The sequence below is a fragment of the Paenibacillus zeisoli genome, assembly GCF_003994465.1.
GTDB classification, from domain to species: domain Bacteria; phylum Bacillota; class Bacilli; order Paenibacillales; family Paenibacillaceae; genus Fontibacillus; species Fontibacillus zeisoli.
Map to the genome: position 1 here is coordinate 57672 of NZ_RZNX01000005.1, position 115343 is coordinate 173014.

Sequence of the window (115343 nt, forward strand, 5' to 3'; positions counted from 1 at the left end):
GGTTGTGGTGAGAAATACATCGGAGCTGGCTGAATCCTTCGAGGAATTAGAGCTTTTCCCGGATAAGCTGTTTACGCCTATTATTGACGGGGCGGACGAGGAAATCCGGCAGACCTGTTACGATACGGCGAAATCTTTTTATGGAGAAGAACTGCCGGAAGTGGTGGTCGCAAGGCTTGAGAAAGAGCTTGAGCCTATCATTAAATACGGGTTCTCCGCCAACTATCTGATCTCTGAGCGCCTTGTTAAGAAATCCAATCAGGATGGATATTTGGTTGGTTCCCGGGGTTCGGTTGGTTCGTCTGTGGTAGCTACATTCCTTGGAATTTCTGAGGTTAATCCGCTGCCTGCCCATTATCTTTGTCTGAACAAAGAGTGCAAATACAGCGAATGGTTCCTGGACGGAAGTATTCCGAGCGGTTTTGACCTTCCAGACAAGCCCTGCCCTAAATGCGGCGGGAAGCTGAAGGGAGAAGGACAGGATATCCCGTTCGAGACGTTCCTTGGATTTAAAGGGGATAAAGTCCCCGATATCGATCTTAACTTCTCGGGAGAATACCAGCCACATGCCCACAACTATACCAAAGAGTTGTTTGGGGAGAAGAGCGTATTCCGTGCAGGTACAATTGGTACAGTTGCCGAGAAGACTGCATTCGGATTTGCGAAGAAATACGAAGAGGATCATGGCAAAAAGTGGCGTGCAGCCGAGCTGAACCGTCTGGCTTCAGGTTGTACAGGCGTTAAGCGAAGCACCGGTCAGCACCCGGGTGGTATCGTAGTCGTTCCCGATTACATGGAGGTAGATGATATAACGCCGGTCCAGTATCCGGCTGACGATACATCCTCAGAATGGAAGACTACTCACTTTGACTATCACGCCTTCGATGCGAATCTGCTTAAGCTTGATATTCTGGGTCATGATGATCCGACCATGATGAGAATGCTCCAGGATTTAACGGGAGTAGATCCGACGACCATCCCCATGAATGATCCGAAGGTCATGAGTATGTTCAACTCTACAGAGGCGCTTGGTGTAACAGCGCAGCAAATTCGGACCCCTGTAGCTACTTACGGGGTACCTGAGATGGGAACCAAGTTCGTACGGCAAATGTTGGTGGAATCACAGCCGTCCTCTTTTGCAGACTTATTGCAGATTTCGGGACTGTCCCATGGAACAGGCGTGTGGCTTGGCAATGCACAAGAGCTGATCAAGAATAATACATGTAACATTAAGACCGTAATCGGGTGCCGGGATGACATTATGCTCTTCCTGATCTATAAAGCGGGTATGGACGCAGGTCTTGCCTTCAAAATCACGGAAAGTGTACGTAAGGGTAAAGGTCTGCCGCCCGAGTGGATTGATGAGATGAAGAAATGCAAAGTGCCTCAGTGGTACATTGACTCCTGCCTCAAAATCCAGTACATGTTCCCGAAAGCCCACGCGGCGGCCTATGTTATCTCGGCTGTTCGTACGGCTTACTTTAAGCTTTATCACCCGATCGAATTCTATGCAACCTATTTCACAGTTCGTGTTGAAGATTTTGATCTCGAGCTGATGTGTCAAGGGTACGAAGCGATCTATCGTAGAATTGAAGAAATCGAGCAAAAGGGATTCCAGGCGCTGCCTAAGGAGAAAAATATGCTCCCGATGCTGGAGATGGCACTGGAAATGACGGCCAGAGGACTGAGGTTCCAGAATATCGACTTGTATCGTTCGGATGCGCTGAAGTTCACTGTGGATGGGGATTCCTTGATCCCACCATTCTCCGCCCTTGCAGGGATTGGTGATAATGCCGCCCGCAATATTGCAGCTGCGAAGGATCAAGGAGAGTTCCTCTCGATCGAGGACTTCCAGCAGAAGTCCAAAGCCAGTAAGACCGTTGTTGAGCTTTTGAGCCAAATGGGGGTATTCAGAGGGTTGCCTGAGAGCAACCAGCTTTCCTTGTTTTAGGTAAAAGATTGCCTTATTAGACAGCCTTCGGGTCTTCTCTTAAGCTGCCCAATTCCTCATGGCACAAGGCCTCCGGGCTGGTGCAGTCAGGGTCTCTTACTTGTCAGTGTTACTGGACTATGTTATAATTTTTTTGGTAATCATGGAGATAGAACCGTTGTTTAAAGAGTGGGGAAACCCACTCTTTACTCTTTGGTATATAGGAATGAAGTTTCTTTTGGAGGTATGAACGCTTGAGCACACCTAAAATCAAAGCACATGTTGAACAATTGGCCCAGCCTTTTTTAGCGGATAACGGCTTTGAATTAGTAGACATTGAGTATGTAAAAGAAGGCAATAACTGGTTCTTGCGCGTATTCGTTGATAAAGATGGCGGCATCGATATCGATGACTGTGGGCGGATCAGTGAATACTTAAGTGAGCAGCTTGATGCCAATGACCCGATTTCAACGGCGTATTTCTTGGAGGTATCCTCTCCTGGAGCCGAACGGCCGCTGAAGAAGCCGGAAGATGTATTCAAGGCTGTTGGCAAAGATGTGTTTGTGACTACATACGAGCAGATTGATGGCCTTAAGGAATTTGAAGGCCGGCTTCTTTCATTTGAGAACGACGAACTGCTCGTGGTTTCGGGAAAGAAGCAGCACACCATCCCGTATTCGAAAGTTGCCAGTGCCAGACTGGCTATTATTTTCTAACAGAAACAAGAACGGTGAATTATGAAAGGGGGAGCTTGAAGCAAATGAGTATGGATTTTATCGAAGCTATGAATGAATTGGAAAGAGAAAAAGGAATCAGCAAAGATATTTTGTTTGAAGCGATTGAAGCTGCTTTAATCTCCAGTTATAAACGCAATTTTAATACTGCGCAAAATGTACGTGTTGACATGAATCGTCACACTGGAGCAATCAAAGTATTCGCCCGCAAGCTTATTGTGGAAGAAGTGCTGGATCTTCGTACTGAGATCTCACTTCCGGCAGCGCGGGAGATTAACCCGCACTTCCAGCTGGACGATATTGCTGAAATTGAAGTCACTCCTCGTGATTTCGGGCGTATTGCAGCCCAAACAGCGAAGCAGGTTGTAACCCAGCGTATCCGCGAGGCGGAGCGGGGCTTGATCTATAATGCTTTTGTTGATAAGGAAGAAGATATCGTGACCGGGATTGTACAGCGCCAAGATGCCCGTAACATTTACGTGGACCTTGGTAAAGTAGAAGCCCATCTTCCGCTTAATGAGCTTATGCCGAATGAGAAGTTCAAACACGGGGATCGGATCAAAGCTTTTATCACCAAAGTCGAGAATACGACTAAAGGGCCGCAAATTCTTCTCTCTCGCACACATCCTGGACTGTTAAAGCGGTTGTTTGAGCTTGAAGTGCCTGAGATTTTTGACGGTGTAGTAGAAATCCGTTCTGTGGCTCGTGAAGCTGGCTTCCGTTCCAAGATCGCTGTCTATTCCCGCAATCCAGAAGTAGATCCGGTTGGCTCATGTGTAGGTCCTAAAGGGCTGCGTGTACAGACGATTGTCAACGAGCTTCGCGGAGAGAAGATCGATATCGTTCGCTACTCGGAAGAAGTACAGGAATATGTCGCTAACGCACTTAGCCCTTCTAAAGTGCTTGAAGTTGAAGTGTTTGAGAGTGAGAAGATGGCACGTGTTATTGTTCCGGATTACCAGCTTTCTCTAGCTATTGGGATCAAGGGTCAGAATGCCCGTCTTGCTGCGAAGTTGACTGGCTGGAAGATCGATATCAAGAGCGAGAGTCAGGCGGAACAAGAATATGGAAGACCTAGAACCTCGACGGAAGAACTTCCGCAAGATTCCATTTCTATAGATTAATACAAAGGCGGGGGCATACAGATGAAGCCAAGAAAAATACCGCTTCGTAAATGCGTCGCCTGCCAGCAGATGATGCCGAAGAAGCAGTTGATCCGTGTAGTAAGAACACCCGAAGACGAGGTTCTGATTGATTTATCCGGAAAGAAATCAGGACGGGGCGCTTATCTGTGCGGGCAAGTGTCCTGCTTCAAGCTGGCACATAAGAACCGTGCGCTTGACCGGGCGTTGAAGGCGACAGTAAAGCCTGAAATTTATGAGCAGCTTGCCCGTGACTTCATTGCTGTAGAAGATGAATTTACTGCAATGGCCAATCAGGAAAGTGATGACGATGAATAAGGCGTATTCCCAGCTCGGATTGGCCATGCGGGCAGGGAAAATTGTCACCGGAGACGAGATTGTATTAAAGGCCATTCGTTCATCCGAAGCTAAACTAGTCATTCTTGCGGGGGATGCTTCCCCGAACACACAGAAGAAATTCCGCGACAAATGCGGGACGTATAAAGTCCCTTTGATAATCGGATTTAAACGGGAGCAGCTGGGTACAAGCATAGGCAAACCGGAGAGGATTGTGCTGGCTTTGACGGATCAGGGTTTCGCAGCGATGATTCGAAAAACAGTGAGTAATTTGTCGGAGGTGGAGTATATTGAGTAAACAAGATAACAAGGATAAGCTTAGAGTATACGAATATGCAAAATCGCTTAATATGAGCAGCAAAGAAATCATTACCATTCTTAAACGTCTGGATATTCCCGTTAATAACCACATGAGTGTAATGGAGAACGATGCGGTATCTCGTGTGGAGAAATTCTTTAAAGACATCAAGAGCAATGCAGCAGCCAAAAGAGATGTTTCTGAGTCAAAGGAAGCACATGTTAAATCGCCGGCCCCGGTCTCCGCAGGAGGAGACCATCAACCGAAGAGCCAAGTCCAAGAACAAGGCGGTCAGCGTGCGGATCACACAAGATCCGACCAAGCTGCACCGCAATCTAATCAGGATACAAACAAAAATCAACTGGAAAAGCAGGTACGCATGAATAATAATAAACCCCAAAATCAATCGAATAGTAGTCAGGCGACACAAACTCGGAGTAACCAGTCCGCTGGCGGAAGCCAGCAAAGTCAAGGCCGTTCTGGCCAAAATAACGGAAATCGCAGTAGCGCTGGTAACGGCAGTAATGGACGTCCACAAGGTGGAGGACAGCAAGCATCCAGCAACACGCGTCCTCAAGGCGGGGGACAGCATGCATCCAGCACGCCTCGTCCTCAGCAGAGCCAACAGAACCGCAGTTCACAGCCCCAGGCTAGAACCGCTTCTTCAGGCAGCAGTAATTACTCTTCGAACCGTGGCGGTCAAGGGCAAGGCCAAGGCCAGAAGAGAAATGGCAATAACAACAATGGCAGACCAGGACAAAATCGGTTTGACGATAACAAACCAGGCGGTTATAAGAATAACCGTGGCGGGAAGAATAACCGGGGCAGAAATGCTCAGCCTCAGGAACGCCGTGAGAAAATCGACAACACACCTAAGAAAATCATTGTTCGCGGTGAAATGACAGTAGGCGAAACGGCGAAGCTGCTTCATAAGGACGCTTCTGAAGTCATCAAGAAGCTTATCACACTAGGTGTTATGGCAACCATTAACCAAGAGCTTGATCTGGATACTATTCAACTCTTGGCAGGGGACTATGGCGTTGAAGTTGAAATTAAGATCCATGTTGAAGATGATCGTTTCGAAACATTGGAAGAAACGGACGATGAAGCAGATCTGAAGGAACGTCCTCCTGTTGTTACCATTATGGGTCACGTTGACCATGGTAAAACAACATTGCTTGATGCCATTCGCTCTACTAACGTAACCGGCGGCGAGGCGGGCGGAATTACCCAGCATATCGGTGCTTACCAGGTTGAAATCAACCATAAGAAGATTACGTTCCTGGATACACCGGGCCACGAAGCGTTTACAACCATGCGTGCCCGCGGTGCGCAGGTAACGGATATTACGATTATCGTTGTGGCTGCTGATGATGGAGTTATGCCTCAGACCGTAGAAGCAATCAGCCATGCCAAAGCAGCAGGGGTTCCAATTATCGTAGCGGTGAATAAGATCGATAAGCCTGACGCGGATCCGGATCGTGTAAAACAAGAGTTAACGAACTATGAACTTGTCCCTGAAGAGTGGGGCGGAGATACGATCTTTGTCAATGTGTCCGCCAAGCAAAGAATCGGTCTAGAAGGATTGCTTGAGATGATTCTTCTGGTTGCCGAAGTCAATGAATATAAGGCTAACCCGGACAAACGCGCTCGCGGAACTGTAATTGAAGCTGAGCTCGACAAAGGACGCGGACCAGTGGCTCGCGTACTCGTTCAGCATGGTACCCTCAAAGTCGGCGATGCATTTGTTGCGGGTAACTGTTTCGGACGTGTACGTGCCATGGTTAATGATAAGGGACGCCGTCTGAAAGAAGCTGGGCCGTCAACACCAGTTGAAATTACCGGTCTGACCGAAGTGCCTCAAGCGGGCGATCCAATTATGGTATTCGAGGACGAACGTAAAGCTCGTTCCATTGCTGACAAACGGTCGATTACCCAGCGTCAGTCTGAAATGGGTTCCAATACGCGTGTTACCTTGGATGACTTGTTCAAGCACATCAAAGACGGAGAAATCAAAGACCTTAATGTCATCATCAAAGGTGACGTTCAAGGCTCCGTTGAAGCACTAAAAGGCTCCCTTCAGAAGATTGAAGTGGAAGGCGTTCGTGTTAAGATCCTTCACAGCAGTGCTGGTGCCATTACAGAATCGGATATTATTCTTGCAGCGGCATCGAATGCCATCGTGATTGGCTTTAACGTTCGTCCGGAACCACGCGCCAAAGCGGTAGCCGACGAAGAGAAAGTAGATATTCGTCTGCACCGTATTATCTATAATGCCATTGAAGAGATTGAACAGGCGATGAAAGGGATGCTTGATCCGATTTACAAAGAAAGTGTTATCGGTCATGCTGAAGTTCGTAACACGTTCAAGATCAGCAAAGTCGGAACTATTGCCGGATGTATGGTTACGGACGGTAAGATTACCCGTTCGGCTGAGATCCGCCTGATTCGCGAAGGCATTGTTGTATTTGAAGGCAAGATTGATTCCTTGAAACGCTTCAAGGACGATGCCAAAGAAGTAGCACAAGGTTACGAGTGCGGGATTACCGTTGAAGGTTACAATGATCTTAAGGAAGGCGACGTTATCGAAGCCTTTGTTATGGAGACTGTAGAACGCAAGTAATGTGAGGTGTAGGCATGGCTAAGAACCGTACAGGTCGCGTAGGCGAACAGATAAAAAAAGAACTCAGCGTTCTGATTCAGACGGAGATGAAGGATCCGCGTATCGGATTCATCACCGTAACCGGCGTTGAAGTGACAAGTGATTTGTCCCAGGCCAAAGTATACCTCAGCGTATTTGGGGATGCCGAGCAGAAGGAGACTTCACTGAAAGGCCTGGAGAAAGCCAAAGGCTTTCTTCGTTCGGAGTTAGGCAAACGGGTCATGCTTCGGCATACCCCAGAGCTTATCTTCAAGATTGATGAATCGATTGCTTATGGCAGCCATATTGAGAAGCTGCTTGGAGAGATTTCTCACGAAGACAAATAAGAAGGTGACCGGCAATGCAGACCAATGAACAGGAGCTCCGGGATGCGCAAGCATTTCTTATGGAGCATGATGACTTCTTGGTAGTATCGCATGTACAGCCGGACGGAGACGCAGTCAGTTCCACCCTAGCGGTGGGCTGGCTTCTCTCATGTCTGGGTAAAAATTATACTATGGTTAATGAAGGCCCTATTCCGCGTAGAATGTCTTATTTGTGGCATGCAGATCAGATTATCGATTTGTCGGAGAATCCCCTTGAGACTACATACAAGCACGTCATTTGTGTAGATTGTGCTGATTTTCAGCGGGTTGGACAGACACAGAAGTATTTTGCGGAGAAGGCTCACATCCTGAATATTGACCACCATCCTACGAATGATGCATACGGAAGCGTCAATCTTATTCATCCTAAAGCTGCGGCAACTGCTGAAATTCTGTTCGATTTGATAGAATTTATGGGTATTGAGCTGACTGAAGATGTCGCCACGGCTCTGTATACAGGACTGCTGACTGACACCGGAGGATTTCGTTATTCCAATACAACACCTAAAGTTATGGCAGCAGCTTCGAAGCTCTTACAGTATGGGGTAGACGGTCCGGGCTTATCCGAGCTGCTGCTTGAACAGCTGACCTACCCGCAGCTTCGTGTCCTGACAAAAGCGCTGAATAAGCTTCAGCTTAGTGAGGACGGTACAATTGGCTGGGTTAGTATTACGCCGGAGGATATGATCGAGACCGGAGCAGCTAACGAGGATTTGGAAGGCATTGTCAACTACCCACGTAATATTCAGGGTGTTGAGGTTGGCATGCTGTTTAAAGTCATCAATGATAATGCAGTGAAAGTCAGCTTGCGTTCGGCAGGCAAAGTGGACGTTGCCGCAGTTGCCCAAAGCTTTGGGGGAGGCGGGCATGTCCGGGCTGCCGGAGCGCGAATTGAAGGGAATCTGGAGCAGATTATCAAGCAGGTTGTAGAACGGGTGAAAGTGCAGCTATGAATGGTTACGAAGGAATTCTCCCGATCCACAAACCAGCGGGCTTTACTTCACATGATGTGGTAGCTAAAGCCCGGGGGATGCTCAGAATGAAACGGATCGGACACACGGGTACACTGGATCCGCAAGTGACAGGAGTGCTTCCATTATGTCTCGGGCGGGCTACCCGGGTTGTCGAGTACATGCAGGAAATGCCCAAGGAGTATGAAGCTACACTGGTCCTGGGTATAGCAACAGATACGGAAGATATGACCGGTTCTATCACAGAGCGTGTGGATCATATTGAAATTAATAAGGCACAGGTGCTTGAAGTTCTAGAACAGTTCGTGGGGAAGATCTCGCAGGTTCCTCCGATGTTCTCTGCTTTGAAGCAGGACGGCAAACGGCTTTATGAACTCGCCCGTGAGGGGAAGACGGTGGAGCGTAAAGCTCGTGAGGTTACCATCTATCAGCTTGAATTAACATCATTTAATCCAGAGGGTCCGAATCCGACAATTTCATTTCGGGCTCTTTGTTCCAAAGGAACCTATATTCGTACACTCTGCGTGGATATAGGCAGGGCACTTGGTGTTCCGGCCTGTATGTCGGAATTAAAGAGGACGATGTCCGCAGGAATTCCTTTGGCTCGATGTCTGACATTTGATGAGGTCGAAGCCTGTGTCCAGAATGGGACCTTAGGTCAATATCTGATTCCGGTTGACCAAGCAATCTCACACCTAGCTGCTCATCAGGTTAGTCCCGAGAAGGTAAAGGCTGCGCTTCAAGGGCAGCGGCTTTCGGGATCAGCCGTGCAGCCCCAGGTCAAGAGTGAAGAACCCATTCGATTATATGGCCCGGATGAGAAATTTCTTGGGATTTTTCACCGGGAGCAGGAGACAGGAGCAATTGCTGCAGTCAAAGTGTTCTTGCCGGAAGAATAGGCTGCAGCAATAGTATTTTAGCGGAAATTGCAGGTGAGAAATTTGGAAACCATACACATATCCTATCCTTTAAGCAAGGAAATTATCGAACGTTTCGCCAAGCCGCAAATTCTGGCTCTAGGTCAATTTGATGGTCTGCATCTTGGGCATATGAGTGTGATCCAAGCGGCGATTCTGGAAGGAACTGTTCATAAAGTCCCTACTTCTGTCATGACTTTCTATCCCCATCCGAAGGAAGTCATGAAGAAGGGCGATTATGAGGGTTACTTGACACCGACCCGGGAGAAGGAAGAACTTTTGGGCTCGGCAGGCGTTGATTTCTTATATGTCGTTGAGTTTAATCAAGACTTCTCTCGGATCAGTCCCCAGGATTTCGTAACAGAAATGCTGCTTCCCCTGCAAATTCATACAGCGATTGTGGGATTTGATTTCAGATTCGGCCACAAGGGTGAAGGTGAGGCAGAAATGCTTAAGACCCTTGGTAAAGGTAACTTTGAGACGTATACCGTTCCTCCTTTTGTCATTGATGAGGAGAAGGTCAGCAGCTCGGGAATCCGCAAGTATCTTATGGAAGGCAACATTGTCCTTGCCAATGAGTGGCTTGGCCGTCCTTATACACTTTCAGGCACAGTTATTCATGGGGAGAAGAGAGGGCGGACAATTGGCTTTCCTACAGCAAACGTTGAGCTTGCCGAGCCGTATGTTCTGCCGAAGAATGGAGTTTATGCAGTCAAAGTGAATCATTACGGAGAAGAACTGCATGGGGTAATGAATATCGGTGTGAAGCCAACGTTCCACAGTGGAGTTAGCAAGCCCTGGTTCGAGGTGCACGTATTCAATTTCACTGGTGACCTCTATGGTCAGGGTCTGCGAGTTGAACTGATAAGTTATATTCGTGAGGAACGGAAGTTTCAATCGATTGACGAGTTAATCACTCAGATCTCCAAAGATGCAGATACGGCTCGCAGCCTGTTAAATAGTTTGGAACAATGAAGTAAAAAGTTTACTTTTGTTGTTCAGGTATGCTATACTAATTAACGTTATTCGCGAGAAGATATTCGAGCGGGTAGCTGCAACCTTAGCTTGGTTGTTCGTTCTCACCGGCGGCAACGAGGCTGATGGCGATTATAATGAAGGAGGTGAATCAGGATGGCATTGACTCAAGAACGTAAGCAACAATTGATCGACGAGCACAAAACTCACGAATCCGATACTGGATCACCTGAGGTGCAAATTGCTATCCTTACGGAGAACATCGTCAATTTGACGAACCATTTCCGTTCCCACAAGAAAGATCACCATTCACGTCGTGGTCTTTTGAAGATGGTAGGACAACGTCGTAAGCTTCTTGCTTACTTGAAGAACAAAGACGTTCAACGTTACAGCGCGCTGATTGAAAAACTCGGCCTGCGTCGTTAATTTAATCTTGTTCAACACCCGAAGCAGCCTGGTTGCCGCCGGATGCGCTTGATCAAAGCGAACGGTGGCTGCCTGGTTGCTTTTTACGATAGGGCTTATTTTGTTGAATCAGCTCCTGTGTGCAATGCTGTTAGGTTCAGCCAGAACATTTGTCACTGTATTATTATGAAGATGGGACAAGCAGGAGATAATGAAATAGATACCGAACATATAATTTTTAGAGGAAGACAAGGAGGGATTTCATGGAAAACCATGTAAAAATGCAGCTCGGAGGAAGGACCCTGATCCTCGAAACAGGAAGACTTGCGAAGCAGGCAAATGCTGCAGTTACTGTTCGTTATGGTGATACTGTGGTTCTCTGTACGGTGACAGCATCTACACAACCGAAAGATTTGGACTTTTTCCCATTGACCGTTAACTATGAGGAGAAGCTTTATGCAGTAGGTAAAATTCCAGGCGGATTTATCAAACGTGAAGGTCGTCCTAGTGAGAAGGCAATTCTTGCAAGTCGTTTGACTGACCGTCCAATTCGTCCATTGTTCCCGGAAGGCTTCCGTAACGATGTGCAAATCGTGAATTATGTGATGAGCGTGGATCAGGATTGCGAGCCGGAAATTGCAGCCATGATTGGTACATCAGCAGCGCTTAGTATTTCGGATGTTCCATTTAGCGGTCCTATTGGCGGCGTAGCTGTTGGACGCGTGAATGGAGAATTCGTCATTAACCCGGATATCGCTCAGCAGGAAGCAAGTGACCTCTATCTTGTGGTGGCAGGAACCAGAGATGCAATCATGATGGTGGAAGCTGAAGCCAATGAAGTGCCGGAAGAAGTTATGCTTGAAGCTATTATGTTCGGACATGACGAGATTAAGAAGATTGTAGATACAATCGAAGAGCTTGTTCAGGTTGCAGGTAAGCCGAAGATGGAAGTGAAGCTCCATGCGGTAGATGCCACTGTGAACAAGGAAGTTCGTGAATACGCAGCTGAACGCCTTGTTGAAGCTGTTAAAATTGTTGAGAAACACGCTCGTCAAGACGCCATTGATGCGGTTAATGATGAGACCGTGGCCTTTTTTGAGCAAAAGTACATAGAATCGCTGGAGCTCTTAAAGGATGTTAAAGAAGTGCTTCATGACATTGTCAAAGAAGAAGTACGCCGTCTGATCACCCATGATAAAGTGCGTCCTGACGGACGTAAGCTCGATGAGATCCGTCCGATTGAGTGTGATATTAATCTGCTTCCGCGTACCCATGGTTCCGGATTATTCACTCGTGGTCAGACTCAAGCGCTTAGCATTTGTACCCTGGGTGCTCTTGGCGATGTTCAGATTCTTGATGGAATTGACCTCGAAGAGTCCAAGCGATTCATGCACCACTATAATTTCCCTCCATTCAGTGTGGGTGAAGCCCGTCCGCTTCGTGCACCTGGCCGCCGTGAGATTGGTCACGGAGCATTGGGTGAGAGAGCTTTGATGAAAGTAATTCCATCTGAGGTGGATTTCCCGTACACCATTCGCCTTGTATCCGAAGTTCTAGAATCGAACGGCTCAACATCCCAGGCAAGTATTTGCGCTAGTACACTTGCAATGATGGATGCGGGTGTACCTATTAAAGCTCCTGTTGCGGGTGTGGCTATGGGTCTGATCAAAGATGGAGAGCACGTATCTATCTTGACAGATATTCAAGGTATGGAAGATCACCTCGGTGATATGGACTTCAAGGTTGCGGGTACCGCTGAAGGGGTTACCGCGATTCAAATGGATATCAAGATTGATGGAATTGACCGTGCTATTCTTCAGGATGCTCTTGGACAAGCCAAAGAAGGACGTATGTTCATCCTCTCTAAGATGATGGAAGTCATTCAGAAGCCTAAAGAAACATTATCCCAGTATGCTCCTAAGATTCTGACTATGAATATCAATCCGGACAAGATCCGTGATGTGATTGGTGCCGGCGGCAAGATCATCAACAAGATCATTGAAGAGACTGGCGTGAAGATCGATATCGAACAGGATGGACGCGTATTTATCGCTTCTTCGAATCAGGAGATGAACGATAAAGCCCGCTCCATTATTGAAGGTATCGTTAAAGAAGTGGTTGTTGGTGAAATTTACACAGGCACTGTGAAACGGATTGAGAAATTCGGAGCATTTGTAGAAATTCTTCCGGGCAAAGACGGCCTTGTTCATATTTCGCAAGTCTCTACAGAGCGCGTAGCGAAAGTGGAAGACGTTCTTGCGATCGGCGATGTAATTACCGTGAAGGTAACAGAAATCGACCAGCAGGGACGTGTGAACCTGTCCCGTAAAGCTGTGTTGACCGCAGAGACAGCTAAGTAGGATCCAACAGCATACCCGATTCATTGGGGATATAAAAAAGAGGCAGAGTGGTTAAACTTCTGGCTCTTTTTTTATGCTGTTCATAGAACATCTCCAAGCGTGCATAAACCTGTACATATAGACATATGATGAGGACAAAACTGCTTTGGAAGGATGAATCCTGGAGATGGATCGGAGAAAGCTAACAATCATTGTGGTTACCTTAAGCACGATGCTTTTGATAGGTCAGCTGAGCGGAGTGAGGGCATTTGTCGAGTCTCGTGGACAGGCTGCTGTGGAACAGTATGCCTTTGAACTATTTGGCAGCAGTGCGGAAGACAATGCCCTGCTCTTGAAGATAAAGGAAGAGGCTATTAAGCGGAAAGTTGAGCCCATTAACGCCGTCCATGATCGGGTATGGAAAGCGATTCCTGGCTATAACGGCCTGGAGGTGGATGTAGACCAGACTTATCAGCGTGCGCTGGCACTCAAGAAAGGGACGGAAGCTGCGGATTGGAACGTGAACGATATCCCTTTCGTCTATCGTGAAATACCCGCCAAAGTAGGGCTCGACGAGCTGGGTGCATTACCGATTTACCGGGGGAACCCGAACAAAAAAATGGTTTCCTTTATGATCAATGTCGCGTGGGGTAACGAGTATATCACTCCGATGCTGGATACGCTGGATGCCGCCAAAGTAAAGGCGACTTTTTTCCTCGATGGGAGCTGGCTTAAGAAGAATCCGGAGCTTGCTAAGGAGATTCAGAAGAGAGGTCACCAGATTGAAAACCACGCCTATTCTCATCCGAATATGAGTCAATTAAGTGAGAGCAGAGCTGTTCTTGAGATAAGCAAAACAAAGGATTTGCTCAAAGAATCACTTGGCGTCGATAATAAGTGGTTCGCACCTCCCTCGGGAGACTTCAACCAGAAAACGGTTGAGATTGCCGCCGGGCAGGGGCTTAGAACTGTATTATGGACACTGGATACCGTTGACTGGATGAATCCTTCTCCCGAAAGTGTGGTGGCCAAGATCAGTAAGCGGGTAGAAGCCGGTTCACTCATCCTGATGCATCCAACCAAGGCATCCAAGGAGGCACTTAAGGGGATGATTGACGCAGTCCAGCGGAAAGGCCTGAAGCTGGGTACAGTAGAAGAGACACTCTCTCCTTCGAGAACTACGAAGCCATAGAGTTGAGGAAATTGGCTTTTTTTGATAGGATAATGGTGCATTTATTGATCTTAATCAATCACCGTGTAGATAATTGGCATGGAAGTTTAGGAGGGCCTTTAGTGAGGAGAATGCAGCTGAAAAACGGCCTTCGGGTGGTTTTGGAGAAAATACCTACTTGCCGCTCGGTCTCATTTGGCATTTGGGTTAAGACCGGCTCCCGCAATGAGAGCCTTGGAATCAACGGGATATCTCATTTCATTGAACATATGCTGTTTAAGGGAACTGAGCGCTATAACGCCAAGGATATCGCGGAACAGTTCGATGCCATTGGCGGCAATGTGAATGCCTTTACATCCAAGGAATATACCTGCTATTATGCAAAGGTACTTGATGAGCATCTTCCCATTGCGGTAGATGTACTAGCGGATATGTTCTTCCGATCTCAGATGGATGAGGGGGAACTCGCCAAAGAGAAGAATGTGATCTTTGAGGAAATCTCCATGTACGAAGATACTCCCGACGATATGGTGCATGATCTGGTCACGGAAGCAGCATACGGCGGTCATCCCTTGGCTTACCCAATTCTCGGAACGGAAGAGAAGCTGCAGGCAATGGGAGCAGATCATCTTAGGAAGTATATGAATGAGAAATATACCATTCAGAATACCGTGATTAGTGTAGCAGGCAATATTGATGACAGAATCATGGAACTGCTTGAGCGGTATTTTGGAGAATTCGGGAATGAAGGAAGCGAAAGTCTGCTGGAAGTGCCTGATTTCCTCGGTGGACTGAGATACCGCCGCAAGAAGACGGAACAAAATCATATTTGCTTGTCCTTTCAGGGACTACCTATTGATGATGAACGTCAGTATGCCATGGTGCTGCTTAACAATGCGTTAGGCGGAGGAATGAGCTCCAGACTTTTTCAGGAAATTCGGGAGAAGAGAGGACTTGCCTATTCGGTGTACTCTTATCATAGTTCTCATGCAGATAGTGGACTATTTACGGTATATGCCGGGACAGCGCCCAAACAGACTAAGGACGTTCTGGAGCTTACCCAAGAGATTCTTCATGAGACAGCCGTAAAGGGTCTCAGCGAAAGCGAGCTCAGGAAAGGGAAGGAGCAGCTTAAGGGCAGTCTTATTCTCAGTCTTGAGAGCACAGGAAGCCGGATGAACCGGCTTGGCAAGAACGAGCTAATGCTGGGTAAGCATTATACGCTTGATCAGATGATTGAACGAATTGAAGCCGTACAAATGGAAGATATAAGGTATGTGCTTGATACTATGTTTGAGCGTCCTTTCTCCCTGGCTATGGTAGGTTCATCGGATAAAGTGATAAATGGTTTAAGGAGAGATGAACTTGTCGTATCTGGTTCAAATTAACAGACTTCCCGGAAACGAAGACATTGAGCTTCCGAAGAAAATGTCAGAACTGGCATCCGGGTTTGATTTGTATGCAGCAGTTGAGAAAGAAATGGTTATGGAGCCGGGGACTCGTATACTAGTCCCTACAGGATTTGCTATTGCAATGCCAGCCGGGCTGGAAGCTCAGATCCGGCCGCGAAGCGGACTGGCCTACAAGCATGGGATAACCTGCCTGAATACGCCAGGAACGATTGATGCAGATTACCGCGGAGAAATTAAAGTTCTATTAATCAATCTTGGAGATGAGCCGTTCACCATTACCCGTAACGAACGGATTGCTCAGATGGTATTTCAGGAGGTTCCTGAAGTTGAGCTGGAGCAGGTCGATAAACTTAGCGATACCGTTCGCGGCGCAGGTGGTTTTGGCCATACCGGCAAATAATTTAATCAAGCTTGCATCCTCGTATGACCGAGGATGCAAGCTTTTTTTTGCTCTTTCGCGAGGGAGGCTTTCACCCCTTCAGAGGCAGGCGCATAAGATGCTCTATATGTGCTGTTAGGAAAGGAGTGATCTCCTGCAATGCTTACGGGTATTACGATTGTCTTCCTAGGCGGAGACGCACGCCAGGTTGAGGTCATCCGCAAATGTGCTGAGCTCGATGCTAACGTAAGGATTGTCGGCTTCGATCAACTTGAGGAGCCTCCTGCCGCTGGAGTGTCATCGGAAAAGCTGACGACAGAGCTTCTTGCTTCAGCTGATGTACTGGTATTACCGGTGGTCGCCAGTGATGAGAAAGGGTCAGTACCGGTGCAGTTTTCCTCAGAGCCGATTATATTGCAAGAAGAACATTTTGCATCGTTACCGAAGGATGTCCTCATTTACACAGGAATGGCTAAAGACTTCGTTCGAAGGTTAATTGCAAAATATAAGCTTGAACTTTTTGAGCTTTTGGAACGTGATGATGTCGCCATTTATAATTCAATTCCTACAGCTGAAGGCGCACTGATGATGGCCATTCAGAATACGGATATTACCATTCACGGTTCAACTTGTGTGGTGCTCGGTCTTGGTCGGACCGGGTTCACCCTAGCTAGAAATCTGCAGGCACTCGGAGCTTCGGTGAAGGCGGGAGTTAGGCGGAAGGACCACTTCGCCCGGGCTGCTGAAATGGGCTGGAAGCCTTTTATGACAACGGATTTGGCCGATCAGGCCGCCGATATTGACTTGATTTTTAATACAATTCCGACTATGATAGTCACAGCGCAAATCATCGCAAAAATGCCCCGTCAGGCCGTTATTATCGACCTTGCCTCAGCTCCAGGTGGAACGGATTTTCGTTACGCGGAGAAGAGAGGCGTGAAGGCGCTCTTAGCTCCTGGCTTACCCGGTATCGTCGCTCCCAAAACGGCTGGAATTATTATGGCAAATTGTATTTGTCAGTCGATATTGGAACAGAAGATACGGGGGGATGTTCAGTGAACTGGAAAGGAATTACAGTGGGGTATGCGATTACAGGTTCTCATTGCACATTTGCTGAAGTGATGCCTCAAATCCAGCGCTTTGTGGATGGAGGAGCTGAGGTTGTACCCATTATTTCGCAGACGGTATTAACGACAGACACACGTTTTGGCAAATCTGAGGATTGGCAGAAACAGTTGAAAGATATTACAGGTAATGATATCATTTCTACAATTGTTGAAGCGGAGCCGCTCGGTCCTTCCAAGCGGTTGAATGTGCTGGCCATCGCGCCTTGTACGGGAAATACGACAAGCAAGCTTGCGAGTGCGATGACAGACAGTCCTGTACTTATGGCAGCTAAAGCCCAGCTTCGCACAGGTAGACCGGTAGTTCTTGCTATCTCCACCAACGATGGGCTTGGTTTCAATCTGGCCAATATTGCCAAGTTGGTAGTAGCCAAGAATATCTATTTCGTTCCATTCGGGCAGGATAACCCGACAGGGAAGCCGAATTCACTAGTTTCGCGTATGGATCTAATCCCTGAAACCTGCTATGCCGCTTTACAAGGACAACAGCTCCAGCCTTTGATTATTGAACACGCTCAGCAAGCTTAACCATAGTAATAATAAACTTATTATATATAGTACCGATTAGAGAAGGGGAGACGAGCCAGATGAGTAAAACGAAATTGAATGTCGCGGTAGTAGGAGCGACGGGAGCTGTAGGAGAACAAATTATCGGATTATTGGAAAAGAGAGATTTCCCGATCGATAAGCTGAAGCTCTTATCTTCGGCCCGTTCTGCAGGATCCCGCGTTACTTTTAAGGGACAGGAAATTACCGTTGAAGAAGCTGGCCCGGACAGTTTTGAAGGTATCGATATCGCTTTGTTCAGTGCAGGCGGAGATGTAAGTAAGGAGCTTGCTCCTCACGCAGTACGTTATGGAGCAGTATGTATCGATAATACCAACGCGTTCCGTATGGATCCGAATACTCCGCTTGTGGTTCCTGAAGTCAATGAATCCAAGATCAATGAGCATCAGGGAGTTATTGCCAACCCGAACTGCTCTACCATTCAGATGGTAGCAGCTCTCAAGCCGCTGTATGACCGCTATGGAATCTCCCGGATTATTGTATCGACCTATCAGGCCGTATCTGGTGCAGGTGCCCGGGCCATTGATGAAATGAAACGCCAGACGAAGGAAGTATTGGAAGGCAATGATGCGAATCCTGATATTCTTCCTGTAGGCTCATTGCCAGTCAAGCACCAAATTGCCTTTAATGCGATTCCGCAAATTGATAAATTCCAAGACAATGGCTATACCCTTGAAGAAATGAAAATGATCCGTGAAACGAAGAAAATTCTGGATGATGAATCGGTTCTGGTTACTGCGACATGTGTTCGTATCCCGGTTGTCTATGGTCATTCAGAATCTGTATATGTCGAATTGAAAGAAGACTACAATATGGATGACATCCGCAGCTTGCTGTCTGATGCCCCTGGGATTACTCTTGTAGATGATCCGGCTAATCAGCTGTACCCGCTTGCAACAGATGCTGCTGGTAAGAATGATGTTTTTGTAGGACGTCTTCGTCGTGATTTGACGAATGAACGCGGTCTGAATTTATGGATTGTATCGGATAATCTGCTGAAAGGTGCCGCATGGAATGCGGTACAAATTGCCGAGATTATCGCGGCTAATAAATCGAAGTAACCCCTGGTCATACGCTCCTTTCTTAGCGGAAAGGTGGCGTATGTCTTCTTTTGACAACATACTGGAGGAATAGCAATGCGCATCATGGTGCAGAAGTTTGGCGGCACATCTCTTGCTACGCCTGAGGCAAGGGAACATGTCGTTCGTCATATCCGCAGAGAGCTTGCGGCAGGGTATCGGCTGGTCGTGGTTGTATCCGCAATGGGAAGAAAAGGTGACCCCTACGCAACGGACACGCTGCTGGATTGGGCTGCCGTTAATGGAGGACTGCTCCCCGCCCGCGAAAGGGATTTACTAATGGTCTGTGGTGAAATCATTTCGGCTACGACTCTGTGTGGGCTGCTCGAGCAGGAATCGATATCTTCCGTTGTTCTGACTGGAGCTCAGGCTGGTTTTCGCACAGACGAGCAATTCGGGAATGCCCGGATTCTGGATGTTGTACCAGCAAGAGTGCTTGATGAGCTGGATACAAAGGACGTCGTGATTGTGACCGGGTTTCAAGGGCAAAGTCTGAACGGTGATTTTACAACCTTGGGCAGAGGCGGAAGCGATACTTCAGCGACAGCACTTGGAGCCGCTTTACATGCTGAAATTGTAGATATCTATACTGACGTGAATGGAATACTCACCGCGGATCCCCGCATTGTCGAGGATGCAAAGCCTTTATCCTATGTCAGTTATGCGGAGATTTGCAATATGGCCCACCAAGGGGCTAAAGTGATACACCCAAGAGCGGTCGAAATTGCTATGCAATCAAGTGTTCCGGTTCGGGTTCGTTCCACCTTTTCGGATAATGTAGGCACACTGGTTGCTAATCCAGAAGGCTTCAAAGACGTTCAGACAGGCATTGTGGATCGTTTCGTGACCGGGATCGCCTATGTAAGCAATGTTACCCAGATTACCGTGCATTCGGCAGGCAAGGGGCATCAGCTGCAGCTTGAGGTTTTTAAAGCCATGGCAGAGAATTCAATTAGTGTGGATTTTATTAATGTAACCCCTGCAGGAGTCGTTTATACGGTCTTCGACAGCGATAGTATCAAAGCAGCAGCCGTGCTGGATGAACTTGGTTTTGAACCGCAAATCTTGAATGGATGTGCTAAAGTATCCGTGATTGGCGGGGGCATTAATGGAGTTCCGGGAATAATGGCAAGGATCGTAGAAGCACTGAGTGAGCATAATATCCAAATTCTTCAATCTGCAGATTCGAATACAACGATTTGGGTGCTTGTGAACAAAGAGGATATGGTTCAAGCCCTCCGTGCTTTGCATAACAAATTTGAATTACATCGGTGACCCGTGTACCTTCGGATATTGTGTTTGAACGGCGTAATCATATTTTAAGGAGGAGTAAAGGTGGAATTCGGAAGATTAATTACAGCCATGGTCACCCCGTTCGACGAGCAGGGAAATATCGATTGGGAACAGACAGCGAAGCTTATAGATTACCTCATCGATGAACAAAAATCAGATGCATTGGTAGTATGCGGAACTACAGGTGAGTCTCCTACACTCAGTGACGAGGAGAAGCTCCGGTTGTTCGATTTTGCTGTAAAGCACGCTTCCGGCCGATGCAAAATTATTGCAGGAACCGGCAGCAACAACACTGCGCATTCCATCCATTTGACTGCGGAAGCAGAGAAGCTGGGCGTCGATGGCGTACTTGTTGTTGTTCCTTATTACAATAAGCCGAGCCAGGAAGGCTTGTATCGTCATTTCGAAGCTGTTGCGAATTCAACCAAACTGCCGGTGATGCTGTATAACGTTCCTGGGCGTACCGTGATTAGTATGAATGCAGAGACGATTCTCCGACTTGCTCAAATTCCTAATATTACATCCATCAAAGAGTGTGCAGCATTAGATCAGGTTGCTCAAGTTGCTAATCTGGCACCTGAAGGATTCCTAGTCTACACTGGGGATGACGCAGCCGGACTGCCAGCACTTGCTGTAGGTGCCTACGGAATCGTGAGTGTAGCGAGTCATCTTATCGGTGAGCCGATGAAACAAATGATTCAGGCTCATCTGGAAGGCCGCGTGGCTGAAGCAGCCGCACTTCACCAACAGCAGCTGCCTATTTTCAAAGGATTGTTCGAGTGCCCGAATCCTGTAGCGGTCAAATTCGCGCTTAACGAGCGTGGAGTTCGGGTGGGTTCTGTCCGTCTGCCTCTGGTTCCACCAAATGAGGAAGAATCTGCTTCTATTCGGAGATTGTTTAATTAAATTGTCGATTTATCAATGTAAAAGTCAAATATAGGCTGATCTGCTAAAAACCGATGTGCTACTTTAGGCATTGGTTTTTTCATTGTGGTGCAAGGTAACTATATCGGGTGATCAGTGATTGACTTGTTTTTTGGCAAATTGATCATGTATAATGAGGTCAAGTGACTGGGTGCGGTATATTTTTGAAATTTTACTATATACGGGTTGGCTAAAGAGTGACCTTTATGGTGTGTGTTAGTTCACTCCGTATAATCGAAATGATAACGACGTCCAATACATTTAGGAGGGTTAGATTCACTTGTCCAAAAAAAATAACATTGATAAACTAACGATCTTTGCACTGGGCGGCGTCGCAGAAATCGGGAAGAACATGTACGTAATTCAGTATGGCAATGACATCGTTGTCATTGACTCCGGTCTTAAGTTTCCGGAAGAGGACATGCTGGGTATCGACATTGTAATCCCTGATATTACTTACTTAACGGAGAACCGCGATAAAGTAAGAGGCATTGTCCTGACTCACGGGCACGAAGATCACATTGGTGGACTGCCGTATGTTTTGAGACATCTTAATGTTCCGGTCTATGGAACTAAATTGACTCTGGGTCTGGTGGAGAACAAGCTTAAGGAAGCTAATTTGCTCGGCGATACGAAACGCATTCTGATTAATGCGGATTCGGAGATCCAGCTGGGAACTTCACTGAAGGCTACCTTCTTCAAGACGAACCACAGTATTCCTGATTCTGTGGGCGTCTGCATCGAAACCCCGGAAGGCAACGTAGTGCATACGGGTGACTTCAAGTTTGATCATACTCCAGTCAATGGTCAATTTGCAGATCTGCAGCGTATGGCTGAAATTGGACAGAGAGGCGTTCTCGCCCTGCTGTCGGATAGTACGAATGCCGAGAAGCCAGGATTCACACCATCCGAGAAAAATGTCGGTGTGGTTCTTGGAGATATTTTCCGTAAAGCTCAGCAGCGTGTAGTAGTTGCAACATTTGCCTCCAACGTACACCGGATTCAACAGGTATTCGATGCGGCTTTTGCAACAGGACGCAAAGTAACTGTAATTGGCCGCAGTATGGTCAATGTTGTGTCTATCGCTTCAGAGCTCGGTTATTTGGATGTACCGGATGGTATTCTGATTGAACCTGAAGAAGTGAACAAAATGGCCAGCGACCGTGTAGTTATTCTTTCTACCGGCAGTCAAGGCGAGCCAATGTCTGCGCTTACGCGTATGGCACGTTCTACACACCGTAAAGTAGATATTTTGCCGGGGGATACTGTAATTATTGCAGCTACGCCAGTACCGGGTAATGAGAAATATGTGGGACGTACGATTGACGAATTGTTCCGTCTAGGTGCGGAAGTCATATACAGCGGTTCCAACTCCGGTGTACACGTATCCGGACACGGTAGCCAGGAAGAATTGAAGCTGATGCTGAACTTGATGAAGCCGAAATACTTCATTCCGATTCATGGTGAGTACCGTATGCTGCGTAAGCATGCCTTGTTGGGTGAATCCGTAGGGATTCAGCCGGAAGATATCTTCCTGATTGAGATCGGGGATACGGTTGAGATTCAGAATGGTGTTGCACGCAAAGCAGGTAAGGTCCCTGCCGGTAATGTTCTTATTGATGGACTTGGTGTAGGGGATGTCGGGAACATTGTACTACGTGATCGTAAACTGCTTTCCCAGGATGGTATCTTGGTCGTAGTGGTAACCCTGAGCAAACAGGATGGTACGATTGTATCCGGACCGGACATTATTTCCCGAGGCTTTGTATACGTAAGAGAATCGGAAGGGCTTCTTGATGAAGCTAACCGTATTGTTACAAGCACTCTAGTTCGGTTGATGAGTGAGAACGTGAATGAATGGGCTTCCTTGAAGACAAATGTTAAGGATGCGCTTGGACGCTTCTTGTATGAGCAGACTCGCCGCAGACCGATGATTCTTCCAATTATTATGGAAGTATAATAAGCAGCTTATATAATTTGGGCACACAGTCGCCCCCTATCCTGCCGGAATTGGACGGTTCTTGGCAGGATAGGGGGCATTTCTATATCCTGAGGCTTTATTATATTATGCATATCTCAGTAAAGGTTCACGGCATACTAACCGGGTACCGGCACAATTTGCAGAATAAGCGTAAAGTGGAAGGATGAACATGATGAATAACTGGCAATTTTCGCTTGATAGTATGAATTTCAGCTCGGAATTACCGCCTCCTGAAGCACCTGCTGAGAAAAAATCTCCGGTTGTAGAATATATTCAGCAGCTTGGTCAAACATCGGTGCCTGCGGCAGAAGTATCTAACCTATACTGTCTGACCATTATAGGTCAAATTGAAGGGCATATTGTACTCCCGCCGCAGAACAAAACTACGAAATATGAACACTTAATTCCCCAGTTGGTGGCCGCTGAGCAGAATAAGCAAATTGAGGGAATTCTAATTATTTTAAATACAGTCGGTGGAGATGTTGAAGCGGGTCTGGCCATAGCCGAAATGATTGCTTCTTTAACTAAGCCAACTGTAACTGTAGTAATAGGTGGGGGACACAGCATTGGTGTGCCTATTGCAGTATCCTCTGACTATTCCTTTATTGCCGAAAGCGCCACGATGACCATACATCCCATCCGCATGACAGGGCTCGTAATTGGTGTTCCCCAGACTTTTGAATATATTGAGAAGATGCAGGAACGGGTAGTTCGCTTTGTAACCTCCCATTCCAGAATTTCTTCTGAATTATTCAAAGAGCTGATGTTCAAGACGGGAGATCTCAATAGGGATATAGGAACCGCGGTTGGCGGAGCGGATGCCGTAAATTACGGACTTATCGATGGCTTGGGCGGGATAGGAGAGGCCCTGACTTATTTGAATCGATTGATTAGCGAAAGAAAAGGTGCGCAGACAGGAGGTCTGACTCAATGACCCACTACACCATCCTTCCTTGGGAGTTAATATGGGAGAGCTCGGAAATGGAGGAGGTATACGGAGAAGTAGAAATGGACGGGGTACTCCTCCAGGTACGGCTCGAGCCGGGTAACAGGGCAACTATTGTCCGGATGCTAAGAGGGGAGCTTAAAGATTATTTGAATCCAAGCTATGCGCCCGGTCAGGAAATTGTTTATCTGCCATCCCTTCAAAATCGACGTTAAGCGACGGGTTATCCTATAGGTTGCCCCCATGGAATATGTTATAATATTCTTCTGGGGGTGGTCCTATTGGCCGGAAAGCGAAAGAAGAAAAAAGCTTCATTAGGCAATGTTCTTAAGTATGAAATTTATGGGATCATCCTGATCACATTATCCATAATTGCTCTTGCAGGAGAAGCTGCGGTTGGACACGCTTTGTTTAAAATGTCCGCCATGATCTTCGGCAAGTTTTACTTCGTTATTCCCCTTACGGGAATATATGTTGGATTGACTGTTATGATTCATCGCAAATGGCCATCCAAGTGGAGTTCCAGAAGAACAGGCATGGTTATGATCGTATGTGCTTTTGCACTCATGAGCACTATATCCGCCATGCAGTATAAGCTTGCTCCTGTGCTGCCGCTTACACCAAGAAATGTACTGCTGCAGATTCATCACGATCTTCAGTTCGCTCTAACTAAGGTGGGATCAACCGGTGTAGCCTCCATGTTCAATCTGGATATCAGTGGCGGTTATGTAGGCGCACTTGAATTTATTCTTTTTTATGTTTTATTCGGACTTACAGGTGCCAAGTTAATGATGCTTGTGATGTTCGCTATCAGCTTCATGCTTATAACCAATCTGTCTTACGTAGAACTATTTAGCATTCTTAAGAATCGGACTGGCAAACTGGCTGTTCAGCTAAGCAGGAAATACCGTCTGCTTCGTCCTTCTCCAGCAGTTGCAGAGGGAAAGACCGGAACAAAGTCTAAAGGTATCAAGATTAATTCTATTCCAGAAGCTGATGATTATGAGGATGAGGATCTCGAAGAGTCTCTACCGGCTCCGGAGAAAGCCCGCACTAAGCCTGTCTTCTTCCAGCTACTTGGATTCAAAGACAAGAGCGAGTCAGCTGAGCAAGCTATATCTTCTGCAGATGAACGGGAAGATGAGTCTGCAGATGTGAATTGGAATGATGTGGAGTTACATACGATTTCTGACGCAGAGCCGCAGCGGAATGAACCGAGTCTGATCATTCGTGATTTCTTTGACCAGATACAGCGGGAGGACCGGACCTACGATGAGAAGGATGATTCTGGACAGCATCCAGATGAAGAGTCTCCAGTATCCTTCGTCTCACCGGGTTCAGTGGATCCGGTTAATGCTGCAGCAGTAGACTCAAGCGGGGTGACGTTAGAAGGGGAATCTGGGCTTGGTCAAGATGAACTTACGGGTACTCTGCCGGTGCTTCCTCCTAAGCCTGCACCCAAACCATACCGACTCCCATCGTTTAAATTATTGTCCAAGGGGAGCAGCGGAGCTAAAGCCGGTGATCAGGCAGATTACATGCAGACTGCTCGTAAGCTTGAAGCAACGCTGGAGAGCTTTGGCGTCCGGGCTAAAGTGCTGGAAGTTGTACGCGGACCTGCCGTTACTAGATATGAGATTCAGCCGGACATAGGGGTCAAGGTTAGCCGGATTGTGAATTTGACGGATGATATTGCACTTGCCCTCGCAGCCAAAGATATCCGGATGGAAGCTCCTATTCCCGGTAAGTCGGCCATTGGAATTGAGGTGCCGAATAGTGAAGTATCCGTGGTCACGATGCGTGAAGTAATGGAGACGCCAACGTTTCAGGATGCCGAGTCCAAGCTGTCTATCGCCTTTGGCAGAGACATCTCTGGTCAGACTATTGTGGGCAACTTAGCCAAAATGCCCCACCTTCTGGTTGCCGGAGCGACGGGCTCAGGTAAATCCGTATGCATTAACGGTATTATTACAAGCATTCTATATAAGGCGAAGCCCGACGAAGTTAAGTTTCTGATGGTGGACCCTAAGATGGTTGAGCTTAATATGTATAACGGAATTCCGCATCTTCTTGCTCCGGTTGTGACAGATCCAAGAAGGGCATCGCTCGCTCTGAAGAAAATTGTCGTTGAGATGGAGAAGCGTTATGAGATGTTCTCCAAATCCGGTGCGCGTAATGTGGAAGGTTATAATAATATGATGAAAGAGAATCCTGCAGCCATTTTACCCTACATTGTAGTAATTGTGGATGAGCTAGCGGATTTGATGATGGTTGCGGCTAATGATGTGGAAGATGCGATTGCACGCCTTGCACAAATGGCCCGAGCAGCAGGAATTCATCTTATTATTGCGACTCAGCGTCCATCGGTCGATGTCATTACAGGGGTTATCAAGGCTAACATCCCATCACGTATCGCCTTTGGCGTATCTTCGCAGGTCGATTCCCGCACCATTCTGGATATGGCAGGGGCTGAGAAGCTGCTTGGCCGCGGGGATATGCTCTTCATGCCAATGGGAGCTTCCAAGCCAGTTCGGGTACAGGGAGCATTTATGAGTGACCAGGAAGTGGAGTCCATAGTGGATTATGTACGTGGACAAGCCCAGGCCGAATATGACGAGACACTAATCCCGGAAATCGATGACACGGCGGGGGAGCCTGAGGAACAGCTCGACGAGCTGTATGATCAGGCTGTCCAGATTGTGCTGGAGGCCAAGCAGGCCTCAGTATCCCTGCTTCAGCGCCGTATGAGGGTAGGTTACACTCGTGCTGCCCGCCTTATTGACTCTATGGAAGCCCGAGGTATAGTTGGCCCCTATGAAGGAAGTAAGCCAAGAGAGGTACTTACTTCGATGGAACAGTATAGACAGAATAGAGTAAGCTCTTAATATTGAGACTTTTTACGAAGGAGCCCCGCACTTTGACTGCGTGGGCTCTTTTTTGATTTGACTGCGATCTTTCTTTACGGTGCATAGGAAGAGGCAGGGGTTGTCATACTAAAGTTACCATCTTAACACACAAGAGAAAGGCAGGACTTGACGTATGAACAACAAGAAAATCTGGTTGGCTGCCGGATTGGTCTTATTATTGGTCTGTACTCTACTTGGAACATACCAGCTGCGTAAGACGAATATCACGCCAGCCACAAAAGAGAGTCACGATAATGCGATACCGGTATTCAGTTCCCAGGTAATTAAGCTGGGTGCTTTTGGACAGGATGTTTACGAGCTTCAAGGCAGACTCGCTTTTCTCGGATACTATCACGGGAAGCTTGACAGCCATTTTGGGGAGAGCACTAAGAAGTCGCTGCAATGGTTTCAGTCTGAATTCGGAATGAAGGCAGATGGTCTAGCGGGTGCCCAAACCAAGCTAAGGCTCTACAACGCAACCAAGGATTGGCAACCGAAAGCTTCCTCTTATAACCCGAATCCTGACGAGAATTCAGGAGCGGGTGCTGCTGAGCAAGGGAAGAATACGGGTAAAACTCCTACAGCTGAGAATAACAAGACTGATAACAACAATTCCGGTGAGCTTTCGGCCTCTAACCCGCTTGGTCTATCCGAGAATGACCTCAAAATTATGGCTAATGCGGTGAATGGGGAGTCAAGAGGAGAGCCGTTCGAGGGACAGGTCGCAGTGGCCGCAGTCATTTTGAACCGCGTTAAATCACCAAGCTTCCCCAAAACGGTCTCGGGTGTTATTTTTCAGCCCGGTGCATTCACTGCCGTTGCTGACGGACAGATCTGGCTTGAGCCGAATGAATCATCCCGAAAGGCAGTCAGAGAGGCTTTAAACGGCATGGACCCTTCTGGGGGGTGTCTGTACTACTTCAATCCGGAGACAGCGACATCGAAATGGATCTGGACAAGACCACAGGTTAAGACCATTGGGAAGCACATCTTCTGTATGTAAAAGTTAAGGTAGATAGAAGAAGCAACTCAGGGGGTCCCCGGTTGCTTCTTTACTTTGGTATGGTATAGAATGGATTTAAATTTGGCTCAATTAGGCAAAAGATTGGTTTAAATATGCTTACAATAGTCTCTCGTAAAGGAGTTTTGTCCTTGAACAAGTCTTTGTTTGAACGCGGAAGCGTCAACAATATCCGAATTCATGTACTGCCGACCAAGAGGTTTAAGACTTTCGCGATTTCTGTATATGCCGGAATTCCTCTGCAAGAAGAGACGGTTGCCACTACGGGATTAATTCCGTTTGTACTGAGAAGAGGTACCGCATCCTATCCGGAGACCACCAAGTTCAGAGAACAGCTTGAACATCTGTATGGTGCAGGTTTTGGCTTTGATATTTATAAAAGAGGCGATTATCAGATCGTCCAGCTGCGCATGGATACGATCAACGACTCCTTTGTGAACAGTGAGGAATCACTGCTGGAGCAATCCTTTTCTTTTCTGGGAGAAGTACTTACCCAGCCTGTGACCGAGAACGGAAGTTTCCGTGCTTCTTATGTCGCAGCAGAAAAAGAAACGGTCCGCAAAAAGCTGGAATCCATTATCAATGATAAGATCCGCTATGCTGCTGAGCGGTGCCTTGAAGAAATGTTCCGGAATGATCCTTACCGACTACATCCGCTTGGCAGCCGTGCTGAACTGAGCGGGATTACCCCAGAGGGTCTATATGAGGCTTATACAAATTGGCTGCAGGAAGTGAACCTCGACTTGTATGTCGTGGGAGACACTTCTCTGGATGAAGTTATCCGCCTGGTGGAGAAGAGCTTCAAGATCGAACGTCCGCAGGCGAAGCAGTACACAGGAACCAATGTTAACTTTAACACCGGAGATGTTCGAACCGTTGAAGAAAGCCTGAATGTGAATCAGGGCAAGCTCAATCTTGGCCTTCGCACTTCGATCACTTATGGCAGTGATGAGTACGCCTCCGCACTGGTATACAACGGAATTCTGGGCAGTTACCCACATTCCAAGCTGTTTATTAATGTACGTGAGAAAGAAAGTCTGGCTTACTACGCTTCTTCAAGGTATGACGGTCACAAAGGGATGGCAACAATTCAGTCCGGGATAGAGATCGCCAACTATGAGAAAGCGCTTGAAATCATTAAGAATCAGCTTGAGGCTATGCGCCAGGGTGAGATCAGTGACCTTGAGCTGAGCCAGACGAAGGCGATGATCCGCAATCATGTGGTCGAAATGCAGGACTCCGCGTTTGAGATGATCGCTTATGACTTTAACCGGGTTATTTCAGGTAAGGAACGATCCGCCGATGAGCTGCTTGAGCAGGTAGAACAAATTACTTCCAAGGAGGTAACGGAAGCCGCTCAGACGTTCCATCTAGATACCGTTTACTTTTTGAAAGGCGAGAAGGGGGAATAACCGGTGGAGAAATTTCAATACGAGAAACTTCAGGAAACCCTGTATCATGAAGTGATGGACAACGGACTTCAAGTATATGTTCTTCCAAAGCCGGGGTTCCAAAAGACATACGCAACATTTACTACTAAATACGGTTCGATAGATAATCATTTCCGCGTGGAAGGTGAGGAAGAAATCTCTGTTCCCGATGGTATTGCCCATTTCTTGGAGCATAAAATGTTCGAGGAGCCTGAAGGCGATATTTTCGCTACGTTTGCTTCTCAAGGTGCTTCGGCTAATGCTTTTACAAGCTTTGATCAGACCGCCTATCTATTCTCGTCAACCGAGAACATTTCAGCTAATCTGGAGACCCTGATCAACTTCGTGCAGAACCCTTATTTTACAGATCAGAATGTAGACAAAGAAAAAGGGATCATCGGCCAAGAGATTGGCATGTATGCAGATAATCCGGACTGGCGGGTATATTTCGGTCTAATTGAAGCCTTGTACAAGGTTCATCCCGTCCATATTGATATCGCGGGAACGGTTGAATCGATTGGCACTATCACCAAAGAGACGCTGTATACCTGCTACAATGCCTTTTATCATCCGAGCAATATGCTTCTGTTCGTGGTGGGGGGGGTTGAGCCTGAAGAGGTATTTAATTTGGTTAGAGCGAATCAGGCCCGTAAGGACTATAAGCCGCAAGGTAAAATTGAGCGATTGTTCGATGCTGAACCAGCTGGTGTGAATGAACGAAGACGCACCTCAAGATTACCTGTGTCTCTTCCAAAATGCTTGTTCGGTTTCAAAGAGACAAAACTTGGAATTACAGGTGTGGAGCGGATTAAGCTGGATCTGACAACCAAGCTTGCCCTTGATCTGTTGTTCGGGTCCAGTACGGATCTATACCAAAAGTTGTACGATCAGGATCTGATATCAGATGGATTCGGTCATGAGTATAATAGTGATCCGAATTATGCCTTCTCGGCAATAGGTGGCGACACCCGTGATCCGGAAGAACTGCTAAGAGTGATCACCGAAGAAGTGAACGCCCTTATTCAAACGGGCTTTAAGCGGGAGAATTTTGAACGTGCCCGGAAGAAGAAGATTGGCGGATATCTGCGTATGATGAATTCCCCTGAGAATATTGCGCATGAGTTCACACGTTATAATTTCAGGGGTGGGGACCTGTTCGAGGTTCTCCCGATCTACGAGTCGATTACGCTAGAAGATGTCAATCAGCGCCTTAAAGAGCATATTAACTGGGAACAGATGGCTGTGTCGCTTGTGGTGAGCCCTGAATGAGCTTTGAAAGTGGGAGAGAGAAGAACATCAAGAATATGACCGTATTAATTACGGGTGCAAGCAGGGGAATAGGAGCATCTATTGCGGAACGTTTCGCTATGGAAGGCCTAAATGTGATCATTCACTATGGAAGCTCGCATGAGAAGGCGAATGAAGCGGCCCGCAGATGTATGGCATATGGTGCCAAAGTACTTACCATTAGTGCGGATTTAAGATTTAAAGACGATATCCTGCGCATGAAAGAAAAATTGGAATTGCACGGATTGTTCCCGGACATTCTTGTGAATAATGCTGGAATTGCGAGTTACGGAATGCTGGAGGATCTAACTGAAGAGCAATGGGACGATATGATGAATGTGAATCTTAAGGGTGTATTCCTTTGTACACAAGCATTTATGTCTCATATGGTCCGGATGCGGTTTGGAAGAATTATTAATGTGTCCTCCATCTGGGGGATGTCAGGAGCTTCTTGTGAAGTTGCTTATTCGGCCGCCAAAGGAGGGGTTAACGCCTTTACCAAGGCGCTTGCCAAAGAATTAGCCCCCTCTCTGGTAACGGTTAACGCCGTAGCGCCAGGTGCGGTGCATACGGATATGATGGCCAGCTTTGAGGAAGCAGAGCTGCGCCGGCTGGAGGAGGAAATTCCTGCTGGAAGACTGGCTACTCCTGAAGAAGTGGCTTCACTGGTCTATTTCCTGGCCCTGCCTGAATCGGGCTACATCACCGGTCAGATCATTAGTCCGAACGGCGGCTGGATTACGTAGATCCCCAATATATCCCGCTGTATAATCTAATCCGGATCATCACATATTACAACTGTTGATCTTAAATCTTAACGCCATGCGAAGGAGGATTTATCATGTCAACAGTGCTGAATAATTTCGATTCTTGGAAGAAGTTCCTTGGAGACCGGGTGAAACATGCGGAAAATGCGGGTATGAGTGAAGAAAGCATTTCCAATTTAGCCTACGAAATCGGCGGGTTTCTAGACGACAAGGTTGATCCTCAGAACGCTTCAAACCGGGCTCTTAAGGAGATCTGGGATGTGGGCAATGAGGAAGAGCGCAGAACCATTGCGAAGTTAATGGTGAAGCTGGCTAAGAAGTACGCCTAGATCAGCACCCTGGAAAAGCTCCCTTAGTGGGAGCTTTTCTGCCATATTCTGAGCTGGACTTGCCTTTCAAAATTATTTTATATATCATTAACAGGTAATGTGGATTTGAATAAAAATAACACGAATTTGTGTTATTTCATCAGATTATAAGTGTTAGGCAGGGTTTATGAAGTTTTTTGTCGAATTTATAAAGTTAGCAGGATGGAAGAGGTGAACCGGTTGAAACATACACAGTGGTATATGGAGTACAAAATACATAGAAATCGGCCGGGGCTTCTGGGGGATATCGCATCCATGTTCGGTATGCTCGGGGTCAACATTCTAACCATAAATGGGGTTGAAGGCCAAACCCGGGGTATGCTGCTGGAATGTGATGATGATGAGAAGATTGCTCTCCTGGGTCAAATGCTCAGTAAAGTTGATAATATTACGGTCTCTGCGCTGCGCAGCCCTCGGCTCGTGGATATTTTGGCTGTCAGACATGGCCGTTATATAAATAGGGATTCGGATGACCGCAAAACATTTCGGTTTACACGCGACGAGCTTGGGTTGCTTGTTGACTTTTTGGGTGAATTATTTAAAAGAGAGGGTCATCAGGTTATTGGCCTTCGAGGTATGCCTCGGGTAGGTAAGACCGAATCCATTATTGCAGGCAGTGTCTGCTCCATGAAAAGATGGACTTTTATGTCCTCTACGTTATTAAGGCAGACGGTCCGCAGTCAGTTATCTGACGAAGAGTACAACCCGAACAATGTATTTATCATTGATGGCATTATTAGCACCATTCGTTCAAATGAGAAGCATTACCAGCTTCTTGAAGATATCATGACTATGCCTTCAACAAAGGTCATTGAACATCCTGATATCTTTATTAAAGAATCGAAGTACGAATACAGCGACTTTGATATTATTATCGAACTGCGTAACAATCCGGACGAGGAAATCGTCTATGATACGTTCACTACGCTTTACACGGAAGATGTATAATTTTGCGCTGAATATTGACAGGAGGTGATGGTATGTCGGATCTGGGCCAGCAACTGAAGGAGGCCAGACTTCAAAGAGGTTTGTCGCTGGACGATGTTCAGGAAATGACAAAAATTCGAAAAAGATATTTGGAAGCCATCGAGGCGGGAGATTACAAGGTGCTCCCAGGAAGCTTTTATGTGCGGGCTTTTATCAAAACTTATGCTGAGGCGGTTGGTGTGGATTCAGATGGCCTGCTTGAGGAGCATCGCAAGGATGTTCCGGTCTCAGAGCCGGAACCTACCATGGAGCCGGTAATTCAGAAGAGAAGAAGCAGCCATGCCGCTACGGAGCGGAATTCGAAATGGCTTTCAACAACACTCATGTGGTCTTTTGCCGCCTTGATCGTCATAGTGATTTACATTGTGGTTTCGAGTAACCGTGGCTCTGACAGCACGAAGACACCTGATCCAACTCCAGTTACAGATACCAAGACGCCAGTTACTACGACTCCGTCTAAGACTGAGACTGTTACTCCTCCTGCGCAGGGCGGTGACAGTAACACAGGCGGCGGACAGGCCGGAACGGATAGCCAGGGACAGGCTGCGACACCTGGGACAGGAACAACAACGGAACCGAATGCAGGGACTAACGGAACGCAGACGGGTACAGGTACAGATACAACAGGTACGGAGAATGCGTCAGGTTCTGATTCTGCTACCGTAACACCTGATGGCAAGAAAGGCAGTACGACAAAGTTCAAAGTAACCAGCAGTGGAACGGCTCCGGTCAAAGTTGAAATTAAAGCTTCCGGTAAAAGCTGGGTGGAAGTTCGCAAAGGAACTTCCCGTGGTGAGAAGTTGTTCTATCAGAATATTGAGGATGGAGAAACACAAAGTTACGATCTAGGACCTGAAGGGCTGTATATTAAATCAGGAAATTCCAACAATACCGTAATTACGGTTGGCGGTAAGGTTGTGACGGACGGAAAGAATACGACCAAAATTCAGCTTAACTTGGATGACGGTACATCTGCTCAAAGTACAAATGAGTCCGGTGCTGGTGATTCAACGACTTCTACCGAGAATTCAACCAGTGGGACGGAGTCTACTACTACGGAATCGGATACTTCTGGAACAAGCACCAATTAGTCAGCAACTTCCTCAGAGCAGGCGTTAATATCGGTTGAACCGGTATGACGCCTGTTTCTGTTTGTGTTACAAGAAAGTTTTTCATATAATAATAAAACATAAGACGAACGAAGGGATTGTGACAAAATGAGCAGTGAAAGTTCTTTTGATATCGTGTCGAAAGTAGACATGCAGGAATTAACAAATGCAATTCAGCAAACCGAGCGCGAATTAGAGACCCGTTATGACTTTAAGAACAGCAAGAGTTCAATTAAAGTCGAGAAAGATGTTTTGGTTGTTACCTCGGACGATGAGTACAAGCTGACCTCCGTTATTGATATTTTGCAATCCAAAATGATCAAACGCGGTCTGCCGATCAAAAACTTGGAATACGGTAAAGTGGAACCCGCCTCGCTTGGCAGTGTTCGCCAACGAATTACATTAAAGTCAGGGATTGACCAGGATAATGCCAAGAAGATCAATATTCTTATCCGGGATTCCAAGCTTAAGGTGAAGAGCCAGATTCAGGGTGATCAAGTCCGGGTAACCGGGAAAAGCCGTGATGATCTGCAAAGTGTGATTCAGCTTCTTCGCAAAGCGGACCTGTCTGTTGACCTTCAATTTACTAATCTTAAATGACACCGGTAGGGTCTCTGATGTGCCTTTAGAATGCATATTTTTCGAGACCTTGCTTCATTTTGACACGGTATAAGCCGTATATTATACTTGTAGGGATAAATGGGGAACGGCAGCAGATCACTGGGGGTACAAGATGACAGCTAACGATTACGTCATAGTTCTTAAGCAGTATAACTTTGTTCATTTTTTTACATATTCTATTGAAGACTTGTCAGGGGAGGGTGTTCTATGAATTTGCCCAACCGAATTACTTTAGCCCGCATATTTATGATTCCGGTTATGCTTGTATTCCTGCTTGTGAACCTGAACATGGACTGGTGGTCCTACCCTTTGACTTGGGGAACCTACACGCTTCCACTGAATCATCTGATTGGGGCTTTATTGTTTATTATCGCGGCCAGCACGGACGGTATTGATGGTTATTTAGCCCGCAAGAATAACATGGTCACCAATTTGGGGAAATTGCTGGATCCTTTGGCAGACAAGCTTCTGGTCGCTGCAGTCCTGGTCTCCCTAGTTGCACTTGGCAAGTGTGATGCGTGGATTGCTGTTGTCATTATCAGCCGTGAATTTGCTGTAACCGGACTACGTGAAGTAGCGTTGCTCGAGGGCTCTGTTATTGCGGCGAGTAAATGGGGTAAGATTAAAACAATCACTCAAATTGTTGCGATCTCAGCCCTACTTCTCAATAATTTTCCGTTTGCCTGGGTACAGTTCCCATTTGATGAGGTTGCGATTTGGATTGCGGCTCTGATTACGATTTACTCCGGAATTGACTATTTTATTAAGAACAAGAATATACTTTCTTTCTCGAAAGTGTAAACCTAACTAGAAGAGGATGCCATTTTGCCCTTCTTAACGAAGGAGTTGTAATAGCCTATGAAAGCTGAAATTATTGCTGTGGGTACTGAGCTGCTGCTTGGTCAAATCGTAAATACAAATGCCCGCTATTTGTCTGTGGAATTAGCAGCTCTGGGCATCGATGTTTATTTTCAAACTGTCGTTGGGGATAATCAGGTACGACTCCAGCAGGCAATCAAGATCGCAGAGGAGCGTGCAGATCTTATTATTTTCTCAGGCGGCATTGGGCCGACCCAAGACGATCTGACGAAAGAAGCTTTGGCCGCAAGTCTTGGACGAGAACTTCATATTGACCGCCAAGCGATGGACAACATTGACCGTTTCTTTAAGGATCGGGAACAGCCTATGACGGAGAATAACCGACGCCAGGCCTTGGCCATCGATGGCGGGACTCCACTTCCGAATGAGACGGGGCTTGCTGTAGGGAACGCGATCTCTCATGAAGACAAGCATTATATTGTGCTGCCCGGTCCACCTAAAGAGCTGATGCCTATGTTCGAGAACCAGGCAAAGCCTTGGATCATGAGTCATGTACTTACTGCAGAAACTCCGCTTTACTCCAAAATGTTGAAGTTTGCTGGGATAGGGGAATCGGCACTTGAGACAAAACTGCTGGATTTGATTGAATCCCAGAGTGATTTGACTATAGCTCCATATGCGAAGGAAAGTGAAGTTACCATCCGTCTTTCGACCAAGGCTGCACTTGAAAGTGAAGCTTTGGATAAGCTTGACGCTATGGAGAAGGTTATTGAGGAACGTCTATCGGATTATTTATACGCAAATCGCGATGTGCCCATTGAGCAGATTATTGTGGAAATGATGACCGAGATGAATTTAACGGTTAGTGCAGCCGAGAGCTGTACAGGTGGACTCTTGATGCAGGGAATTACATCTATCCCCGGAAGTGCTACCGTCTTCTTGGGTGGAATAGTATGTTATTCCAATGAAATGAAGAAGAAGCTTCTGAATGTACCGACCCATCTCCTTGAAGGAGAAGAAGCACCTGGTGCCGTAAGCAAGGAGACAGCAGCTGTGCTGGCTGAACAAGTCCGGATTATCACGGATACGGACTTTGGACTTTCAATTACCGGTGTCGCAGGCCCGGCATTCTCTGAAAGAAAACCGGTTGGACTCGTGTACATTGGGATCTCAGAACGTAACGGAGCAACCGCAACATATGAATTGAATCTTAAAGGCAATCGTGAGACGATTCGGGTCAGATCTGCCAAGGCTATCCTTTATCGGCTCTGGCTTCGCCTTAAAGAGTTACAAGCCCAGAAATCTTAGATTTCTGAGCACTTATGAACCTAGTACTGCATCCTAATCTTGCAGCATGAAGTATATTAAGTTATAATTAAGAGACGGAAGAACCGTAGCAAACTATAGTGTTGCTGCGGTTCTTTTGTGTTAATCTCTGGAATCGCGGCACCGCTGAAGAGGGGTGTTCGGCTCAGAAAAAAACGAATGTATGTTCTAAAAAATGCTTGGCAAACGCTTCTAAACAAGGTACAATTATATATGTAAGGCTTTCCTGTATTTATCATTTTGAAGGATGTGAGCTAATGTCAGATCGTCGTGCAGCGCTGGATATGGCGCTTCGTCAAATAGAAAAGCAGTTCGGTAAGGGATCAATTATGAAGCTTGGTGAATCCACTCATATGCAGGTGGAAATCGTTCCCAGTGGTTCTCTAGCATTAGATATAGCTCTTGGAACAGGCGGATTACCCCGCGGCCGTATTATTGAAGTATATGGACCGGAATCTTCAGGTAAGACAACTGTTGCTCTCCATGCCATAGCTGAGGTGCAGAAGACAGGTGGACAAGCTGCGTTCATTGATGCAGAGCATGCGCTTGACCCATCTTATGCGGGCAAACTTGGAGTTAATATTGATGAATTGCTTCTGTCCCAGCCGGATACAGGTGAACAGGCTCTGGAAATTGCGGAAGCACTCGTTCGTAGTGGAGCTGTGGATATTATCGTTATTGACTCTGTGGCCGCCCTTGTTCCTAAAGCGGAAATTGAAGGTGAAATGGGAGACTCTCACGTAGGTCTTCAAGCAAGATTGATGTCCCAAGCTCTGCGGAAGCTGTCCGGGGCCATCAGCAAATCCAAGACTATTGCAATTTTCATTAACCAGCTGCGTGAGAAAGTCGGGGTTATGTTCGGTAATCCAGAGACTACTCCTGGTGGCCGTGCATTGAAGTTCTATTCAACCGTTCGATTGGATGTACGTCGTATCGAAACTATCAAGATGGGTAACGATATGGTAGGTAACCGTACAAGAATCAAGGTTGTTAAGAACAAAGTAGCTCCTCCATTCAAGCAGGCGGAGATCGATATTATGTATGGTGAAGGGATTTCCAAAGAAGGAAGTCTCATTGATATCGGAGTTGAACAGGATATCGTTGACAAGAGTGGCGCCTGGTATTCATTCTCCGGTGAACGTCTTGGACAAGGACGTGAGAATGCCAAGCAGTTCCTTAAAGAGCATCCTGAAGTTGCGGATGTTATTGAGAACAAGATTCGCGAAGCCAGCAATTTGACGACGGTTGTCCCGGCGGCTACTGCAAGTGAAGCTGAAGAAGAAAGCAAAGAAGAGCTTGCTCTTTTTGCAGATGAATAATTAATTAAGTTTGCGCTCTGATCGAAGGTGTTAACCGGAGACAGGGCGTTTTTCTTATTATATTGCGGGAGAATATTACAATGGATGAGGGTAAGTATAAGAATACTCCGTATGGACGGGGAAAGTATGCTAGTTCGAGAACGAATAAGCAGCTCGAAGAGCGGGGAATTTATGATATTTCTGAACAAAACGAGCAGGATGATGAAGAGTTTGACGGATTGGCGGATTTTCCGGAAGATGAGGCTTTAAGTATTACTTCCGTGGAAAGTTTGAAGCGGCCGAAGTTCCGATATCTTATACATTTTGGACCCTATCAGGTTCAAGTTCATGAAGATGTCATGATCAAATATAGGATGATCAAGGGGAACACGTTTACAAAGTCGGATCTGCTCGAAATTATAGCTGCTGATGAGAAGCAGCAGGCTTACGTGGATGCTTTGAATTACCTGAGCCGCAAGCCGCGGACTGCTCGGGAAATAGCCCAGCGATTGAAGGAAAAGGGCCGGGAAGATCAGGTCATAACTGAGACCGTGGCCAGGCTTGAAAGAGAAGGACTCGTTAATGATGCGCTCTACGCACAGGAATGGGCTGGACAGCGTGTTAAGAACCGGGGCAAGGGGAAGATGTGGGTTAGACAGGAATTGCGCCAGAAGGGCGTTTCTAAGCCTCTGATTGAGGAAGCCCTCGGCAGTGTGTCTGAGGAAGAGGAGTATCGGAGCGCTCTCGATATGGGTGCGAAGAAATGGCGGCAGACGAGTGGAGATGTTCTGGGCAGAAAGCGAAAGACAGGAGCTTATCTGATGAGACGCGGCTTTTCTGGCTCGCTTGTAACGCGGGTACTTCGTTCATTAGTACAGGAACAAGACGATCCAATAGAGGGCGAAACCGATTATGAGGATTTTGAATGAGGCGCTTTGATGATGAACGCTGTCATATGCTTGACAATTTCTTTCATCAAATAATAAAATGAATTTGAATCTTTATCGATAGAGTCCCTTTTTCCTTCCAAAGAATGTGACTTCTATATTTGGATTCTTATCACCAATTATAAGGGTATACTGCCTGAATATTCTGTGGATTGAACAGAATTCTCCTGAGCAGCTTACTGAATTGGCATGTGTACATCGTTTATTTGTATGATGATGAATGTAACATTATTGACAACTGCACACATCCCAGGGAATGCCTTGGACTAATCAACGAGGAGGTGAACAGAAATGGAACCTTGGATTTCGATTATTCTCGTTGTAGCCGCACTATTCTTTGGGTTCGTGATCGGATATTTTATTCGCAAATCTCTTGCAGAAGCTAAAATTTCCAGTGCTGAACATGCTGCCAGTCAAATCCTGGACAATGCCAAGAAAGATGCAGAAGCACTGAAGAAAGAAACGGTTCTCGAAGCGAAGGATGAGATTCATAAGCTTAGAGCCGAAGCTGACAAAGACATTCGTGAACGTCGGAATGAAACCCAACGGCAGGAAAGACGACTGTTGCAAAAGGAAGAGTCGCTGGATAAAAAATTAGAATCACTGGAACGCAAAGAAGAGCAAGTGGCCAACAAAGAGAAACGAATTGAGGAAACTCAACAGCAAATCGATTTGATTTACAAAAACCAGGTCTCCGAGCTAGAACGTATTTCCAACCTGACTATGGAAGATGCGCGCAGCATTATTCTAACGAACGTCGAACAGGAAGTACGACACGAATCAGCTCAACTGATCAAAGATATCGAACAGCAGGCTAAAGAAGAAGCGGATAAGAAATCCAGAGAAATCATTACCTTGGCGATTCAGCGCTGTGCTGCGGATCATGTGGCTGAGACTACCGTATCTGTGGTCACGCTGCCGAACGAGGAAATGAAAGGACGGATTATCGGGCGTGAAGGACGTAATATCCGTGCTCTCGAGACGCTTACAGGCATAGATCTGATTATTGATGACACGCCGGAAGCGGTTATTCTGTCAGGTTTCGATCCTATTCGCCGTGAGATTGCAAGAACTGCACTCGAGAAATTGGTGGCAGATGGCCGGATTCACCCAGCCAGAATTGAAGAAATGGTTGAGAAATCTCGCAGAGAAGTGGATGAACGTATCCGCGAGTATGGGGAACAAGCTACATTCGAGGTAGGTGTACACGCTCTCCATCCGGACTTGATCAAGATCCTCGGCCGACTGAAGTTCCGGACAAGCTACGGACAGAATGTTCTGAAGCATTCGATGGAAGTGGCTTATCTTACTGGACTTATGGCGGGTGAGCTTGGAGAAGATATCGTACTTGCGAAGCGTGCCGGACTTTTGCATGATATTGGTAAAGCGCTTGATCATGAAGTGGAAGGCTCTCATGTTGAAATTGGCGTAGAGCTGGCGAAGAAATACAAAGAGCATCCGGTTGTTATTAACAGTATAGCTTCTCACCATGGTGATGTTGAAGCTACTTCCGTTATTGCGATGCTGGTAGGAGCAGCTGATGCCCTGTCCGCAGCAAGACCGGGAGCCCGCCGTGAAACACTTGAAACGTATATCCGTCGTCTTGAGAAATTAGAGGAAATTTCCGAATCTTTCGAAGGCGTTGAGAAGTCATACGCTATTCAAGCCGGACGTGAAGTTCGTGTTATGGTGCAGCCTGAGAAAATTGATGATGCTGAAAGCTTCCGCTTGGCAAGAGATATCACGAAGATGATTGAGAGTGAACTGGATTATCCAGGTCATATCAAAGTTACTGTTATTCGTGAGACACGGGCGGTTGAATACGCAAAGTAAAGGAAATGCTGAGAAGTGGTCCCTTCAAAGGGGCCGCTTTTTCATTGAGTGGGATTGTAACTTAATGTAAGAGGTTCCGCAGAATAGAAGGGATTGAACGTACATGAAAGTCTTATTTATCGGAGATATCGTAGGGAATACAGGCAGGAAGGCGTTAAAGGAGACACTTCCTTCGCTCAAAACAAAGCATAATCCCCATATTATTATCGCCAATGGTGAGAATGCTGCGGCAGGTCGGGGAATAACCGAAGCGATCGCTAAAGATTTCTTTGATATGGGTATTCACGGTCTAACTATGGGAAATCACACCTGGGATAATAAAGAGATCTTTGATTTTATTGACAATGAACCTCGAATGATACGCCCTGCTAATTTTCCTCCGGGGACTCCAGGGCTGGGAAGTACTCTTATTAAGGCAAATGGCAAGGAGTTAGCCATTGTTAATTTGCAAGGAAGAACGTTTCTGCCGGCAATCGATTGTCCTTTCAGAGCGGCTGATGATATTGTCGACCGGCTCCGGCAAAAGCACAAGAACATTCTGGTAGATTTCCACGCTGAGGCTACCTCTGAGAAGATTGCTATGGGCTGGCATTTGGAAGGCAGAGCGTCCATGGTAGTTGGAACGCATACACATGTACAAAGCAATGATGATATTGTGCTACCCGGCGGAACCGCCTTTATTACCGATGTAGGTATGGTGGGATCACGGGAAGGTATCTTGGGGATGGAAAAGGATGCAGTACTGCGGAAATTTAAAACACAGCTTCCTGTTAGGTTCCAGGTTGACTCGGGCAAATGGCATTTCCATGCTGTCCTGGTAGACATTGAGGACGGAACGGGGCGTGCCAAGAGTATTAAGAAAATAAGAATTCTGGAAGATGAATGGATCATGGATTAGATTTGATGCTAGCAGGGTAAGTAAACTACTGGTAATATAAGGATGGTAAAAGAAGGAATTATTTCACTGTGCACGAATAGAATTAATTAGTGGAATCAAACCATCATTCCCAGGAGGTACTTACCATGGAGGTATTAAAAGTTTCAGCAAAATCCAATCCAAACTCCGTTGCCGGTGCACTAGCAGGAGTATTAAGAGAGCGCGGGGCTGCTGAACTACAGGCTATTGGAGCGGGTGCTCTTAATCAAGCCATCAAAGCCGTCGCGATTGCCCGGGGATTCGTAGCTCCTAGCGGAGTGGATTTGATTTGTATTCCTGCTTTCACGGACATTGTCATTGATGGAGAAGACCGGACGGCAATCAAATTAATCGTAGAGCCTAGATAACTTAGGGTAATGTATCTGCCTGTTTACATTTGTAGACGGGCTTTTTTGCATGTAGTTTTGCTGAAGTGATGGTAAATCTTTACCCTGGATCAGAGGAAGGTGAGTGGGCTATGAAATATGAGGTGATAGACTTTCACTGTGATGCTCTTAGCAAAATGCAGCTCAATGGAGATATTCATTTTCAAAAAGACAGCCGGCTGGATGTGGATCTGGAGAAGCTGAAGCAGGGAAATATAAGTTTGCAGATTTTTGCTATCTATATATCTGAAAGGCTGGGGAGTGCAAGGTTCAGTCATGTGCTGGATCAAATCCACATTTTCCAGGAGAAAGTAGTGAGCAGCGGCATTAGACCCCTTTATTGGCAGGAGGAAATGGATCAAGAATTTAATAACCACTCCTGGGGACTGCTTTCCTTGGAGGGGGCAGATGGGCTGGAGGCTAATCTGCAGTATTTAAGGATAGCCTTTGAGCAGGGAATCCGATTCTTGGGAATTGCTTGGAACTACGCCAACTGGGCAGCAGACGGAATTCTGGAGCCGCGGAACGGAGGTTTCACCAAGAAGGGGCAAGAACTCATTCGGGCTTGCCATGACCTAGGGATCATCCTTGATGTGTCACATTTATCAGTAAAAGGCTTCTGGGAGCTGGCCACACTGGCCACACAGGCAGCTAAGCCGTTCATAGCCTCACATTCCAATGCCTACCGCATATGTCCTAATCCCCGGAACCTGCATGATGAACAGATCAAAGCCATTATCAGCCTGGGCGGAAGAATAGGCGTAACTTTTTTTCCTAATTTTGTGAAGTCAAAAGGGGCGGTTCATTTACCGGATCTGCTGAGACATATTGAACATATTTGCTCACTGGGAGGAGAGCATAATCTAATGTTCGGTTCAGATTTTGATGGGATTGATATGTATGTATCCGGGCTGGAGAATGCGGCCCGCTATCCAAATCTGGTCTCCGAGCTCCTTAAGCACTATCCTGAGGCACTGGTAAGAAGATGGCTTTTTGGAAATGCAGAAGCCTTTTTAAGAATCCATCTCCCAAAAAGAAAGAAAACGCTTTAATCAATCTTGTGTAGAGATCGTTTCAATCGCAAACAACTATATGAAAATCTCGAGAAAACGCTTGCTTTTTAGTCTGTATAGACATAAAATTGACATGGTTATGCTACAGAATATTCATAACTGGCATAGGTCTTAAGACATACCGATGTCTCTTTTATTCTCTAAATTCATGCAAGTGGATATCTCTTAATGTGATACGATTGAAGGGGTGGGCGATCTTGATTAATCAATTATCATGGAAGATCGGTGGACAGCAAGGTGAAGGTGTAGAAAGTACAGACCGCATTTTCTCTACAGCATTGAACAGACTAGGTTACTATTTGTATGGATATCGTCATTTCTCCTCACGGATTAAAGGCGGGCACACAAACAATAAAATTCGCATCAGTACGACGCCGATTCGGGCAATTTCCGATGACCTGGATATTCTGGTTGCTTTTGACCAAGAAAGTATTGATTTCAATGCACACGAGCTTCGTGAAGGCGGAGTCGTTGTCGCAGATGCTAAATTTAATCCTACAATTCCGGAAGGAACAAAAGCTACTTTGTTTGCGGTGCCAATTACGGCGATCGCGGAAGAGCTTGGAACTTCCCTAATGAAGAATATGGTTGCTTCAGGGGCTTCTTGGGCGCTGCTCGGACTCCCTCTCGAAGTATTTAATAAAGCAGTTGAAGAGGAATTCGGACGTAAAGGTCCGGCAATCGTTGAGAAGAATATTGAAGCTGTACGCCGCGGCGCGGAGTACGTGCTGGAGCTTGCAGGCGGACCACTGGAAGAGTTCAAGCTTGAACCAGCTGACGGCAAGCAAAAGCTGTTCATGATCGGTAACGATGCAATTGCACTGGGTGCCCTTGCAGCCGGCTGCCGGATTATGAGTGCTTATCCGATTACACCTGCTTCTGAAATTATGGAATATCTGATCAAGAAGCTGCCAAAGTTTGGCGGAACTGTTGTTCAGACTGAGGATGAAATCGCAGCCATTACCATGGCAATTGGTTCCAATTATGCAGGTGTTAGAACGATGACAGCTTCTGCTGGTCCTGGTCTGTCTCTAATGATGGAGGCTATTGGCCTAGCCGGGATGACGGAAACGCCAGTGGTTATCGTAGATACCCAGCGCGGGGGTCCAAGTACAGGTCTTCCAACCAAGCAGGAGCAAAGTGATATTCACGCCTTGATCTACGGAACCCATGGTGAGATTCCAAAGATTGTTCTATCTCCTAGTTCAATTGAAGAGTGCTTCTATGATACGGTTCAGGCATTCAACCTGGCTGAGAAATATCAAGTGCCAGTCATTCTGGCTACAGACCTCCAGTTGTCCTTGGGCAAACAGTCTTGTGAAGAGCTAGACTACAATAAGATTGTAATTGACCGTGGTAACATTGCAACCGAGATCCCTGATCGTGAAGATGGTTCGCTCTTCAAACGTTACGAGCTTACTGAGAGTGGTGTATCCAGCCGTGCCCTTCCTGGCACCAAGAACGGGATTCACCATGTAACCGGCGTTGAGCATGACGAGACAGGACGTCCATCGGAAAGCCCGGTTAACCGGATCCATATGATGGATAAACGTCTGGGCAAGATGGATAAGATTGAAGTTGAGAACCCGATTCATATTCAAGGCTCTCATGAAGAGCCGGATCTCTTGATTATCGGCATGGGTTCAACGGGTGGAACGATCGATCAAGCCCGTGTACATCTTGAGGCGGAAGGTATCAAGACGAGCCATATGACGGTTCGCCTGCTGCACCCTTTCCCGGTACAAGAAGTACTTCCACATTTACAAAAAGCTAAGAACGTTGTCGTTCTTGAAAATAATGCGACTGGACAACTTGCCAGCTTGATTAAGCTGAATGTTGGCCTGCATGAGAAAATTAATAGTGTTCTGAAGTACGACGGTAACCCGTTCTTACCTTCAGAAGTATATTCGGAGAGCAAGAAAGTGCTGAGCGATGGACCATCTGCTCAGAAACTAAGTGAGGAGCTGGTGTAAGATGGCAACTTTTAAAGAATTCCGCAACAACGTCAAACCAAACTGGTGCCCAGGATGCGGCGATTTCTCCGTACAAGCGGCTATTCAACGTGCAGCAGCCAATGTTGGTTTGGAGCCTGAACAGCTTGCTGTAATCTCCGGTATCGGCTGCTCCGGACGGATTTCCGGTTACATCAATGCCTACGGCCTTCATGGTATCCATGGACGTGCTCTTCCGATTGCTCAAGGGGTTAAGCTTGCCAACCGTGATCTTACAGTAGTAGCTTCCGGTGGAGACGGCGACGGCTTTGCAATTGGTATGGGCCATACGGTTCATGCGATTCGCCGGAATATCAATATGACTTACATTGTTATGGATAACCAGATTTATGGATTGACTAAAGGCCAAACCTCACCTCGAAGCAGTGAAGGCTTTAAGACGAAGAGTACCCCTGAAGGTGCAATTGAGACTACACTGTCACCTCTGGAGATTGCGTTGTCTGCAGGTGCTACATTTGTAGCTCAATCCTTCTCTAGTGACCTTAAGCAGTTAACTTCTTTGATCGAGCAAGGGATCCAGCATGAAGGCTTCTCCTTGATCAACGTATTCAGTCCTTGTGTAACGTTCAACAAAGTGAACACTTACGACTGGTTCAAAGAGAACATCGTGAATTTGGAAACTGTGCCTGATTATGATCCGAGTAACCGGGTTATGGCAATGACCAAGCTAATGGAGACTAACAGCATGATTACAGGTCTTATTTATCAGAACAAGACGAAGAAAAGCTACGAGAATCTGGTATCCGGTTTCCGTGAGGAACCACTTGTTAGTCAGAACTTGTCATTGACTGAAAGTGAATTTGACAAACTTGTAGCAGAATTTAGATAATTTGATTGTAGGGCAGTGGGGGAATTCCCGCTGCCTTTTCCTTTTGATTCGGAAAGGAGTATAATGGTTATCGAATTTGAAAGACTATAGAGAAAAAGAGGAGTTGACACTCTATCATGAGTAAAACTGTACCTGTAGGTGTATCGGCACGTCATATTCATTTAACTCAAGAACATATTGATGCTTTGTTTGGACAAGGCTATCAATTGACTGAATTTAAACCCCTGTCTCAGCCCGGTCAATTTGCTGCCAATGAGACTGTAGCTGTAATTGGTCCAAAGGGCCAATTTGACAAAGTACGTATTCTGGGACCAGCGCGCCCTGCTTCACAGCTTGAAATATCCCGTACAGATTCCTTTGCAATTGGAGTCAAAGCTCCGGTGCGTGAATCGGGAAAGATCGAAGGGACTCCCGGAATTACTGTAAAAGGTCCTGCCGGCGAAGTTGAATTGGAGCAGGGTGTCATTGTGGCAGCCCGTCATATTCACTTCCATACCTCGGATGCAGCTAATTGGGGCATTAAAGACCAGCAGCTGCTTAAAGTTCGTCTTGGCGGTGAGCGTGGATTGATTCTTGAGAATGTGATCGCACGTGTGTCTGAGTCTTATGCTCTGGATATGCACATCGATACAGATGAAGCAAATGCTGCTGGAGCCAAAACGGGTGACACGGCAGAAATTATCGAATAGATTTGTGTGGAGAAAGACGGGACCTTGGGTCTCGTCTTTTTTAATTGATGAGAGGTGTCGGGTGATTTCGCGCCGTCATTATGAGTAGTGTTTGGGCTTACGATCGCTGTTACCCTCCGATTTCCTGGGTTATTCCAGGTGGATGAAATCGGAGGATTAAGCGAATGCTTCCGTTGTAGCTTTCTTTCAGAAAGCTTGTAGGCGAACGCTGGCGCTTCTTCAGTCCCAAAAACTCCTCTCCATGACTTGGATCACCTGAATGCAACTAAAAAAGACGAGAGGCCCTGGTTATACCCTGACAAGTACACAGGGGTATAACCAGTTACGTCTCGTCTTTTTGAAACTGTAGGAAAGAACAATGTCCCTTTTGTCACCGAATATGGCTGTTTTGTGGTTTAGATCAAAGAATCTGGTGAGGTAATCTCAATGTGTGAACATGTTAACTGTGTCGTACATAGCTGCTAACCCTGGAACTCCTGCCGTTCAATCGAAACCGCATGTGCGATAGACGGAATGCTCTCTTTTTGCTGAGAGGAGATAGGGGACATCAGAGCGCCGGTTGCAACAACGAGAACACGGCGGAGCTCACCTTTGCGTATGCGTCGCAAGAGATGGCCGTAAGTGACAACGGCAGAGCAGGCACATCCACTTCCGCCCGACTGAACATTTTGCTTGTCATAGTCATAGATCATCATACCGCAGTCCTTATAAGTAGTCTGCTCGATCGGAAAGTTATGCTCTTTGAACAGATCATTGGCGATCGCATACCCAACCTTGGATAAGTCTCCCGTCACAATGAGATCATAATAGCTGGGTTCAATTTGAAGATCGCGAAAATGAGCCTCAATGGTATCAACCGCGGCAGGGGCCATAGCAGCACCCATATTGAAGGGATCGCTTATTCCCATATCGATAACACGCCCGATGGTAGCTGATGTAATGACAGGCCCATTCCCTGAAGGAGACACCACAGCTGCCCCAGCGCCGGTAACGGTATACTGTGCCGTTGGCGGCTTCTGCGAACCGTACTCTGTAGGGTATCTGAACTGCTTCTCTGCACTCGCATTGTGGCTGCAGGTGCCAGCTAAGACATAGTTAGCACTTCCGCTATTAACCACAAGCGCGGCAAGGGCAAGTCCTTCCATGGAGGTCGAGCAGGCCCCGAAGAGTCCCATGTAGGGGATTCCAAGTGAGCGTGCGGCAAAGCTGTTGCTAATGATCTGATTCATCAGGTCGCCGCCAAAATGAAATTGTATGTCCTCTTTCGTCAGACCGGCATGCTCAATCGCCAGCTTGCATGATTCCTCGATCAAGGTTTTCTCAGCCTTCTCCCAACTGTCCTGACCAAGATATAGATCTCCGTGAATAATGTCGAAATCTGCAGCTAAAGGCCCCTGGCCTTCAAAAGGACCGACAATGGTGGCTGTGGATATAATACGGGGCTTATTCTCGAACACCCAGCTTTGATGACCCTTTAACATATCAAGAACCTCCCGATGATCCAGGTATAAATAAAAAGTGGAACAAAGCAATTAGAAAAGCGGCCACAGTACCAAAAACAATAACGGCCCCGGCTAATTTGAACATATTTGATCCAATCCCCAGTACTATTCCTTCTCTGCGATGTTCTATCGCTGCCGAGGCCATGGAGTTGGCGAATCCGGTAACGGGAACAGCTGTACCCGCTCCGGCCCACTGGGCAATTTTATCGTAGAATCCGAGACTAGTGATGATAACGGAGATCAGGATCAGAACAGCTACGGTGGGATCCCCAGCCCTTTTCTCATCAAATCCCCCGTAGTGGATAAACCACTGCCTTATACATTCACCGATCAGACAGATCAGTCCACCGCTGACAAAGGCCCGGATACAATTTAGGAATACAGGGCGCTTAGGCTCATGTTTTTGAGATAGCTCCTTGTAGTCCTGTTGGACAGGAGTCAGTTTTTTATTTTGATTTTTTTGTTTGTTCTTTTTTGTATTCGCCAAGATGTCTGCCTCCTATCTTTTTAGCAGGGGTTTGATGCTGCCGATAACCTTGTCCAGCTGTATCGAGCATTGTTCAAACATCTGTTTGCCCTGCTTATCCTTCGTGGAAAGTGAATACATTTCCAGGTCGGCTTCGCATTTTTTCAAATTAGCCAGCAATAGCGCTCGTTCCTGAGGCTCGGGTACTTTAATCTGATCATCGTACAAGTCAACAAACAGTCCGCCATAGGCATCTACTTGTCCTAAATATACGTTATCCAGAGACACGCCCAACTTATCCAGCTCAGTATTCAGCCAAGCCATACTTTTGCCAATTGTAGCCAGCGGCTCAAGCATAGCTACCCCATCAAGAATGACGGTCTGTGGTTCAACCTCGGGAGCTACCTTGATGCCCAGCATAGCAGGGGTTAAAGGAAGATTCTCCTTTTTGAGCAGCACATTGATTTCACCATTAGGTTCCATTACGGCAAACTCAACTTCCGCGGCTTTAAAGACGCTCTTCTTCCGCAGCTGCTCAAGTAACTCCTCGTTGGTGAGCTTCTCTTTCTTTAAATTATCTTCTAATACCTTACCGTCCTTGATCAGCACAGTACCGCTGCTATCTATGATTCCACGGGCTTTCTTGCTCTTTAGCTGTAGAAACTCAATTAACAACGAGATGGCAACCCATACAGCCAAGGATATAACGCCAAGGTACCAACTGCCATCCAGCTCTAAGGATACGACTGCAGCCAGATCTCCGATGGTAATACCCGTAATGTATTCAAAGAAAGATAGCTGGGAAATCTGCCGCTTGCCGAGCAGCCGGGTAAGGATGAACAGGAAAACTACGGCGGCAAGTGTCCTTATAACAACTTCTAACCATTCAGGCATTACAGATGATCTCCTTCCTGTATACTCAGCAGTGAACTTATCCTCTCAATTATTTGTATTTGCTTTGATTTTTAATGAAATAAGATACTGGAAGTTGGTGTTTTTTTTTCCAGTTATGAAATCGACCGGGGCAGGTTAAATTATGAGCCTAGAAGGATAAGGAGGTGATTTCTGATGACCGTTGCATCGCAGGTGAAAACAACCGTTGCATCTTTGAAGAGTGCCCAAGCGAGCTTGGAGGCATTTGCACTGAGTACTCAAAACCAAGAGGCTAAAACCCTGTTCACAGACGCAGCTGCCCAAACTCAGCAGATTGTTAACCAAGTTGAAAGCCGTGTTCAGCAGCTTGAAAATGAAGAGCCTCAATATAAAGGTTTCTAAATTGGCGAAGCTTCTAAGGTAACATGTCTTGATTCCAAAAAACCGTTCCCGATCAGGGTACGGTTTTTTGGATTGCGGTCAAACCTAATAGATTAGCGGATTTAGGTATGGTATAATTTGATGTAATGCTTTTTTATTGTAATCTCCCGTAGACGGGAGTCGATAGATGATTTGAAGGAGTGAACCGGAAGCATGGCGGAGAAGAAAAAGGATTACTCCAAATATTTTGATTTCTCAGATGCCAAAGTCATTTCTGAGGACGAAACCGGCAAAAAAATACGAATTCGTGGTCGGGAAATTCACATTATGTCTGAACCCAATCATAGACAGGAGAAGCAGCGCGGTAAGGAAGACGTAAAAGTCCTGTATGAGAACACAGTTCCGGAAAGCCTGAAGGACTTGGGACGAGGCAAGCGCTACATCGTATATACTTATGGTTGTCAGATGAATGAGCATGACACAGAGACCATCAAAGGCCTGCTCGAGCAAATGGGCTATCAGTCCACGGAAGACCGCAAGGAGGCTGATCTGATCCTGCTGAACACCTGCGCGATCAGAGAGAATGCGGAGGATAAAGTGTTCGGAGAGCTTGGACATCTAAAGACACTTAAGCTTGAGAGACCGGGTCTTCTGCTTGGCGTCTGTGGATGCATGTCTCAGGAAGAGAACGTTGTGAACCGGATTATGCAGAAGCACAGCTTTGTCGACATGATCTTCGGTACCCATAATATTCACCGTCTGCCGCATTTGATTCAAGAGGCGATTTTCAGCAAAGAGATGGTGGTAGAAGTATGGTCCAAAGAGGGCGATATCATTGAGAATCTGCCGAAGAAACGGGAAGGTATGCGGGCATGGGTGAACATTATGTACGGCTGTGATAAGTTCTGTACATACTGCATCGTTCCTTTTACAAGGGGCAAAGAACGCAGCCGCAGACCTGAAGACGTGATTGCCGAAGTGCGCGAGCTGGCGCGGCAAGGATTTAAGGAAATTACACTCCTCGGACAAAATGTCAACGCATACGGCAAAGACTTTACCGATATCGAATACTCATTTGCGAATCTGATGGACGACCTTAGACAGATTGATATTCCACGTGTCCGCTTTATGACCTCACACCCGCGTGATTTCGATGATGATCTCATAGCGGTGCTGGCTAAAGGCGGCAATCTGGTTGAACATATCCATCTTCCGGTTCAATCCGGAAGCACGGAAATCTTGAAGAGAATGAGCCGAAAATACTCCAGAGAGCACTATCTTGATCTTGCCCGTAAGATTAAGTCAGCAATTCCGGACGTGGTTCTCACTACGGATATTATCGTAGGCTTCCCGGGTGAGACGGATGAACAGTTTGAAGACACACTCTCTCTGGTCAAAGAGGTTGGTTACGACTCGGCCTATACCTTTATTTATTCGCCAAGGGAAGGGACTCCAGCTGCAGTGATGGAGGATAATGTCCCTCTGGGAGTCAAGAAGGCGCGCCTGCAGCGTCTGAATGATGCGATTAACGAGAACAGCCGCCTAAGCAACGATAAAGTTGTAGGTTCGGTTGTTGAGGTCCTGGTTGAAGGTGAAAGCAAGAATAATGAGAAGGTTCTAGCCGGAAGAACACGAAGTAACAAGCTGGTGCATTTCGAAGGATCCCCGGATCTGATCGGTACGTTCGTACATGTGGAGATCACAGATCCAATGACTTGGTACATCAAGGGAAATATCGTTCCCGAACCGGTAACAACAGTATAATAAGTCAGGCAGATATGGCTAAACTATAAATTGGGGGAATTGTACCATGGGACAGCTTGATAACATGCAGTATAATGATTGCGGAATGCCTACTTTTGATACTAAAGATTTGGTCATTCGTGAAGATATTATGGCGAAAGCCAAGGAACTTGCTGAATTGATTGGAACCAGCGAGGAAGTGGAACACTTCAAGAAGGCGGAACAAAAAATCCAAAATCATGAGCGTGTCCAAGGCCTTATCCAGACCATTAAGAAGAAGCAGAAGGAGATTGTGGCCTTCGAGTCCTTTGAGAACAAAGCGATGGTTGCCAAAATTGAGAAGGAAATTGAAGAGCTTCAGGATGAAATAGACAGTATTCCGCTTGTGACCGAATTCCAGCAAAGTCAGAGCGATATTAATTATCTGCTTCAGCTTGTCGTGTCTGTTATCCGTGACACGGTATCGCAGAAAGTGAATGTAGAAGCTGGAACCGAAGCGGCTCCAAGCAGCTGCGATTAATGGAATGATGTGCGGGGGCTTACTACTTCCGCACTTTTTTTATTCATTATGCATGAATGCTCAGAGACACAGTGAATGGAGGAACTACAGGATGGAATGGGCAGAAATCATGGAACGAAGTAACAACTCATTTTGGGGGCATCTCGGAGGACGCGTGTTGAGTGTCGAGAAGAACAAGGTTGAAGCGGCGCTGACGATTGAGCCACGACACCTGAATTCGATGGGGATTGTCCACGGCGGGGTTCTCTCGTCTCTCATGGATCAGGTGATGGGTTTTGCTGTGATTGCAGCAAAGGATGGACGTCAGGGAGTAACGACACATTTGAATGTGAATTTTCTCGCACCGATGGGCCTGGGAGAACTCTTTGTGACCGCATATCCCGTGCATGAAACTTACCGGACTCTTACTCTGCACGCTGAGATTCGTGATAAGGATGAGGTCTTGGGCTGCATGGCAACCGCAACTTTCCGATTACCCAGTGAGAAAAAAAGGTAATAAATTAGATTAATCTTCAGACAAATAAAATGACGTGGTGATGTATGATGACAAATGGACAGGAGCAGAATAGGCCGCCCTATGATGCGAAGAAGTACAGAACCCCGGACGGAATTCCTGCTGATATTGTGATGTTCACCTTAACGAAGCAGGAGCGACGTGCCGCAACCAAATCACTGCCAATATTCGATCTCAAGGTCATGCTGATCCGGCGCAAAAGTTGGCCGTTCGCCGGGGCTTGGGCTCTTCCAGGAGGCTTCTCGCAGGAAGACGAATCTCTGTATGAGACAGCCAGCAGAGAATTGATGGAAGAGACAGGAGTAGAAGGTAGGCACCTTGAATATTTGGGCGTGTACAGCAAGCCTGGAAGGGACCCCAGGGGATGGATCATCTCCCATGCTTTTTTTGCTTTTGTGGAAGAATGGGTACTTGAGAAGAGAAAGGCGGCCGATGATGCCCAGAAGGTGGGGCTGTTCACGATGAAGGAGGCGCTTGAAGAGCTGGAGCTTGCTTTTGACCATCGTGAAATCCTTAAGGATGCTTACAAAAGAATACAACAGCAGATGCTTCAAACTACAATTGCGAAGCAATTCTTGCCTGAGCATTTCACACTGAGTGAGCTTTATCAGGTTATTCAGACGGTTGTGCCTGATTTTGCAGAGCTTAATTTCATTCGTAAAATCACCTCAACCCGCAGCAGACAAGGGATTCTGGAGGAAGTAAGAGATGAGAACGGACAGCCTTTGTTGTCCAATCAATATTCCCAGCGGCCCGCGCAGCTGTACCGATTTACGGATTTTACTCCGCAGTTGTCCATCTACACCTGATTTTTGGGGATAAACTAATAAAGGAGATGACCTATGAAAGCCTTAATCGTGATTGATTTCACTAATGATTTTGTGAATGGCAGTCTCCCTGTAGGAGAGCCGGCTGTCCTGATTGAGCCTGTGGTATCCAAGATGACCGAACAATATGTTCGCCAGGGTGATTTCGTGGTCATGGCAGTTGATATGCATGAAGCAGGAGATCCTTATCACCCGGAGACCCGGCTTTTTCCGCCTCACAATATTCGGGGAACCGAGGGACGGGAGCTTTTTGGTTCCTTGGGGCAGGTATATGAGGATCATAAGCAGCAGATTTATTGGATGGATAAGACGCGTTACAGCGCTTTCTGCGGAACAGACCTTGAACTGCGGCTTCGCGAACGGGGGATTAAGGAAGTTCATCTGATCGGGGTGTGTACAGATATCTGTGTGCTGCATACCGCAGTGGATGCTTATAACAAAGGATTCAGAATCACCGTGTTCGAGGATGCTGTTGCCAGCTTTAATGAAGCAGGACATCACTGGGCACTGGGGCATTTCAAAGGCAGTCTTGGTGCTGAAGTCAAGCACAGTGAACAAGCCTAATTAACTGTCTGCACTTGAGGCAGGAAGCGAGAGGAAGAGAGACATGCAAACCAATAGCTTAGCGCTTCATACCGATAAATATCAGATCAATATGATTTATGCACACTGGATGAATGGAACCCATTTAAGAAAGGCCGTCTTTGAGGCTTATTTCCGCAAGCTGCCGTTCGGGAACGGATATGCTGTATTCGCCGGGCTTGAGCGAATTGTTAGCTATATTAACAATCTGCACTTCACGGAACAGGATTTGGCCTACTTGGCCAAGCAGGAAGAGAATTACAAGCCGGAATTTCTGGATCTGCTCCGCAGCTTCAAATTTCACGGAAGCATACACTCCATGCGTGAAGGTGCATTGGTATTCCCGAATGAGCCACTAATTCGTGTGGAAGGCAATATTATGGAGACTCAGCTTATAGAGACTGCAATACTTAATTTCATGAACTATCAGACCTTGATTGCAACCAAAGCTTCCCGAATCAAACAGGTAGCAGAGCAGGATGTGCTGCTTGAATTCGGAACCCGCAGAGCCCAGGAAGCGGATGCCGCAGTCTGGGGAGCACGGGCTTCATACATATCCGGATTCGATGCGACCTCCAATATGCTCGCAGGTGAATTGTTCGGAATTCCGACCAAGGGGACCCATGCCCATTCCTGGGTACAGCTGTTCGATAATGAACAGGAAGCCTTCGAGATGTACGCCAAAGCTATGCCGGATCAGGTTACCCTGCTGGTCGATACTTTTGATACCCTGAAGAGCGGAGTTCCTCATGCCATTCAGACAGCGAAGCATCTGGAGTCTATAGGCAAACGAATGGTTGGAATTAGACTAGACAGCGGGGATTTGGCATACTTGTCCATTCAAGCCCGCAAAATGCTGGATGAAGCAGGTCTGGACTATGTGAAAATAGTGGCATCTAATGATCTGGATGAGAATACTATCTTCAACCTCAAAGCACAGGGAGCCAAAATTGATATTTGGGGCGTAGGCACCCAGTTGATCACTGCGGCAGACCAGCCAGCCTTGGGCGGAGTCTACAAGCTTGTTGAACGAGAGAAGGACGGCAAGATGGAGCCTACGATCAAGATCTCGGGGAATCCGGAAAAAGTCACAACCCCAGGCAAAAAGGAAGTCTATCGCATTATCAGCAGCGGCAGCAACAAGGCCATTGCGGATTATATTAACCTTCCTCATGAGGAGAATCCTAAGGCAGGCGGCAAATTGAAATTGATTAATCCGCTGCATCCTTACCTCCAGAAGACCGTTAAGCATTTCAATGCTGTTAAGCTGCTGGAACCGATCTTTGTAGAAGGGAAGCTTGTCTATGAGCTTCCAACGCTTGAGCAGATTCGCGATTATCATAAGGAGCAGATGCAGTTGTTCTGGCCTGAGTATCTGCGTAAGCTGAACCCTGAAATATACCGGGTCAGCTTAAGCCAGGAGACCCTGGATATGAAGCAAAAACTGCTTGAGGCGTATTTGGAACCTGACCTCGAGGAATAGACGGTTCCCGATTATTTCTCGGGAAAGCGCAGGAAATTCGGAAATCCAGCGTAACTCGACATGGATCATTCGAGAAGCGGGGATTAACGGGGGATTTTGACATTAAATCTAGCGAGTTGTTCAGGAGGAAATCACATGGATGCTTCTTTTCGCGCATTTCGGGTACACCAGGATGAGCAGGGGTTCCGCGCTCTTGTGGAGGAGATCGGGCAGCAGGATCTCCCGCAAGGAGAAGTCCTGATCAAGGTACAGTATTCCAGTGTCAACTATAAAGATGGTTTGGCAAGTATTCCAGAAGGCAAAATTGTGCAGCGGTATCCGTTCATTCCGGGGATCGACCTGGCTGGCGAAGTGATTGAGCCAGGGAACAGTGAATTTAGGCCAGGAGATCAGGTGCTCTGCACAGGATACGGGCTTGGTGTGTCGCATGAAGGCGGGTACGCCGAATACGCAAGGCTGCCGGCCGAATGGCTAGTCCGCCGGCCGGACGGCCTCTCGGCCAAGGAAGCCATGGCCATTGGCACGGCCGGCTTCACAACGGCGCTCTCGGCGGAGCTGCTGCTGCGCAGCGGGCTTACGCCGGAGAAGGGCCCCGTTCTTGTCACCGGGGCCACCGGCGGTGTGGGCAGCATGGCCGTCGACATCCTCTCGAAGCTGGGCTTCGAGGTGACGGCCAGCACAGGCAAAGCCCCGCAGGAGGCGATGCTGCGGGACTTGGGCGCGGCGGGCGTGATCTCGCGCGCCGAGCTTGCTGCAAGCGCGGCCAAGGGCGCGCTTGGCCGGGAGCAGTGGGCCGCCGTGGTGGATCCTGTCGGCGGCCCGGGCACCGGTGAGCTGCTCAAGGTGATCCGGTATGGCGGAGCTATCGCCCTGTCCGGTATGACGGGCGGCGGTAAGTTCGACGCCACCGTGTATCCTTTCATACTGCGCGGAATTCAGCTGCTGGGGATTGACTCGGTCATGTGTCCGATGCCGCTGCGCCAGAAGCTGTGGGATCAGCTCTCCGGGGAATGGAAGCCGGAACGGGTTCTCAAGCGGGCAATCAGCGAGTTCAGCCTAGAAGAGCTGCCTAGGGCGCTTAAGGTCGTACTCGCCGGGGAAGCGGTAGGTAGACAAGTGGTAAGACTCGGCTGATTCAAGCCTAATCTCAATCTAATGCGAAAACACTTCTGTCTCTATTGACAGAAGTGTTTTGTGTTATGCCGTATTATTTCTTGTATATTTCACGCATGACATGGCGCAGCTCCGGAAGAATGATCCGCTCCATCGCCAGCTTAACCGCACCTTTAGAGCCAGGCATAGAGAAGACGGCCGTAGTGCCGATTGTACCGGCAATAGCCCGGCTCAAGATGGCTGCAGAACCAATATCCTCGGTGAAGCTTAAGTATCTGAATATTTCTCCAAATCCGGGCAGTTCCTTGTTCAGAAGACTTCGGACTGCTTCATAAGTCGTATCTCGCGGAGCGATGCCGGTACCTCCGGTTAGGAGAACAGCTTCTATTGCCGGATTTGCGGCCGCTTCTCTAAGCAGCTGACGAATATCATCATAGTCATCCTGAACGATCCGGTATCCTTCGATCACATAACCGTGCTCTTCAAGCAGGCTTTTCATTAGCGTGCCGCTGCTATCGGTTTCTGGAGTGCGGGTATCCGATACCGTGATAACCATACATCTGACAGAGCGTGGAGCTTCACTGCGGTGTTCATCTACAGATCTGAGCATAGTAACCTTCTCGCTTTCTTGTTGAGGAATTTAAGAGAGTTATAGATGGGCATATCCTATTCTAGCACAAACTATAGACTTACCCTAAAAGGAAGAGTCTTTACCTCTCATCGATCCTGTCGCTTGCATCCATAATCTGCATGTAGTAAACTCGCTTTCAAGGTTTATTGACAAGGGCGGAGGAGAAATGATGAACGTGGAACAACAACAAGTGATACCTGTGTATATTTTATCCGGATTTCTGGGCAGCGGTAAGACGACACTGCTTCAGCAGCTCATTACTTACTGGAAGAATCAAGGCCTTAGGCCAGCTGTAGTTATGAATGAAATTGGAGATGTGAACCTGGATGGTCTTCTTGTGGAAGAGGAAGTTCCCATGGCTGAGATGCTTAGCGGGTGTATCTGCTGTTCCATTCGTGCGGACTTAAGCAGTGAAATGTCCGAGCTGATCGCCAAGGAAAAGCCTGACGTGGTCGTAATTGAAGCCACAGGCGCAGCTAACCCGATGGAGGTTCTTGATGCGGTTGCAGAGGTCGCGCTTTATCAGAAGCTGGAGATCAAGCCGATGATTACGGTCGTGGATGCACCTCATTTACTTGAACTGGCGAGAACTCAGAAGGGGAAGACCTACCGGCTGATGCAGGAGCAGATTCGCTGCGGATCGGTGCTGATTTTGAACAAAATCGATAGAGTGGATCAGGAAGAGGCGGACGAGCTGCGCGGGCAGCTTGCAAGCTGGAACTCTTTTGCAAGGATTATTCCGGCTGTGAAGTGTCAGGTTAATCTGTCTGAGCTGCTCCAGTTCCAAGGCGGTCATCAGGAGTCCGATCACAGAGAGCATGATCACACTCATGCCTCGCATGAACATGTCACCGTGTATACGCACTACTTCCGGTCTGCCGTAAATAGTGAATTGTTCGAGCAATTCATCAAAGAGCTGCCAAGAGACATCTACCGGGGCAAGGGGGTCCTGACATTCTCGGATACTTCCAGCCGTTTCTTATTTCAGTATGCTTACCGTGAATCGGATTATATGAGGATTAACCCACAAGGCAATATACCGGATGTCGCGGTGTTTATCGGGGAGCATTTTGACAAGCAGTTGCTGGCAAGCCGATTGATAGAGCTGGAGGAAAGCGTAAAATCCTCTGGTAGTATCTAGGAATTTGGCAGGGTCTCGTTTCAACTGGGACGGAGTACGGTAATTACATAGTAAGAAAATCGAGCATATTCGAGAACAAATGTTCAGGAGGATTGGTTATTATGACTCAAGATCAACAATATCGCGAATTTATAGATGCCAGCCTGGAGTGTATGAATGCTTGTAATTACTGTTATGTCTCTAGCTTGAAGGAATATGAATTAGCTTCGCTAAGAGACTGTATCCGTCTTGTGCGGGAATGTGCTGACATTTGTATGTTTACAGCTGATGCCTTATCTCGTGGAACCATTTTTGCAAAAGAAATTATGGAGCTGTGTGCCAAAGCATGCGAAGCATGTGCCAAGGAGTGCTCTCAGCATGAGCATGATCACTGCCAAAAGTGCGCCGATGCTTGCAAGCGGATGATTGAGCTTAGCTGTGTACATAGTGCCTAACTGAACTCACTGACATGGCAGTAGACACCACCAGGCAGCCAGCGCAGCCGGGGATAGTCCATCGTCTCCTATACACCTAACTTCCACAGAGTGGAAGGAATCTGGATGATCCGTGAGGATATGTAAGGATTTCTATAAATATGGACGGACCTGCTTCTTCCATTCTAACTCAGCTGACCTGAGCTAATCTTTTGACGGTATAGTCCGTTTTACCAACAAAGGAATTGTCTTTATACTTGATCTTGTGGGTTCATTGCTCGCAAAGAAACGAAAGAGGAGATGGCATACTTGGCTTATGATGAAGTGTTGGAACGCCGAAGTGAAATGTTGAGACGACGGATTGGCGAGATGATCGTCAAGGAGAACCAATATGGATTAGGAAATCAAGAGGGTCATTTTCTACAGCGTATGATTCGGGAATGGCACCAAACCGAGTTTGAAATGAATGGCAAAACACTGAGTTAATGAGACCAGGCCGGCAGATCGTGATTTATGCGATTTGCTGGCCTGGATTTTTTTCATAGAAGAAGTAGCAACCCGAGATAAATATACGGAAAATGGCCATTGTAATTAAGATAAAACATCTTGGGCGAAACGTTCGATGAACCGCCGTGCACTCTTGGTTAAATATCGTTCCTTTAGCCACACTAAGCCTACGTCCGATTGAAAATGAGCATCCGATAATTGTACCGTTCGGATCTGGGGAATAGGGAATGCACTCATGACCGACTCCGGCAGTACGGTAGCGCCGATTCCAGCAGCAACAAGGGCTATAATAATGGCCACACTGGAGCATTCGCATATGATATTGGGCTCGAATCCATGTCTTCTGCATTCCTGCAGGACTTGTTCGTGCATGCGTGTGGTCTGATCTGTCTTCAGGGTGAGAAAGGGCAGGTCCGCCAACTCACGCATATTCATGGTCCGGAGACTGCCTGCCTGGAACGATTCGCTTGGAACGACAGCAACATAAGGATCCGAAGGAAGAGGCAGAACCTCGAATTGTTCATTCAAATCTGCTTCAAAAGGAAGCCGGGCGACGATGAGTTCAATCATGCCTTTAGCCAGCTGGTCACCCAGTAGAAAGTGATCTCCCTCCATAATCTTGAATGTAATCTTGGGATACTGTTCACGGAATAATTCAATAGGACGGGGGAGCAGGGAAATACAAGACACTACAGATCCGATGGATAGGGAGCCTTGGATCCCTTCGTTGTGTTCCTTCACTTCCTTTATCGTTTCGTTGAATTGGAGCAGGAGCGATTCAGAGCGTTCCTTTAATAGTTCTCCTGACGGAGTAAGACGAAGAGTCTTTCCACTGCGGTCAAAAAGAGTGACACCCAGCTCCTGCTCAATCAGCTTGAGCTGTCTGCTTAGTGGAGGCTGCTCCATGTTGAGCACTCTGGCTGCCTTTGTAATCTGACCTTCTCTTGCAATAGCAAGAAAATAACGCATTTGTCTCAAATCCATAAGGTCCGCACTCCTTATATACTTAAAAAGTATGGAATTCCGATAAAATTGATCCTTTTCAATATGTATGAAGTAATGATAACATTTAATTAATTAATGTGCAGCAGTGAAGGAGCGTTATGAGATGACCTATACAATCACGATTGAAGAAAGCAGCAGCAAGAAACAAAAGCCAGCCGACCATGAACTCGGATTCGGTAAATACTACACGGATCATATGTTCATTCTCGATTATGACAAAGGTAAGGGTTGGCATTCCCCGCGGGTTATTCCTTATCAGCCCATCACACTCGACCCTGCAGCCAAAATTTTCCACTATGGACAAAGTGTCTTTGAAGGTCTAAAGGCATATCGCACTAATGATGGCCGTATCTTACTGTTCCGTCCAGACCGGAACTTCAAACGTCTGAATCTGTCCAATGCCAGACTCAGCATACCTGAGCTTGATGAAGAACTTGCCCTGGATGCCCTGTTGAAACTGCTCACGGTGGATCAGGACTGGATTCCTTCATCCGAAGGAACTTCGCTCTATATCCGGCCCTTTATCATTGCAACAGAGGCTGCTCTTGGTGTAGCGCCTTCGACTCAGTATAAATTCATGATTATCCTTTCCCCAGTAGGATCTTATTACGAAGAGGGAATTCATCCTGTAAAGATTTATGTAGAATCCGGATATGTCCGGGCCGTTGCCGGAGGCGTTGGTAATGCCAAGACGGCCGGGAACTATGCTGCTGGACTCAAAGCCCAGGAAGAAGCATCTGAGAAGGGATACTCTCAAGTTCTGTGGCTGGATGGCGTGCATAAGCAATATATTGAAGAAGTAGGAAGTATGAATGTATTCTTCAAGATTAACGGCAAGGTGATTACTCCTGCTCTGAATGGAAGTATCCTGGATGGCATTACACGAAATTCAATCATCGAGCTTCTTAAGCAGATGGGAATCACCGTTGAAGAACGGCAGATCTCCATGGAAGAGATTTATCAAGCTCATCAGGAGGGGACTTTGGAAGAAGCCTTTGGAACTGGTACTGCAGCAGTAATCTCTCCAATTGGTGAACTGCATTGGCGTGATGAACAGTTAATCATTAATCAGGGAGAGACAGGCGAGCTTGCAGGCAAGCTGTATGAGACACTCACATCGATTCAGCTTGGCCGAATTGAAGGACCTAAGGGATGGGTTGTTGAGCTGCCTAAGTCCTAATTCATGATGCATTTAGGGGGTGTTCCAGCAGCCATTTCCTGGCTCTGGGACATCCTTTATTGTATTTCTGTCTTATAATGGTTTGATTGCGTAATACATCCTGCTATGATAAATGGAATGATATTGTAACTTGAAGGATGGTTCGTCATGAAGAATATAAATGGAATGGACAGTGGACAGGCCAAAGAACTCTTTTCTTATTTCGGCTTGGCCGTATATTACTCTCAGGCTCTTGAACAGCAGCTTGCAAACTTAATCATGCTGATGAAGGTGGCTGATGGAAAGGTTCCGTCAGAAGAAGATTTCACGGTGCTATTCCAGCTTAAGCTCAGCAGTTCGCTTGGTCAGCTGGTACGGGAGATCCAGCATAACTTCTCTTTTTCCGAAGAAGAGACAGAGCAGTTAACCCGGTTATGGAAGCAAAGAAATTACATAGTTCATGATTATTTCAAGGAACGGATCCATGAGACCTTTTCCCAGGTTGGGAGGGCGGCCATGATAAAAGAGCTTAAAGCTTTCAAAGATGAAGCTCAGGCTCTCGAATTGAAGCTTCAGCGGTATTCACGTCATCTGTATGATCAGGTGAAGGTGGAAGATTAATGCAACATTTTCCTCTTCAGTGCCGTTAAGAGGGTGGAGGTGTTTAGGAATGAAAAATAAAAGTAAAGCCATAGCGGCACTGGCCTTGAGCTGTTCTTTGATGGCTGTCTCCTCGGCTTCGGCCTTCTCGGATGTTAAGGGGCAGGACTCTGAGGTCATCAAGTCGCTGCAAAGCAAGAAAATTATACAGGGAATAACCAAGGATAAGTTCGCCCCACAAGGCAAGCTTACGGCCGCTCAAGGGATTCATCTGGTTGTGAAAGCGCTCCAGCTCAAATCGGACTCGTCTGCACAGCTGGACAAAGGTGCAGCATGGTATGCAGAATCGCTGAAGATTGCGAAGGCAAATGGAATTCCGGTAGACTTGGCAGCAACTCCATCAACGGAACTGACGAAGGAACAATTCGCCCATATTTTGTACAAGGGAATCCGGGCGACCGGGGAGTATCCTCTTATCAAGATGTACATCCAGGTGGCTGATGACAGCGAAACAACACCGGATTATCAGGGCAGCATTCAGAACCTGCTGCTAATGAAGATCGCTTCACTAGACAGCAGTCAGAAATTCCACCCGAAGGATAAAATCACTCGGATGGAAGCCGCACTGATGGTCTATAAAGCCGCTGAATTCGTGGATAACCATAAGGCTGCTCAGAATGAGGCTCAGCAGGTATCTTTCTCTATCGAGAAGGTTAATGATCAAATTAACAGAGTAGTCCTTACACGTGCGCAGCAGCCGAATCCTGGATACGGAATCTCGATTGAGAAGGTGGATTTCACTGCTGAAGGGACGGCCGTAATCTATTACAAGCTTGAATCTCCTGATCCTGACAAGATGTACCCTCAGGTGATTACGGATACGAAGACAGAGACTTATCTCAGCAGCAAATATAATGTTGAAATTGCATTATCTAAATAAGCAGAGTTAGTAATGCTTATAAATAAGCAAAGTTAATAATGCTTATAAATAAGCAGAGTTGAACTTGCTTAATAATAAGCTAAGTTAAACTGCTTATAAATAAACAAAGCCGCCCCTGGATACAGGAGCGGCTTTGTTTGGCTTATGACCCCCTTGGTACGGGGTCTAAGACTATAGGATGCTGAGTTCCAGGCGCAGCCGGAATTTCGGCAGAAGATCCGAGCTGAAGCTGATACATTTGATGATATTTGCCGCCCATGGCGAGAAGCTCGTCATGGGTTCCTTGCTCCACAATTTCACCCCGGTGCAGCACCAGAATTTGATCTGCACTGCGGATAGTGGAGAGGCGGTGCGCGATAATGAAGGTTGTTCGGCCTTTCTTCAATACCTCAAGCGCAGACTGAATCAGCGCTTCGGTCTCGGTGTCGATATTAGCAGTGGCCTCATCAAGAATAAGAATAGCTGGATCGAAGGCCAGTGCCCTCGCGAAGGAGATAAGCTGGCGTTCCCCGGCAGACAGGGTGCTTCCTTTCTCAATGACAGGTTCATCTATGCCTCCTGGAAGATGGGACAAGATGCGCTGTGCTCCGACATCTCGCAGAGCCTTCTCTACGGTCTCTCTGGATATCCGCTCATCCCCTAGACTGACGTTAGAGGCAATAGTTCCCGTGAACAGGTAGGGATCCTGCAGTACGATCCCCATATGCTGGCGAATCCACTGTTTTGGTAGATCGGTAACAGGAGTGCCATCAATGGTAATTACGCCCTTCTGAGGGTCGTAGAATCGAAACAGCAGGTTAATGATTGAACTCTTGCCTGAGCCCGTGTGTCCTACCAAGGCTACCGTCTGTCCCTGTTGAGCTGTAAAGTTGATATTTTTGAGCACATAATCCCGTTTGTAAGCGAAGGAGACATCTTTAAATTCAACATTCCCTTTATAACGCGGCATAGATCCGTCAGTTACCTGCTCACCAGGTTCGTTCATCAAGGTGAAGACCCTGCCGGCGGATACCATGGAAGAATCGAGCGCGGCCAGTTGATTGACCATCCCGGTGATCGGCTGGAACAAGCGTCCAAGGATATCCACAAAGGCATATAGAACACCCAGGGACACTACGCTTGCTCCTCCGAGCGCGGAAGAACCGAAATACCAAAGTATGATCGCAAACGTTCCGCTCCGTAGTACATTAACCAGGTTGTGAGAGGTAAATGCATTCAGATTTAGCATCTTATTCTGATGCTTCATGTAATCATCGTTAAGGGACTCGAATTCTTCCGTGGTCTGTTTCTGTCTCCGGAACACACGAATAATGGACATCCCTTGAATGGATTCATTAATGATCGCATTAATCTCACTCAATCTGGAACGGATAATCGTATTGTAGCGGGTGGCAAATTTCCGATACAGCACCACCCAGATAACCAGGATCGGGACGATGAACAGACAGGTAAGTCCAAGGCGGGCATCCAGCAGGAACAAAGCGATATAGACCCCAATGATATTGATAATTCCTGTGAAAAAATTAGAGAGTACCGCAATAAATAGATCCTTTACTGCTTCTGTGTCATTCGTGACCCTGGAGACGACCTTGCCTGCAGGCAGATTGTCGAAGAAGTTCACGGGCAGCCGCTGGATATGCGCATAGACATCCAGACGAAGCTTCTGAATAACACGGTTGGCTGAAGACTGCAGCCAGTAGGTTTTGCCGAATTCCATCACGATCGCAATGGCTAGAAAACCAAGATACCAGCCTAGCAGCTGAACGATACCGGGGAACTCGGGCTTGTAGAACGAATAGATCTCATCATTGCTAAGCTGTTTGGCTGAGTAAGTATCGGTCTGTGATCCATGTGTAATGGAAAGCTTCCCATCTTGAAAGGATCTATCACCGTCCTTGGCTGTTACCCCGCCAAAAGCCATTACATAACCGCTCCCAACCTGAAGGATGCGAACTTCCTGCCCTTTTGGCTCTCCAGGACTAAAACGGTCTTCTCGCTTATAGAGTTCGTTATTGTACGAGACCGTGTAATCATCTTTGGTCTGAGTCTGGAAGTAGGACTTCTCAATGGCCAGTACATGATCGTCGATCATTGTCCTGGCGATGAAGGGGCCTGCAAGATCTGCTGCCACTCCGATCGCGAGCATGATTAATGCCAGAATAAATGTTTTCTTGGCGGTTAAAGCGTATTTAAATAAGGATTTTCCTGTGCTTGTGTGCAATTTAGGACACCTCCCCGTCTGAAAGATTGGATTCCACCTGCTGTCTATCGTACTGTTCACGGTACCAACCGCCTTGGGATAACAGCTCTTCATGGGTTCCTTGTTCAATGATTTGTCCTTTCTCCAGGACAATAATGTGATCTGCGTGTTCAATGGCAGAGAGGCGATGAGTGGATATCAGTGTGGTCTTTCCGGAACGCTTGCTCCGGATATTCTCAATAATTCTTGCCTCTGTGCGCGCATCGACCGCTGATAATGCATCGTCGAGTATCAAAATCTCAGGATCTGCGATGAAGGCTCTGGACAGTGAAACTCGCTGCTTCTGTCCGCCGGACAAGGCGACGCCTTTCTCACCAACAAGCGTATCCAATCCATCGGATAACGTCTGTAGATCCTGATCGAAGGCCGCCGTGTGGATTGCTTCCAAGATTGTCTCGTCTGATGCATCTTTAAGACCGAACTGGATGTTCTGGCGAACGGTCTTGGAGAAGAGGATCTGTTCCTGCGGCACATAACCAATCCAGGAATGCAGCTTCTCGGCAGGAATATTCTCAAGGGGGACGCCAGAGATCAGAATTTCACCAGTACCGAGCGGATATTCATGAAGAAGCTGCTTAAGCAGAGTAGACTTCCCGCTGCCGGTTCTTCCAACTACGCCGAGTGTTTCCCCTGGGTGAAGATTAAGGTTGATTTGATTCAAATTATCTACGGAGGATGTTGGATAGCGGAAGGTAACATCCTTGAACTCAATACGTTCAGGTTGTGAGACCTCGGCAGGTGTAGATTTATCCTCAACATCCGGTTTGGTGTACAGAATCTCGTTTACACGGTCCAGAGAGGCGCCGCCCCGCTGCATGACATTGATCAGCTCACCAATGGCGAACATAGGCCAGATCATCATCCCGAGGTACATATTGAAGGAGACAAGTTCTCCAAGTGTAAGCTCATTATGAAATACAAGATATATCCCGTAGGCAAGGCCGATGGCGTAGCTGATACCGACACATAACCGGATCGTAGGTTCAAAAAATGCATCTACCCGGGCTACGGCAAGGTTCTTCTCGTAGACATCATTCGTGATGGATTCAAATCTTTTCTCATCATTACGTTCTTGTACATAGGCCCGGATTACCCGGATCCCGGCTACCGATTCAAGCACCTGGTCATTCATGTCTCCGAAAGCATCCTGTGCAACCGTGTACCGTTGGTGAATGACTTTCCCATAAATGCTCATGGCGAGTGCAATGAAGGGAAGGGGAATAATGGCGGCGAGAGTCAGCTTCAGACTGATTATAGTACTCATTGCGATGAAGATGACGGCCAGGAAGATGGTGGAATCCGTCAAGGTCAGCATGCCGAATCCAGCCGTCTGTGCCACCGAGCGAAGATCGTTCGTCGCCCGGGCCATCAGGTCTCCAGTCCGATTCCGCTCAAAGAATGGTGGTGTCATCCGAAGCAGGTGGGCCATAAATCTGGATCGCAGCAGCCGCTCCACCAGGTTAGATCCGCCGAATAGCTCGCGCATCCATATGTACGTAATGAAATAAATAAAGACAAGCATTCCGAGAATCATCAGAATATAACGCGTAAGTGATGTCCAGGAAATAGATCCGTTGACAATCTCGTCAATTGCATTACCCAGAAGACGGGGCGGCGCAAGCTCGGCAACTCCTGCTACGATCAGCAGAACCAGACCCACGGTATAACGCCTTTTTTCCCTTCGGAAAAACCAGCCCAAATTCCTTAGAACTGAGAACATAGGGTTCCCTCCTTTAGTTTCAATAAAGTTAATTTGCTCAGAAATAACACTGCAATTTCACGGGAAAACAAAAAAGGCATATCGTCCGTAAACGATATGCCTTCCTATTCAGGTTCACATAGCACGCGTACGTTACTTGAGCACAAGTAACCGCCGCAGAACAAAGTAAGATGCTCCAGGAGCAAGATTCCAGTTCAGCTAAAAGCCAATTCCGATCATTGCAGGGTTACTTCCGGTATTCAGTTGTTGTGACTTTGCCGCATATTGAGGAGCGGTCATGAGTTGATCTTTAAACACCGTGTTCACCCTTTCTTTTGGAAATTTGTTCAAAAATGTTCGTACGCTGACGATTTTATCACCCGGTTCGGAAAATTGTCAAACTTAATTTTGTTTATGATCTAATAAAGGACGTTTGGCATTCCGGGGCTCATGGTCTACAATGGTGTATGAGGGCATTAAGGAATACCCTAAGGTGTTCCACTTCAGAGAGAGAACGAAGGAGATGAACTGATGATCCACGTTACCGATTCAGCAGCAAAGTGGTATAAAAAGGAGTTGGAGCTTCAGGAGGGGCAGGCGATCCGTTTCTTCGTTCGCTACAGTGCCGGCGGCCATATTCATCCCGGATTTTCCCTCGGTATTGGCGTAGAGAATCCCGCTTCACCCGGATGTGTGATAGAGGCGGAAGGGATTAAGTTCTATATGGAAGAACAGGATTTGTGGTATTTGGAAGGATATGATTTGAAGGTGACTTACGAAGAATCATCCGACGATATCGCTTATGAATATGTGAAGGCCAAAGATAAGACAGCTTAATCCGTGCTATTCAAACATAGTAACAGGCCCGCTAATTGCGGGCCTGTTACTATGTTTGCTGTGAATCCGGGAAAGCGGGCTCCAAAGCGAAATTAAAGTCTTGAATGTCATATACCTGCACCTGTATTTCTGCCTCAATAATCCGACCAATCAATTCGGGCTGGTCGGTAAGAATGGGAGTGAACTCCTTAAGAGAAGTAAGTACAATAACCGTCTCTATAGGATCCAGAAATTCACCGTACTGTTCATTATCGAGAGCATTTACAATGGTAAGGGAGACAGACTTTCCTAAGAGAATGGAAGGGCTTTTGGACCAAGGGACGCTTAATGCGCGTTCAAGCTTTTTACGGTTCAAAGGCTCCTCTAAATAAGCGATCAGCTCGTTAATTTTGCTCTTCACGTAAAGATCGTCGCTCCGGTCGCCCATCAAAGGCTCAGAGCTGTTCTGAAACTCATATAGCTCCATGATTGTGGGATAAGGTACAATATATTCAACGGGTACTTCTGGGGCCGTAATCTCCCCATATATCGCTAACATCACCGCTTCAATAACAAATCGACGTGGCATGAGTTTCCTCGCATTCTTCAAATTATGCATTAGAGTATATCATAATTGTAATGCTAAAAAAACAGGGTGAATGCTTAAATCAGTTCTGCCTGCAAATATGACAACAAAGGGAAGTGCGCATCTATTGAATCAATGGAAAGCTTATTTTGTGTTTGTAAAGCCGTATACGAAATGGATTATTGTAACTGTGCTGATCGGGATTCTGAAATTCGGGATTCCATCTTTGCTTCCGCTCATTCTTAAGTATGTAGTAGATGACCTTGTGCTGAATCACAGCTTGACTGTACAGCAGCAGATTCAGCAGCTGATGCTGGTGCTGGGAATTACATTCTTCCTGTTCGTGATCGTCCGGGGACCTGTTGAGTATGCAAGGCAGTATTTCGCCCAGTATATTACGGCCAAAATCCTGTTCGATCTGCGGAATAGACTGTACGAGCACCTTCAGCGCTTGTCGCTGCGTTATTATCAGAACACCAAGGTAGGGGAGATTATATCCCGTTTCATTAACGATGCAGAGCAGACCAAGAATATCGTTGAAGTCGGAATGATGAACGTCTGGCTGGATCTGTTCACTCTTATCTTTGTGCTTGGCTTTATGCTCTATCTGGATCCCGTGTTGACTGTGGTGTCCGTTGCTATTATGCCTCTTTATGCCCTTGCCGTAAAAATACTGTACAAGCGCCTCAAGAAGCTGACCAAGGATCGTTCGGCCGCCCTGGCAGGGATCCAGGCCTATCTACACGAACGAATTCAGGGGATTTCAGTCATTCGAAGCTTTGCCTTGGAAGGATATGACCGCAAGCTGTTCGGAAGAACGAACGGGGCTTTTCTTCAAAAGGGACTCGCACAGAGCCGCTGGAACGCCTGGACTTTCGCCATTATCAACACACTAACTGACATTGCGCCTTTACTGGTTATTGGCTATGGTGGATATCAAGTGATTCAGGGCCATCTGACTTTAGGGACGTTTGTGGCCTTCTTCGGTTACCTTGACCGGCTGTATGCCCCTCTGAAGCGCCTGATCAATTCTTCAACCACGCTAACACAAGCCACGGCTTCCTGGGAACGGGTACATGAATTGTTAAAGGAACCCTATGATATGAAGGACGAGCCCGATTCTGAGATTCTGCAGGCCGATTCCTGCAGTGTATCCCTCAAGAACGTCTGGTTCAAATATCAGGATGCAGGAGGCTGGGTGCTGAGAGATATCAATCTGAGTGTCCAACCTGGGGAGACGATTGCTTTTGTAGGAATGAGCGGCGGAGGCAAATCCTCCCTGGTCGGGCTGATCCCCAGATTCTATGATATCCAGGAGGGGTCAATCACGGTGAATGGACAGGACGTCCGGAACTATACGATGCAGAGTCTGCGAAGTCATGTGGGTATGGTACTCCAGGATAACTTTCTGTTCAGCGGCTCGGTAAGAGATAATATCATCCTGGGCAATCCGGATGGGGATGAGGAGGCAGTTATTGAGGCTGCCAAAGCCGCGAATGCACATGACTTTATTATGAAGCTTCCTCAAGGCTATGATACGGAGGTAGGGGAACGGGGCGTGAAGCTGTCCGGAGGACAAAAGCAGCGGATTGCGATAGCCCGTGTATTTCTGAAAGACCCGCCGATTCTCATTCTGGACGAAGCAACTTCTGCGCTGGACCTCGAGTCTGAGCATCTGATCCAGCAATCCCTGAGAGATCTGTCAACCAATCGAACCACGCTTGTTGTGGCGCACAGGCTGTCTACAATAACCCATGCGGACCGGATCTATGTCATGAAGGATGGGGAGGTTGTCGAGTCAGGTACGCATGAACAGCTGATGGCAGACGAGGGAGTATACGCAGGCCTTTATAGTATTCAGAATCTACAGTAAAAAAGTGCTGTCAACAGAAAGAAAGAGCCTTCATTGCCGCTTTAAAAGGGGCTAATGAGGGCTCTTTACTATTCTAGGCTTAGCTTCTGCCAATTAACAAGGATAATAGCCCTGCTGCAATGAGAGGGCCAACCGGCACTCCCTTGAAGAAGGCAACACCAATTACAGTACCGATTAGCAGGCCGGCAACGACTGTGGGCTGACTGGTCATCAAGGATGCACCCCGGCCGCCAAGATAGGCTACAAGTATGCCGACGGCAATGGCACACAGTGACTTCCAATGGAAGAAGGAGGCCCACAGCATCTGGGGGGACAGCTTACCGCTGGCTACAGGTGACATTACACCGATCGTAAGCACAATGATCCCTGCGGTCAGTCCGTATTTATCCAGCCAGGGAAAGGCCTGATTCAACTTGGTCACCCTTAGTAGCAGCAGTACAATCATGGCTACCGTTATGGGCATATTGCCGCTGATGATTCCGAGCGCCGCCATAAATAACAGAAGAAGTGCCGTAATATCAATCTGGGTCATCATGCTCAGGACTCCGAAAGCGGAGCTCGCGCAATATGTCTGGCAATAAGCTTACCGTGTCCGCGGCCCGACTCGATAAATACTTCATTCGCGTTCCGGCCGGATGCTACGACCCCCGCGATATACAGCCCCGGGATGTTGCTCTCCATCGTCTCGGGATTAAAGACTGGCTTATCCATGTCTTCGGACATTTGGACACCTGCCGAGGCCAACAGCTTACGGTCCGGCCGAAAGCCTGTCAGGGCCAGAACGAAGTCGTTCTCAAGCTCATCCGTTGTTCCCTCTGTGAGCGACTCTATAACGATACGATCAGGAAGAATAGAGACTACACGGGAGGAAGTGCGCATGTGAATACGTTCTTTTTCAAGCATGGCTTCAAAAATAGGTTTGACCCAAGGCTTGATATGGGAGGAAATGCCCTCACCTCTATACACAATCGTAACCTCTGCACCCACACGAAGCAGCTCCATCGCGGCATCTACTGCCGAATTACTGCCTCCGATAATGGCTACTTTCATTCCAGTGTAAGGATGGGCTTCGCGGAAATAGTGAGTTACTTTCTCTGTGTCTTCTCCAGGTATACCGAGAATATTAGGATGGTCGAAATAACCGGAGGACAGGATGACATTACGAGCCGGGTATTCCAATTGGACACCCGATGAGGTCAGGGTTCTGACAATAAAAGTTCCATCCGGCTGACGATCTATGCTGAGAGCTTCTTCATAACAGTTCACACGAAGATTATAGTGCGACGCTACTCTGCGGTAATAAGCCAGGGCCTCATGCCGATAGGGCTTGTCCAGCGTGGTTACGAACGGAATGCCCCCAATCTCAAGCAGCTCTGAAGTACTGAAGAATTGCATATGTGTAGGATATAAATAAATAGAATGAACGATGTTGTACTTCTCGATCACACATACGGACAAGCCTTGAAGCTGGCATTCGATGGCAGCGGACAGCCCGCATGGTCCAGCGCCAATAATAATTACATCTTCCAATGGAAGTCCTCCTTCTAACTCTCTAATGATATGCTTTCTTGACACGGTAGGTACCGGGTACCCTTTGAATTGAAACACTCTAATCCTACAGCAATTGAAACTTAATTTCCACAGTTGACAATTAGCAAGTAATTTGATTAATATCTAATTAGATAATTATCTAATCCAATTGAGGTGAATATAATGCAGCTGGATAAGCTTGTTGCCTATCATAAAGCCTTGGGTGATCCAATGCGGCTCCGCATGTTGATGCTGCTCTCTGAAGGAGAGGCCAGCGGCCAGGAACTTGCTGATCGTCTGAATTTATCACAGCCCACCATTACTCATCATGCCGCCAAGCTTAGGCAGGCCTCATTATTAAATGAGCGCAGGGAGAAGAACACGGTGTACTTCTCGCTCAATCGTTACTTTATTGAGAATCATGCTCTGGCTACTCAGCAATTTATTTTTAAGAAGAAGGAGATCGTGGAAGAAATGGAGGACAAGAATGAGTCACTTAAGGAGTCAGTGCTTCGTAACTTTTTTACCAAAGACGGGCACATGAAACAGATTCCGGCGCAGCTTAAGAAGAAGCTGATTGTACTGGAATATATGGTCTCGAAGCTTGCTCCCGGACACAAATATGGAGAGCGCGAGATTAACGAATTCATCAAACCTATACACGAGGATTACGCTACACTTCGGCGCGAGCTGATCATGCACCAATTCATGTATAGGGAGAATGAGGAGTATGAGCTTAATCCGCGGGAAATGTGGACCGATTGGAGAGCCCTGAAATGAAGAAAAAAATTTTGCGAAAATTGCATAAAGTTAGCGATTAACCATATGCAAAAAATAAATTTCAGGATACAATAATAATGTAAGCGCTTCCTGACAAAGATGAATAACAGGGAGGTATCCATTATGTTGTTCTGGAAAAATAAACGTAACCACACGAATCGTGCCGCCATACATGTAACACTTGAAGATGTAAGAAGAGCCGTGCTCAAGTATGAGGATGAGATGCCGGCACCCATCAACCGGATGTCGCTCTTGCAAAGCGATGGGACGATAGATCTGTCCAGACTTAGCCGGTATCTTGGCGGTGTACCCGAACAGAAATTTTATCTCTCCCGCGAGACGTACGAGATTTTTCCTGAAGAGGAACGTCACATCCCATACTTTCTGGATCTCGTACAGAACGCCGTGGACGACTATGTGAATGAAACAGGAAAGATGCCGGTGATTCAAGGTTCTCCGGAGTTTGAGGTGGATTTCAAAGTGCTGATGAATGAGCATTTTCTGAACGAGCTACCGACTATTCCTCTATATGTAACCGAGCAGGAGCTGATGCTGACCCACCGCCCTGAAAGAGCAGGGATGAATGGCATGCAGCAGGACTCCTCAGTTATGATCCTTGAATTGTAATCCTAGGCATTGGAATTCAGAGCACAGAACAGGGCGCCCGCAAGCAGATGAATCTGCTGCGGGCGCCCTGTTCTATGTGCTTATCTCAGCCTACTACCGCTTAATGGGCAGCCAGGCCAGAACGTCTTGGATACGTGCATCCCAGTACTCCCAGTCATGGTCTCCCGGGCCTTCCTCGTAAATATAATCCATACCCGAATTGCTTAAGGCATCTCTAAAGGCTAGATTATCTTCATAAAGGAAATCTTCAGTACCGCAGCATTGGTACAGCTTCGGTTTGGCTCCATCTGCCGAACTGGTGTGCTCCAGCAGATGGAACAAGTCGTCCTGAGTACCGCGGATATCTTTGTTCCCGAAGATTTGGGCATACAGCTCTGGATGGCGATCCTTCATCGTCTTCACATCCACAGCTCCGGACAAGCTTGCTGCGGCTGCAAAGTGCTCCGGGTGACTGAGGGCGAGCTTGAAGGCGCCATAGCCGCCCATAGACAGGCCTGCGGTAAAGTTATCCTCTCTTGCGCTGGATAATGGGAAGAAGGAACGAGCGATCCGCGGCAGTTCCTCGCTAATAAAGGTCCAGTAGGCTCCGCCGCTAACCATATTTGTATAGAAGCTGTGGAATACCTGGGGCATCACAACTGCTATTTTGTATTTTGCTACATAGCGTTCAATAGAGGTCTGTCTTGTCCATGCGCTATCATCATCAGATAGACCATGAAGGAGATATAAAGTAGGGTATGGCGCTGTACATTTCCCGGAATCAGGGAGTTCAGGATCTGGCAGAATTACGGTCATTGAGGTGTTAAGTCCAAGGACTTCCGAGTAGAATCTGCATTGAATAAGTGCCATGTGTTAGCATCCCCTTGAATTAATTTTGTGAAAAAATTATGAAAGACTGTGAAAAACTATAAAAAAGTTTTAGTATATAAAGAATAATCAATTCTATTATAAACCGGGGCTTAACAAATCGCTACGCTCGCAATTATAGAGGTGAGGGGGTTCATGGTGGAAGAGAGATTGATAGAGGAAATGAATTTGAACGCATGGCCCGCCCTGCACACCGTGGTGTATGACGGATGGCTGCTGCGGTTCACAGAGGGCTATTCCAAACGCTCTAATTCTGTGACTCCACTGTACCCCTCTAAATTGAAGGATTTGTCTGTCAAGATCCATGAATGTGAAACCATCTATGAGCAGAATGGACTTAATCCCGTATTTAAGATCACGTCGTTTGACAGCAGTAAAGGGCTGGATTCCGCGCTGGAACAACAGGGATACAAGTCTGTAGATACTACACTTGTGATGACCAGGGGACTCGGTGACCCTGAACTTGAGAGCCATTTACCGGAAGCCCTACATGGCCAGGTTACAGTGGATTCCAAGGTCAGCCATGACTGGCTGGCGCGTTTGTGCCAATTGGGAGGTCTAAAGCCGGAGTACAAGGATACAGCCCTCCGTATGCTTATGGCTAGCCCGCTGAAACAGGGATTTTTCACTTTATATGATGCGGGTGAGCCGGTGGCATGTGGCATTTGTGTGATTCAAGCGGGTTATATGGGCATTTATGATATTGTGACTGATCCATCCAGAAGAAGGAGAGGATTTGGTCTCAGCTTGCTGTTACATATGTTGGTATGGGGAAGAACGAGCGGGGCTCTGCATGCGTACCTGTTAGTTGTCGAATCCAATCACGCGGCCAGAAATCTGTACAGCAAACTAAATTTTAACCGGCTGTATCATTATTGGTATCGAGTTAAGCAGAACGGGTAATGACGGCAATAAGTCTCCCATGCACGTGAGGGAAAAGAGACAGAGGTGAGCGAAGTGGAATTTTCGTGGAGAAAAAATCTTTATGTTCTCTGGAGCGGTGTATTCTTTTGCAGTATGGCATATTCAATGGTGATTCCATTTCTATCCTTGTTCATCAGCCATGATTTGGGGGTAAGCACGAATGTCACCTTGTGGTCCGGACTGACCTTTGGGATTACCTTTCTGGCTGGGGCCTTAATTGCCCCATACTGGGGATCACTCTCAGATAAATACGGACGTAAGCCGATGCTGCTGCGTTCGGGATTCTGTCTGTGTGGTGTCTATATTCTGACTTCATTAGTCCAAGATCCGTATCAGCTGCTCGGAGTCCGCATACTATCAGGTCTGCTGGCCGGGTATGTGCCCTCAGCTATTGCACTTGTAGCAACCAACACCCCCGAGAGAAATGTTGGCTATTCCCTTGGAATCATGTCAACGGCAGGAGCCGCAGGAAGTATTGTCGGGCCGATGATCGGAGGGGTTCTGAGCAAGTATATTGGTTACCGGGAATGCTTTCTGGCCGCAGGGGGCGTAGTATTGATCTCTGCACTGATCGCCTTGTTTTTCGTAAAAGAAGAGAACTTTCATCGGGATCAAGCCAGATCCCATGTACTGGATGATTTCAAGGAGGCAATCGCGAATCGTCCGTTGATCCGGCATCTGACTGTAGTGCTGATCGTGACCACCTCGGTGATGGTGCTCGAACCTCTTTTGACGCTTTATGTTGTAGATTTGGGCGCTTCGATGGGGGATGCTTCCCTAAGCTCAGGAATTATCTTCTCGGCTGTAGGTATTGCAACGGTCATTGCTGCGCCAATATGGGGCAAGATAGGCCAGCGAATCGGATACCAGAATACGCTGATTATTGGATTGGTCGGCGGAGGACTTGGTAACCTACTGCAGCTGGTCTTCCACAATTTATACGGGTTCGGAATTCTGAGATTCATGTATGGCTTGTTCTTCGCCGCGGTGTATCCATCCCTGAACGCCTTAATTGTCAAGGCAACCGCGCCGGAATTTAGAGGGCGGGCGTTCAGCTTGAACCAGTCTGCCAATCAGCTTGGAGGCATGGCCGGTCCGATTGCAGGAGGGGCTGCGGCCGGGTTTATTCCCATCTCCTTCGTCTTTGTCCTTAACGGACTACTGCTTTTGATTACAGCCTGGGTACTAAAGCTTAACCCTTTGAGAAGAAGGATGCTCAGGGAGCAAACGGCTACCAAATCCTAGCGTTTCCATCACATTGAACTCAATTCAAGTTATCAAGGAACCACCTCTGTAAGTGACAGCCACGGCTCTTGGCTGCCTGCATAGGCTGGTTTCTTTTTTTGTTTTAGAAGGAGATTTTGGGCGTTTCTTCAGCCTGCGTTCAGCGTTTATTAAGCTAAGATTAGTACACTATCTCTAGTGACAGAGCTGCAGAAGAGAGGAGAAATACAACATGGCAAAAAAAGATAAATGGCGCAAATGGAAAGCGAGCGCGGCAGGTATTCTCGCAGCGGGTCTGGCATTACAGTGGCTGAAAATGACGCCAGCTTTTGAAACCGCACACCAGCAGGTAGCTGCTCTGGATAGCGCAAGTGGAACTGTAGATCAGACGAACAGCACCGATTCAGATCGTGCGATAAATGATTGGCAAAATAATATGGATGAGAGTCAATTCCAGCCTCAGGATGGACACCCAGGTCATCACAGGGATTTTCAATCTTGGGAGAGCGGAGACGGCTCTTACGACGGCTCGAATAGCAGTTCTGTCAGCGGCTCGATGGATAGCTCGAATAACGGCTCCAATGGCAGCTCTAGAGACATCTCGAATGGAAGCTCTGAGGGAAACTCGAATGACGGGTTCTCTGACCAGGCACCTTCTTCATCCTTCCAGACCCGGTCAGGTGGATCATGAGTACGCTCCGAACCGAATCACCTGCGTGGACAACAGAGTTTAGGGCAATGAATACCAGAGTAGAAGTTCATTTATCGGTATCGGAGCTTAGTCAGTTCAAGACCTACGCCCTAAGAGTACAGAATTGGTTTGAGGTTCAGGAAAGACGATTCAGCCGGTTTATTTCTACGAGCGAGCTTTGTAACTTGAACGCGTCATCTGGTTGGGTAAATGTATCCCCTGCCATGTCGGAGGTGCTGAGTTTGGCGCGGCAGTTCACTCGACTTAGCGAAGGTGCCTTTAAACCTGCGATTCTGCCCGAGCTGGAATGGCTGGGATATGATCGCACTTTTGAAGAGCTTGAGACGCATCAGAGCAGGAAGAGAAACGGAGAATCTTCGGTTGAAGCTATCCCCTCCAGGAGATGGTTATTCGATCCGGTGACCCGTATGTTCAGAAGAGATCCGGGGACAACCCTTGACCTTGGCGGCATCGTAAAGAGTTGGTGTGTGCAGGAGATCAGCAAGTGGCTTCGAGCACAGTCAGATATAGAAGCGTTCTGCATTAATGCAGGCGGGGACTTGACCGTCTGGAATCGCCATGCATCCGGGAAGCGGTGGACCATTCAAATCGAAGACCCCTTTGAGCCCCAAAGGGACATCGTCGGCTTGGAGCTGCATAGCGGCGCAGCAGCCACTTCAAGCCGTACCAAGAGAAAGTGGGTTGGCCCAAATGGAGTGGAGGTTCATCATTTGATCGATCCACGAACCGGATCATCAGCTGAGGGGAATATTGTACAATGCACCGTACTGGGCAGCCATCTTCCTGAATGTGAAGTCATCTCGAAGAGCATGTGCATTCTTGGTGAAATCGAAGGACTAGCCTGGCTAACGCGTCAAAATCTTACCCATACCCTGATATGGGTGGACGAGGAGTTCCGGATCCATTACCGCGGGCCTAAAGATCAGCTAGAACCTATTACAGCTAAGCTAAAACTGGATTTCGTACATGATATTCAAATTTAATACAAGATCAGATAAGGAGGAGTCACGATGTCGGATTGGTTAATGAGCCTTCCCATATGGGAGGCTATAAGGGTATCAGGGATTGTGTCATATTTGCTTCTGTTCTCAGGAATGATGCTCGGCATCCTGCATGGAATGCCGTCTTTTGCGGGCAAGACCAAAGCCGTACTCTATAAATGGCATACCCGCTCGACCTGGGCAGGGTTTCTCATAGGAATTACACACGGAATGATCATTTATGTTGATCAGTACAGTCCTTTCACCTGGAAGGAAATCTGGATTCCGTTCACCACTCCCACTCATCCGGTCGCATACGGTGTAGGGACTCTCGCGGTATATGGTATGCTGATACTGCTGTTGACCAGTGATCTAAGAAATAAGATTAAAAAACCGCTTTGGTACGCGGTTCATCTGCTCTCTTATCCCATATTCTTCATGGCCTTGTTCCACGGTATATTCACAGGCAGTGATACGGGAACCGCAGCAGCCAAGCTGATGTATGCACTGACGGGAATAGGCTTGATAGGTATGACAGTCTACCGTATGACCTTGAAGGGGAACCGCACAGGACACGTGAAATTGTCGAAATAGAGGGCTTTTCATCTAATCCTACCGTAGCGTTTAAAATTAAATAAAAAGGTTAAATTACAAGTAACCGGGTCAGAGGAAAGAAGTTCCTTTACCCGGTTTAACTAACTCTTTGGAGGTGGGCATGATGGCTATTGACCGTTTTATTCTAAGAAAACTGGAGAAGTGTGATCATGAACTAGTCCGTCGTAATCTGCTGACGTTATTCCTTATTCGAGTCGAGAAAGCATGGCATGAGGAAGAGGTCCAGAGAACAGCGGGTTAAACCAGCTCTCCATGGACCTCAGTCTTGCCTTATGTGTGATTCCTTAATATCAATTCTCACAAGTATTAATATAAAGAGAGAGCTAAGGAATCAAATTCGCTCTTGCTATGAAGAATCGCTTCTGAGCCTTCAATTTCAATGCTGATCAATGACGTGAGACATTTCTTAAGTGCTCTCTTACCGGTTGTGAACTTCTTCTCAAGCGCGCTTGTCAAAAGTTTAATAGTTCGTTGGATGGGCTGTTTGCTTTCTGCTGCAAAGTAAACAGGAACCGTGTTGTTCTGGAATTTAATCAGGATTCTCAACTTAATCACCTCTATACAGTGGTTTCATAATATAATACTAAAACACAATTATTAAAATAAGCTTAAAAAAACCTTATAACTTCCTAAATAAATAAATGGATGAGAGGCACTTGCTGTCTCTTTTTGCTGTTTACCCTTAAAAGATAGTGCTGACACTCATCCTCTTAAATTTAGATACGTATAGGAGATATTAAAAGTAACAGCCTTAGTTGAAACTAAGATAAATTACCCATTTTTATGGGCATTTTGTAACAAATAAAGTAAGAGCAGCAAGCCTCTAGTGGTCAACAGTGATATGATTATAGATATAGATCCTTTTTAATAGAGATTGAATCGAAAGGCTGGGTAGCATTCGTGATTGTAACCGTATGTAAAGGCAGAGATCAGGCAGAGTGGTTCGACATTGAGTTCTCTCCTGAGACTAAAGCCTTGGACCTGCTTAGACTGCTTATACAGGAAGTCGCATATCAACCCTTAATAGATGAAGAGAAAGTTAGATATATTCTTGAAGGCAGGCTGCCGGAGGGTCCATGGTTCCCTATTCCGAATTCGAGCGAAGCCCGAAATAGCGGACTAATGGAGGGGGCTTTTGTCAGAATACAGCGCACATATAGCACCATTGATGAAGGAATATGAAACTAGTAATTTGGAGCTAGGAGGAGTTCGGTGAGTATTCTCTATCAAAGATCACCTAGAATGAAAAAGTCAATTGAGTCTGCTCAGATAGAAATGTTGAAGCCGCCAGAAGGGCCTTCTAGACCCGTGTTCTCGCCTTTGTTGTTTGTATGGCCATCACTGCTAACCGTAATCACAGTAGGGGTTATCATATACTTAAATATTACTGCAGACAAGCTGGGTTCGCATTTTACGATGTATGAAGGAATTGCCCTCATTGTGGTGCTCCTAACGTATACGCTGCCCTTTGCGATGTACTGGGCTAGGAACAGAGATTTTGATCAGAAGCAAAAGGAAAGGGAACTCAAATATAGCACAATCCTTGATAAATATAAGGAAGAATTCGAGACAAAAGCTTCCCAGCAGAGGGAACTGCTTCTCTCCGTACACCGGCATCCTGAATTGGCCGTGGACATTGTCTCCGAGCGATCCGCAGCCTTATGGGAGAGATCCGCAGGAGATGCGGACTTCCTGGAGGTCAGAGCAGGTACAGGAAGCGTACCTTTTCATGTGGAGATTAAGGCACCTAGAAAGAATGAATTTGTAGATGACCCGCTGGTTGATCAGGCTATTGGGATGCAAGAAAGATATCAATATGTGCCTGATTGTCCTGTTACCCTTCCTTTAATAGAAGGCGGAATTATTGGCCTTGTTGGAAATGGGGAGGAAGTTCGCAGCCTGGTTCGCGCTTTGATTGCGCAAGTTACTATTAACCATTCACCCGATGAGGTGAAACTTGCTGCATTTATAGGGGAGACCGAGCGGGAGCATTGGGACTGGATGCGCTATTTTCCACATTTATGGAATGAAGGGAAGGATCGCAGGTTCATAGCTGCCAATCCGATTCAGATCCGGGAACTCGCTGAGTGGCTGTATCAGCAGCTTGGTCCGCGAATTGCAAGACAGGAGAGATCTTATGGCCAGGTCCAAAAGGTGGATCAGCCTTATTATATTACACTTCTGACTCAAGATCGGCTGATTGAGGACGAAGCGCTATATGCGTTGTTAATGAACCAGGAGGAAGGCCTGAATGCTTCTGTACTGGTCCTGGCGGACTCCACAGAGAATTTGCCGAGACAATGCAAGCTTATTGTAGAGTGTAAAGGAACGAATGCGGCGTACATTTTCAGAAAAGAAGATGGAGTGGCGGTAACCCAGCAGATGACGGTGGACCGCATATCTCTTCAGCAAATGGATTCATTAGCCCGAAGAATGGCGCCGATTGAGCTGAAGAAGTCTTCAGCTGGGGAAATTCCTTCAGCCTTAACCCTTCTTGAACTGCTGGGAATTAAGCAACTCTCGGATTATGACATTGCTGCATCATGGGAACGGAATCGCTTTCCGCAGATGCTACCGGTACCTTTAGGCGTAAAGGCCGGCGGCAAAACGATGCATTTACAGCTTCATGACAAGATAGAGCGTCAGGGTCATGGTCCACATGGTCTTATAGCGGGCACGACGGGATCAGGTAAAAGTGAACTGCTCCAATCCTTGGTTGGAAGTGTGGCGATGGAATATCATCCGCATGATGTCAACTTCCTGCTTATTGACTACAAGGGTGGAGGCATGTCGAATGTATTGGAGGCATTCCCCCATGTCGTGGGTTCTCTGACGAATTTGGACAAACAAATGATTCATCGCGCAAAAGTATCACTTCGGGCCGAGCTTGTGCGGAGGCAGCAGATTCTCAAGGATGCTGGAAATCTCCAGCATATCGACGAATATTATCTGCTCCAGACAGGTGAACCTCTGCCGCATTTAATTGTAATGATTGATGAGTTCGCAGAGCTGAAACGGGATCATCCGGATTTCATGGATGAGTTAATCAGTATAGCTGCAATTGGCAGAACACTGGGTTTACATTTGATTCTGGCGACCCAGAAGCCATCCGGTGTAGTCGATGACAAGATCTGGAGCAATGCCAGGTTCCGGATCTGCCTCCGGGTTCAGGAGGAAAGCGACAGCAGGGACATGCTTAAAGTGCCGGATGCCGCATGGATTACCAAATCAGGACGCGGGTATTTCCAGGTCGGCAGCGGGGAAGTATTCGAGCAGCTTCAATTCGCCTGGAGCAGTGCTCCATATTTGGTTGAAGGGAAAGCCCCGGCTGAGATCTTCAAGCTCGGACTAAGTGGGGAACGAGTACCTTTAGTCTTGAATGAGTCTTTGCCGGTGTCATCAGCCCACCATACCTCTAAGCAGTTGCAAGAGGTGATCAGGTCTGTACAGCAGACAGCAGAGAATTTGGGAATTACTCCACTAGTGGGGCCATGGCTTCCTCCTCTGCCAGAGCAAATTGGGCCTCTGGAAATTTATGATGAGGTTGAGAACAAAGAAGGATTGTCAGCCGTAGTTGGATTGGCTGATGATATTACCGGGCAGCAGCAGCTTCCACTACAAATAGAACTGGATGATGGACATCTACTTATCTATGGGATGCCTGGTTCAGGGAAAACCACCTTCATTCAAACCTTAATTATGTCTTTGGCTAAGCGCTATTCTCCTGAGTCTTGGGTAGGGTACGTGGTGGATATGGGAAGAACGATGAAGGAATTCGCTAGCCTTCCACATATCGGCAATGTCATCACGCCTGAGGACCAAGATCGCGTGTCCCGGTTATTTCGGTATCTGCTGCTTACATCAAATGAACGAAGACAGCAATTCGTACAAGCTGGCGTGAAGACTGCGGCGGAATACCGCAGATCTGTGAATCCACAACTACCGGAAATTGTAGTCGTCATCGATGATTATTATCTGTTCAAAGGTTCATTTCCTGCTGAAAATGAAAAGCTGGATCTCATTCTGCGCGAGGGTGCAGCAGCCGGGATACGTGTGATCCTTAGCGCGAATCGTGTTGGAGATATTCTGGAGAAGCTGCGCAGCAGTATACCAAGATGCATAGCCTTCCAGATTGCTGATCCGGGAGATTATTACTATATGGGCTTACGCGCAGCTGGCGGAGCAGATATACAACAGCCACCTGGACGGGGGCATGTCAAATGGGAGTCCCGTGTATTGGAATTCCAGGGCTCACTTCCTTCGCCGGGTGAGAATGAGATCGAGAGAGCAGAACTGCTGCGTTATCAGATATTTGAGCTGGATCGAAGCTGGAGAGGCCCGCGTCCTGAACCTATTCGTGAACTGCCGGTCGCATTGACTCTGGATGAAGTGGTTCAGGAGTGTGTCCACAGCGGAATTCGAGCTCCGCTTGGAATCAGAGTCGAGGATCTTAAGCCTTTCGGGGCAGATCTGGAATTAGGACCCCACTTTCTTGTAGGAGCACCTATGGAGGCGGGAAAGACTTTATTTCTGACAAGCTGGCTCTTGTCACTTGCCTGGAATTATCCACCGGAGCAGCTTGAGATCTACACGGTAGATAACCGTCACTCCACAAATGAGCTGGCTGGACTGCAAGGGATTCCTCATATTAAAGGCAACTGCTTTGGAGACAAGGGACTTGCCGAAATGGTTGACAAGCTCTTTGATCATCAAGGGGATGTCTCCGATTCAGTGGGAATGTCTTATTCGCCAAGAGCCACCAAGCTGCTGATGATTGATGATGCGGATTTACTTGCCCGTCAAATGCAGGATTTCACGCTTAAAGACAAACTTACAGGTCTCATAAGGAAATCGAGAGAACTGGGTGTTCATGTCATAATCTCAGGTGTGCCGTCTGACTTTCCAACCTTTGGAGTGGATTGGTTCACCGAGATCCGAAACTGCCAAAGCGGATTTCTGCTGGGAAGCCGGGATGCGAATGACCTGAGTTTTTTCCGGATTCCGATGTCAGAGACCCAAGCGGGTAATGGCGAGCTGCCCGTTCTGCCGCCAGGGCAGGGTTATTATGTAAGACGTAAGTACGATAAAATTAAAGCAGCTCTGCCATTTACCAATATCGAAGCGAAAGAGGAATGGATCAATAAGATTGGGGAAAAGTGGAAGGTGTTAGTCGGAGAGGAGGTGGGCTAAATGGTGACGGCAAATGCCTCACAAAATGCAGCAGTAATCACTCTGGAAACTAAGGAACTGTTCTTTCTTGCCGGCATTCTGGGCTCGGATCGTCTGCTCGGGATCGACGACCCATTCCGTGGATATTTATCAGAGGAAATTGCCGAGGAATGGGAAAGTGCCAAGAATTCTTTGCTTAGCAAGGGATATTTAACCCAAGTGAACAATGGGGTCGAGCTGGAGATGTCACCCCAAGTGTTCTCGCAGGTGGCTATTGCGGGTCTGGCTGAACGTGCATGCTGGGTGAGATACACGAATGATGAAGAGAGCTTTGAGGGTTATCTGCATGTAACAGATGAGAAAGTCGTTGAGGTTAGGAAGAATGCTGATTCTTCCCCTGAATATCAATTGCTTGAGATCGGTAATGTGAGACAGGCTAGCGAGGTTTTGGTGAACCGAATGAAATGGAATCCCAAGTCCCCGGAGAATATGCCAGCTCTGCTATTATCCCGCAAACAATTTAACGAGCTATATGAGAATAGCGGACAATTGAGCGTGGATGAGATCAGCACAGAGCTTGCAGAATCCACAGATGATCATGAGGGCGCATTGGCCCTGGCCAGGAGCATCAAAACAAGGATATCCGACGGAGAGCTTCAGTTGTCTGTATGGAGCGGAACGGACTGGGAGACCCAGGGTGCGGCTTTTATCGTAAATGAATCTATGAATTGGTTAATTCGCATGAGCACAAAAGATGATGAAGACTGGTTGATTGCTACCCCGACGACAAGAGAGCAATTTCACACAATGCTGCTGCTGTGGTTGGAGAGACCTTCTGAAGCAGAGGAAAGGTGATAATGATGCGTATAAGAATGGAACCCGAGCAAATGCGGACGCTGAGTAAAAATCTCCAGCAATCTGCAGAACAGCTGCGCCAAATGGCGGCTGGCCTTAATCAGCTGCTGCACTCACTGATTCAGGAGAGCGGTCCTCTCGGATCTGTTACAGAACAATGGCAGCAAGCCCATCGTTTGTCTGAGCAGCTTCATACCGAGCTTCACCGGATTGGCCGGTTTGTTGAGACAAAGGCAGATGCCTTTCAAGGTCTTGAGCATGAGCCTGCAGCTTACACAAAAGGAACACCAATTGCAGCAGTTGGAACCGCAGCCGCTCTATATGCCGGTCTTCTGGCAGTGCGAAATCCAGTTATTTTACCCGGAAGTTATAAAATGCATGGGGTAATCTCCAACCCGGAATCTGCGGTCCAGGCTGTGAGGAACGAGAAGAACTCGGGACCAAGGCAGAAGTGGGAAATGCATACACCTGGTTCCAATGTTCTTGGCCTTAGAGCTGCGGACAAGCTGCGTTCCAAGGAAATTCAGCAGCAGACCAGTGTTGACAATATGGGAGCCGAAGCAGATGAGCATGAGCTTCTGCAGGTAGCAGTGAACAACCCGCCTGCATGGAAGTTTACTAATCCTTCTGCAGTCGTGCATCGTCCATTGAAGCTTCGCAGAATCAGAGTGATTCCAGGCGGCAAGAAGCCGGCGGGAATGCGGCATTTAGATAAGCTGTTTAACAAGCAGAAATCCTCTGAATGAGACATCATTCTAGATTAAGAAAGAATCTACATTTTATAGACAGGGAGGAAGACACAAATGGCAGGACGTATAACGATCAGCCCGGAACATGTGGAGCAAATTGCCAAGCAGTTTAAGCAAAGCAGTGAGGAAAGCAGACAAATTGTGTCTAACTTAACGAATGCAGTCCAGGGAATGGAGAATGAATGGGAAGGTGTTACCAAACAACGTTTCATTAAGGAGTTCCAGGAGGCTGACAAGCAAATGCAGTCTTTTGTACAGATTCTGGATTCCATCAGCCAAGAATTATTATCACTTTCTCAGAAGTTTCGGTCCATTGATCAAAGCCATAGTTAATTCAGAATTATTCATATTTGTGGAAGAAAGAGGGAGTATTGATGTCATTTCAGCCTAACCCGGGGGATGAGGTCTATATTAGCCAAACGAAATATCTGGTCGGACAGCATCCAGCAGCGCCGGGTATGGCCTATGCTCAGGCCGGAAGGCAGGGCACGGTGTATAAGCTGATCCCTGAACACGGGGGTGAGGACGAGGCTAAGGCACTGAAGATCTTTTACCCTAAATACAGGAATCCTGCTCTGGTCTATCAGTCTGAGAATATGGAAGTCTTCAGCACGCTGCCAGGCCTTAAAGTATGCTCCCGACTCGTGATTACGCCGGAGACGAACGGAGCGCTAATCGCGCAGTATCCGGATATGCTGTATGCGGTGCTTATGCCATGGGTGAACGGTTCAACCTGGATGGATGTGCTTGCTCACCGTGATCAACTGACTGCCCAAGAGAGTTGGGAACTGGCTAGAGGGCTTGCAGCCGTTGGCTCTGCGATGGAGCAGAAAGGGCTGGCTCATTGTGATTTGTCTTCTCCAAATGTTCTGCTGCCCGCATGGCGTATCCCAGAACACGCGGAGGAAGACAGTTCGGCGATTGAGTTGGTGGATGTGGAGCAGCTGTATAGTCCAAGACTCGATCCTCCAGATGTTAACTTTACCGGATCTCCTGGCTATGCCTCGGGGCAGCCGGTGCATCGAAGCACTGGCGGACCTTGGCACGCTTATGCAGATCGATTCGCCGGAGCTGTCATTCTCGCTGAGATGCTGTGTTGGTCTGATCCCCGTATTCTGGATGAGGCGTGGGGAGAGAGCTATTTCGATCCCGAAGAGATGCAGACCCGTAGTGCCAGATACGACCATATGGTCCAAAGTCTTGAATCCCGGTGGGGAAAAGCTGCCGCCGAATTATTTGTTCGGGCGTGGCAGAGCGATGATGTCCGCAACTGTCCTACCTTTGGAGAATGGCTGGTCGTGATTTCGATGATTACCCCTAAATCTCCGATTAAGGCAGCTGGTCCGGATCTTGTTAAGTCTACTCCTGTGATCCCGACTGCAGCAGCGGAAGATCAGCAGTCAATTGAAATTCCTGAATTTCGGACTGTTCATGACTTGGTCGAATGGGCGAGAAAGCAAGAAGAAGATGGAAATAAAGAATTGGCGCTGGAAGGATACAGAAAGGCGCTTGCTGACTCTCCTTCCGGGGGAGATTTGTATACAGAGCTTACTGCAGCTGTCCAGGGCTTAACTACTGTTCAAGCGGCGCGTCTAGAAGAGGAGCCTCTCGCGGCTAAAGCCTTATCCAGGCATCTATTTTCAAAACGTAAAATAGGGTTATATGCTGGAGCAGTTCTTCTCGTCTTACTGATCGGAACAGGGCTTCTCTATGCTTTGCCTGAGAATTCGAAGTCCGGGGATTCTGCTATCGTTCAACACGTAGAACCGGTCAAGCAGCCTGTGGCTGCAGCACCGTCGAAGACAACGCCTGTTCAAAGTCCGGTTAAAGCTCCAGCAGTCAAGCAGGACCAGCTGGCTGAACAAGCCAAAGCTGAGGCAGCAGCCAAAGCCGCCAAGCTTGAAGCGGAGCGCAAAAAGCAGGAAGAAGCTAAGCGGCGGGAAGAAGCCAAGAAGCAGGCAGAGCTGGAGAAACAAAAGGAAGCACAATTAAAGTATGACCGGCAGATGCAATACGAGAAGTACCTGGTGTGGAAACAAGAACGAGATGAACGATTGGCTGCGGAGGCTGCCGCCCAACAAAAGGCTGAAGCGGCCCGTAAAGCCGAGCTTGAAAAGCAGAAACGCGAAAATGCAGAAAAAGCACGAATTCTGGCGGCCAAGCGGGAGCAGCAGGTGATTAAACTAAATGCTTCTTTTAACCAGGCGTATAATGCGCTGAAAACAGGCAGTGTTACCACCGCCAATGCTTACGCCTGGCAGTTCCTGGATATATACAGCCAAGATTCCGGCTTTTTCAGTAAAAATACGAAATTGGCTAAGCGAGCAGCAAGTCTCAAAAAGTTTTTGGCTAAGAGTAGCGCCGGGCTGCCCGATATCTAGAACAGGATTGATATGGAGCAATTAAAGGAGATAAATGCTGAATGAAGTACACAGTTCAGGCCTCGCAACGGACACCGGCTCTGATTATATATTTAATTGATATTAGTGCTTCCATGAATTTGCTGATGGAAGGGCGCAGACGAATTGATATTGTATACGATGCTCTATCGCTGGCGGTAAGACAGATGGTATTCAGATCGACCAAGGGGAACCGATTGACACCCCGCTACCGGATTGCTTTGTTGGCCTACAGCGACGAGGTTTATGATTTGCTTGGGGGAGTCAAGGGAATTGATGAGATTGCTCTCATGGGGAAACTGCCCGACCTGACACCAAAAAGATTCTCGGACTCCGCCAAAGCCTTTGCCCAAGCGGAGAAAATTCTAAAGGCCGAGCTGCCTGAAATGCAGGACTGCCCGGCTCCTCTGATCTGTCACATGACTGATGGGGTTACTACGGGCGAGGACCCGGAGCCCATCGTGAAACGAATTATGTCAATGGGCGTTGAGGATGGGAATGTTCTGGTGGAGAATATATTTATTTCAGATCATGTGCTTGATGAGCCCATCCATGAGCCTCGAAGATGGAAGGGAATTGACAGGGGAACCGTTCTGAAGGAAGGGGCTGGACTTAAGCTTCGCGAAATGTCTTCGGTACTCCCCGAGAGTTACAGGGAGATGCTTGCGGAGGCCGATTATCAGCTTGCCCCCGGTGCCTTAATGCTGCTTCCCGGAAATTGTACGGAGCTTGTCTCCATAGGCTTCCAGATGTCAGCCGCGACACCGGTAAGATGAGGCAGACGAGTTGAGAAATAAATTTACGCGCACATTGCCGTCCAGTTTTGAGTGGACAAGTCACCAGAATGAAGTCTATCCCCTTGCGGAGAAGCTTACCAGCCGGTTCACCTGTCGGTATACATACAGCCCTTCGGATGAAACCTTGGAATCAGGGGAGGCCAGTCAGGATTACTTGGCAGTGGCGATCGAGGGCTATTCCTGCAGATTTGTTATCTGTGATGGCGTGTCTCTGTCCTATCGCGGAGATTTCGCGGCCAGGTTCCTAGGAAGCCGTATATTCGGCTGGTTAGGTCAACCCAGGGAATTAACCAAGGAAGGTTTTGAACAGTTTCTTTATGAACTGGTTCCAGAAGCTTCAGAGGCAGCTGACAAGCTCGAAATCCCCTCTGATGTGCCGCTTCTCTTGAGAGAAGTTCTGGAGGAGAAACGCTCCCGCGGGGCAGAGAGTATGTATTTGTGCGGGAGAATTGAGCTTCCGGAAGCCGGACGATCACGAGGAAGCTTGTGGCTGGCTTGGCAGGGAGACTGCCGGTTGAGAAGATGGGTGGATAACAGAGAGGTGACAATAGAGCCTGGTTCTTTTGTTACCAAAGAGCGGTGGTCGGGCCGCCAGGGATTCATTGGAGGTTCTCCCCATGTGTATACGAAAGAATTTCTGAAGGCAGACGAGAATCACCGCCTTATGATCTACACGGATGGATTTAAACGGTTGGATGGCTGCATCGAGCCATCAGCGATCAATGTTATATTGAACCAAGTCCTTATAAAACAAGCGGGAAAAGCGCATTTGGAAGATGACGCCTCTTGGCTTGAGCTAGCTTGGACAACGTGAATCAACAACGCCAAATAAACCTGGCGTTGTTTTTTTATTTAGAAATAAATGACTTTTTGATTAAATAGTATCACTTTGTGGGTAATCTTGTGACAGAAGCATAATGCTAACTAAGTCAAATCCTATAAATAGAGAGAAGGAGTGTAAAATCATGCCCAATAATCAGACCAATCGACAACGTTTTCAGGGAAAAACAGCTATAGTAACAGGTGCGGGCTCTGGAATTGGGAAAGCAGCAGCAATTCGGCTTGCTCAAGAAGGGGCGAAGGTGGCTCTATTTGATCTACAAAATGATCGCACAAGGTCGACTGAGCATGAAATCAATAATATATTCCGTGGTGTCTCCCGTTCATTTGATGTGGATGTCTCAGATCCGGAGCGCATGGAGAAGGCGGTTCAAGAGGCTGCTTCCTACTTTGGAGGTATTGACATTGTTTTTGCCAATGCGGGTATTAACGGTGTGCTGGCGCCTATTGAAGAAATGAGCTTTGAGGACTGGGAAAGAACGCTGCGCATTAACCTGAACGGTACCTTCTTGACCGTGAGGTATACGCTCCCTTATTTGAAAGAAAAAGGGGAGGGAAGCATCATTATTACGAGTTCCATCAACGGAAGTGACCGGTTTGCAGGGTTCGGGATGTCAGCATACAGTACAACCAAAGCGGGACAAGTTGGTTTTGCGAAGATGGCAGCACTCGAACTGGCCAAATTCAAGATCAGAGTGAATGTGATCTGCCCTGGTGCTATAGCCACCAATATTGATCAGACCTCTGAGCCGAGTGATGAATTGAAAGAAATTGTGATCCCCGTCGAATATCCTGAAGGAAGTCAGCCGCTGGCTGATGGACCGGGTCAACCGGAGGATGTAGCTGACCTGGTTGCTTTCCTGGCCTCGTCAGAATCGAAGCATATTACAGGAGCAAGAATCGTTATTGATGGAGCAGAATCATTACTGTAACCTAAATTTGGAGAGGAGCTGTGGGGCTGCATGTTCACCTGGCTGGCTGAACAGAGAATAACAGAAGCAATTGACAGGGGGGAGCTCGAGGATCTTCCAGGTAAAGGTGAGCCTTTACAAATGGAAGATCTGTCCCATATCCCTGAAGATCTTCGTATTGCGTATAAAGTGATGAAGAATGCAGGTTATGTCCCTGAAGAGTTAACCCTGAGAGGCGAGTGCCTGCAGCTGGAGGATTTGCTGCAGGCCTGCAATGACCCAGGCGAGAAGCAGCGTCTATACAAGCAGTTAAATGAGAAGACCGTTAGACTGCGGATGATGATTGCAGAGCGGCGTTTGACTGAGAACACAGCTTTTCAACAATATGAGCCGGCTATAAGCGGAAGGTTCGAATAATTTACGTCTCATAAATGAGGAGGTCACTGGTTATGCCTTTGGGCACGACTAGAGGCCTCTTTTTATGTATGGTTTTGACAGAGAATTAACCTCCATTTATGATTAGGTCACAGTTAAAGCCTCTGGGCCAGATAGAATCGCAAGGAGAAGTGTTATACATGAGCTTGCCCATAGATGAGATTATTCCTGATTTGAAAGACACATTAAATAAGAGCAATTGTGCCGTATTACTGGCAGAGCCTGGAGCAGGAAAGACAACTCGCACCCCGCTTGCTTTATTAGAGGAGCCCTGGCTGAATGGACTGGGCATTGTCATGCTGGAGCCACGCCGATTGGCAGCCAGATCTGCGGCAGCCTTCATGGCTGCGCAGCTCGGAGAGGAAGTCGGTGCAACAGTTGGCTATAAAATTCGGATGGACAGCAGAACTAGCGCTAGAACACGAATTACAGTGGTCACCGAAGGCATTCTTACACGGATGCTTCAGACAGATCCTGCGCTTGATGGAACCGGACTGGTTATATTCGATGAATATCATGAACGAAATCTTCAGGCGGATCTAGGTCTCGCTCTCTCCCTGCAGAGTCAGGCGATTCTTAGAGAGGACCTTCGTATATTGATCATGTCAGCCACCCTGGCTGCTGATCCGGTCTCCCGCCTGATGAACGATGCAGCTGTACTGCAAAGCCAGGGGAGAACGTTCCCGGTAGAAACTATATATTTAACGGAGCCGAGCCGTCAGCCGCTTGAATCCTTAATGACGGGAACCATTCGTTTAGCCTTATCCAGACATGAAGGTGGAATTCTGGCTTTTTTACCAGGAGTTCGTGAGATACGCCGGGTTCAGATGAGCCTGCTTCAGGAACTCCCGCCCCATGTAGAGGTTGTTCCCCTCTATGGAAGCATGCCGCAACAGGAACAGCTTGATGCAATCCGGGCACCACATCCAGGACACCGCAAAATTGTGCTGGCTACTTCAATAGCTGAATCCAGTTTGACGGTAGAGGGAGTCCGGGTTGTTATTGACTGCGGACTCAGGCGGACACAGCAGTTCTCTGCTCGAACGGGTATGGGCAGGCTGGTTACCATGCGGGCCGCCAGGGACTCGGCTGACCAGCGCAGAGGGCGGGCGGGACGAACAGCTCCGGGCGTATGTTACCGGCTGTGGACCGAGCAAGAGGACCGTCAGCTGCCTGAACGGACTTCTCCCGAGATCCTGGAGGCAGATCTTTCGGGGCTTGCTCTTGAACTTGCTGTATGGGGGGTGAAGGAGCCAGCTGAGCTGCAGTGGCTGGATGTGCCACGGGCTTCTTCCTTCCTTCAAGCCCAGCGTCTGCTCATTCAGCTTCAAGCCTTGGACTCGGGCGGAAGTATTACAGCACACGGTCAGCAGATGGCCGAACTTGGCCTCCATCCTAGACTTTCTCATATGATCCTGGAGGCTTCCCGATTGGGAGCGGGCAAGCTGGCCTGCTTGCTGGCCGTACTCCTCGAGGAAAGGGACATCTTTCCTAGGTATACCTCAGGAGGCATGAATAATGACCTGCGGGCAAGGCTTGAAGTCATGACCAAGGCTTCCTTAGTAGGAGCGGGCCGAACCGACCTGCGCGGAGCACTCGGATCTGATGTGGAACGGCTTCTGATCCAGAGCAGACAGTGGAGCTCAAGACTTCCTGATGCTGGCTGTGAACAAAAGGACCCAACGATAGAAGCTGCTGATCTGCTGTGCGGCTTAATGGTTTCCTTTGCTTTTCCGGACCGGATTGGCCAGCGTAGACAAGATGGGCGTTACCTGCTGCGCAGCGGCCGTGGAGCGGAGATGCCTAGTGGCGAACAACTGTCTCAGGAGAAATATATTGTCGCCGCGGAAGTAGATGATGAAGGTACAGAAGCAAGGATTATACTTGCTGCTCCGCTTACGGAGAGCCAGCTTGAGCTGCATTACAGAAAGGAAATGAACGAAGAGGTTGAGATTAAATGGGACGAAGGTACAGGAACCGTCAGAGCCAGGAGCATGCTCAAGCTAGGATCCATTGTGATTAAGGAGACAGCCAATATAAAGCCCACTCAAGAACAAATTCAGACGGCTCTATTGAGGACAATCCAAGATGGTGGAATTCATCTGCTTCCCTGGGATGTGAAATCTAGGCAGCTTCAAGCGAGAATTCAGTTCATGCGGGAGTATTGCGGCAAGGATTGGCCGGATGTATCGGATCAGGCGCTTATGCAGAATGCAGGGCCGTGGCTGTCTCCTTATCTTGATGGATTCAAGAAGAAGTCTGACTTTAGATCATTGAAGCTGTATCAAATTCTGGAGAATCTCCTGAACTGGAGTCAGAAGCAGGAGCTGGAACAGCAAGCTCCAACTCATATCATGGTCCCAAGCGGTTCCAGAATTGCTGTGAACTATGAAGGTCCCGGTGCTCCCTATGTCTCCGTCAGGCTTCAGGAGTTATTCGGTCTACTGGATACGCCGCGGCTAGCTCATGGACATGCAGGGATTACGTTGCATATTCTGTCCCCGGCTTCCCGGCCGGTCCAGGTAACTTCTGATTTGCGCAGCTTTTGGACGAACACTTACTTTGACGTGAAAAAAGATCTGAAAGGCCGCTATCCCAAGCACTACTGGCCTGATAACCCGCTCGAAGCCACGGCAACGAAGCGGGTTCGCCCGCCTGTTGATCGCAAATAAGGGTAGTTCCTATGGTTAATTGCTTCCTGATCGGGGTAATGATGGAGGGAACAGTTAAATCAAAGGAGGCAATTGACATGGCTAAAAAAATAGTGGGTGTATTTGATACGGACCGAGAAGCAACCGCAGCGATTGAATCTCTTCAGAATCAGGGATTCCGGGCAGATGAGATCTCGGTCATTACTAAGAACCGCGATGATCAGGCTGCTATCTCGGAGGAGACGGGTTCCAAAGCACCGGAGGGCGTGGCTACAGGAGCCGCAACAGGAGGTGTTGTTGGCGGTGTAACAGGACTGCTGGCAGGACTTGGACTTCTTGCGATTCCAGGCGTTGGTCCTATTCTTGCAGCGGGTCCAATTGCAGCCACACTTACAGGAGCCGCAGTCGGCGCTGGCGCAGGCGGTCTGGTAGGCGGATTGATCGGCCTTGGAATTCCTGAGGATGAAGCGAACGAATACGGAGATTATGTGAATAATGGGAAAATCCTTGTCCTGGTTGATGAGGATGAGCGCACGTCTACAGTATATGATACATTCCGGACTAACCGCTCTTTGAATGCGTCCCGTTATTCAGATACGAATCCTAGACTCTAATCTGACTACACGAATAATCCGGATTAACCGGTACTCATAACAAGCAAAAAGAGTCCAGCTGAGTTTCGGCGGACTCTTTTTGCTTGTTAATGAATCAGGCCGCTCTTTCGGACTTTCTGTAACAGGGGTGCAGCAAGGCGATTGATTCGGTTTTTGAGGGCAAGACCGAGCAGAACCGAAATCAATCCATAAAGGGTTAGAACGAGGATATCTCTAATCACAAGCTCTGGGACGATTCCTCCCACAGCTTCCCGAAGAAGGCCGATTCCATAGGTGAACGGCAGGAAAGGGTAGATCGCCTGAAAGAAGAGAGGCGTGACCTGTATGGGAAAGGTTCCTCCTGAACCCGATAATTGCAGCACCAGCAGCACAATGGCCATGGCTTTTCCGACATTACCAAATACGGAGACGAGAGTGTAGATCATTAGCATAAATACCAGGCTGATCAGCAAGCTGAACATAATAAATAGGAGTTTATCTTTGGCATAAGCCCCAAGAATGAAAAGGTCTCCTGCTGATACAAAAACTGATTGGAGCAAAGCCAGAGTACCAAAGGTAAGAAATCTCCCCAAGTATACCTGCCAGCTTGAAAATTCTAACTGGGATTTAACTTTAACAGTGAGCATGGATACAAGCAGCAAGCCTCCCACCCAGAGAGATAAGGTGGTGAAGAAGGGAGACATGGCGGAGCCGTAGTTGGGAATCGGAAATAGCTTACTCTCCGCTAGAATAACGGGCTCGGAGAAGAATTCGCTTTCTTTCTCGTAATTTAGCTCAAGCAGCTTAATGAGGTCTTCCAGGCGTCCTTCCTTCTCCAAAGCACGTAGTCTGTCTCCGATTGCCTTGACTTGATTTTCTACCTGAGGCAGCCGCTCTTGTACAAGCTTGGCTTCCTTCAAGCCTAAAGTAAGCCCCTTCGACGCATCGATCAGAATCTGCTGAACTTTGGGGAGGGAATGCTGAGCCTTAATCAAAGTTGTTCTGGTTAGAGCAGCTGTATTATTAGCTTGAACGATGGCTCCTTGCAGACTAGGGAGAATCTCACTATCAAAGCTGCCGATCATTCGATCCAGTTCAGAACTAATAAGGGTGACCGTTTTCTTGGAGGTATTCACTAATAAGACATTTGGCTCTTTACCCTGTCCTTGTTGGAAAGCTTGCCCTAGCATGTTCTGGAGAGATTCAATTCTTGCAATAACACTCAGCATTTCGGTGGATATGCCGGTAAGAGCGCCAGAGGGAGCAACTGCATTAATGCTGTCTGTTAGGGATTTGAAAGTGTGGGCAGCTGCCACGGCCTCAGTCAAACTCTGCTGGGCACGGTCTATATTTGTCAGCACGACATCGGAGGATTTGTTATCCTGTAAGCCTTCTGCAGCGGTTATTCCAAGCTGGGCCGCATCAAGAGACTGTTTAATGCGAATTAAAGTCTGTTTGACTTGGGGAGCTGCATAGGTTAATGCTGAACGGCTTTGATCCAGGAATTGAATCAGTGATGTGCTGAATTCAGTTCCTTTGCGTGCAAGCTCAGCAGCCTCAGGAACACGGGCTTGTACTTCTTGGACGAGGGAATGGCTTACTTTGAGGTCTTTAACTGCCACATCCACGCCATTGTTAATTTCCGGGAATAGGGTCTCAAGCTTGTAAAGCAGCCCTTTCATTTTGTTGATTAAAGGCAGCTGATGTTCCAGTTGAACCCCGATGTCGTTGAATATTTTGAAAATAGCACCATTTGCGGTTTTGACGAAACTTTGATTAACCTCCTGGATAATTGAACTGGCTCCTTTCGATGTAATCTTAGGAGCTACTGCATTGATTTTTTCGTTGACCGTATAATGAATTTCCGCTTGTACCGGATTAGGGGTGAGCACGCTGGCAATGCGCTGTGAGAATTCCCTTGGAATCTCAATAGCTGCGTAATAATTCCCGTATTTAAGTTCCCTTTGAGCGGCTTCGTGGGAGACAAAGACCCAACCAATTTTAGTATTTGTCTCTAATGACTTCTTGATTTCCAGTCCGAGATTTATTGGCTTACCTTGAATAAAAGTGCCCTGATCAAGGTTTGTGACCGCAATTCGAATGCCCTGAGTTGAACTATAAGGGTCCCAGGATGCTTCAATGTTGAACCAGGCGTAAAGAGAAGGCAGCAAGATGAGACTAAGGATAACTACAGAGGCTGTCCAATTGGTTGCGATATTTCGAATGTCTTGAGTATAGATAGATAGAATTTTCGTCATTTTCAATTACCGCCTAACCAATTTTGCTATAGTATAACTGGTTTGGCTAAAGATCATTCCGAGCCGATTGAAATGCAGCTAAATAGGCAAGTTAAAGGAGATCAATGATGAACAAATATGCCAAATTCATAAGTTCAGCCGCTTTGGTCTGGCTGGTTGCAGGAACTTTAACTTTAGGAGTAACGCCATCAGCGGTATCAGCAGAAAGGGCAACACTATCTAAGACTTATTGGACGGAGCCTGCGGCTACGCAATTCAGTCGTCCTGCCTGGACGGTTACGCTGTCAGCATCCCATGATGAGCAGCAGGTCGAATCCCGTGCAGCCGCAGGAGAGGGCCAAGTCTACATTGTGAATGAAGGTAAGTTGATTGCACGGGATGTCTCAAACGGCCGACAAACTTGGAGTTTTGGCAATAAGCTAAGCCCAATTATCGAATACAATCAAGGGACTTTGTATGGTACCTATGACGATGGAAGAGTCTATGCAGTGAGTTCCAAAGGCGCAATTAAATGGGTTTCCATCCGAACAGTTACCAAAGCGGAAAGACTGATACTCCTTGGAGATACCCTTTACATTCTAAGAGGTATTGATATCTTTGCTTTTGATGCAAGAAACGGTGCATTAAAGTGGGAGAATCATGATACTTTTGCGGTCTCTGGATCCCCGGAGCTCACTGAGCAGGAAGGCGTGGTCTTCCGCACTTATACGGGAATCGCTAATTTTATGGTGACCCTCAAGGCTTTTGATGCGAAGAATGGAACGCTGCTCTGGGAAAAAAGTCAGCAGCACCTGCCCATTCAGGTTAGAAATGGATCCGTCTATTCCGTCTATGAGCCGAATCTGTTTGAGGAGCCGCAAGCTGAATTGTCACTTAAACAATTTGATCTAAAGACAGGAAGAGAGAAAGAGAACTATCTGTATAACTGGTCGAATCATCCTGCTCCTTGCATGTACAGTTATACGAATAATGCCCTGATTGAAGGGAACAATCTGTATGCATTCAGCAATCATACATTGGTGAAATTTGATTTAACAAGGTATACAGGCAATGCGGACCAGCCTGATCAAGAGATTAGGGGAACGAAGTATGAGATGGATAATCCCTTGATGAAGCTTTATAAAGGTCGGCTTTTCTACGAGGAACGATCAAAGCTTCCCTATACTACGCATAAATCAATCAACATTTCAGACGGGAGCACAGTGGAATACCAGAATGATAATCCTGCTGCCCAGGTTGAAGTTTTGGGGAATGGCGTATATATGGGGCAGACGGATGGGGTCTTCCGGGCGTACGAACTCACGACAGGCACGGAGGTATTTGCCATAAATACAGGGGCTCGCAATTATGGTCCGACCGAATTTGAACAGGGGATGGCGATCATTCAGACGGATCATCAATTAATAGGGGTAGCCCTACCAGGCAATCTGAAGTGAATTGAGTGAGTGAACATTCTAGATTTTCCAGTTGACGGTGAGAAGTGATTGATTTATGATTAGCTCATAAATGAAAACACTTTAGTGGCGTGTTACCGTAACGGGCATGAGCCAAGGAAAGTTAACCTTATTGTATATGGTTCCTTTTCCTTGGCTCTTTTTGACTTTTCATAATAAGGAGGGGTCCAAGGTCATGAAAGATGCGGAACTGCTCCAAGTACAACGTGTAATCGGTAACAATGTCGTTATGGCTCAGAGAGGGACCAGCGGCAAAGAATACGTTCTCTTGGGAAAAGGAATTGGGTTTGCAGTGAAGGGATCAGGAACGATTGAAGCTAATGATCCTAGAATAGAGAAGCGCTTTAAGCTGGAGGATCGCGAACAATGGAGTCAGTACGAGAGCCTGATGGAAGACTTTGATCCCAAGGTGATGCATATCTCGGATAAGATCATTCAGTATATTTCTGCAAGCCTGCCCGGTAAGCTTAACGACAAAATCTATCTAGCTTTACCGAGCCATATTCAGTTCACGGTATATCGGCTTCGCAACGGAATGGATATTATTAATCCCTTCTTACAAGAAACGAAGCTAAGCTTTCCCAAAGAATTTGAAATCGCTTCCAAAGCAGCGGAGATGATTAGCGAGGCTTTCGACGTACATGTCCCTGATGATGAGATAGGCTTTCTTACTTACCATGTCTATTCGGCTGTAAGCAATGTTCCGGTGGGGCAGCTGGTCAAGGCATCCAATATCGTTAACCATTTGCTGGAGCTGATTCAACAGGAGAAGATAGTGAATTTCAAACAGGGAAGTATGAGTCATGTAAGGCTGATGCTTCATCTGAGGTATTCCCTGGAAAGGATTATGCAGGATACAAAGGTGGATAATCCTTTTGTTAACCATATCAGGATAGAGTACAAAGAAGAGTATTCATTAGCCAAGCGATTGGGAAAAGTAATGGAAGAGCAGATCGGCAAGCCAGTACCCGAAGAGGAAATCTGTTATATTGCCATGCATCTATATCGCCTTTACCGGACCACTAATTAATTACACTAACTATGAAGGTGGGGGATCAAAATATGTTCTCTAAATGGAGAAAGAAATCAACTGAACAGAAGAAGGTTGAGATTTATGCCCCTGTCACGGGAGAAGCTGTAGCTCTTAGCGCTGTGCCGGATGAAGCTTTTGCGGGTGGATTCATGGGTAAAGGAATGGCCATTGAGCCAAGCGAGGGTAAGCTTACAGCCCCATTTGACGGGACCGCGATACATGTTATTAAGTCCAAACATGCGGTTATCCTGGAACATTCGTCCGGATTGCAGCTGTTATTTCACATTGGAATCAACACCGTTTCCCTTAGGGGAGAAGGTTTTATAAGCCATGTACAGACAGGCGATACTGTGAAGGCAGGGCAGACTTTGATTGAATTTGATATCCCGAAGATTAAGGAAGCAGGTTACCCGGTGATTACATCCGTGATAGCAACAAACGCTGAAGAATTGACGGAGGACATCGAGACGAACCTCGGGCCGGTCCAATCCGGTAGAGATGTCATTCTTACAGCGATATTTAAGGCTTAGGCCAATATATTTGAAAGGGTGAAGTGTGATGTTGTCATTTCTTCAGAAAATCGGGAAGTCCTTGATGCTCCCGGTCGCGACACTACCTGCAGCTGCAATTCTTATGCGGTTCGGAAACATTGACTACATCAAGGATTTCCACATGGGCAGTGCCGGAGAGTTTATTAACAAGTATATTGCCCCGTTTCTGGATGCAGGGGGAACTACCATATTTGATAACCTGCCGCTGATATTTGCCATCGGGGTGGCTATCGGTCTCGCGGGAGATGCTGTGGCAGCCTTGTCTGCAGCCATTGGATACCTGATTCTACAGCGTGTGCTGCTGAAGGTGCCTACGGTATTCGATACGTTGATGAGTAAAGATGCAAAGCTGGACATGGGGGTATTAGGCGGTATTATAGTGGGATGCATCGCTGCTTACCTTTATAAGAAATATCATAATATCAAACTCCCGGATTGGCTTGGGTTCTTTGGAGGCAAACGGTTTGTGCCGATGGTTACTGCCTTTACCATGGTTATTACAGGTCTTGTATTTGGTCTGATCTGGGGACCCGTGCAAGCCGCACTGGATACCTTCGGCAACTGGATTGTCGGTCTGGGCGGAATCGGCAGTGCGATTCACATGATTGCCAACCGGCTGCTTGTTCCATTCGGGCTTCATCACATTATTAACTCGATTGTATGGTTCCAGATTGGTGATTTCACTGATGCTGCGGGCAAAGTCATTCATGGCGACCTTCACCGCTTCTTCGCAGGGGATAAAACTGCAGGCATGTTCATGACCGGCTTCTTCCCGATCATGATGTTCGCTCTTCCGGCCGCCGCCTTTGCGATTATTCATACCGCCAAGCCGGAGAGAAAGAAAGCTGTCGCTTCGATCTTCATTGGTGCGGCCCTTGCTTCATTCTTGACAGGGATTACAGAACCGCTTGAGTTTGCATTTATGTTCGTGGCACCTGTCTTGTATGGTATCCATGCCATATTGTCAGGGGTAGCAGGTTACGTAATGTACGCTTTGGGTATTAAACTTGGATTTGGCTTCTCTGCTGGTTTCATCGACTATGCCATCAACTATCAATTGGCAACAAAGCCGCTCCTATTGATTCCTGTAGGTCTTGTATTTGCCCTGGTGTACTATTTCCTCTTCCGAGTCCTTATTGTGAAGATGAATCTGAAGACACCGGGACGTGAAGATGAAGTGTTGTCAGACGATCAAGGTGTGGTAGGCAGCAGCAGTTCTGTTGCGGCAGGAGACAGTAAAGCGGCCAAGATTCTGGCTAACATTGGCGGTTCGGATAACATCCAATCGATCGATGCATGTATCACGCGTCTACGCCTGGTTGTGAAAGATGATAAAGCCGTGAACGATCCTGCACTCAAAAACCTTGGAGCATCCGGTGTCATGCGTCTGGGTAAGGGCGTTGTCCAGGTAGTATTCGGGCCTCAGTCTGAATCCATCAAGGATGATATCAAGAAATTGATGTAATTGAACAGGAAGTATGAAATTACAAGAACAGGGCGGATATTCAACCGCCCTGTTTGTCTATGATCATCAGAATCTTCAGCTTCAACATATTGATTATTGTCTTATAAGTTTCACTTATGTACCTTGCTTCGGCACAGCTCATGGCGTATATTCGGACAAGGATATACTACTTGGATGAAAGAGGCGTTGTTAAGTGTCATATCGGCAAATCAAGTGGATGATTCTAATCGTACCCTCGATTATTGTGGGACTTTGGGAGTTTGTAAGGCATCAATTTCTCGTTTCGTACATATCTATGGGACTTGGTAATTTCATTACTCCTGTCATTCTATTTGTAGTAAGCATCACACTGCTATACAGACTGTTTGCTATGCTAGAAAGGGTGCAGAATGAGCTGAATGAAGAGCGTGCGCAGAAGGCACAACTCGTTGCACGTGAGCAGCTGGCGCGAGAACTGCATGATGGTATTGCTCAGTCCTTATTTCTGCTATCTGTCAAAATTGACAAAGCCGAGCGCAGACAGAACCAGGCTGGAGCAGGGGGTGAACTGAAACTGGATGAGCTGCGTAAGACGGTTCATGAAGTGAATCGGTATGTTCGCCAATCGATCTCCAATCTGAAGTATCCGCCCGCAGCAAGTAACCTCGGACAGATGACCTTGCGGCATCGGATTATACAAATGATGGATGAGCTTCAGGTCCATGTTCAGATGGACTGGGCCCTGAAGGATGCAGATTTTACGGCTAAAGAGCAGGTGGAACTGCTAGCCTGTATCCGGGAAGCTCTGCTTAATGCCAAGAAGCATGCTCCTGCCAGCCAAATCACATTACAAGGCGAGGGAGATAGCCAATGCTGGAGGGTTCGGGTTACGGATAATGGCCCAGGCTTTGGTGCCAATATACATACAGAAGTCCGGGACAAGTACGGGCTGAAAATTATGAGAGAGCGAGCAGAAGAGATGGGCTGGACGATCTCTATCGGCTCCGAGAAAGGTATGACGATGGTCTTGATTGAGAAAGGAGGGACTCAGCATTGAAAGCCCGCGTACTGGTCGTTGATGATCATGCTTTTGCAAGAGAAGGTATATGTGATATTTTGGCGGAGGATGCATTCTTTGAAGTGATCGGGGTTGCCTCAAGCGGGGCAGAAGCTATCGAATTGACTGAGAAATTCATGCCGGATTTGATTGTGATGGATATTCGTATGCCGGAGATGGATGGATTGGAAGCTACCCGTATTATTAAGCTTAGATTTCCTTATGTCAAAATTGTGCTGATTACGGTCTCCGATGATGCCGCTCATTTATTTGAGGCGCTAAAGCAGGGGGCACAGGGTTTTTTGCTGAAGAATCTAGCCCCTTCTACTTGGGTTGAATACCTACGAGCCATCATGATTGACGAGGCCCCGCTATCCAGTGATCTGGCCCATCAGATACTTAAGGAGTTCCCTTCTGCTCCAAGGCAGGACCCGCTTGATCATCCGCTTACTGGCCGTGAGAGGGAGATTCTAAATTGGGTGGCCAAAGGGATGACGAATCGGGAGATTGCTGGAGAATTGCAAATTTCTGATCAGACTGTCAAAAATCACTTGAAAAATATTTTACATAAGTTACAATTGGAGAATCGAGTGCAGCTGACCCGATATGCATTAGAGCACGGGTGGGTAGATACCAAGCGCTCTCGTCATTAACAGAATATTGATGAAGACTTGAAAGCATCAAGTCGTTACCTTAGTCATAAGGTGGCGGCTTTTTTTGTCGTTTTTACAAAGCGAAGGAGGACTGTAAACCTATTCCATAGAAGTTAATATAGGACTATATTCTAGATTTTACCATCTAATTGATGGGGAATATGCAGTACATACAGAGTGGGAGAGTGGAAGGACTATGAGAAGTAAGTTCATGATGAACACAGTTATGGCGGGAGTGATCGCAGCTGGCTGTGTGTTTGGTGCTGCTGGGTCAGTAATAGCAGAGGGAGCAGTTAAATTCAAAGATAAGCTGCCTGCTTGGGCGAAGCCGGATATTGAGTATGTGGTAGCGAAAGGGTACATGAAGGGAGATGAAAGGGGGAAATTCAACCCGAACGCGACGATCAGCAGAGCTGAGTTCGCGGCGATCCTTGCCAGAGCGTCCAACAATGACGCAGATCCAAGCAAGGCAGGGTTCAGCAGCATTCCTGGCTGGAGCCAAGACGAGGTGAATACTGCGGTGAGCAAGGGATTTATTTCGCCGGGCGAATACCCAAATGGATTCAGTCCGAACACACCGCTGACACGCAGAGAGCTGGCCAAATGGGTGGCTTCAGGCTTGGCGGCCAAGGATGCCGATTTTAAGAAAGCATTGTCGGACACAGCAGATACACTCGTGCCGGTCGCAGAGTATTATAAGGGCGGTCTGAATAAGGCCGACTATCCATATGTCTCGGTTGCCCTGGGAACCGCGCTAATGGGGGGATACCCGGATGGCCGTTTCGGCCCAGCTCAAACAACTACACGAGCAGAAGCTGCCGTGATCCTGCGCCGATTTGAGTCTATTCAGGACAAGAAGGCTGAGGCGTTCCAGGATCTGAAGGAAATGCGGGAAGTCGGGCTCACAGGGACGAATGCGATTAGTTTGGGGTTTAAGTATGGGAAAGATGGTAGTGTTGAGGAAAAATTTACGAATATCCGAAATGTGCCAAGCCAGCTGAGAAATAATGTTGGAACAATTAAAGTGAATCGTTTTATCCTTGTCAACGCATCAAAAGCAACTGATGTAAAAAATCTATATGGGAAAATGTTTGTTGATAAGGACTATGGATCGGCATTCAAGATGGGGATAGATAGATATGAAACTTTTGTTGAGTATGCCTTTACTTCTAATATTGACAATATGGATGTAATGACGTATTTAGGATCAACCACGGTTACTTTTTTAAATTTAACCGGATTTAAAAGTGGAACGATAGAGAAATATGGAATCAAGACGATGCCGATGATGGGCCTCGTTACCAAAGAAAAGTTCTTTAAAAAAGGAAAAGAGGTAAAATTTTGGGGTAGTGGGTATGTTAGGTCAAATCTTCCAATTTATGATACACGCAACGGAGCAGTAATTACTCTTTCTGGGGGGGAATCGTTCAATATTTACAAATTAGATTGAGAATTTCTAAAGGAGCTATAAAATGGGGCGATTAAGTCGAAACATTCTAATCGGGCTAAGTTGTGCACTAATTATCTCTAATCTTCTTTGGGTAGGATCGTTAATTGTCAATGCAGGCGGTAACATTAGTGCTGTACTGCCGAATGTGAAGTCGATGACCCAAACCATCACAGAGGGAGGAAAAGCTGAACAAACTTGGATTAGAGAGGGGCAAGTTGAATCCAATGCAAACCCTGGCGTTTATCTTTATCAGCGGGACGATAAAAGGTGGGTGGCTGAAACGAATCGGGGCCCGGTGATTTATAATTCTGTTGGATCAACAAGTTCCCCCTATCCGGAGAAAGGACCGGAATTTGAAAACAAAATCAATATGACCGAACCAGAGTATTTGCCTAAAGCAAAATACAAATTAATTGACGGCGAAGAGAAAGATTCTACACTGATGACTGATCCTAAAATCATAGGGGCTAATAATGAGACTCCTTTAGAGGATCAAACCAGTACCACACGTGCATTGCGAATTCCAGATGGCGCCAACCTTATAATTACATCAGTTATCGGTGGGGACATCGAAACCCAAAGCCCACCAGATGCTTATATATGGAACAAACACGATAAGTTCTCAGGCAACAAGTGGAACGCAGGATACACCACCCAGGTCCATGTGACCTGGCGAGCTAACTATGTAGAGAAGAAGAAAATTGCCATGGCCGGCAAGAGCAAGATTGCGATTAATGAAGTTACCAACTTTACATCAACTGTGGCCACTTCGGAAGCGAAGAAAGCCTACGGCACACCTGCAGATGTAACAACTCGTAGTAACGTGATGTGGAAGTCTAGCAATCCGGGTGTGGCCACCGTGAGTGCTACTGGCGTTGTTACTGGGGTGGCTAAAGGGACTTCTATCATCAGTGTAGATTGGAAGAAGGATAAGTATTGGCTGCATACCGAGAAGGTTGTAACCGTAGATATTAAAACTACGGGTACTCCTCCAACTGGCTCCTGTGTTCCAACCATCAATCCACCTTCTGCTGCAGTAAGTCCTGTTATCTCGTTCATGAACCCGAACGCAACGGGCGAGATTCTAGGAGATGATGTTGCAAATGGCCGGCATTTTGATGCCGTGAAGGCGATTCCGACCAGCGAGAACCTGTACAGCCAGGCGTGGGGAAGGAACTACCTGTTCCAGCACACCTTTGCCAATATGAAAGGTACGATTGACTACCGCTGCACCATAGACGTGACGTATTCACGCACATGGAAAGAAAAGCAGCCGGACATTATCGACTCTGATGGGAAGCCGGTTCCGCAGCCGGATACCGAGAAGTCAGATACGGTGACCAAGACTTACAGCTTCAATTTGACTCCGCGTAATTATTCCTATTGGGAAATCAAGCAGCTGGAAGTCATGGGACTTAACCACGCTGAATTGCAGAATTATGCTCTCCCGGGCGGCAATGTATACATGGAACCTCGCGATTATACGCCTCCTGATGTAGATACGGATAATAGCAGTGATGTGAATGATCATGTATTTCCTAAGAGTACGGGAACGATAAGTTTTACTCCTCCTGTTCTGGCTTCAACGGGTTACGCACCGCTTGATATACCGGATCATACGGCAATACTGAAGGGGATGGCTGAAGCCCAGACTATGCCTCCGGATGTGAAGAATGATAGGGTCACCTTTAATGGATTGACGATTATGAGTGACAATACGGTAAGCAGCTCAGGTCCGACTCCAACTTCAATCCCAGCGCCAACGCGGATCCCGGACAAAATGCTCTTTGAAGATCATCAATTGATAAGCACCGACCTGGAGAACAAAGCTGATACGCCAAGTACAGGTACCATTTACTATGAAATGCTTCCTAATGATGTGGAGGGCAATGGAGATAAAGACTTTGATATCCAAAATATCAATACCGTAACCGTCCATACGCCGGTCGTTAACTATTCCTTAGTCTCAGATGACCAAGCGCACAATCAAAAGACTCACCCCAATTCTAATCGTTCAGCACTAATCTTAGAGCGGCCATTTTTCGTAAGGATCCCAACGATTGGGCAGCATTTGAATGAAGCTATCTATCCAGGGTATGGAAATCGCGATTATGCGAAATATACACGAAATAAGCAGGTAAAGTTTCCATTCGATGTGTACAATGAGGATCGAACACAATACATATACAAAGATACATGGGTGGATATTCCGGTAACACAGGAGTATACCACTTTCTACATGCCAGTATGGGTAAATGAAGGGAATTATGATATTCAGTTCCGCAGCATAGCCGAGAATGCACCATCGCCATTTGAAGAGCAATTAAATGCAAATACAAATTTGGCTAACCATGCAGCCGTCGAAACAGTACCGGTTGAGGTGATTGGCCGAATGTATGATTTTCATGTAACCGATATAGCGGATTATTTATGGGAAACCGTGTTTAGGACTTATCCAAGGACTTCTACACCATCCGGCTATTCCTATTGGGTTGGGCTTAAGGGAATTGATGGGGACAAGAGGGGGAATATGTACCCTTTCACGCTGCCAATACACCCTGGTAGTCATCCAAAACCGGGCTATAAGAACGTTGCCGTCAAGACAGGATATCACTTTAAGTTTGACCTGAAGACCAAAGGTAATATGTTCGATGTACAAGATTCTGTTCGCATTACTCCAAGCTTTTATTATATGAGCGAAGACGGAAAGACGCGAACCCCGATAGATATCTACTATAAAGCAGGCGAGAAGAGTTTCGTTAGAATTGGTTCGCCGGAAGATACGAGTCAGCGATACGTAATTCTGAATGACAGATTAAGAAACGTGCCAATGGAGGAATTATCGGATACAGCTTTGTACAAGTATGATCATTATTTTGATTTTGGACAAGTTGGTGAAATCAGCAGGGATACGTTCTTACAGAATTATATTGACAAAGCTTCTACGAAAAAGACTCCGGTTGGCGGATTAAAGCAGCTAGAGCTGCCCGAAGCAGTTCGTACATTGATTGGACCTAAGTTGAATATTCCCATTGGCGTGGACATGCAAAGAGCGAATGCGTCTATACAGAAGTGGTATGGAGAGTATAGCTTGCCAGCGGATATTTATGGGGTGGCTGCAGGGACAAATCTTGCTGAGTATGGTAGGACGCATCAGGGTCTGACGGATCGAAGTCCTGTCTTTTTGAAAAATGGGTATTTTATTGTTAATTTCAACCTAGAGACTATCGATCAAGGGAATTTGAAGGAGCCTCATTTGCAGTATATTCACGCACCTTTAATGAATCAGTGGAAGCTTGAGGGATTTAATAATATCGTCATGGATCCTTATGGAAACTCCTATAATCTTCAAGATGGTGATGTGGTATTCTATCATACGGACAAATCAAGTCGAGACGACTTCAGATCGAGTGTAACGCATTAATCCAAAGCTATGTCTCTTAAGTGAGTAAGTTAACTCAATTCAGCCTCCTTCTCAAAAGATGGGGGCTGAGTCTATTTGAATTACCGATCATCGAAATCGATCCCCCTCATTCGATCGTCAAGTAATACTCAACCAACCAACCAACCAACCAACCAACCAACCCCTAACCCAATTCACCAACAAAAGATAACTAGTTAGACAACAAGCAGCTTAGCAAGCATCAACCAAGCAAAAAATAATCACCTACACACTACAAAGCAAACCATCTACAAACCGAATAATTAATATTTCAACATATGAAAAATTCACAATAGTAAACCAAAATTCCTCGCACTTAGCAACCCTCTCACTAATCCACCATAAGTACCCATCTACCTCATCACATTCGGTTAAAAATGGCGAATTGACCACTATTATGAAATTTTCATATAATAGAATCAGATATTAATTCTAATCAAAGTAGAGTGGGAGGTTAAGAATATGGCATTTATGATTGCGCAGCGGGCATTCTTGAAATTATACTTGATCAAAATGGTAGAGGAACGTAGAAGATACGGGTATCAAATGCTTGAAGATCTAAAGGCTGAATTCAAAACCCATGGCTATTTGCCTCCGCAAAGTGAGATATACCGTGCGCTTCATGAATTAGTGCAAGAAGGCGTTCTGTATAGAACGAAGAAGCTGAAGGGAAATGACCCCAGCGTTGATTTTCAGGAGATTGTGCTGTATCACTTTACGAATGATGGAAAAGAGAAGGCCGAGCTCTATCGTAAGCAGGTCAAGACTGATTTGGACAGGTGCTTGGGCATTTTGCATAAAGCAGAGAGGGACAATTTCGGTTAAAGTTAGAAATACAATTCAAGACGAAGACTTTGGCTGCTAACGCTGCTGTAATGTATTCAATAAGGAGTTTTGATCGTGGACAAACTTTATGAAATCCGTGACCGGATACATGGATTTTCAAGCCGGTATTTGCAGGCTGCTTTGGTTATCTTTTTGGTGAAGTGGATTCTGATCGCGGGTGTTGTGGGGTTCCTGTCAGGAAGTGCTTCGGCACTCTTCCTCGCAGGCCTGGAATGGGCAACAGACAGCAGAATGAATCATGCCTGGCTGCTGTATTTGCTTCCGGTAGGCGGAGCCTTGATGAGTTACCTCTATTTGAAGATAGGGAAGAATGCTGGCAAAGGTAATAACCTGATCCTTGAGACGATTCACCAGGGGAAGGAGAGCATCCCCCTGCGGATGGCCCCTTTAGTGCTTGGAGGAACGATTATAACCCATTTATTCGGCGGCTCTGCGGGCAGGGAAGGAACCGCAATTCAGATGGGAGGAAGCCTTGCAGCTCGTCTCGGCAAGCTGCTGAGGCTGGATGCAGCAGATACGCGTATTATTCTCATGTGCGGCATAAGTGGCGGATTCGGATCAGTATTCGGCACTCCGCTTGCTGGAACTGTATTTGCTCTTGAGGTGCTGGTGATTGGAATGCTGCGTTATGAAGCTCTTCTTCCTTGCTTTATCGCGAGTGTAGTAGGAAATGTGGTGACTACGGCGTGGGGAATCCATCATGTGCATTTTTCTATTGGCGAGGTTCCGGAACTTTCATCGTTGACCATTCTCAAAGTATTGGCTGCTTCGATTGCCTTTGGTCTGAGTGCACTTCTCTTCAGCTCGTTGACTCACTACTTCAAGGGTACATATGCGAAGCTAATTGCACATCCTGCCGTGCGCAGTTTTGTTGGAGGTGCTGTCATTATCCTCCTAGTATTCATCTTCGGGACAAGAGACTACTTGGGACTTGGGATTCCTTTGATCGAGCGAGCCTTTTCGGGGGATGTGCCGGACTTTGCTTTTCTTGGCAAAATCCTATTTACTGCCCTCACTCTGGGAGCAGGCTTCTTGGGCGGGGAGGTTACACCGCTGTTTGTAATTGGGGCCACATTAGGCAGTACGCTCGGATTATGGCTCCATGAGCCGGTTGGCTTCTTCGCGGCGCTTGGCTTCATAGCTGTATTTAGTGGGGCAGCGAATACGCCAATTGCCTGCTTTATTATGGGGATTGAATTATTCGGCTCTCAGGCAGCCGTATATATGCTGATGGCCTGCGTAATTGGTTATTTATTCTCGGGTCACACGGGCATTTATACATCCCAGCAGCTTGGAGCTTCCAAGTCAAAATTGTTCAAAATCACTGCTGGAGAAACACTCGCCTCATTGAAAAAGAAGTGACTCTGTGAAAATTCGATTGTATTATTATGAATTTTGATTTATAATTATACCTATAAACATAATTGTATAACGTGGGAACAGGTGTCTCAGACCCAATGGGGTTGAGACTTAATAGGGAAGTCCGGTGTGAAGCCGGCGCGGTCCCGCCACTGTATCAGAGGAGTTAATTGCGATCCATGCCACTGGCTTATTCACTAAGCTGGGAAGGCCGCAATTGACGTTGATTCTGAAGCCAGGAGACCTGCCTGTTCTGACAGCACTGATGTACCTACGGGAGATAGGGAGGTGTTAGAGATTGCCACCCTTATGTGCACTTACGGGGCCTTCTTTAACCTACCCGGGTTAGAGAAGGTCCCTTTTAATTATGTTTAACTACAAATAGTGATGGGGGTAGGAAATGAGTAACATAAGAAGCGGTAACCTGGGTTTCCCGCGTATTGGGGAGAACCGGGAATGGAAGAAAGCAATTGAAGCGTTCTGGGCAGGTAAAATACAAGAGAATGAGCTGCATCAACAGCTAGAAGCGATTCGCCTTGGCAACCTGAAGCTACAAAAGGACAAAGGAATTGAGATCATTCCTGTAAATGATTTTACCTACTATGATCATATTCTGGATACAGCTTCCATGTTTGGGGTCATTCCTGATCGCTTTAGCTATCAGGGTGGGGAAGTGCCACTCTCAACCTATTATGGAATTGCCCGCGGGAACAGAGAAGCAGCAGCTAGTGAAATGACGAAATGGTTCAATACGAACTATCATTATATTGTTCCTGAGTTATCAGGAATTACGCCTCAGCTAACGGTGAATCGTCCGCTTGCTGCTTACCGTGAAGCCAAGGAGAAGCTGGGTATTGAGGGACGTCCTGTTCTTGTTGGTCTGTATACCTTCCTCAAACTCTCTAAAGGTTATGATTCAGCTAAACTGCAGGATGTGATAGATTCATTCCTTCCCTTGTACCTTCGTGTGCTTAAGGAATTGGAAGAAGAGGGAGTTAAGTGGGTTCAGATTGATGAACCTATTCTCGTAACATCTGTGAATGAGCAGGATTTGAAATATATCCAAACCATTTACGAAGCTATAAATCAGGAACTAACAACCCTCTCCATTCAGCTGCAAACCTACTTCGGTTCTGTAGAATTCTACCCTGAGGTTGCTGCTCTACCAGTACAAGGTATTGGACTGGATTTCGTTCATGACGAAGGGCGTAATCTGGAAGCTCTACGGCAGCACGGTTTCCCACAGGAAAAGACCCTGGGAGCAGGAGTCATTGATGGCCGAAATATTTGGCGTGCAGATCTGGATGCCCAGTCGTCCTTGCTTAGTGAAATCGTGCAGCTCGTCAAGGGTGCGGAAGTTATTGTACAGCCATCAAGCAGTCTTCTGCACGTACCGGTCACTGCCCGTACAGAGACCAAGCTTGAGCCGGTCTTGAAGAACGCTCTAGCTTTTGCAGAAGAGAAATTGAATGAACTCGTTCTTCTGACCAAGCAGGCCAGCGGAGAGCAGGTAGCAAGTGAATTCCAGGTGAGCCGTGAAGCCTTGTCGGCGCTATCTGCTTCTCCGGCCCGAAATCGTGAGAATGTAAGAAGTCTTGTCGATCACATCGCTGACCAGCCTTCTCATCGAGAGCATAACTTCTCCATTCGACAGGTGGCGCAAGAGAAGAAGTGGAAGCTCCCTTTCCTGCCAACTACCACGATCGGAAGCTTTCCTCAGACTACAGAGATTCGGGCGGCACGTCAAAAGTGGCGCAAAGGGGAATGGTCCAGCAGCCAGTACGGCGAATTCGTCAAAGAACAAATTCGTGACTGGATTAGCAAGCAAGAAGAAATTGGCATCGATGTACTGGTACACGGGGAATTCGAACGGACTGATATGGTTGAGTTCTTCGGCGAGAAGCTCGCTGGCTTTGCTTTTACAAGTGGAGGATGGGTTCAATCTTACGGGTCCCGCTGTGTGAAGCCGCCGATTATTTATGGTGATGTTGACTTCATTGAACCGATGACCGTCGAAGAGACGGTATATGCACAATCCTTGACGAAGAAGCCTGTTAAAGGCATGCTAACAGGTCCGATCACCATTCTGAATTGGTCCTTTGTCCGGAGTGATCTCAGCCGTGAGAACGTCTCCTATCAAATTGCCCTTGCTCTGCGTAAGGAAGTGGAAGCCCTTGAGCATGCGGGTATTGAAATGATTCAAGTGGATGAGCCAGCCCTGCGAGAAGGTCTGCCCCTGAAGAGAGCGGATTGGAACAATTACCTGAATTGGGCGGTACTGGCGTTCCGACTTAGCACTTCTACTGTCCGGGATACAACCCAAATCCATACCCATATGTGCTACTGTGAATTCCATGACATTATCGATTCCATTACAGCTCTTGATGCAGATGTCATCTCCATTGAAACGTCCCGGAGCCACGGGGAATTGGTTCACAGCTTCGAGGAACATACTTACCCGCTTGGTATTGGTCTTGGAGTGTATGATATTCACAGCCCGCGTGTCCCTTCGGTGGACGAAATGGTCTCTATGATTGAACGCGCGCTTCAGGTACTGGATCCGAAGTTATTCTGGATTAATCCGGACTGCGGACTCAAGACAAGAGGTGTTCAGGAGACTGTGGATTCACTCCGTAACATGGTCGCAGCTGCCGAGAAATTCCGTGAAGCCCATGTGAAGGTTAATGTATAGCGTCATTTAGCTAATGATTAAGGCACAGCTCTTGAGAGCTGTGTCTATTTCTTCACTATGCTAATCGTCTGCGCTGGATTTCGGATGAATAACGTTGGGGGTTTGGGGTAAATTACCGCTAAAGGGGAGTAGGCTTACCCTTCAGATAACTGGCTCTCTGCAGCATAAATAAAATGTTGACAAATAGGTAAAAGTAACAGATACTATATTTACGAAAGTAACATTATATAAGTTCTTTCCCCAACCATAACATATTCAGGAGGTTTTTCCCTAATGGCACATGTATTATTTGTCAAAGCAAACAACAGACCGGTTGAGCAAGCCGTAACTGTGAAACTGTATGAAAGTTTTGTAAAGACTTATAAAGAAACTCACCCAGACGACCTGGTTACTGAACTTAACTTGTTCGAAGCAGATCTGCCCTACTTTGATAATGACATGATGACAGGATTGTACAAACTTGGTAACGGCATCGAGCCAACAGCTGAGGAACAGCGTCTTGCTGACCTGGCTAATACTTACCTGGATCAATTCCTTGGTGCAGATAAAGTCGTATTCGCGTTCCCACTCTGGAACTTCACGATTCCGGCACAGCTTCTTACTTACCTGTTCTACTTGAACCAAGCAGGCAAAACGTTCAAATATACAGCTGAGGGCCCTGTTGGTCTAGTTAACAACAAGAAGATCGCTCTGCTTCAAGCTCGCGGTGGTGTGTATTCTGAAGCTCCAATGGACGCTATGGAAATGTCCCTTAACTATGTTAAGACTACTTTGGCTTTCTGGGGTATCACGAATCCTGAAGTTGTCGTTGTGGAAGGTCACAACCAGTTCCAGGACCGTGCCGCATCCATTATTGAAGATGGCGTGAAAAGAGCCGCTGAACTCGCAGCCAAATTCTAATAATTTGTGTTCCAGCTTCATATGTATGAATAAGAGAAAGAGCCATTGCGGCTCTTTTTTTGTGTTTCAAACATGTACGGGTTGTGTTAATTTGCCAAAAGCAAAGGATTACACTTATACTCACACTATACATACGAAGGGAATGCGCACAATGGAACTTGAAATGGTTGTTAAAATGTGTCTTGCTCTATTATTTGGTCTGTTCATTGGTATCGACAGGCAGTTGAAGCAGAAGCCGCTGGGCATTAAGACAAGTATGGTTATCTGTGTGGCCAGCTGTCTGGTTACACTTGTATCGATTGAATCCTTTGATCGGTTTGCCGGACCGAATCATCCGAACATGGATCCCATGCGGCTTGCTGCACAGATCGTCAGCGGCATCGGTTTCCTCGGAGCAGGTGTCATTCTAAGAAGAAGTAATGATGCAATTTCCGGACTTACCTCTGCGGCCATGATCTGGGCGGCCTCCGGCCTTGGCATTGCCATTGGAGCCGGATTCTATATTGAGGCTGTAGTAGCCGTGGTACTGTTAATTATTGCTGTTAATTTCGTGCCGTACCTGATCAAATCAATTGGACCTGAGAAGCTCAATCAGCGCGACGTCTCGGTGAAGATTGTGATGGAGACGAATGATTATATGACCGACTTGATTCGCCATATTGAACGTAAGCGAGTACCTGGCCAGCCTATTGCCGGACCTGTTCACAAGATCCGTCGACTGAGAATTAAAGACCTCGACGATGGCAGACAGCGAATTGATATGGTGATTGCTGCACCGGAGAAGGAATATACGACGGAGATTTATTATTTTATCAAGAAGATTGATCATGTACTTAGTGTTGAGATCGAGCATTTATAAACTTGGATTGTTCGTCCAGGTTTAAGTTCAGTTCATAATTATGAGTTATTCTTCTCTTGCGGCTAGTTATCCGTACCGCAGATGCAGTTAGAAAGGAAGAGCAGCTTATGAAAGAAATGCAGTTGAATAACAAGCATGGCTCGCTGTTCAGCTTAATCCGGGATACCCGGCCTTCGATTCCCGCCTTAGCCTTTGCGATAATCCTCAGTGTGGTCTCCACCCTGGTGGGTCTTGTGATTCCTATGTTCACAAAAAATCTGGTCGACGGATTCTCCCTGTCTTCCATAAGCTCTACCCAGATCGTGCTTATAGCTGCGGCTTTTATAGCCCAGACTATCGCAGGAGGAGTATCCATCTATCTCCTTAACTATGCCGGTCAGAAGGTGGTGGCCTCCCTCCGGGACCGGCTGTGGAAGAAGCTGCTTGTCCTGCCGGTATCTTATTACGATCAGAACCGGGTCGGGGAGACCAGCAGCCGAATGACGAACGATACGTTGATTCTGAAAACTCTGATTTCTGAGCATGCCACAGCTTTTTTTAGCGGGATAATCTCTATTGTGGGCTCTGTAGCAGTTCTGCTGTATCTGAATTGGAAGATGACGCTAATTATGTTCACCGTGATTCCAATCGCCGCTCTGATCCTTGTTCCTCTGGGGCGTCAGATGTATAAGATCTCCAGAGGCATGCAGGATGAGACGGCTGCATTCTCGGCTACCCTCAACCAGGTTCTCTCCGAGGTCAGATTAGTCAAGGCTTCCAATGCGGAAAGCAGAGAATATGCGAACGGGAAAGAGGGGATTACAAATCTCTTCCGGTTCGGCGTTCGAGAAGGAAAGGTTAGCGCATGGATTGGCCCCGTCATCTCACTTGTCCTGATGATGCTGCTGGTTGTCATTATCGGCTATGGGGGAATGCAGGTATCCAGTGGGGTATTCACAGCCGGGGAGCTGGTTGCATTTATCCTCTACCTTATTCAGATCGTCATGCCCATGACGCAGCTTACCACTTTCTTCACTCAGTTCCAGAAGGCCAAGGGAGCCACTGAGCGGATCATTGAGACTCTAAATGCAGAAGAGGAAGAGTATACAGGGGGAATCGAGTCTCCTGCAGCGAATCAGCCAATTCAAGTTGAGAATGTGTCCTTTAGTTATAATCGCGATGAGCAAATACTTCATCAAATTTCTTTTGAGTTGCAACCAGGAAAAGTCACTGCCATCGTAGGACCCAGCGGGAGCGGTAAGACAACCCTTTTCTCATTACTGGAAAGGTTCTATCTACCCGATGAAGGCCGAATCCTGCTTGGCAGCCAGCCCATTGACGAATTCTCGTTAAGGTCATGGCGCAGGCAGATTGGGTATGTCTCTCAGGATAGTTCGATGATGGCCGGGACAATTCGTGAGAACCTTTGCTATGGGGTAGACCGCGAAGTCCATGAACAGGAAATCTGGAAGGCCGCCGAGATGGCATATGCTGACCAGT

At 47.1% G+C, this 115343-nt stretch carries 106 protein-coding genes and 1 riboswitch (2 of these 107 cut by a window edge); of the genes, 93 read left to right on the top strand and 13 right to left on the bottom strand.

Annotated features, from left to right (window positions below; all coding sequences use genetic code 11):
• From EJP77_RS13070 to pduL, 43 genes are all read left to right on the top strand, one after another.
• A protein-coding gene (locus EJP77_RS13070; RefSeq protein WP_127199695.1) for a PolC-type DNA polymerase III crosses the window boundary here: on the top strand, positions 1 to 1951 show its end. It extends 2366 nt beyond the left edge of the window; the window shows 1951 of its 4317 coding nt (coding positions 2367-4317); its start codon lies beyond the left edge, outside the window; it ends in the stop codon at positions 1949 to 1951.
• Positions 1952 to 2184: 233 nt separating this feature from the next.
• Positions 2185 to 2646: a ribosome maturation factor RimP gene (gene rimP / locus EJP77_RS13075; protein WP_127199696.1), complete on the top strand. Its 462-nt coding sequence runs from the start codon at positions 2185 to 2187 to the stop codon at positions 2644 to 2646.
• 44 nt (positions 2647 to 2690) lie between these two features.
• Positions 2691 to 3788, top strand: a complete 1098-nt coding sequence (gene nusA, locus EJP77_RS13080) for a transcription termination factor NusA (RefSeq protein WP_127199697.1) — start codon at positions 2691 to 2693, stop codon at positions 3786 to 3788.
• Between the two features lie 21 nt (positions 3789 to 3809).
• On the top strand, positions 3810 to 4124 hold the full coding sequence (gene rnpM / locus EJP77_RS13085; protein WP_127199698.1) for an RNase P modulator RnpM: 315 nt from the start codon (positions 3810 to 3812) through the stop codon (positions 4122 to 4124).
• Positions 4117 to 4440, top strand: coding sequence for a L7Ae/L30e/S12e/Gadd45 family ribosomal protein (locus tag EJP77_RS13090; RefSeq protein ID WP_127199699.1), 324 nt, complete (start codon positions 4117 to 4119; stop codon positions 4438 to 4440). Before rnpM ends, EJP77_RS13090 begins: the two co-directional genes overlap by 8 nt.
• Positions 4433 to 7063 (top strand): translation initiation factor IF-2, encoded by a 2631-nt coding sequence (infB, locus tag EJP77_RS13095; protein ID WP_127199700.1) that lies wholly within the window; start codon positions 4433 to 4435, stop codon positions 7061 to 7063. The genes EJP77_RS13090 and infB overlap by 8 nt, the downstream gene beginning before the upstream one ends.
• 14 nt (positions 7064 to 7077) lie before the next feature.
• On the top strand, positions 7078 to 7428 hold the full coding sequence (rbfA, locus tag EJP77_RS13100) for a 30S ribosome-binding factor RbfA (RefSeq protein ID WP_127199701.1): 351 nt from the start codon (positions 7078 to 7080) through the stop codon (positions 7426 to 7428).
• Positions 7429 to 7442: 14 nt separating this feature from the next.
• A complete protein-coding gene (locus EJP77_RS13105) occupies positions 7443 to 8420 on the top strand; it encodes a DHH family phosphoesterase (RefSeq protein WP_127199702.1) in 978 nt (325 codons plus the stop codon).
• Complete coding sequence (gene truB / locus EJP77_RS13110) at positions 8417 to 9337, top strand: tRNA pseudouridine(55) synthase TruB (protein WP_127199703.1); 921 nt, start codon at positions 8417 to 8419, stop codon at positions 9335 to 9337. The genes EJP77_RS13105 and truB overlap by 4 nt, the downstream gene beginning before the upstream one ends.
• A 42-nt stretch (positions 9338 to 9379) precedes the next feature.
• A complete protein-coding gene (locus EJP77_RS13115) occupies positions 9380 to 10330 on the top strand; it encodes a bifunctional riboflavin kinase/FAD synthetase (RefSeq protein WP_127199704.1) in 951 nt (316 codons plus the stop codon).
• Between the two features lie 156 nt (positions 10331 to 10486).
• Positions 10487 to 10756, top strand: coding sequence for a 30S ribosomal protein S15 (rpsO, locus tag EJP77_RS13120; protein ID WP_127199705.1), 270 nt, complete (start codon positions 10487 to 10489; stop codon positions 10754 to 10756).
• A gap of 242 nt (positions 10757 to 10998) precedes the next feature.
• A complete protein-coding gene (pnp, locus tag EJP77_RS13125) occupies positions 10999 to 13095 on the top strand; it encodes a polyribonucleotide nucleotidyltransferase (protein WP_127199706.1) in 2097 nt (698 codons plus the stop codon).
• 166 nt (positions 13096 to 13261) lie between these two features.
• Positions 13262 to 14266 (top strand): polysaccharide deacetylase family protein, encoded by a 1005-nt coding sequence (locus tag EJP77_RS13130; RefSeq protein ID WP_127199707.1) that lies wholly within the window; start codon positions 13262 to 13264, stop codon positions 14264 to 14266.
• Between the two features lie 101 nt (positions 14267 to 14367).
• A complete protein-coding gene (locus EJP77_RS13135) occupies positions 14368 to 15633 on the top strand; it encodes a M16 family metallopeptidase (RefSeq protein WP_127199708.1) in 1266 nt (421 codons plus the stop codon).
• Positions 15605 to 16057: a dUTP diphosphatase gene (gene dut, locus EJP77_RS13140; RefSeq protein ID WP_127199709.1), complete on the top strand. Its 453-nt coding sequence runs from the start codon at positions 15605 to 15607 to the stop codon at positions 16055 to 16057. The genes EJP77_RS13135 and dut overlap by 29 nt, the downstream gene beginning before the upstream one ends.
• Before the next feature lie 138 nt (positions 16058 to 16195).
• Positions 16196 to 17095: a dipicolinate synthase subunit DpsA gene (gene dpsA / locus EJP77_RS13145; RefSeq protein ID WP_127199710.1), complete on the top strand. Its 900-nt coding sequence runs from the start codon at positions 16196 to 16198 to the stop codon at positions 17093 to 17095.
• A complete protein-coding gene (locus EJP77_RS13150) occupies positions 17092 to 17688 on the top strand; it encodes a dipicolinate synthase subunit B (protein ID WP_127199711.1) in 597 nt (198 codons plus the stop codon). Before dpsA ends, EJP77_RS13150 begins: the two co-directional genes overlap by 4 nt.
• A gap of 59 nt (positions 17689 to 17747) precedes the next feature.
• The gene (locus tag EJP77_RS13155) at positions 17748 to 18788 is read left to right on the top strand and encodes an aspartate-semialdehyde dehydrogenase (RefSeq protein WP_127199712.1); all 1041 of its coding nucleotides are present in this window, start codon (positions 17748 to 17750) and stop codon (positions 18786 to 18788) included.
• Positions 18789 to 18863: 75 nt separating this feature from the next.
• Positions 18864 to 20081 (top strand): aspartate kinase, encoded by a 1218-nt coding sequence (gene dapG / locus EJP77_RS13160; protein ID WP_127199713.1) that lies wholly within the window; start codon positions 18864 to 18866, stop codon positions 20079 to 20081.
• Between the two features lie 60 nt (positions 20082 to 20141).
• On the top strand, positions 20142 to 21005 hold the full coding sequence (gene dapA, locus EJP77_RS13165) for a 4-hydroxy-tetrahydrodipicolinate synthase (protein WP_127199714.1): 864 nt from the start codon (positions 20142 to 20144) through the stop codon (positions 21003 to 21005).
• A 298-nt stretch (positions 21006 to 21303) separates the two neighbouring features.
• Complete coding sequence (locus tag EJP77_RS13170; RefSeq protein WP_127199715.1) at positions 21304 to 22983, top strand: ribonuclease J; 1680 nt, start codon at positions 21304 to 21306, stop codon at positions 22981 to 22983.
• A 190-nt stretch (positions 22984 to 23173) separates the two neighbouring features.
• A complete protein-coding gene (locus EJP77_RS13175; RefSeq protein WP_425464241.1) occupies positions 23174 to 23938 on the top strand; it encodes a ClpP family protease in 765 nt (254 codons plus the stop codon).
• A complete protein-coding gene (locus tag EJP77_RS13180; RefSeq protein WP_127199716.1) occupies positions 23935 to 24165 on the top strand; it encodes a YlzJ-like family protein in 231 nt (76 codons plus the stop codon). The genes EJP77_RS13175 and EJP77_RS13180 overlap by 4 nt, the downstream gene beginning before the upstream one ends.
• A gap of 66 nt (positions 24166 to 24231) precedes the next feature.
• Entirely contained in the window at positions 24232 to 26835 is a 2604-nt protein-coding gene (locus EJP77_RS13185; protein ID WP_127199717.1) for an FtsK/SpoIIIE family DNA translocase, read from the top strand.
• Between the two features lie 154 nt (positions 26836 to 26989).
• A complete protein-coding gene (gene sleB / locus EJP77_RS13190; protein WP_127199718.1) occupies positions 26990 to 27859 on the top strand; it encodes a spore cortex-lytic enzyme in 870 nt (289 codons plus the stop codon).
• 149 nt (positions 27860 to 28008) lie between these two features.
• A complete protein-coding gene (gene yfmF, locus EJP77_RS13195) occupies positions 28009 to 29289 on the top strand; it encodes an EF-P 5-aminopentanol modification-associated protein YfmF (protein WP_127199719.1) in 1281 nt (426 codons plus the stop codon).
• A 3-nt stretch (positions 29290 to 29292) separates the two neighbouring features.
• Positions 29293 to 30576 (top strand): EF-P 5-aminopentanol modification-associated protein YfmH, encoded by a 1284-nt coding sequence (yfmH, locus tag EJP77_RS13200; protein ID WP_127199720.1) that lies wholly within the window; start codon positions 29293 to 29295, stop codon positions 30574 to 30576.
• Positions 30573 to 31340, top strand: a complete 768-nt coding sequence (gene ymfI, locus EJP77_RS13205; RefSeq protein WP_127199721.1) for an elongation factor P 5-aminopentanone reductase — start codon at positions 30573 to 30575, stop codon at positions 31338 to 31340. The genes yfmH and ymfI overlap by 4 nt, the downstream gene beginning before the upstream one ends.
• Before the next feature lie 95 nt (positions 31341 to 31435).
• Positions 31436 to 31690, top strand: a complete 255-nt coding sequence (locus tag EJP77_RS13210; RefSeq protein ID WP_127199722.1) for a DUF3243 domain-containing protein — start codon at positions 31436 to 31438, stop codon at positions 31688 to 31690.
• Between the two features lie 219 nt (positions 31691 to 31909).
• Positions 31910 to 32677, top strand: a complete 768-nt coding sequence (locus EJP77_RS13215; protein WP_127199723.1) for a DUF3388 domain-containing protein — start codon at positions 31910 to 31912, stop codon at positions 32675 to 32677.
• A 32-nt stretch (positions 32678 to 32709) separates the two neighbouring features.
• Positions 32710 to 33807: a helix-turn-helix domain-containing protein gene (locus tag EJP77_RS13220; RefSeq protein WP_127199724.1), complete on the top strand. Its 1098-nt coding sequence runs from the start codon at positions 32710 to 32712 to the stop codon at positions 33805 to 33807.
• 126 nt (positions 33808 to 33933) lie between these two features.
• Entirely contained in the window at positions 33934 to 34425 is a 492-nt protein-coding gene (locus EJP77_RS13225) for a YajQ family cyclic di-GMP-binding protein (protein WP_127199725.1), read from the top strand.
• Positions 34426 to 34653: 228 nt separating this feature from the next.
• Positions 34654 to 35247 carry a CDP-diacylglycerol--glycerol-3-phosphate 3-phosphatidyltransferase gene (pgsA, locus tag EJP77_RS13230; protein ID WP_127199726.1) on the top strand — a complete coding sequence of 198 codons (594 nt, stop codon included), beginning with the start codon at positions 34654 to 34656 and terminating at the stop codon, positions 35245 to 35247.
• A gap of 57 nt (positions 35248 to 35304) precedes the next feature.
• The gene (locus tag EJP77_RS13235) at positions 35305 to 36573 is read left to right on the top strand and encodes a competence/damage-inducible protein A (protein ID WP_127199727.1); all 1269 of its coding nucleotides are present in this window, start codon (positions 35305 to 35307) and stop codon (positions 36571 to 36573) included.
• Positions 36574 to 36848: 275 nt separating this feature from the next.
• Positions 36849 to 37910, top strand: coding sequence for a recombinase RecA (gene recA, locus EJP77_RS13240; RefSeq protein WP_127199728.1), 1062 nt, complete (start codon positions 36849 to 36851; stop codon positions 37908 to 37910).
• An 80-nt stretch (positions 37911 to 37990) separates the two neighbouring features.
• Complete coding sequence (locus EJP77_RS13245; protein ID WP_127199729.1) at positions 37991 to 38818, top strand: regulatory protein RecX; 828 nt, start codon at positions 37991 to 37993, stop codon at positions 38816 to 38818.
• A 309-nt stretch (positions 38819 to 39127) separates the two neighbouring features.
• A complete protein-coding gene (gene rny, locus EJP77_RS13250; RefSeq protein ID WP_127199730.1) occupies positions 39128 to 40669 on the top strand; it encodes a ribonuclease Y in 1542 nt (513 codons plus the stop codon).
• A gap of 103 nt (positions 40670 to 40772) precedes the next feature.
• The gene (locus tag EJP77_RS13255) at positions 40773 to 41567 is read left to right on the top strand and encodes a TIGR00282 family metallophosphoesterase (protein ID WP_127199731.1); all 795 of its coding nucleotides are present in this window, start codon (positions 40773 to 40775) and stop codon (positions 41565 to 41567) included.
• A gap of 125 nt (positions 41568 to 41692) precedes the next feature.
• Positions 41693 to 41953, top strand: coding sequence for a stage V sporulation protein S (locus EJP77_RS13260; RefSeq protein ID WP_006286829.1), 261 nt, complete (start codon positions 41693 to 41695; stop codon positions 41951 to 41953).
• Positions 41954 to 42063: 110 nt separating this feature from the next.
• A complete protein-coding gene (locus tag EJP77_RS13265; RefSeq protein ID WP_127199732.1) occupies positions 42064 to 43023 on the top strand; it encodes a dipeptidase in 960 nt (319 codons plus the stop codon).
• A gap of 218 nt (positions 43024 to 43241) precedes the next feature.
• A complete protein-coding gene (locus tag EJP77_RS13270) occupies positions 43242 to 45017 on the top strand; it encodes a 2-oxoacid:acceptor oxidoreductase subunit alpha (protein ID WP_127199733.1) in 1776 nt (591 codons plus the stop codon).
• Position 45018: 1 nt separating this feature from the next.
• The gene (locus EJP77_RS13275) at positions 45019 to 45885 is read left to right on the top strand and encodes a 2-oxoacid:ferredoxin oxidoreductase subunit beta (protein WP_127199734.1); all 867 of its coding nucleotides are present in this window, start codon (positions 45019 to 45021) and stop codon (positions 45883 to 45885) included.
• 116 nt (positions 45886 to 46001) lie between these two features.
• Positions 46002 to 46574, top strand: coding sequence for a phosphate propanoyltransferase (pduL, locus tag EJP77_RS13280; RefSeq protein ID WP_127199735.1), 573 nt, complete (start codon positions 46002 to 46004; stop codon positions 46572 to 46574).
• A 461-nt stretch (positions 46575 to 47035) separates the two neighbouring features.
• Here pduL and spoVAD read toward each other — a convergent pair whose 3' ends face one another.
• Genes spoVAD through EJP77_RS13295 form a run of 3 tightly spaced genes read right to left on the bottom strand, consistent with a single transcriptional unit; the run spans position 47036 to position 49436 of the window.
• Positions 47036 to 48055: a stage V sporulation protein AD gene (gene spoVAD, locus EJP77_RS13285; protein WP_127199736.1), complete on the bottom strand. Its 1020-nt coding sequence runs from the start codon at positions 48053 to 48055 to the stop codon at positions 47036 to 47038.
• Between the two features lies 1 nt (position 48056).
• Positions 48057 to 48563 carry a stage V sporulation protein AC gene (gene spoVAC, locus EJP77_RS13290; protein WP_127199737.1) on the bottom strand — a complete coding sequence of 169 codons (507 nt, stop codon included), beginning with the start codon at positions 48561 to 48563 and terminating at the stop codon, positions 48057 to 48059.
• Positions 48564 to 48575: 12 nt separating this feature from the next.
• Positions 48576 to 49436: a DUF421 domain-containing protein gene (locus EJP77_RS13295; protein WP_127199738.1), complete on the bottom strand. Its 861-nt coding sequence runs from the start codon at positions 49434 to 49436 to the stop codon at positions 48576 to 48578.
• Positions 49437 to 49610: 174 nt separating this feature from the next.
• Here EJP77_RS13295 and EJP77_RS13300 point away from each other — a divergent pair, with 174 nt between their 5' ends.
• From EJP77_RS13300 to EJP77_RS13335, 8 genes are all read left to right on the top strand, one after another.
• A complete protein-coding gene (locus EJP77_RS13300; RefSeq protein WP_127199739.1) occupies positions 49611 to 49817 on the top strand; it encodes a DUF1657 domain-containing protein in 207 nt (68 codons plus the stop codon).
• Between the two features lie 192 nt (positions 49818 to 50009).
• Positions 50010 to 51560: a tRNA (N6-isopentenyl adenosine(37)-C2)-methylthiotransferase MiaB gene (gene miaB, locus EJP77_RS13305; RefSeq protein WP_127199740.1), complete on the top strand. Its 1551-nt coding sequence runs from the start codon at positions 50010 to 50012 to the stop codon at positions 51558 to 51560.
• A 46-nt stretch (positions 51561 to 51606) separates the two neighbouring features.
• Positions 51607 to 52059 (top strand): YlbF/YmcA family competence regulator, encoded by a 453-nt coding sequence (locus EJP77_RS13310; protein ID WP_127199741.1) that lies wholly within the window; start codon positions 51607 to 51609, stop codon positions 52057 to 52059.
• 91 nt (positions 52060 to 52150) lie between these two features.
• Complete coding sequence (locus EJP77_RS13315) at positions 52151 to 52555, top strand: PaaI family thioesterase (protein WP_127199742.1); 405 nt, start codon at positions 52151 to 52153, stop codon at positions 52553 to 52555.
• A 44-nt stretch (positions 52556 to 52599) separates the two neighbouring features.
• A complete protein-coding gene (locus EJP77_RS13320) occupies positions 52600 to 53382 on the top strand; it encodes an NUDIX domain-containing protein (RefSeq protein WP_425464242.1) in 783 nt (260 codons plus the stop codon).
• A 33-nt stretch (positions 53383 to 53415) separates the two neighbouring features.
• The gene (locus EJP77_RS13325) at positions 53416 to 53964 is read left to right on the top strand and encodes a cysteine hydrolase family protein (protein ID WP_127199743.1); all 549 of its coding nucleotides are present in this window, start codon (positions 53416 to 53418) and stop codon (positions 53962 to 53964) included.
• Between the two features lie 43 nt (positions 53965 to 54007).
• Positions 54008 to 55465 carry a nicotinate phosphoribosyltransferase gene (locus EJP77_RS13330; RefSeq protein ID WP_127199744.1) on the top strand — a complete coding sequence of 486 codons (1458 nt, stop codon included), beginning with the start codon at positions 54008 to 54010 and terminating at the stop codon, positions 55463 to 55465.
• Between the two features lie 135 nt (positions 55466 to 55600).
• The gene (locus EJP77_RS13335) at positions 55601 to 56599 is read left to right on the top strand and encodes an acrylyl-CoA reductase family protein (RefSeq protein WP_127199745.1); all 999 of its coding nucleotides are present in this window, start codon (positions 55601 to 55603) and stop codon (positions 56597 to 56599) included.
• Positions 56600 to 56672: 73 nt separating this feature from the next.
• On the opposite strand, the gene EJP77_RS13340 is transcribed toward EJP77_RS13335, so the two are convergent.
• The gene (locus EJP77_RS13340) at positions 56673 to 57188 is read right to left on the bottom strand and encodes a MogA/MoaB family molybdenum cofactor biosynthesis protein (RefSeq protein ID WP_127199746.1); all 516 of its coding nucleotides are present in this window, start codon (positions 57186 to 57188) and stop codon (positions 56673 to 56675) included.
• Positions 57189 to 57375: 187 nt separating this feature from the next.
• Here EJP77_RS13340 and EJP77_RS13345 point away from each other — a divergent pair, with 187 nt between their 5' ends.
• The 3 genes from EJP77_RS13345 to EJP77_RS13355 all read left to right on the top strand — a co-directional run bounded on the left by EJP77_RS13345 (position 57376) and on the right by EJP77_RS13355 (position 59249).
• Complete coding sequence (locus EJP77_RS13345; protein ID WP_425464243.1) at positions 57376 to 58350, top strand: CobW family GTP-binding protein; 975 nt, start codon at positions 57376 to 57378, stop codon at positions 58348 to 58350.
• A gap of 101 nt (positions 58351 to 58451) precedes the next feature.
• The gene (locus tag EJP77_RS13350) at positions 58452 to 58784 is read left to right on the top strand and encodes a four-helix bundle copper-binding protein (protein ID WP_127199747.1); all 333 of its coding nucleotides are present in this window, start codon (positions 58452 to 58454) and stop codon (positions 58782 to 58784) included.
• Positions 58785 to 59072: 288 nt separating this feature from the next.
• Entirely contained in the window at positions 59073 to 59249 is a 177-nt protein-coding gene (locus tag EJP77_RS13355) for a hypothetical protein (RefSeq protein ID WP_246021885.1), read from the top strand.
• 105 nt (positions 59250 to 59354) lie between these two features.
• Here the strand turns inward: EJP77_RS13355 and EJP77_RS13360 are convergent, their stop codons facing one another.
• Positions 59355 to 60254, bottom strand: coding sequence for a LysR family transcriptional regulator (locus tag EJP77_RS13360; protein ID WP_127199749.1), 900 nt, complete (start codon positions 60252 to 60254; stop codon positions 59355 to 59357).
• 124 nt (positions 60255 to 60378) lie between these two features.
• Between EJP77_RS13360 and EJP77_RS13365 the strand changes: the two genes are divergently transcribed.
• The 3 genes from EJP77_RS13365 (at position 60379) to EJP77_RS13375 (ending at position 62974) form a co-directional block, all read left to right on the top strand.
• Positions 60379 to 61455 (top strand): branched-chain amino acid aminotransferase, encoded by a 1077-nt coding sequence (locus EJP77_RS13365; RefSeq protein WP_127199750.1) that lies wholly within the window; start codon positions 60379 to 60381, stop codon positions 61453 to 61455.
• Between the two features lie 147 nt (positions 61456 to 61602).
• Positions 61603 to 62055 carry a hypothetical protein gene (locus EJP77_RS13370; protein WP_127199751.1) on the top strand — a complete coding sequence of 151 codons (453 nt, stop codon included), beginning with the start codon at positions 61603 to 61605 and terminating at the stop codon, positions 62053 to 62055.
• A 49-nt stretch (positions 62056 to 62104) separates the two neighbouring features.
• Positions 62105 to 62974: an S-layer homology domain-containing protein gene (locus EJP77_RS13375; RefSeq protein WP_127199752.1), complete on the top strand. Its 870-nt coding sequence runs from the start codon at positions 62105 to 62107 to the stop codon at positions 62972 to 62974.
• A 142-nt stretch (positions 62975 to 63116) separates the two neighbouring features.
• On the opposite strand, the gene EJP77_RS13380 is transcribed toward EJP77_RS13375, so the two are convergent.
• Together EJP77_RS13380 and EJP77_RS13385 are read right to left on the bottom strand one after the other, a co-directional pair.
• Positions 63117 to 65195, bottom strand: a complete 2079-nt coding sequence (locus EJP77_RS13380; RefSeq protein WP_127199753.1) for an ABC transporter ATP-binding protein — start codon at positions 65193 to 65195, stop codon at positions 63117 to 63119.
• A 1-nt stretch (position 65196) separates the two neighbouring features.
• Positions 65197 to 66954 carry an ABC transporter ATP-binding protein gene (locus EJP77_RS13385; protein ID WP_127199754.1) on the bottom strand — a complete coding sequence of 586 codons (1758 nt, stop codon included), beginning with the start codon at positions 66952 to 66954 and terminating at the stop codon, positions 65197 to 65199.
• Between the two features lie 510 nt (positions 66955 to 67464).
• Here EJP77_RS13385 and EJP77_RS13390 point away from each other — a divergent pair.
• Positions 67465 to 67770 carry a HesB/YadR/YfhF family protein gene (locus EJP77_RS13390; RefSeq protein ID WP_425464244.1) on the top strand — a complete coding sequence of 102 codons (306 nt, stop codon included), beginning with the start codon at positions 67465 to 67467 and terminating at the stop codon, positions 67768 to 67770.
• A 49-nt stretch (positions 67771 to 67819) separates the two neighbouring features.
• On the opposite strand, the gene EJP77_RS13395 is transcribed toward EJP77_RS13390, so the two are convergent.
• Complete coding sequence (locus EJP77_RS13395) at positions 67820 to 68338, bottom strand: ADP-heptose synthase (protein WP_127199756.1); 519 nt, start codon at positions 68336 to 68338, stop codon at positions 67820 to 67822.
• A gap of 124 nt (positions 68339 to 68462) precedes the next feature.
• On the opposite strand from EJP77_RS13395, the gene EJP77_RS13400 reads away from it, so the two are divergent.
• Complete coding sequence (locus EJP77_RS13400) at positions 68463 to 70208, top strand: ABC transporter ATP-binding protein (protein WP_127199757.1); 1746 nt, start codon at positions 68463 to 68465, stop codon at positions 70206 to 70208.
• 79 nt (positions 70209 to 70287) lie between these two features.
• On the opposite strand, the gene EJP77_RS13405 is transcribed toward EJP77_RS13400, so the two are convergent.
• Complete coding sequence (locus EJP77_RS13405) at positions 70288 to 70740, bottom strand: DUF441 domain-containing protein (protein WP_425464249.1); 453 nt, start codon at positions 70738 to 70740, stop codon at positions 70288 to 70290.
• A gap of 5 nt (positions 70741 to 70745) precedes the next feature.
• Positions 70746 to 71738, bottom strand: coding sequence for a YpdA family putative bacillithiol disulfide reductase (locus tag EJP77_RS13410; RefSeq protein ID WP_127199758.1), 993 nt, complete (start codon positions 71736 to 71738; stop codon positions 70746 to 70748).
• 183 nt (positions 71739 to 71921) lie between these two features.
• On the opposite strand from EJP77_RS13410, the gene EJP77_RS13415 reads away from it, so the two are divergent.
• The gene (locus tag EJP77_RS13415; RefSeq protein ID WP_127199759.1) at positions 71922 to 72518 is read left to right on the top strand and encodes a DUF2087 domain-containing protein; all 597 of its coding nucleotides are present in this window, start codon (positions 71922 to 71924) and stop codon (positions 72516 to 72518) included.
• Between the two features lie 123 nt (positions 72519 to 72641).
• On the top strand, positions 72642 to 73145 hold the full coding sequence (locus EJP77_RS13420) for a DUF3939 domain-containing protein (protein ID WP_127199760.1): 504 nt from the start codon (positions 72642 to 72644) through the stop codon (positions 73143 to 73145).
• A gap of 93 nt (positions 73146 to 73238) precedes the next feature.
• On the opposite strand, the gene EJP77_RS13425 is transcribed toward EJP77_RS13420, so the two are convergent.
• Positions 73239 to 73994 (bottom strand): alpha/beta hydrolase, encoded by a 756-nt coding sequence (locus EJP77_RS13425; protein ID WP_127199761.1) that lies wholly within the window; start codon positions 73992 to 73994, stop codon positions 73239 to 73241.
• A gap of 153 nt (positions 73995 to 74147) precedes the next feature.
• Here EJP77_RS13425 and EJP77_RS13430 point away from each other — a divergent pair, with 153 nt between their 5' ends.
• From EJP77_RS13430 to EJP77_RS20695, 6 genes are all read left to right on the top strand, one after another.
• Positions 74148 to 74915 (top strand): GNAT family N-acetyltransferase, encoded by a 768-nt coding sequence (locus tag EJP77_RS13430; protein ID WP_127199762.1) that lies wholly within the window; start codon positions 74148 to 74150, stop codon positions 74913 to 74915.
• Between the two features lie 54 nt (positions 74916 to 74969).
• Positions 74970 to 76181 (top strand): MFS transporter, encoded by a 1212-nt coding sequence (locus tag EJP77_RS13435; protein ID WP_127199763.1) that lies wholly within the window; start codon positions 74970 to 74972, stop codon positions 76179 to 76181.
• A gap of 211 nt (positions 76182 to 76392) precedes the next feature.
• On the top strand, positions 76393 to 76851 hold the full coding sequence (locus EJP77_RS13440) for a hypothetical protein (protein ID WP_127199764.1): 459 nt from the start codon (positions 76393 to 76395) through the stop codon (positions 76849 to 76851).
• 47 nt (positions 76852 to 76898) lie between these two features.
• Positions 76899 to 77855 carry an FAD:protein FMN transferase gene (locus EJP77_RS13445; RefSeq protein WP_185897342.1) on the top strand — a complete coding sequence of 319 codons (957 nt, stop codon included), beginning with the start codon at positions 76899 to 76901 and terminating at the stop codon, positions 77853 to 77855.
• A 27-nt stretch (positions 77856 to 77882) separates the two neighbouring features.
• Positions 77883 to 78446 carry a ferric reductase-like transmembrane domain-containing protein gene (locus EJP77_RS13450; RefSeq protein ID WP_127199766.1) on the top strand — a complete coding sequence of 188 codons (564 nt, stop codon included), beginning with the start codon at positions 77883 to 77885 and terminating at the stop codon, positions 78444 to 78446.
• Positions 78447 to 78567: 121 nt separating this feature from the next.
• The gene (locus EJP77_RS20695) at positions 78568 to 78708 is read left to right on the top strand and encodes a hypothetical protein (protein ID WP_185897352.1); all 141 of its coding nucleotides are present in this window, start codon (positions 78568 to 78570) and stop codon (positions 78706 to 78708) included.
• Positions 78709 to 78773: 65 nt separating this feature from the next.
• Here the strand turns inward: EJP77_RS20695 and EJP77_RS20915 are convergent, their stop codons facing one another.
• Positions 78774 to 79013 carry a hypothetical protein gene (locus tag EJP77_RS20915; RefSeq protein ID WP_127199767.1) on the bottom strand — a complete coding sequence of 80 codons (240 nt, stop codon included), beginning with the start codon at positions 79011 to 79013 and terminating at the stop codon, positions 78774 to 78776.
• Between the two features lie 354 nt (positions 79014 to 79367).
• Between EJP77_RS20915 and EJP77_RS13460 the strand changes: the two genes are divergently transcribed.
• The 12 genes from EJP77_RS13460 to EJP77_RS13515 all read left to right on the top strand — a co-directional run bounded on the left by EJP77_RS13460 (position 79368) and on the right by EJP77_RS13515 (position 93887).
• Positions 79368 to 79649 (top strand): hypothetical protein, encoded by a 282-nt coding sequence (locus EJP77_RS13460; protein ID WP_127199768.1) that lies wholly within the window; start codon positions 79368 to 79370, stop codon positions 79647 to 79649.
• A 30-nt stretch (positions 79650 to 79679) separates the two neighbouring features.
• A complete protein-coding gene (essC, locus tag EJP77_RS13465; protein WP_127199769.1) occupies positions 79680 to 83657 on the top strand; it encodes a type VII secretion protein EssC in 3978 nt (1325 codons plus the stop codon).
• Complete coding sequence (locus EJP77_RS13470; protein WP_127199770.1) at positions 83658 to 84491, top strand: hypothetical protein; 834 nt, start codon at positions 83658 to 83660, stop codon at positions 84489 to 84491.
• 2 nt (positions 84492 to 84493) lie between these two features.
• On the top strand, positions 84494 to 85237 hold the full coding sequence (locus EJP77_RS13475) for a WXG100 family type VII secretion target (RefSeq protein ID WP_127199771.1): 744 nt from the start codon (positions 84494 to 84496) through the stop codon (positions 85235 to 85237).
• A gap of 57 nt (positions 85238 to 85294) precedes the next feature.
• Positions 85295 to 85573, top strand: a complete 279-nt coding sequence (locus EJP77_RS13480; protein WP_127199772.1) for a WXG100 family type VII secretion target — start codon at positions 85295 to 85297, stop codon at positions 85571 to 85573.
• Positions 85574 to 85614: 41 nt separating this feature from the next.
• Complete coding sequence (locus tag EJP77_RS13485; RefSeq protein ID WP_127199773.1) at positions 85615 to 87621, top strand: protein kinase family protein; 2007 nt, start codon at positions 85615 to 85617, stop codon at positions 87619 to 87621.
• Between the two features lie 41 nt (positions 87622 to 87662).
• Entirely contained in the window at positions 87663 to 88415 is a 753-nt protein-coding gene (locus tag EJP77_RS13490) for a vWA domain-containing protein (protein WP_127199774.1), read from the top strand.
• Between the two features lie 10 nt (positions 88416 to 88425).
• On the top strand, positions 88426 to 89250 hold the full coding sequence (locus tag EJP77_RS13495; RefSeq protein ID WP_127199775.1) for a hypothetical protein: 825 nt from the start codon (positions 88426 to 88428) through the stop codon (positions 89248 to 89250).
• 151 nt (positions 89251 to 89401) lie between these two features.
• Positions 89402 to 90208, top strand: coding sequence for an SDR family oxidoreductase (locus EJP77_RS13500; protein ID WP_127199776.1), 807 nt, complete (start codon positions 89402 to 89404; stop codon positions 90206 to 90208).
• A gap of 30 nt (positions 90209 to 90238) precedes the next feature.
• Complete coding sequence (locus EJP77_RS13505; RefSeq protein WP_127199777.1) at positions 90239 to 90604, top strand: DnaJ family domain-containing protein; 366 nt, start codon at positions 90239 to 90241, stop codon at positions 90602 to 90604.
• A gap of 158 nt (positions 90605 to 90762) precedes the next feature.
• Positions 90763 to 93294: an ATP-dependent helicase HrpB gene (gene hrpB / locus EJP77_RS13510; protein WP_127199778.1), complete on the top strand. Its 2532-nt coding sequence runs from the start codon at positions 90763 to 90765 to the stop codon at positions 93292 to 93294.
• Positions 93295 to 93371: 77 nt separating this feature from the next.
• Positions 93372 to 93887, top strand: coding sequence for a general stress protein (locus EJP77_RS13515; RefSeq protein WP_127199779.1), 516 nt, complete (start codon positions 93372 to 93374; stop codon positions 93885 to 93887).
• 86 nt (positions 93888 to 93973) lie between these two features.
• Here EJP77_RS13515 and EJP77_RS13520 read toward each other — a convergent pair whose 3' ends face one another.
• A complete protein-coding gene (locus tag EJP77_RS13520) occupies positions 93974 to 96124 on the bottom strand; it encodes a YhgE/Pip domain-containing protein (protein WP_127199780.1) in 2151 nt (716 codons plus the stop codon).
• A gap of 104 nt (positions 96125 to 96228) precedes the next feature.
• Between EJP77_RS13520 and EJP77_RS13525 the strand changes: the two genes are divergently transcribed.
• The 14 genes from EJP77_RS13525 to EJP77_RS13590 all read left to right on the top strand — a co-directional run.
• Positions 96229 to 97560 (top strand): outer membrane protein assembly factor BamB family protein, encoded by a 1332-nt coding sequence (locus EJP77_RS13525; RefSeq protein ID WP_127199781.1) that lies wholly within the window; start codon positions 96229 to 96231, stop codon positions 97558 to 97560.
• Between the two features lie 193 nt (positions 97561 to 97753).
• Entirely contained in the window at positions 97754 to 98608 is an 855-nt protein-coding gene (locus tag EJP77_RS13530) for a PRD domain-containing protein (protein WP_127199782.1), read from the top strand.
• Between the two features lie 32 nt (positions 98609 to 98640).
• The gene (locus EJP77_RS13535; RefSeq protein ID WP_127199783.1) at positions 98641 to 99141 is read left to right on the top strand and encodes a PTS sugar transporter subunit IIA; all 501 of its coding nucleotides are present in this window, start codon (positions 98641 to 98643) and stop codon (positions 99139 to 99141) included.
• A 28-nt stretch (positions 99142 to 99169) separates the two neighbouring features.
• Positions 99170 to 100627 carry an N-acetylglucosamine-specific PTS transporter subunit IIBC gene (gene nagE / locus EJP77_RS13540; protein WP_127199784.1) on the top strand — a complete coding sequence of 486 codons (1458 nt, stop codon included), beginning with the start codon at positions 99170 to 99172 and terminating at the stop codon, positions 100625 to 100627.
• A gap of 193 nt (positions 100628 to 100820) precedes the next feature.
• Positions 100821 to 101663, top strand: coding sequence for a sensor histidine kinase (locus tag EJP77_RS13545; RefSeq protein WP_127199785.1), 843 nt, complete (start codon positions 100821 to 100823; stop codon positions 101661 to 101663).
• The gene (locus EJP77_RS13550) at positions 101660 to 102316 is read left to right on the top strand and encodes a response regulator (RefSeq protein ID WP_127199786.1); all 657 of its coding nucleotides are present in this window, start codon (positions 101660 to 101662) and stop codon (positions 102314 to 102316) included. The genes EJP77_RS13545 and EJP77_RS13550 overlap by 4 nt, the downstream gene beginning before the upstream one ends.
• Positions 102317 to 102512: 196 nt before the next feature.
• On the top strand, positions 102513 to 103766 hold the full coding sequence (locus EJP77_RS13555; RefSeq protein WP_127199787.1) for an S-layer homology domain-containing protein: 1254 nt from the start codon (positions 102513 to 102515) through the stop codon (positions 103764 to 103766).
• A 22-nt stretch (positions 103767 to 103788) separates the two neighbouring features.
• Positions 103789 to 107190: a DUF5704 domain-containing protein gene (locus EJP77_RS13560; protein ID WP_246021886.1), complete on the top strand. Its 3402-nt coding sequence runs from the start codon at positions 103789 to 103791 to the stop codon at positions 107188 to 107190.
• Positions 107191 to 107670: 480 nt separating this feature from the next.
• Positions 107671 to 108033, top strand: a complete 363-nt coding sequence (locus EJP77_RS13565; protein WP_127199788.1) for a replication termination protein — start codon at positions 107671 to 107673, stop codon at positions 108031 to 108033.
• Positions 108034 to 108108: 75 nt separating this feature from the next.
• Positions 108109 to 109416: a voltage-gated chloride channel family protein gene (locus EJP77_RS13570; RefSeq protein WP_425464245.1), complete on the top strand. Its 1308-nt coding sequence runs from the start codon at positions 108109 to 108111 to the stop codon at positions 109414 to 109416.
• 62 nt (positions 109417 to 109478) lie between these two features.
• A riboswitch (cobalamin riboswitch) is annotated at positions 109479 to 109679 on the top strand.
• Positions 109680 to 109813: 134 nt separating this feature from the next.
• Entirely contained in the window at positions 109814 to 112105 is a 2292-nt protein-coding gene (metE, locus tag EJP77_RS13575) for a 5-methyltetrahydropteroyltriglutamate--homocysteine S-methyltransferase (protein ID WP_127199789.1), read from the top strand.
• Positions 112106 to 112378: 273 nt separating this feature from the next.
• A complete protein-coding gene (locus EJP77_RS13580; RefSeq protein WP_127199790.1) occupies positions 112379 to 113005 on the top strand; it encodes an FMN-dependent NADH-azoreductase in 627 nt (208 codons plus the stop codon).
• Positions 113006 to 113156: 151 nt separating this feature from the next.
• Positions 113157 to 113864, top strand: coding sequence for an MgtC/SapB family protein (locus EJP77_RS13585; protein WP_127199791.1), 708 nt, complete (start codon positions 113157 to 113159; stop codon positions 113862 to 113864).
• A gap of 107 nt (positions 113865 to 113971) precedes the next feature.
• Positions 113972 to 115343 carry the 5' portion of an ABC transporter ATP-binding protein gene (locus tag EJP77_RS13590; RefSeq protein WP_127199792.1) on the top strand. The gene runs 410 nt beyond the window's last position, so 1372 of the gene's 1782 nt are visible here — the first part of the coding sequence; its start codon is at positions 113972 to 113974; its stop codon lies off the right edge, out of view.

What these genes read in the sequence shown, in the direction of transcription:
- EJP77_RS13450 (WP_127199766.1), top strand. Translation starts at nt 77,883, where the DNA reads ATGTCGGATTGGTTAATGAGCCTTCCCATATGGGAGGCTATAAGGGTA.
- EJP77_RS13295 (WP_127199738.1), bottom strand. Translation starts at nt 49,436, where the DNA reads ATGCCTGAATGGTTAGAAGTTGTTATAAGGACACTTGCCGCCGTAGTT.
- EJP77_RS13180 (WP_127199716.1), top strand. Translation starts at nt 23,935, where the DNA reads ATGACCCACTACACCATCCTTCCTTGGGAGTTAATATGGGAGAGCTCG.
- EJP77_RS13260 (WP_006286829.1), top strand. Translation starts at nt 41,693, where the DNA reads ATGGAGGTATTAAAAGTTTCAGCAAAATCCAATCCAAACTCCGTTGCC.
- rbfA (WP_127199701.1), top strand. Translation starts at nt 7,078, where the DNA reads ATGGCTAAGAACCGTACAGGTCGCGTAGGCGAACAGATAAAAAAAGAA.
- EJP77_RS13225 (WP_127199725.1), top strand. Translation starts at nt 33,934, where the DNA reads ATGAGCAGTGAAAGTTCTTTTGATATCGTGTCGAAAGTAGACATGCAG.
- EJP77_RS13265 (WP_127199732.1), top strand. Translation starts at nt 42,064, where the DNA reads ATGAAATATGAGGTGATAGACTTTCACTGTGATGCTCTTAGCAAAATG.
- rny (WP_127199730.1), top strand. Translation starts at nt 39,128, where the DNA reads ATGGAACCTTGGATTTCGATTATTCTCGTTGTAGCCGCACTATTCTTT.
- EJP77_RS13235 (WP_127199727.1), top strand. Translation starts at nt 35,305, where the DNA reads ATGAAAGCTGAAATTATTGCTGTGGGTACTGAGCTGCTGCTTGGTCAA.
- EJP77_RS13300 (WP_127199739.1), top strand. Translation starts at nt 49,611, where the DNA reads ATGACCGTTGCATCGCAGGTGAAAACAACCGTTGCATCTTTGAAGAGT.
- EJP77_RS13245 (WP_127199729.1), top strand. Translation starts at nt 37,991, where the DNA reads ATGGATGAGGGTAAGTATAAGAATACTCCGTATGGACGGGGAAAGTAT.
- EJP77_RS13500 (WP_127199776.1), top strand. Translation starts at nt 89,402, where the DNA reads ATGCCCAATAATCAGACCAATCGACAACGTTTTCAGGGAAAAACAGCT.
- EJP77_RS13220 (WP_127199724.1), top strand. Translation starts at nt 32,710, where the DNA reads ATGTCGGATCTGGGCCAGCAACTGAAGGAGGCCAGACTTCAAAGAGGT.
- EJP77_RS13480 (WP_127199772.1), top strand. Translation starts at nt 85,295, where the DNA reads ATGGCAGGACGTATAACGATCAGCCCGGAACATGTGGAGCAAATTGCC.
- pnp (WP_127199706.1), top strand. Translation starts at nt 10,999, where the DNA reads ATGGAAAACCATGTAAAAATGCAGCTCGGAGGAAGGACCCTGATCCTC.
- pgsA (WP_127199726.1), top strand. Translation starts at nt 34,654, where the DNA reads ATGAATTTGCCCAACCGAATTACTTTAGCCCGCATATTTATGATTCCG.
- spoVAD (WP_127199736.1), bottom strand. Translation starts at nt 48,055, where the DNA reads ATGTTAAAGGGTCATCAAAGCTGGGTGTTCGAGAATAAGCCCCGTATT.
- EJP77_RS13440 (WP_127199764.1), top strand. Translation starts at nt 76,393, where the DNA reads ATGGCAAAAAAAGATAAATGGCGCAAATGGAAAGCGAGCGCGGCAGGT.
- EJP77_RS13340 (WP_127199746.1), bottom strand. Translation starts at nt 57,188, where the DNA reads ATGCTCAGATCTGTAGATGAACACCGCAGTGAAGCTCCACGCTCTGTC.
- EJP77_RS13325 (WP_127199743.1), top strand. Translation starts at nt 53,416, where the DNA reads ATGAAAGCCTTAATCGTGATTGATTTCACTAATGATTTTGTGAATGGC.
- EJP77_RS13490 (WP_127199774.1), top strand. Translation starts at nt 87,663, where the DNA reads ATGAAGTACACAGTTCAGGCCTCGCAACGGACACCGGCTCTGATTATA.
- EJP77_RS13315 (WP_127199742.1), top strand. Translation starts at nt 52,151, where the DNA reads ATGGAATGGGCAGAAATCATGGAACGAAGTAACAACTCATTTTGGGGG.
- EJP77_RS13430 (WP_127199762.1), top strand. Translation starts at nt 74,148, where the DNA reads ATGGTGGAAGAGAGATTGATAGAGGAAATGAATTTGAACGCATGGCCC.
- EJP77_RS13105 (WP_127199702.1), top strand. Translation starts at nt 7,443, where the DNA reads ATGCAGACCAATGAACAGGAGCTCCGGGATGCGCAAGCATTTCTTATG.
- EJP77_RS13520 (WP_127199780.1), bottom strand. Translation starts at nt 96,124, where the DNA reads ATGACGAAAATTCTATCTATCTATACTCAAGACATTCGAAATATCGCA.
- EJP77_RS13360 (WP_127199749.1), bottom strand. Translation starts at nt 60,254, where the DNA reads ATGGATTTGAGACAAATGCGTTATTTTCTTGCTATTGCAAGAGAAGGT.
- nagE (WP_127199784.1), top strand. Translation starts at nt 99,170, where the DNA reads ATGTTGTCATTTCTTCAGAAAATCGGGAAGTCCTTGATGCTCCCGGTC.
- metE (WP_127199789.1), top strand. Translation starts at nt 109,814, where the DNA reads ATGAGTAACATAAGAAGCGGTAACCTGGGTTTCCCGCGTATTGGGGAG.
- dut (WP_127199709.1), top strand. Translation starts at nt 15,605, where the DNA reads ATGAACTTGTCGTATCTGGTTCAAATTAACAGACTTCCCGGAAACGAA.
- EJP77_RS13275 (WP_127199734.1), top strand. Translation starts at nt 45,019, where the DNA reads ATGGCAACTTTTAAAGAATTCCGCAACAACGTCAAACCAAACTGGTGC.
- EJP77_RS13470 (WP_127199770.1), top strand. Translation starts at nt 83,658, where the DNA reads ATGGTGACGGCAAATGCCTCACAAAATGCAGCAGTAATCACTCTGGAA.
- EJP77_RS13405 (WP_425464249.1), bottom strand. Translation starts at nt 70,740, where the DNA reads ATGACCCAGATTGATATTACGGCACTTCTTCTGTTATTTATGGCGGCG.
- EJP77_RS13255 (WP_127199731.1), top strand. Translation starts at nt 40,773, where the DNA reads ATGAAAGTCTTATTTATCGGAGATATCGTAGGGAATACAGGCAGGAAG.
- EJP77_RS13155 (WP_127199712.1), top strand. Translation starts at nt 17,748, where the DNA reads ATGAGTAAAACGAAATTGAATGTCGCGGTAGTAGGAGCGACGGGAGCT.
- miaB (WP_127199740.1), top strand. Translation starts at nt 50,010, where the DNA reads ATGGCGGAGAAGAAAAAGGATTACTCCAAATATTTTGATTTCTCAGAT.
- EJP77_RS13130 (WP_127199707.1), top strand. Translation starts at nt 13,262, where the DNA reads ATGGATCGGAGAAAGCTAACAATCATTGTGGTTACCTTAAGCACGATG.
- recA (WP_127199728.1), top strand. Translation starts at nt 36,849, where the DNA reads ATGTCAGATCGTCGTGCAGCGCTGGATATGGCGCTTCGTCAAATAGAA.
- nusA (WP_127199697.1), top strand. Translation starts at nt 2,691, where the DNA reads ATGAGTATGGATTTTATCGAAGCTATGAATGAATTGGAAAGAGAAAAA.
- pduL (WP_127199735.1), top strand. Translation starts at nt 46,002, where the DNA reads ATGAGTAAAACTGTACCTGTAGGTGTATCGGCACGTCATATTCATTTA.
- EJP77_RS13370 (WP_127199751.1), top strand. Translation starts at nt 61,603, where the DNA reads ATGAAGAATATAAATGGAATGGACAGTGGACAGGCCAAAGAACTCTTT.
- EJP77_RS13555 (WP_127199787.1), top strand. Translation starts at nt 102,513, where the DNA reads ATGAGAAGTAAGTTCATGATGAACACAGTTATGGCGGGAGTGATCGCA.
- EJP77_RS13310 (WP_127199741.1), top strand. Translation starts at nt 51,607, where the DNA reads ATGGGACAGCTTGATAACATGCAGTATAATGATTGCGGAATGCCTACT.
- EJP77_RS13210 (WP_127199722.1), top strand. Translation starts at nt 31,436, where the DNA reads ATGTCAACAGTGCTGAATAATTTCGATTCTTGGAAGAAGTTCCTTGGA.
- rnpM (WP_127199698.1), top strand. Translation starts at nt 3,810, where the DNA reads ATGAAGCCAAGAAAAATACCGCTTCGTAAATGCGTCGCCTGCCAGCAG.
- sleB (WP_127199718.1), top strand. Translation starts at nt 26,990, where the DNA reads ATGAACAACAAGAAAATCTGGTTGGCTGCCGGATTGGTCTTATTATTG.
- EJP77_RS13345 (WP_425464243.1), top strand. Translation starts at nt 57,376, where the DNA reads ATGATGAACGTGGAACAACAACAAGTGATACCTGTGTATATTTTATCC.
- truB (WP_127199703.1), top strand. Translation starts at nt 8,417, where the DNA reads ATGAATGGTTACGAAGGAATTCTCCCGATCCACAAACCAGCGGGCTTT.
- EJP77_RS13390 (WP_425464244.1), top strand. Translation starts at nt 67,465, where the DNA reads ATGATCCACGTTACCGATTCAGCAGCAAAGTGGTATAAAAAGGAGTTG.
- EJP77_RS13535 (WP_127199783.1), top strand. Translation starts at nt 98,641, where the DNA reads ATGTTCTCTAAATGGAGAAAGAAATCAACTGAACAGAAGAAGGTTGAG.
- EJP77_RS13515 (WP_127199779.1), top strand. Translation starts at nt 93,372, where the DNA reads ATGGCTAAAAAAATAGTGGGTGTATTTGATACGGACCGAGAAGCAACC.
- EJP77_RS13475 (WP_127199771.1), top strand. Translation starts at nt 84,494, where the DNA reads ATGATGCGTATAAGAATGGAACCCGAGCAAATGCGGACGCTGAGTAAA.
- EJP77_RS13415 (WP_127199759.1), top strand. Translation starts at nt 71,922, where the DNA reads ATGCAGCTGGATAAGCTTGTTGCCTATCATAAAGCCTTGGGTGATCCA.
- EJP77_RS13445 (WP_185897342.1), top strand. Translation starts at nt 76,899, where the DNA reads ATGAATACCAGAGTAGAAGTTCATTTATCGGTATCGGAGCTTAGTCAG.
- EJP77_RS13375 (WP_127199752.1), top strand. Translation starts at nt 62,105, where the DNA reads ATGAAAAATAAAAGTAAAGCCATAGCGGCACTGGCCTTGAGCTGTTCT.
- dpsA (WP_127199710.1), top strand. Translation starts at nt 16,196, where the DNA reads ATGCTTACGGGTATTACGATTGTCTTCCTAGGCGGAGACGCACGCCAG.
- EJP77_RS13565 (WP_127199788.1), top strand. Translation starts at nt 107,671, where the DNA reads ATGGCATTTATGATTGCGCAGCGGGCATTCTTGAAATTATACTTGATC.
- EJP77_RS13580 (WP_127199790.1), top strand. Translation starts at nt 112,379, where the DNA reads ATGGCACATGTATTATTTGTCAAAGCAAACAACAGACCGGTTGAGCAA.
- EJP77_RS13090 (WP_127199699.1), top strand. Translation starts at nt 4,117, where the DNA reads ATGAATAAGGCGTATTCCCAGCTCGGATTGGCCATGCGGGCAGGGAAA.
- EJP77_RS13335 (WP_127199745.1), top strand. Translation starts at nt 55,601, where the DNA reads ATGGATGCTTCTTTTCGCGCATTTCGGGTACACCAGGATGAGCAGGGG.
- EJP77_RS20695 (WP_185897352.1), top strand. Translation starts at nt 78,568, where the DNA reads ATGATGGCTATTGACCGTTTTATTCTAAGAAAACTGGAGAAGTGTGAT.
- EJP77_RS13385 (WP_127199754.1), bottom strand. Translation starts at nt 66,954, where the DNA reads ATGTTCTCAGTTCTAAGGAATTTGGGCTGGTTTTTCCGAAGGGAAAAA.
- EJP77_RS13320 (WP_425464242.1), top strand. Translation starts at nt 52,600, where the DNA reads ATGATGACAAATGGACAGGAGCAGAATAGGCCGCCCTATGATGCGAAG.
- dapG (WP_127199713.1), top strand. Translation starts at nt 18,864, where the DNA reads ATGCGCATCATGGTGCAGAAGTTTGGCGGCACATCTCTTGCTACGCCT.
- EJP77_RS13420 (WP_127199760.1), top strand. Translation starts at nt 72,642, where the DNA reads ATGTTGTTCTGGAAAAATAAACGTAACCACACGAATCGTGCCGCCATA.
- EJP77_RS13560 (WP_246021886.1), top strand. Translation starts at nt 103,789, where the DNA reads ATGGGGCGATTAAGTCGAAACATTCTAATCGGGCTAAGTTGTGCACTA.
- EJP77_RS13505 (WP_127199777.1), top strand. Translation starts at nt 90,239, where the DNA reads ATGTTCACCTGGCTGGCTGAACAGAGAATAACAGAAGCAATTGACAGG.
- ymfI (WP_127199721.1), top strand. Translation starts at nt 30,573, where the DNA reads ATGAGCTTTGAAAGTGGGAGAGAGAAGAACATCAAGAATATGACCGTA.
- hrpB (WP_127199778.1), top strand. Translation starts at nt 90,763, where the DNA reads ATGAGCTTGCCCATAGATGAGATTATTCCTGATTTGAAAGACACATTA.
- EJP77_RS13175 (WP_425464241.1), top strand. Translation starts at nt 23,174, where the DNA reads ATGATGAATAACTGGCAATTTTCGCTTGATAGTATGAATTTCAGCTCG.
- EJP77_RS13485 (WP_127199773.1), top strand. Translation starts at nt 85,615, where the DNA reads ATGTCATTTCAGCCTAACCCGGGGGATGAGGTCTATATTAGCCAAACG.
- EJP77_RS13585 (WP_127199791.1), top strand. Translation starts at nt 113,157, where the DNA reads ATGGAACTTGAAATGGTTGTTAAAATGTGTCTTGCTCTATTATTTGGT.
- EJP77_RS13525 (WP_127199781.1), top strand. Translation starts at nt 96,229, where the DNA reads ATGATGAACAAATATGCCAAATTCATAAGTTCAGCCGCTTTGGTCTGG.
- EJP77_RS13395 (WP_127199756.1), bottom strand. Translation starts at nt 68,338, where the DNA reads ATGCCACGTCGATTTGTTATTGAAGCGGTGATGTTAGCGATATATGGG.
- EJP77_RS13350 (WP_127199747.1), top strand. Translation starts at nt 58,452, where the DNA reads ATGACTCAAGATCAACAATATCGCGAATTTATAGATGCCAGCCTGGAG.
- EJP77_RS13530 (WP_127199782.1), top strand. Translation starts at nt 97,754, where the DNA reads ATGAAAGATGCGGAACTGCTCCAAGTACAACGTGTAATCGGTAACAAT.
- rpsO (WP_127199705.1), top strand. Translation starts at nt 10,487, where the DNA reads ATGGCATTGACTCAAGAACGTAAGCAACAATTGATCGACGAGCACAAA.
- EJP77_RS13365 (WP_127199750.1), top strand. Translation starts at nt 60,379, where the DNA reads ATGACCTATACAATCACGATTGAAGAAAGCAGCAGCAAGAAACAAAAG.
- EJP77_RS13330 (WP_127199744.1), top strand. Translation starts at nt 54,008, where the DNA reads ATGCAAACCAATAGCTTAGCGCTTCATACCGATAAATATCAGATCAAT.
- EJP77_RS13425 (WP_127199761.1), bottom strand. Translation starts at nt 73,994, where the DNA reads ATGGCACTTATTCAATGCAGATTCTACTCGGAAGTCCTTGGACTTAAC.